Consider the following 111468-nt stretch of genomic DNA (forward strand, 5'->3'; position numbering starts at 1 on the left):
CTGTGACAAGGGCGTTTTGATTCGGATCGTCTTGTATGAACAGTCGGAGCAGAACGTTGGTATCAACGCCGATCATCTTTTGAGCGACCGCATCACACTCCGTGCCGCTGCCTCTGCTATGCCGGCGTTGATCTCTTCTATGCTGACAGGACCAACGGGAGACGGCGCCAGAATTCCGGCCAGATCAACCGCCCGCAAGGTCCGCGGTTTCACAATGGCCTTGCCGTCTTCGATGATCCACTCAACCTGCGCGCCTTCACTCAGGCCGAGAACGTCCCGCACTTCCTTGGGCACAGTGGTCTGACCTTTACTGGTCATGGTCCCAAGCAATCTCTTCCTGATTGAAATAGACATTACCACACCTCAATTCCTTACCTTCTAGAATAGTAAGGAATTGAGGCAATTGCAAGGAGCCTTACTGGCTCAGCTCCCGCAAGCCCAGCCGGATCAGCTTCTCGGTTGGCACGCTGTCACCCTCGCGCGCCACGATCCGCGACAGCGCCGCCGAAGCCTGCGCGCTGGAATAGCCGAGATTGGTGAGTGCCGAGACGGCATCGGTGATGGCCGAGGGTGCGACACCCTCACCCAGCGCCGCCTGAAGGCCGAGCGTACCCGCGTCGATCCCCGGCCCGGCCGGGACCTTGCCCTTGAGTTCGGTCACCAGACGCACGGCCAGTTTCGGCCCAACGCCATTGGCACGGCCGATCATTGCCTTGTCCTGCAGCGCGATGGCACTGGAGAGTTCGGCCGGCGACAGCACCGAAAGAATGGCCAGCGCCACGCGGGCGCCGACGCCCTGCACGGTCATCAACAGATTAAACCAAGCCTTTTCACCCTCGCTGGAAAAACCATAGAGGCGGATCATGTCTTCGCGCACGATGGTTTCGATGAACACCACGGCCGCCTCGCCAACGCGTGGCAGGGCCTGCAATGTGCGCGACGAGGCAAAGGCCTCGTAGCAGACGCCGCCGCAGTCGATCAGCACGTAGTCATCACCAAAGCTGTCCACCAGCCCCTTGAGCTTGCCGATCATGCGAGTGCTTTCAATCTCTGGTTGGCGACGCGGTGATGCGCGTGGCAGATGGCGATGGCCAAGGCATCGGCCGCATCGGCGCCCTTGAATTCGGCCAGCGGCATCAGCGTCTTTACCATTAGCGCCACCTGCCCTTTTTCGGCGTGGCCAGAACCGACCACCGACTTCTTGACCAGATTGGCGGCATATTCCGCGACCGGCAGGCCGCGCGCCGCCGGCGTCAGCAGCGCCACGCCGCGAGCCTGGCCCAGGATCAGCGCCGAACGCATGCCGGCATTGACGAAGGTTTCTTCCACGGCAGCCTCATGCGGGGCAAAACGATCGAGCACTTCTCCAAGCCCTGTGAACAAGATAGCCAGACGCTCGGCCAGCGATCCATCGGTCGGCGGCGTGAGGGTGCCAGCGCCGATAAAGGTCAGCCGATTGCCCTGGGTTTCGATAATGCCCCAACCGCAGCGGCGCAGGCCCGGATCGATGCCAATGATTCGCGTTACAAGGCTCATGCGCCCATCCTTATTCAAGCGGATGCAGCCTACCAAGCGCCAAGTGAACAAATAGGCAACAAGCCCGATGGATAAACGAGGATGCATAAATTTGTCACCCAGCGCGCAACACCATCTTTAAGTGGTTACCCCTAGCGTCTCCGGCGGGAATGCAGGAGCGGTAAATGACTGAGCGACGCAAGGATTCGGCCGGGCAAAACCGGCACGGCATGGCTTGCGCGAGCATCACCCGATGATGCCGTCCAAGACTTTGACCGCCCTGCAAAGCTGGGCCAGCATTGCGCGCTGGACCGTCTTCGGCACTCTCGCCTGCGTGCTGGTGTCGCTCGCCTTTAACACGGTGTATTTCCGCGATCTGGGCGAGCCGGCCTTGCAGCGCTCGCTGGTCAGCGCCACCGTGCTGCCGATCCTGCTCGGCGTGCCCTTCTTCCTCTATACCGGCCTGCGCGTGCGCGGCCTCACCATCACCAATCTGCGGCTCGGCCTCGTCGCCCGCACCGATAGCCTCACCGCCTGCCTCAACCGTGGCGCTTTCACCGCCAAGGTCACGACTCAATTGGCGCGACGCTCACGCGGCGCCCTGCTGATGATCGACGCCGACAATTTCAAGGCGATCAACGACGTCTATGGCCATGATGCAGGCGACGAGGCGCTGACCATCATCGCCCGCTCGATCCGCACCATGCTGCGGGCCGGCGATCTGGTTGGTCGCATGGGGGGCGAGGAGTTCGGCGTCTACCTGCCCGATGTCGACCAGATGTCAGCCGAGGCGATCGCCGAGCGTATCCGCCGTGCGGTCAATCTGGCCGGTTTCGCCCCCGAGGGCCAGCAGCGCCCGCTTGCCGTCAGCATTGGCGGCGTCGCCTTCGACCGGGCGGCCAGCTTTTCCGAACTGTTCCGCATTGCCGACCAGCGGCTCTATGGCGCCAAGGAGACCGGCCGCAATCGCGTGATGGTCGTGCACCGCGACGACCATCCGGTCATCGCCCTCAAGCGCAGCGCGTGAAAAAGGGCGGCGCCGCAGCACCGCCCTGATCACATCGTCGTCGCCTGAAATCAGGCTTCGAGCTTGGCGGCGTCTTCGTCGCTCATCTCGAAGTTCGAATAGACGTTCTGCACGTCATCGTCTTCTTCGAGCGTGGCGATCAGCTTCATCAGCGAAGCGCCCTTTTCGGCATCGATCGGCGTATTGGTCTGCGGCTTCCATACGGCCTTGACCGATTCGGCCTCGCCTAGCAGCTTTTCCAGCGCGGCGGCGACATCGACCATCGCCTCGAATGAGGTGGTGAAATAGTGGCCTTCTTCGTCGCTTTCGACGTCGTCGGCACCGGCTTCCATCGCCGCTTCCATCATCTTGTCTCCGCTGCCGGCCTTTGCCGCATAGGTGATCTCGCCAACCTTGTCGAACATGAAGCCGACCGAATTGGTTTCGCCCATGGCGCCACCGCTCTTGGAGAAGTAGGAGCGGACGTTCGACGCGGTGCGATTGCGGTTGTCGGTCAGCGTCTCGACAATCAGCGCAACGCCGCCGGGGCCGTAGCCCTCGTAGCGGATTTCGTCATAGTTTTCGCCGTCATTGCCCATGGCCTTCTTGATGGCGCGCTCGATGTTATCGCGCGGCATCGACAGGGCACGCGCATTGGCCACGGCAAGCCGCAGGCGCGAATTGAACGCTGGGTCAGGCATTCCCAATTTGGCAGCGACGGTGATTTCGCGCGCGAGCTTGGAAAATACCTTGGAGCGCACCGCGTCGGACTTGCCTTTGCGGTGCATGATGTTTTTGGCGTGTGAATGGCCGGCCATCGGTCACTCCCCTCATGTCAAGAATGCTGGATTGGTGGCGCGTTATAGGCAAGCCCGCGGCAATTGTGAAGCGGGACTGGTGAGGCAGACCATGTCATGCCACAACCGATGCATTATCGGAGACTGCCGTGCTCGAACTCAGACCCAATTGCGAATGCTGCGACAAGGACCTGCCGCCCGCCGCGACCGAGGCCCGCATCTGTTCCTATGAATGCACCTTCTGTGCCGATTGCGTGGACAATATCCTGCACAATGTCTGCCCCAATTGCGGTGGCGGTTTCGTGCCGCGGCCAATCCGCCCGGTGGGTGAATATCGCCAGGGCGACAGCCTCGCCATCAGCCCGGCCGGCACCAAGCGCCGCCACCTGCGCTTCACGCTGGACGAGGTTGCCGCCTTCAGCGTCACGTTGCGCGAGACGCCGCCGGAACAGCGCTAGTCGAAGATCGGCTCGGCCTGGGCCAGCGATCCACCGATGCGCAACGGCAGCACCTTGACGGCCAAGCCGGTGCGCGGATCGGTCTGCACCGCCACGCCGCAGAGCGTCGCCTCGCCCTCGGCCGGGGTGAAGCGGCCATTGGGAACGCCGGTGAGAAAGCGATTAAGCGGCTCGTCGCTTTCAGTGCCGATGATCGAATCGAAATCGCCGCACATGCCCGCATCGGCCATCAGCGCCGTACCACCGCGCAGCACGCGATGATCGGCGGTCGGGATATGGGTGTGGGTGCCGACGACCAGGCTTACCTTGCCATCGAGAAACACGCCCATGGCCTGGATTTCGGAGGTCGCTTCGGTGTGGAAATCGACGATGATCGCATCGGCCTGCTCGCCCAGCGGGCAGGCTGCCACCGCGGTCTCGACGGCGCGGAACGGATCATCGATCGGCGGCATGAACACCCGGCCCTGCGCATTGATCACCAGCACGCGGTGACCATTGCGGCCCTCGACGAACATCGCGCCACGCCCCGGCGTACCGGGCGGCATGTTGATCGGGCGGATCAGAGTGGTCTCGCGCTCGATATAGCTCAGCGCCTCGCGCTGGTCGAAGGCATGATCGCCAAGCGTGACGATATCGGCGCCGGCGTTGCGGATGGCGTTGAAATGCGCCTCGGTCAGACCCTTGCCATGGCTGGCATTCTCGCCATTGACCACGACAAAATCAAACTTGTAGCGCTCGATAATGCCCGGCAGGCGCTCGGTTACCGCGTCACGGCCGGAGCGGCCCATGACGTCGCCCAGAAACAAAAACCTCATGCCGGCTGGCCGAAGTGGCGGATACCGGCCTCGGTAATCACGGCGTCGAGCGGCACGTCATGCGCCTCGCGCGGAATCCGCTTCAATTCCTGGGCGGCATAGGCAAGTCCGATCAATTTAGGTCTTTTCTTGAGTTTGGCCAGGGTGCGGTCGTAATAGCCGCCACCGTAGCCGAGACGGGTGCCGAGCTTGTCAAAACCCAGCAGCGGCATCAGCACCACATCGGGTTCGGCCTTGGGCGCCAGCTCAGACGGTGCCAGCGTGCCGAAACCGGATTCATAAAGCGAGGCACCCTGCTCCCAGACCCGCAGGTCGAGCGGCTCATCGGCACCGAGCACCACGGGCAGCACAACGGTCTGATTGTCATCCATCAACTTGACGAGAATGGGCTGGCAATCCACCTCGTCGCGGATGCGCCAATAGGCGGCCACGACGTCGGATTGTTGCAGAGCGATGCCATGGAAAAAGTGCCGGGCGACAGCTGCGGCGGCTTCGGCACGCTCGCCGAAATCGAGGGCGGCACGAGCGGCACGGGCGCGGAGGCGCAGCGCCGCCTTGGCTTCCTCGATCATCTCGTCAACCATGCGCGCCGCTGCCTGCCTGAAATTAGGGCCACCCTGGCCGTGGGATATGCGATCCCGGGAACCTACTTACGTAGGTGGGCGCCGTATGTCCAAACCCACGGGTCTGGTCAGGGACAGCTCCCTAGAGATCGATTAAGGCCCCGGGGATATTGTTATCCTCACGCGCCGGGCAGCACGGGATATATAGGCGCTTTGTGGGCGGCTGCAAAGTGTGGAGTTAGAGCAGTTCGAACCAATCCTGCAGGCCGTGTAATACGCGGAGGATGACCACATCCTCGTTCTCTTTGATGTAAATGATGTTGTGAAAACCGCAGGGCATAAGCCGAACCTCGCTCTGCGCGGCCTGCCGAAGCGACGCCATATATGGCATGGCGGCCAGTTGATCGAACATATCCAGCAGCTTTACCGTATATTTCCGGGCGTGGTGATCGCCAAAATTGAGCAACCCGTCTTCTGCAATGTTCTGCAGGTCAATGGCGGAGTTTTCAACGACGATCCAAGCCATTGACTAGGCCGATTTTCGCGCTTCGACAGCCGCCCTCGCGCGAGACATAACGCGCTCCAGCAGTTCATCGCGAGTAATCTCCACCCGTCCGCTCGCCAGCGCCTCATCCACCATGTCCTGCAGCTTCTGCCGCGCCTCGGCCCGTTCCTGGTCGCGCCGGACCAGGTCGCGCACATAGTCGCTGCTATTGCCATACCGCCCGGTGGCAACCTGCTCTTCCACCCATTGCTTCATCTGGTCCGGCAGGGAAATATTCATCGTGGCCATGGCTGATCTCCTTCCCGGCCAATTTACGCCTCTTGGCAAACTTTGCCAAGCGCAGCCGCTTGCCGTGGCCCGGGACTGACGCCACAATCGCGCGCGCCGTGGAGCCCCAGCATGTTCGCCCAGATCCTCATCGTCATGATCGTCGCCATTGCCATCACGGCGCTGGCCGAGCGGCGCAATGTGCAACCGGCCCTGCTGATCGCAATCGTCGGCCTCGTCGCCTCCTTCATTCCTGGCATGCCACGGCTGGAACTGGAGCCAGAGGTGATCCTCGGCGTGGTGCTGCCGCCGATGCTGTTCTCGGCGGCCAGCGACTTTTCCTTTTCGAGCTTTGCCCAGCGCATGGGCTCCATTGTCAATCTCGGCGTCTTCATGGTCTTCGGTACCACGGCTGTAGTCGGCATTGTCGCCGGCACTGTCGTGCCCGAAATCGGCCCGGCCGCCGCCATCGTGCTCGGCGCCGTACTAGCGCCACCCGATGCCGTCACCGCCATTACCATCGGCCGCAAGGCCGGCCTGCCGGTGGCGCTGATGACCGTGCTCAAGGGCGAAAGCCTGATCAATGACGCCGCTGCGCTGACGCTCTTCACCGTCGCCGTGGCCTCGGCGGCCGGCCGGCACGCCTTCATCGACAATACGGCCCTCTACTTCGTCTATTCCGCCGTCGTCGGTCTACTGTTGGGCCTGCTGATCGGCAATCTCGCCGCGCTGGCCCGCCGCAAGCTGGGCAATCCGTCGCTCTCCACCGTGGTTTCGGTCATCGTACCTTTTGCCGCCTACCTCGTGGCCGAGGAACTGCATGCCTCCGGCGTCCTGGCCGTGGTCATGGCTGGCTTTACGCTGGGGCATCACTCGGCCGAGTCCGGCTACGAAGAGCGCATCCAGGAGCGCCAGTTCTGGCGCACCGTCGACACTCTGCTCGAGACTTTCGTCTTCGCCTATATCGGCCTTCAGTTGCGCTTCGTCATCACCGATGCGGTCGACGCCGGCTATGACATGCTGCAGCTGGCTTTTGGCGCCCTGGCGATTTTCCTCGCCATCGTCGCCATTCGCTTTGTCTGGGTGTTTGGTACGGCGGCCATTGCCCACCAACGCCGCAGATCGGCGGCCCGCAAGCCGCTTCGTATACGCCGTCCCGGCCGCCGCGAGCGGCCGCCCTCGCCACCGCCCCTGAGCTGGAAGGAAAATGTCGTCCTCTCCTGGACCGGCATGCGCGGCGTGGTGACACTGGCCGCCGCCTCCGGCGTACCGCTGATCACCGCCACCGGCGAGGACTTCCAGGGCCGCGAGGCCATCCTCGCGCTGGCCTTCCTCGTCACCATCGCCACGCTGCTGATCCAAGGCCTGACGCTACCCTGGCTGATTGCCCGCCTCGACCTGACCAATCCGCAGGATGCCCTGCATCTGGCCAAGCAGCACGAGCGCGCCGTCAAGATCGCCGACCAGGCCAATGTGGAAGCCCTGGCCGCCTATCGCGCCAGCCATGACTCGCCGCAATCGCGCAAGCTGGTCGACGTCATGGCCAAGCGCGTCGGCAAGATCGACGCGGCCGAAACGCCGGCCACCAAACTGGTCGACCGGAACGAGGCGATGGCATTGGGCCAGATCCTGCTCGAAGCGCGCCGCAAAAAGCTCATCGCGGCACGCGATTCCCGCGAGCTCGACGATGAAGTGCTGCGCGAGATGCTCGAGCAGATGGACGTGGAACAGGCCTTCATGGACAGCATCAGCCGGGACTAAACGCCTGTCGCGGCCTGATCTAATATGATTTGACAAGTCATCTTTGCCAGCGGTAGCACTATGGACGCCGGAAAGAGGGTTTTCGGCCCCATTTGCCTGAGGAATTCCATGTCCATCAAATCGCTTGTCGCTGGTCTTGCCGGCGCGATGGTGCTTGTCGCCATGCTGCCCGCGCAGGCCGTCGAAATCACCCATGATCTCGGCACCACAGATGTGCCCGACGCACCGCAGCGTATCGTCGTACTGGAATACAGTTTCGTCGACACCCTGGCCGCCGTCGGCGTCTCGCCGGTCGGCATTGCCGATGACGACAAGCGCGACAGCATCATCCCGGCCTATACCGCCATCATCGGCGACGACTGGACCTCGGTCGGCACCCGCAAGTCGCCCAGCCTCGAAATCATCGCCTCGCTGCAGCCGGACCTGATCATTGCGGATACCAGCCGCCATGAAGCGGTCTACGAAGCGCTGAGCGAAATCGCCCCGACCATTTCCTTCGACAGCCTCACCGGCACCTATGAGGTTGCCCTCGAAGCCGCCAAGACCATCGCCCATGCCGTCGGCAAGGATGCCGAAATGGAAGCCCGCCTTGCCGAACACACCACCAAGATGGAGGCCTACAAGGCCGAAGTGGGTGACGTGTCGGACTGGTCGGCCCAGTTCATCATCGACAATGGCGAAGGCATCTTCCTGCATTCGCCGGTGAGCTACAATGGCTCGCTGCTGGCGTGGTTCGGCTTCAAGAGCAACATGCCCAGCCCCGATGGCCACACCTATGAAGAGGCAATCGTCAACACCTCGCTGGAACAGCTCTCCGAGATCAACCCGCAGATCATCCTGCGCGGCAAATATACCGATCCCGGCCTGACCGACAGCTGGGTTGGCCAGCCGCTCTATGACAATATCGAAGCGGTTAAGAACCAGCATGTCTACGACGTCATCGCCCATGAATGGTCGCGTCTGCGCGGCGTGCTGGCTTCGGAAGTCAGCGCCGCCAACCTGGTCGACATCGTCAAGCAGCTGAAGCAGTAATCTTGCCTCTAGCCTTTCGCTTTACGCTCCTTGCGGCAGCGGTGCTCTTTGCAGCACTGCTGTCGTTGACCATTGGTCAGCGCAGCGACGTTGGCATCACTAATGTGCTGCAATTGCTGTTCGTCAATGACGGCAGCCTCGCCCGGTCAGCCGTGGTCGATCTCCGCCTGCCCCGCATGCTGGTCGCCGGGCTGGTCGGCATCAACCTCGCCCTCGCCGGTCTCGCATTGCAGGCCGTGACGCGCAATCCGCTGGCCTCGGAGTCGGTGCTGGGCATCAACCAGGGCGCAGCGCTGGGCGTTGCGCTTGGCCTCGTCATACCTGGCCTCATCGGGGTCAATCTCGACGTCATGGCCATTATCGGCGCCGTGCTCGCTGGCGTGGTCACCTTTTCCATCGCCGGCGGCCTCGGCGGGCGGCTCGATTCCATGCGGCTGATCCTGGCCGGCGTAACCGTCGGCGCCTTCAGCTTCGCCTTCGTCCGATTCACCTTCACGCTCGAAGACAACCTCTCCCGCCTCGTCCTGAGCTGGACCTCCGCCGACATTTCCTCCGCCCGCTTCGATCAGGCACTACCTTTGGTGTTCTGGGCCGCCGGCGGCTTTCTGGTCAGCATCTTCATGGCGCATAGCTTCAATATTCTGGCCCTCGGCGATGGCGCATCGCAGGGCCTCGGCGTCGATCCACGCCGCGCCCGCTTCATCGGCGCTATGCTGGCAGCCGTGCTCACAGGCGCCAGCGTCGCGGCGGCCGGCCCGGTAATGTTCGTTGGCCTCGTCATGCCGCATCTCTGCCGCCTGTGGTTCGGCCCCAATCACCGCGTGCTGGTACCTGCCGTAGCACTCGGGGGCGCAGGCTTGGTGCTGACCGCCGACGTGGTCTCGAAACTCGTTCGTTTCCCCTATGAAACGCCACTTGGGATCATCTGTGCGCTGATCGGCGCGCCCTATTTCCTCTATGCCACGCTACGCGCAAAGAACATGGCATGACCGGTCTCGCTTCACCCCGCACCCGCGCCACCAACCGCGCCGTCATCCTGATCGTGGCGCTGCTTGCGCTCGTCATCTGCGTGTCCCTTTGGGGCCTCAGTGTCGGCGCCGTGGCCATCCCGGTCGATGTCATCGTCAACACGCTGTTCAACCTCGATGGCGAACAGCAGACCTATATCATCATGAAATCGCGCCTGCCCCGCATGGTGCTCGCGCTCCTGGCCGGCGGAGCCCTCGCGCTATCCGGCGCCATCATCCAGGCGGTGATCCGCAATCCGCTCGCCTCGCCAAATGTCATCGGCATCAACTCCGGCGCGGCGCTTTTCGCGCTGGGCATGGTGTTGCTCTTCCCCGCCATTCCCCAGGTCTGGATGCCGCTGGCCGCCTGCCTGGGTGGGCTATGCGCCGCCGGCTTTGTCATGCTGGTGGCCCATTATCGCAGCCTTTCGGCCGTGCATCTGGCGCTGATCGGCGTGGCTGTCGGCTTTGTCTTCGAATCTGGCGTCGACTACCTGCTCATCACCTCCAATGATAGCGAAAGCTCCGCCCCGATGATCTGGCTCACCGGTTCGCTCTGGGGCCGCACCTGGAGCCATGTCGGCATCAGCTGGATCCCCATGATCGCGCTGAGCGGCGTTGCCCTCATCCTCTCCTACCGCCTCGATCTCATCGCGCTCGGCGAAGCCACCGCCACCGGCCTTGGCCTCAACGTGCCGCGCCAGCGGCTGATCATGCTGTTTGTCGCCACCATGCTGGCCAGCGTCGCGGTGGCAGTGGTCGGCGTCATGGGCTTCATCGGCCTGATGGCGCCGCATATTGCCCGCCGCCTGGTCGGTGGCTCGCATCGGCTAATGTTGCCGGTCTCCATGCTGGTGGGCATGCTGCTGGTGGTGCTTGCCGATGGCATTGGTCGCGCCATTGCCCCGCCGATCGAGATTTCCGCCGGCATCCTCGCCGCTTTGATCGGCGCACCGTTTTTCATCTACATCATGCTGACGACCGCCTCGGAGCAGGAGCCATGAGCATTATCCTTGCCGGGGTCACCGCCGGCTATGGCCGCGACCGCGCCATTGTCGAAAACATCGACCTCGAGATCCGCACCGGCGAAGTCACCGTGCTGATCGGCCCCAATGGTTGCGGCAAGTCCACCCTGCTGAAGACCATCGGCCGCATCCTCAAACCCCGCAGCGGCTCCATCCATGTCGATGACCTCGACGTGCTGCGCAATGACCCCAAGCGCGTCGCCCGCACCATCGCCTACCTGCCGCAAAGCCCTGTGGTCCCCACCGCCATCACGGTGGAACAGCTGGTCGGCTATGGCCGCGCCCCGCACCAATCGCTGCTCGGCCTGCGCTCGGCGAAAGATATCGAGCTGGTCGACCACGCCATCGCCACCACCGGCCTCGAAGAGCTGCGCTTCAAGCCTGTCGCCGAACTGTCCGGCGGCCAGCGCCAGCGCGCCTTCATCGCCATGGCCCTGGCGCAGGACACGCCCTATGTCATGCTCGACGAGCCGACCACCTTCCTCGACATCCGCCACCAGGTGGAAACCCTCGACTTGGTGCGCCAATTGCACGACGCCGGCCGCACCAGCGTGGTCGTGCTGCACGACATCGCCCAGGCCGCCCGCTATGGCGACCGGCTGGTGGTAATGCATGCCGGCCGGTTGGTCGCCGAAGGCAAGCCGGCCGATGTGGTGACACCGGAGCTGCTGCGCGAAGTCTATGGACTGGAGTGCGAAGTCTATCCGGACCCGGTGAGTGGGACGCCGGTGGTCACACCGAAGTAGGTTATCGTGCCCAAACCTACCCCCACCCGACCGCCTGCGGCGGCCACCCTCCCCACAAGGGAGAGGGATAAGCGGCATCGAGGCCGCTGAACTCTCATTTCCCTCCCCTGAATGGGGAGGGTGGCCCCGGAGGGGTCGGGTGGGGTGATGGTCTGGCGCAAAACTCTGCCAGAGAATGACGATCCGCTTTAGGCGGTCAGCCCTGCGGCACCGGCGCCGCTTCGTCCAGCACGCCGGCCACGCCTTCCAGCATCTTGGCCGCATCGAACAGCCGTGCCGCAAACTTCTCTTCCAGCGCCTCGATCTCTGCCGAGATTTCCTGCCCGGCCCGCGTCAGCACCAGCACTTCGCGTTCCAATGCGGCGATGCGGCGTTCCGCTTCCGCCAGTTCGTCGACCACGGCAATGCCGGCCATCACCGTCAACCGGTTGTCGCCGATTTCGCCGACGGCGCCCTTGAGGCCTTCGACCTGGCGGTCGAAGCGTTCGGCCAGGCCGATCAGATGCTGCTGCTGGCCCTCTTCGCAGGCCATGCGATATTTGCGGCCATTGATCTCGACATTGACTTCAGGCATCGCGCTACTCCGCCTTGGCCAGAACTTCGCGCACGGTTTCCATCGCCTCGACCAGGCGCCGCGACACATCATGCGCGCTGTCGTCGAGCCGCTTGGCGCGTGCGGCGGTCTTGTCGAGTTCGGTGGCGAGGCGAGCGCGCTCATGCACCAGGCGCTGGGTATCGACCTCGATGCGATTGTGCTGCCGGAGGCGCGTGCCGAGATTTTTGACGCTCTGGTCGAGCCGCATCAGGGCGCGGTCAAATCGCGCATGTGCAGCGTTCAGCCCGTCCTCAAGTTCCGTCTCACTCATTGCTGCTACGGTCCTCTATCCCCGGCGATTCCGCCCGTTGCAGGGTGCCCCAGCACCCGCCACAATGCAACCGGAGCCGCATGGCCTGTCCAACCGCGAAGCGGGGCACCGTCATTGACACGTTAGGCGAACCTGTTATGCCTCGAACCCGCCTTTGGGAGGAGGCTTTCGCTGCCTCTTCTCCCCAGATTTCAAGCCCTGATGAAAGCGCGAACCCGATGACGAACACTGCCCAGCAGAACGACTTGGCCAATGCGATCCGCTCCCTGTCGATGGATGCGGTCGAAAAAGCCAATTCCGGCCACCCGGGCCTGCCCATGGGTTGCGCCGATATCGCAACGGTACTGTTCACCAAGGTGATGAAGTTCGATCCCGCCGACAGCAAATGGGCTGACCGCGACCGCTTCATCCTGTCGGCCGGCCACGGCTCGATGCTGCTCTATTCCAGCCTCTACCTGCTCGGCTACGAAGACATGACCATCGACCAGGTCAAGAATTTCCGCCAGCTCGGCTCCAAGTCGGCCGGCCACCCCGAGTATCACTTCGCCCAGGGCATCGAGACCACCACGGGCCCGCTCGGCCAGGGTCTGGCCAATTCCGTCGGCTTTGCCGTCGCCGAAGCCAAGCTGGCCGCCGAATTCGGCTCCGACATCGTCGATCACTACACCTGGGTGCTGGCCGGTGACGGTTGCCTGATGGAAGGCATTTCCCAGGAAGCCATCGCGCTGGCCGGTCACCTCAAGCTCAACAAGCTGGTGGTGATCTGGGACAACAATTCCATCACCATCGACGGCGCTGTCTCCAATTCCGACTCGACCGACCAGATTGCCCGCTTCAAGGCGGTGCAGTGGAACACCATCGAGATCGACGGCCACGACCAGGACGCCATCGAGAAGGCGCTCAACGACGCCAAGAAGTCGGATAAGCCAACGCTGATTGCCGCCAAGACCACCATCGGTTTCGGCGCTCCCAAGAAGGCTGGCACCGAAAAGGTGCATGGCGCTCCGCTCGGCGCCGAGGAACTGGCGGGCGCCAAGGCCGCGCTCGGCATCACCTATCCGGCGTTTGAAATCCCCGCCGACACCCTCGCCACCTGGCGCGCTGCCGGCACCCGCTCGCAGAATATCCGCGGCGAATGGCAGGCCCGCCTCGACGCCCATGCCGACAAGGCTGAATTTACCCGCCGCATGAAGGGCGAGCTTCCCGCCGCCTTCGAGCCGGCAATCCAGGCCTTCAAGCAGAAGCTCGTCGAAGACAAGCCCAAGGTCGCGACCCGCAAGTCCAGCCAGATGGCGCTCGACATCATCAATGCCGTGCTGCCCGAAACCCAGGGCGGCTCGGCCGACCTGACCCATTCGAACCTGACCAACACCAAGGAAATGGTGCCGTTCCAGGCCGACAACTACAATGGCCGCTACATGATGTACGGCATTCGCGAGCATGAAATGGCCGCGGCCATGAACGGCATTGCGCTGCATGGCGGCCTGATCCCCTACGGCGGCACCTTCATGGTCTTCACCGACTATGCACGCCCGTCCATTCGTCTTGCCGCGCTGATGGAACTGCGCGCCATTTATGTCATGACCCATGACTCGATCGGCCTCGGCGAAGACGGCCCGACCCACCAGCCGGTGGAGCACCTGACCGCCCTCCGCGCCATTCCGAACCTTCTGGTGTTCCGCCCGGCCGATGCCGTCGAAGCGCTGGAATGCTGGCAGCTGGCGATCGAATCCACCTCCGCGCCGTCGATCCTGGCCCTGTCGCGCCAGAACCTTCCCGCCCTGCGCACCGAATATCAGGCTGAAAACCTCTCGGCCAAGGGTGGCTATGTCATTGCTGGCGACAAGACTGCCGATGTGGTGATCTTCGCCACCGGCTCGGAAGTCGCCATCGCCGTCGAAGCGCTGAAGAGCCTCACCGAACAGGGAATTGCCGCCAAGGTCGTCTCGGTTCCCTCGATGGAACTGCTGGCCAAGCAGTCTGACGCCTACAAGGCTGAAGTCTACGGCAATGCCAAGGTGCGCGTCGCCATCGAAGCCGGCATCGAGATGAGCTGGAACAAGCTGCTGGGCGACAAGGGCCGCTTTGTCGGCATGAACTCCTTCGGCGCCTCCGGCCCGATCGACGCGCTCTACGAGCACTTTGGTATTACGGCCAAAGCCGTTGTTGAAGCCGTCACCGCACAGTTGTAAGAGGGCGCTGCCCTCCCCTTCCTAACTCCCTCCCTAGGAGCGTCTAACATGGCAATCCGCGTCGCCATCAACGGCTTTGGCCGCATCGGCCGCAACGTCCTGCGCGCCATCATCGAATCCGGCCGCACCGATATCGAAGTCGTGGCCATCAACGATCTCGGCCCGGTCGAGACCAATGCGCACCTGTTCCGCTTCGACAGCGTGCACGGCCGCTTCAACGGCACCGTGACCGTCGATGGCGACACCATCGACGTCGGCCGTGGCCCGATCAAGGTGACCGCCGTGCGCGATCCGGCCGAGCTGCCGCATGCCGCCATGGGCGTCGATATCGCGCTCGAATGCACCGGCATCTTCACCTCCAAGGAAAAGGCCTCGGCCCATCTCAAGGCTGGTGCCAAGAAGGTTCTCATTTCGGCTCCCGGCGATGGCGCCGACCTGACGGTCGTCTATGGCATCAACCATGCCCAGCTGACCAAGGACCACATCGTGGTCTCGAACGCGTCGTGCACCACCAACTGCCTGGCCCCGCTGGCCTATGTGCTGCACAAGGAATTCGGCATCGAAAAGGGAATGATGACCACCATCCATTCCTACACCGGTGACCAGCCGACGCTCGACACCATGCACAAGGATCTCTATCGCGGCCGCGCTGCAGCGCTCAGCCAGATCCCGACCTCGACCGGCGCTGCCAAGGCCATCGGCCTGGTGCTGCCCGAGCTCAAGGGCAAGCTGGACGGTATCTCGATCCGCGTCCCGACCCCCAACGTCTCCTGCGTCGACTTCAAGTTCATCTCCAAGCGCAATGTGACCGCCGACGAGATCAATGCTGTCGTTCGCAAGTATGCCGATGGCGAGCTCAAGGGCGTGCTGGGCTATACCACCCAGCCCAACGTCTCGATCGACTTCAACCACGACCCGCATTCCTCGACCATGGCACTCGACCAGACCAAGGTAATGGACGGCAACTTCGTGTCGGTCCTCTCCTGGTACGACAACGAATGGGGCTTCTCCAACCGCATGGCCGACACCGCCGTGGCGCTGGGCAAGACGCTCTAAACTTCTACCATCGCACTATTTTCAGGGCGCTCCAGCAATGGGGCGCCCTTTGTCTTGCCAATGACAAGACAAACCTCATACTGGGCACATAGCGTCGCGAGTGCCGTCCTCATGAGCCTTGATCGTTCCATCCGCTGGCGTGGCCTCGACCCGGTCACGCTCGAACATTGCCACATCATTTCCACCGAGCGTGACACTCGCATTCGCGGCACCATCATCACGCCGGATTATGGCCTCTGGTACCGTATCAAGCTCGACGACAGCGAGCGTGTCCGCACGGTCAAACTGGAACGCACTGATGGCGCCGTGCTGGAGCTGTTCTCCGATGGCGCCGGCTTGTGGTCGGATGACCGCGCCGAACCGCTATCCGAGCTGCGCGGCTGCATGGATATCGACATCTGGCCGACGCCCCTGACCAATTCGCTGCCACTCTGGCGCTGCCAATGGACCTTGAACGAGCCACAGCGCTTTGCCATGGCCTGGATCGATGCGGACGCGATGACCGTCAAGCGCAGCGAGCAGATCTACACCAGGCTCGACGCCACCCATGTCCGCTTCCAGTCCGCCGATTTCGAGCGCGTGCTGGAGGTCGATGCCGACAATCTGGTGGTCGACTATCCTGGCCTGTTCACCCGCGTAAACTAGGCGTCATGGACGAGTCATCAAATCAGCTTAGCCTCCAACGTGTTCATGTCGTCGGAAGCCAGCCATGTTCCACATCATGCGCCGTATCTTTGCCGGCCTGCCCCTCGCCTCGGTGCTGATCGGCTTTGCCGGTCAACCGGCGGTGCTCGTCCTGCCCCCCGCCCTCACCGCGCTCTATGTGCTGATGCGTGACCGCGTCATCCGCCGTCGCGTCGGCCTCGCCGCATGGCCCAGCGATGGCTTTGCCCGCCATGTGCTGGTGGACGATCTGGCGCGCCTGCTCTGCCTGACGCTGCTCGGCCTGCCGCTGTTCTTTGCCGGCTATGCCCTGCGCTCTTTGCTGCCGGCCTGACTGCAAAATCTTTCCCGCCGCGCTTCCCCCTTTCGCGTCGCTCTGCTACGCCACGGACATCTATTTTGCCCCCGGAGACCAGCATGTCCGCGACCTTCAAGACCCTCGACGAGCTCGACCTCAAGAACAAGCGCGTGCTGCTGCGGGCCGATCTCAACGTGCCGGTCATCGACGGCAAGGTTTCCGACGCCACCCGCATCGAGCGCCTGGTCCCGACCATTCGCGAAATCGTCAAGCATGACGGCAAGGCGATCCTGTTGAGCCATTTCGGTCGCCCCAAGGGCAAGGTCGATCCCGAGTTTTCGCTCGAACAGGTCTGCGAGGCGGTCGCCAATGAAACCGGCCATCCGGTCGGCTTCGTCGCCACCGATTGGGTCGATGTTTCCGCCGCCCAGAAGGCCATCGATTCCGCCCCGGCCGGCTCGGTGCTGATCCTCGAAAACACCCGCTTCCATCCCGGCGAAGAAGCCAATGACCTCGAGCTGGCCCAGCGCATGGCCAGCCTCGGCGACGTCTATGTCAACGATGCCTTCTCCGCCGCCCACCGCGCCCATGCCTCCACCGAAGCCCTGGCCAAGCTGCTGCCGGCCGCCGCAGGTCTGGCCATGCAGGCCGAGCTCGAAGCCCTTGAAGCCGGCCTCGGCAAGCCCAGGAAGCCCGTCGTCGCCATCGTCGGCGGCGCCAAAGTGTCGTCCAAGATCGACCTCCTCGAAAACCTCGTCACCAAGGTCGATGGCCTGGTGATCGGCGGCGGCATGGCCAATACTTTTATCCACGCGCAGGGCTATGCCGTCGGCAAGTCGCTGGCCGAGAAGGACCTCGCCGAAACCGCTCTCCGCATCATGGAAAAGGCCGAAAAATCCGGCTGCGCCATCATCCTGCCGATCGACGCCGTCGTCGCCTGGCACTTCAAGGCCGACACCCCCACCCGCCTCTATGGCGTCGATGCCATCGACAATGACGGCATGATCCTCGACATCGGCCCCTCCTCGATTGAACGCATCAATGCTGCGATCGACGATGCGCATACAGTGGTGTGGAACGGCCCGATGGGCGCCTTCGAAATGAACCCCTTCGATGCCGGCACCGTCGCCATCGCAAAGCATGTCGCCAAGCGCACCCATGACGGCAAGCTGGTCTCGGTGGCCGGCGGCGGCGACACGGTTTCCGCCCTCGCCCATGCCGGCGTCAAGGACGCCTTCACCTATGTCTCCACCGCCGGCGGCGCATTCCTCGAATGGATGGAAGGCAAGCCCCTGCCCGGCGTCGAGGCCCTGAAGAAATAAGCATAAGGCAACTGCCTACTGACCACGCGCGTTTCTCCGGCTCACGCCGGAGGAACCACCATGGACAAGGTCTCGACCTGGCTCTGGAGCAATTTCCAGGCCGAAGAACAGGCGCAATTCTACGCTGCCACCATTCCCGATAGCCGCATCATCGAAACCGCGCCCGCCATGTCCGACTATCCTGGCGGCAAGGCCGGCGACGTGGTCACGGTCGAGCTCGAACCCGCCGGCCGCACCTATGGCATCATCAACGGCGGCCCCGGCTTCCCACCCACCGAAGCCGCCTCCATCCAGGTGCTCTGCGACGACCAAGCCGAAATCGACCGCCTGTGGACGGCCCTCTCCACCGACCCGAAAGCCGAGCAATGCGGCTGGCTCAAGGACAGATACGGCGTCTCCTGGCAGATCGTCCCCCGCCGCCTGCTCGAACTGCTCGCTGACCCCGACAAGGCCCGCGCAAAGCGTGTCAATGAGGCTATGCTGGGCATGAAGAAGCTGGATATCGCGGGCCTGGAAGCGGCTTGATCCGTCTTTCGTCTAATATCCTCAAGTCCAATCGCCGCCCCGCTAACGAAAGTCTAATCTCGCGCGAAATTCCTTTGCGAGGTTAGCCGATGACGAAGTCGCTCAATGCCATTGCCCAGAAGCTGATGGAGCCCGGCAAGGGCATTCTGGCTGCTGATGAATCCGAAGGCACCATTGCCAAGCGTTTCGCCAAGATCAACCTGCCCAATTCGCTCGACCTGCGCCGCGACTATCGCGAGATGCTGTTCCGCTCGACCAATGCGATGACCAATTATATCTCCGGCGTCATCCTGACCGAGGAAACCCTCGAACAGTCGGCCGCCGACGGCGCTTCGTTCCGCGCCATTCTGGCCGATGCCGATGTCATTCCCGGCATCAAGGTCGATCGCGGCGCCTTCCCCATGCCGGGCGACAATGGCGAGAAGATCACCGAAGGCCTCGATGGCCTGCGCCAGCGCCTCGAACGCTATGCCGCGCTCGGCGCCGGTTTCGCCAAGTGGCGCGCCGTCATCACCATCAATGACGTGGCCCCGACCCGCAACAATATCCGCGCCAACGCCCATGCCCTGGCCCGCTATGCCATCCTCTGCCAGGAAGCCGGCATCGTGCCGATCGTCGAGCCCGAAGTGGTCGGCGATGGCGATCCCGGCAATCATTCGCTCGAGCGCAGCGCCAGCGTGACCGGTGAAGTGCTGGAGAACGTCTTCAAGGAATTACGCCTGGCTGGCGTCGATCTCTCCGGCATGTTGCTCAAGCCCAACATGGTGCTGCCGGGCGTAAACTCGCGCGAACGTCCGACCTACGAAGACGTCGCCAAGCGCACCGTCGCCGTGCTGCGCGAACATGTCCCGGCCGCCGTTCCCGGCATCGCCTTCCTCTCGGGCGGCCAGACCGATGAAGAGGCCACCGCTCACCTCTCCGCCATGAACCAGATCGGCGGCAAGCCTTGGCCGCTGACCTTCTCCTATGGCCGCGCGCTGCAGAATGTTGCCCTGCGCACCTGGGCCGGCCGTCGCGAGAACTTCCCCCAGGCCCAGGCCGCCTTCAGCCACCGCGCTCACATGAACTCGCTGGCAGCGCTCGGCACCTGGACCGGCGAAGTCGACCGCGCCGCCTGATCCCTCCGGCGTCCCAACGTAACCGATGCGCGTCTCCCATGGAGGCGCGCATTTTCTTTGCGCCGATCCGGGCTTTTCGCCTATTGGAAGGGACTTTCCTCTTTGTCGCCAAAATGGGCAGACAGAAGGGGCATCCTGCATCGAGTATCCGGACGCCATGGCCCCCCAGCTTTATCTGATCACCCCCGCCAATGCCGACCCGGAAAGCTTTCCCGCCAGCCTGATGGCCGTGCTGAGCGAAGCCGAATTTTCGGCCCTGCTGGTCACGCGCGGCGAGCTGGATGCGGCAACCTACGCCAGGCTGGCGGCCAAGCTGGTCAATATCGGCCAGGGCGCCGGTTGCGCCGTGCTGCTCGAGGACGATCTGGCACTGGTCAAAAAGCTCGGTGCCGATGGCGTCCACATCACCGGCGGCCCGAACGAGCTGGCAGATGCCGTCACAGCATTGAAACCCGCAATGATCGTCGGCGCCGGCAATATCCACTCCCGCCACGATGCCATGACGGCCGGTGAAATGGATGTCGACTATGTATTCTTCGATGAGCCCGATCTCGCCCAATGGTGGTCGGAAACCTTCGAAGTCCCCGGCGTGCTGAGCCTGCCCGATGCCGCGCCCGGCAGCGATACCCGCGGTTCCGAATTTTTCGCGCTCTCCACCAGCCTCTGGTCTGCCCAATCGCCTGCCGCCGCCATGCGCGCCATCGCGGCTGCGCTGGAGGAAACCGCATGATGCGGCGCTTCCTGCTCTCCGCCCTCATCGCCCTGACGCCGCTCTCCGCCTTCGCCCAGGATGCCGCGCCTGAAACACCCGAGCCCACAGAAAGCGCCGCCGACCAAATCTCCGACCAGATCTTCGGCCCGCGCGTCCCCACCGACTATGCCTTCGGCGCCTTCCAGCGCGGCTATTTCCTCACCGCGCTCGAACTGGCCCTGCCCCGCGCCGAACAGGGCGATGCCGCCGCCCAGACCATGATTGCCGAGCTCTATTCCAAGGGCCTCGGCGTGGCGCAGAACGACCAGCGCGCCGCCGGCTGGTATCAACTGGCCGCCGACCATGGCGACCGCCTGGCGCTGTTCGAACTGGCCCTGCTCTATCAGGACGGCATCGGCGTGCCGCGCAACCGCGCCCGCGCCGCCGACCTGTTCCGCAAGTCGGCTGAAGCCGGCTATATCCCGGCCAAATACAATATGGCCCTGCTGCATGTCGAAGGCACTTATGCCTCGCCCAGTCTCGTCACCGCCGCCGCGCTGATGAAGGAAGCCGCCGACGCTGAACTGCCCGAGGCGCAATATGACTATGGCTCCATGCTGATCGAAGGCGCCGGCATGGCGCCCGACGCCGCCGAAGGCGCCCGCTACCTGCTGCTGGCCGCCGAGCAGAACCTCATCGCCGCCCAGGTCGATTACGCCACCGTGCTCTATCTCGGTCAGGGCGTCGAAAAGAACGTCGCCGAAGCGGCGCGCTGGTATGGCATTGCCGCCGAATCCGGCAATGCCGTCGCCCAGAACCGCTATGCCAAGCTGCTTGCCGCTGGCGAAGGCATCGCCATCAATCTGCAAGAAGCCGCCATGTGGCGTGCCCTGTCGCGTCGCCAGGGCCTTTCCGATCCTTCGCTCGATCGCCTGCTGGTCTCGATTCCGCCGGCCGATCTGGCCAGCGCCGAGGAGCGCGCCCGCTTCTGGCCCTCGACCCCGCCACAGATCGAAACCGTGCTGGAAATCCCCTCCACCACAACGCCCGCGCCAGATGAGACCGTGCTTCCAGCGCCCACCGATCCCGCCCAGGCACCCATCCCGGCAACCCGTCGGCCGCAAAACCCTTGAACCCAAGGGCGTTCTGGGGCAATAAGCCCGCCACGCCCATCAAGCCCCATCAACCTTCGGCCAGCCGCATCCGGCGCGCGTGGCCTGAGAAGATAATTCGCGCAAAGAGCACTCATGGCCAAGATCAACGGCAACGAAATCCGCCCCGGCAATGTCGTCAACCACCAGGACCGCCTGTGGGTCGCGGTCAAGGTCGATCACGTCAAGCCCGGCAAGGGCGGCGCCTATGCCCAGGTCGAGCTCAAGGCCATCCTGACCGGCACCAAGCTCAACGAGCGCTTCCGCTCGGCCGAGACGGTGGAAACCGTCGATCTCGAGTTCCGCGATTTCACCTATCTCTACGAGCAGGGCGAAAACCTGGTGTTCATGGACCAGGACACCTACGAGCAGGTCGAGCTCAGCAAGGACTTCGTTGGCGAGCGCGCCGCCTTCCTGCAGGACGGCATGAAGATCACGCTAGAAATGCACGAAGACACCCCGCTCGGCATCAAGTTCCCGGCCAACGTGATCCTCGAAGTCACCGAGGCCGATCCGGTGCAGAAGGGCCAGAGCGTCTCCAGCCAGTTCAAGCCGGCCATCCTCTCCAATGGCCTGCGCGTCCTCGTGCCGCCCTTCATCGCCGTCGGCGAACGCATCGTCGTCGACACCACCGAAGCCACCTATATGCGCCGGGCGGACTGATCCATGGCACGTTCTGCAATCCTCAATGTCATGGTCAATGCCGCCATCAAGGCTGGCAAGTCGCTGACCAAGGACTTTTCCGAAGTCGAAAACCTGCAGGTCTCCCGCAAGGGTCCGGCCGATTTCGTCTCCAAGGCCGATATCCGCGCCGAGCAGATCGTCTTCGGCGAATTGCAGAAGGCCCGTCCGACCTATGCCTTCCTGATGGAAGAGGGCGGCGAAGTCGCCGGCACCGACGGCCAGCACCGCTGGATCATCGACCCGCTCGACGGCACCACCAATTTCCTGCACTCGATCCCGCTGTTTGCCGTGGCGATCGCCCTCGAGCGCGCCAATGAAATCGTCGCCTCGGTGATCTACAATCCGGTGCTCGATGAGCTCTACACCGCCGAAAAGGGCGGTGGCACCTGGCTCAACGACCGCAAGCGCCTGCGCGTTGCCGGCCGCCGCAGCCTGGCCGATGCCGTGATCTGCACCGGCATCAAGACCCAGGGCACCAGCAACGACAGCCTGCAGCTGCGCCAACTCGCCCATATCAACCCCGCCGTCGCCGGCATCCGCCGCTCCGGCTCGATCTCGATGGACATGGCCTGGCTGGCCGGCGGCCGCTACGATGGTATCTGGGAAGCCGGCCTCTCCCCCTGGGACGTTGCGCCGGGCCTGCTGATGGTCAAGGAAGCCGGCGGCGTAGTCTCCGACTTTGCCGGCACCACGGGCTCGGTCTGGAACGGCCAGGTCATCGCCGGCAACGAACAAATCCAGGGTGCCCTGTTCAAGGAACTCAAGGGCATCCAGTAGGCCTATCGTTTCGCCTCAATTTCAAACCCCTGCGCTCCAGCCGGAGCGCGGGGGTTTTCGTTTGGGCTCCATCACGCCGCCATCATCCATTAACCTTTCTCATTGCCCCGCCCGCCTCCGCTGACTAGTCTGCGCAGTGTGATTTGGCGTAAGGGGCAAGGTTCAGCAGATGACGCAAGGCTACGATCCCTACCACCTCGCCAGTCCGACTGTTTACCTCGTCAAGATTCTGATTTTCCTGGTGCTCGTGGGCCTCGTCGGGGCCATCCTCTTCACCCAGATCGTCACTTTCTTCTGGGCCAATCCCTTCATCAATTCGCTGATCTTCCTGTCGCTGGCCATCGGCATTTTTCTCAGCTTCCGTCAGGTCATCCGCCTGTTCCCAGAGGTGAAGTGGGTCAATTCCCTGCAGGACGGCACCACCACCAATGTGCGCCCGCCCATCCTGCTGGCTCCCGTCGCCGGCATATTGCGCGAGCGGATCGGCGAGGCCGTCATTACGCCCTCCTCGATGCGCTCGATTCTCGATTCGGTGGGTAATCGGCTCGACGAAGCCAAGGACACCTCGCGCTATCTGACCGGCCTTCTGGTCTTCCTCGGCCTGATGGGCACCTTCTACGGTCTTCTGGAGACCGTGACTTCGGTTGCCGGCGTCATCAATGCGCTCGACGTCAGCGCCGGTGATAGCGCCTCCCAGTTCGCCAGCCTGCGTGAAGGCCTGTCGGCCCCGCTCAGCGGCATGGGCACGGCCTTTTCGTCCTCGCTGTTCGGCCTTGCCGGCTCGCTTGTGCTGGGCTTTCTTGACCTCCAAACCAGCCAAGCGCAGAACGCCTTTTATACCGACCTCGAAGACTGGATGACCTCAATGACCGAGCTCGACCATCCTGTCTCGGCCATGCAGGCCAATGCCGGCGGTCCGGAAATGCAGGCCATGTTCGACAAGCTCGGCGACAGCATGCAGAGCCGCGATTCCAGCCAGAACGCCATTCGCGCCATGGCCGAACTGGCCCGCGGCATTGACGGGCTGGTCAAACATATCCGCGTCGAGCAGGACGACCTGCGCAAGCATATCAACGAGCAGGGCGAGACCAACAAGAAGCTGCGCGAATTGATCGATGCCGTGCTGACGCAGGCCGATACCGAGCGGCGGAACTAGAACATGCCGGGAGCGCGTTCCCGCCGCAGGCAGGAGGCCAATTATTGGCCCGGCTTCGTAGACGCTTTGTCGAGCTTGCTGCTCGTCATCATCTTCATGCTGTCGCTGTTCATGCTGACGCAGTTCTTCCTCGGCCAGGAACTGCAGGGCCGCGACACGGCGCTGTCGCGCCTCAATAGCCAAATCGCCGAACTGACCGACCTCCTCCAGCTCGAACGCGCCAATTCCGACGACTTGACCAGCCAGATCGCCACCTTGACCGCCACCCTGGGCAGCGCCCAGGCCGATAATGCCAGCCTCACCAGCCAGCTCGCCGGCATCGGCACCGGGCTAGGCGACAAGGACGCCACCATTGCCGCTATGCAGGATGACCTGCTAGCCGCCCAAGAACTGTCCGACGAGGCCAATGCCCAGGTGGCACTGCTTAACCAGCAGCTGGCCGCGCTACGCGTGCAGATCGGCGCGCTGGAAACCGCACTCGAAGCCTCGGAAAGCCGCGACACCGAATCGCGCACCCAGATCGCCGACCTCGGCCGCCGCCTCAATGTGGCTTTGGCCCAGCGCGTACAGGACCTCGCGCGCTATCGCTCCGACTTCTTCGGCCGCCTGCGGCAAATCCTCGAAGGCCGCGCCGACGTCCGCGTCGTCGGCGACCGTTTCGTCTTCCAGTCCGAAGTGCTCTTCGCCCCCGGCCAGGCCGATATCTCAACCGAAGGCACCCCGGACCTCGACGCTTTGGCCGACGCCATCCTGCAGCTCGAGCAGGAAATCCCCACCGACATCAATTGGGTGCTGCGCATCGACGGCCACACCGACATCCGCCCGATCAGCAACGCCCGCTTCCCATCGAACTGGGAGCTCTCAGCCGCCCGCGCCATCTCGGTCGCCCGCTACCTCGTTAGCAAGGGCGTCTCGCCCAACCGGCTGGTGGCAGCCGGCTTTGGCGAGTTCACCCCGCTCGATCCGGCGGAGAATGAGGAAGCGTTCCGGCGCAACAGGCGCATCGAGTTTAAGCTGACGGAAGGGTGATTGGCGACGGCATCTTGCCGTCAAATCGATCACGGGTCGGGCCTTGCGAGACCCCGGCCTAAATGCCCCGCAGGCACTGTCCCTCTCTTACCTCTCCCCTGAGGGGAGAGGTCGTCGCGCAGAGGCGGGTGAGGGGTTCAGCGGTCGGTTAGAGCACAAGGCCACAACGGACCTCTGACCCCTCACCCTCCCCTCTCCCCTCAGGGGAGAGGGTACGCAAGAGCCGAGGCACCGAGGTTAACAGTGCTGAGTGACGGGTAATGGCTAAAACTCAATCAGGCCTCGCGGAACTGCAGTTTCGCCAGTTCGGCATAGCGCCCACCCTTGGCCACCAGCTCGTCATGCGTGCCTTGGTCGATGATCTGGCCGGCGTCGAGCACCAGGATCGTATCGGCATCGCGGATGGTCGCCAGTCGGTGCGCGATGACCAGCGTGGTGCGGCCCTGCATCAGATGCTCCAGCGCCTGCTGCACCAGCCGCTCGCTCTGCGCATCCAGCGCCGAGGTGGCTTCGTCGAGCAGCAGGATCGGCGCATTCTTGAGAATGGCCCGGGCGATGGCGAGGCGCTGCTTCTGCCCGCCGGAGAGGGTCACGCCGCGCTCGCCCACCATCGTGTCGTAGCCCATGGGCATTTCGGCGACGAAATCATGCACAAGCGCGGCCCGCGCTGCCGCCTCGACCTCGTCCTGCGAGGCGCCGGGCTTGCCGAAGCGGATATTGTCGCCGATCGTGCCGGCAAAGATCGTCGGCTCCTGCTCGACATAGGCAAAGCGCTGCCGCAGCGGCGTGACGCCAACCTCGCGGATATCCATGCCATCGACGCGGATCGCGCCGCTGCTGACGTCATAGAAGCGCTGCAACAGCGACAGCATGGTCGACTTGCCCGAGCCAGACGGCCCGACCAGCGCCACGGTCTCGCCCTTGGCCACGGAGAAACTCACGCCGCTCAGCACCCGCTCGAAACCGGCCTGCTGATAACCAAAGGTCACGGCATCGAATTCGACCGTGCCCAGCGATGGCGTCGGCAGCGGCTTGGGCGACGCCGGATCCGTGATCGCGGCGTCGGTATCGAGAATTTCGGTTAGCCGCTCGGTGGCGCCGGCCACCTGCTGCAATGTGCCCAGCACGTCGCTGACATTGGTCAAGGCACCCGAGGCCATCAGCGCATAGATCAGGAACTGCGTCAGCTCGCCGGCGCTGACCGTGCCCTCGAACACCGCACGCGCGCCCCACCAGACCAGGCCAACAATGGCGGCCGTGCCGAGGAAAATCGCCATGCCCACCAGCACGGCCCGCGCGCCGAGGCGATTCACCTCGGCGCGATAGCTGGCGCGGCTGTGGCTGTTATAGATGCCCGACTGCGTTTCTTCCTGGGTGAACGCCTTGACGGTCCGCGTCGCGCCCAGCATTTCGGTCGACATGGCGGAAAGGTCGGCCAGCGAATCCTGGGTCTTGCGCGACATGCCGCGCAGCCGCCGCGAATAGGCGATCAGCGGGAAGAGGATACAGGGCACCAGCACGACGACGGCAATGGTCATCACCGGGCTGGTCAGCATCATCATGACCAGCGCGCCGATGATGGTCACCAGCGAGCGCAGCGCCAGCGAAAAGCTCGAGGCCACGGCAAAGCGGATTACCCCGACATCGCCATTGAGGCGGCTGGTCAGCTCGCCAACGCGGTTGGTATCGAAATAGCGGCTGTCGAGGCGCAGCAGGTGGCCAAACACCGCTTCGCGCAGGTCGGCCAGCACTTTTTCGCCGAGGCTGGCGATGAAATAGAAGCGCGCGCCACTGGCCAGGCCCATGATCGCGGCAATGCCGACGATCAGCCAGCCGTAGCGCGTCACATTGCTGAGATTCTGCTGGACAAAACCCTCGTCGATCGCCCCGCCCATGACATAGGGAATCGCCAGCGACGACAGAGCCGAGACCAAAAGGAACAGCACCGTCAGCACCAGCCGCAAGGGATAGCGCAGGATAAACGGCACCAGCTTGCGCAGCGGCTGCAGCTTCTTCGGGTTGATTACCGGATTGGTTGCGAGCTTTTCGGGGTCAGCCTGAACCGGAATGGCCTGGTCTGTCATCGCGAGGATACGCCATATGCTTGGGGCCGCAGAACAGCTGGACCGCAGTGAGGCTTTGGATATAGGCATATGCCAGGAGGGCGGCAACCGCTTTGTCCGGTGCGAAATTGCCGCGCCCATGCCCTTGCGCAGCGGGCGCGCCTTCTGTATGAAGCCGCCAACATGAAGTTTTAGATGCTCTCCGGGCGCTGTGGCGCCCGTTTGATTTGAGGCGATACCGATGAAGGCTGATACCCATCCGGACTACCACATGATCAACGTGGTCATGACCGACGGCACCAAGTACGAGACGCGTTCGACTTACGGCAAGGCCGGCGACACGCTGCAGCTCGACATCGACCCCAAGACCCACCCGGCCTGGACCGGCGGCACGGGCCAGCTGCTCGACCGCGGCGGCCGCGTCTCGCGCTTCAAGGAGCGCTTCAAGGGTCTCGGCCTGTAAGGCTGGTCTCTGCAAGCTTTCGAAAAGCCCGGCCTTCGTGCCGGGTTTTTTGTTTTCTAAAGCTGGGCAGCTGTTTCAGCGTTTCCACACACTCGGTGTCATCCCGGCCTTGAGCCGGGATCCATCTCGAGATGGCTGTTCTGCCGCAAGGTGGTTCGAACAATCGACCTTGCGGCCGTGGATAAATCTCAGGATGGGCCCCGGCTCAAGGCCGGGGTGACATCGTGGATGTGGGGAGTTTAGAGCAGGCTCGATCGCGCTCTACCGCCCAAACGCCGCCTTCAGCCGCGCCAGCTGGTCCGCAATCCCGTTCGCAATGCCCGGATCGAGCTCCGCCATCTTGCCGCGTTCCAGCGTATCGAACTGCATCACCCGGTCGAACAGCCGGTCGCCCTTGTCGATATAGTCGCGCAGCGCCTGTGGCAGCTGGTCATAGCCCGGGCCGCCGCGCTCGGATGGGGTCGCGGAAAACTTCACCTTCTCCTTTTCGGAGCGGGCATTTTCCTTGGTAATCTCGCCTTCATTGACCGCGCGCTGCAGCAGCAGCCACGAGGCCAGCTGCATCAGCCGCGTCGTCAGGCGCATGCTTTCGGTGGCATAAAGGAACGAAGCTTCGCGGCTGAGAATCCGGCTATCCGCGCGGCCCTCGCCGTCCAGATAGCTGGCGACGTCCTCGATCAGGCTCATGCCTTCGCGATACAGCAGGTCGAAACCGCCCGACGCAACGATGCGGGGGCCGATGGCAATGGCTGCTGTCTTGTTTACGTCGCTCAAGCGGGTGCTCCTGTTCGCTGGGCCAATCCTAGGCGCAAACCCTCGGGGCGTCATCCCTGTGGTCCAGACAAGCTGAAAAGAGCTTTAAGAACAGGGCTATACCAAGGCAAAGCAGACGCCAGAAAGAAAAAAGAGCGGTAAGAACCGCTCTCGAAGTCAACAGGGAGGCGTCAAACAGAGGGAGAAACCACTCTGAAAAATCCAGAAGCAATCTGAATAATGAAACATTAGCGCCAAGAGATTAATTGGCAGTTAACAGGACTCGATTTCTTAACCCTGCCGCTTGCGCTTCCGTTGACTGTCTTTTCCCTTAAAAGGCTACAGCTTGAACGCCGACTCCGCCGCCTTGCGGGTCGCATTGCGCGCCTCGATCGCCGTCTTGAGGCGCACAATCTCGCCCTCCAGCAGTCCGATGCGATCGGCCAGTTCTTCGACCGACAGCGCATCGATGTTCATGCCGACCTCATGGCCCTTGGGCTTTTTGATTTCCTCGTCGAACATCCGCGCCTCCATCTTTTGGCCGTGGTCCGCCAGTCTAGACCCATGGGCTTGCAGAGCAAGTCCGTATCGGCCAGCATGGTTCCATGACCCTTTCCTCCCAGATGCAAGCCGTCGCCATCGCCCGCCCCGGCGGTCCCGATGGGCTCGAATTCCAGACCTGGCCCATGCCGGTCCCCGCCGCAGGCGAGGTGCTGATCCGCGTTGCGGCCGCCGGCGTCAACGGACCCGACCTCGCCCAGCGCCGCGGCCATTACGATCCCCCGCCCGGCGCCTCGCCCCTGCCCGGCCTCGAAGTCTCAGGCGAAATCGCAGCCCTCGGCGCTGGCGTCACCAATTGGTCCCTCGGCGCCCGCGTCATGGCCCTGACCAATGGCGGCGGCTATGCAGACTATGTTGCCGTCCCCGCCGGTCAGGTGCTGCCCATGCCCAACGGCTGGAGCTTTGCCGAGGCCGCCGCCCTGCCCGAAACCTGGTTCACCGTCACCCAGACCCTGGTCATGCGGGCGGGGCTCGAAGCCGGCATGACGGTCCTGGTGCATGGCGCCTCGGGCGGCATCGGTGGGGCCGCAATCCAGATCGCGAAAATTCTCGGCGCCCGCTCCATCGCCGTAGTCTCATCCCAAGCCAAGGCCAACTACGCCAAAAGCCTCGGCGCCTTCGCCACTATCGATTACACCACGGAAAACGTCGGCACCCGTGCCCTCGAACTTACCGACGGCCGCGGCGTCGATCGCGTGCTCGATATCATCGGCGGCGCCATGGCCGAGCACAATATCACCGCCTCCGCCCGCGGCGGCCATATCGTCCAGGTCTCGACCCTCGACGGCGCCAGCGCCAATATCTCCTTGCGCACGATCATGGCCAGGCAACTCACCCTCTCCGGCTCCACCCTCCGCCCGCAGAGCCCGCAAGCCAAAGCCGCCATCGCCACCCGCATCCGCACCGACCTGGTACCGGCCCTGGCCGCCCCCGGCTTCCTCAAGCCAAACCTCACCACCTTCCCCCTCGCCCAGGCGCCCGACGCTCACCGCGCCATGGAAGCCCGCAGCCATCTCGGCAAGATCCTGCTGCTGACCGGGTTTGGCGAACACGATTAAGGTTGGGGCCAAACCTACCCCCACCCGACCCCTTCGGGGCCACCCTCCCCACAAGGGGGAGGGATAAGCGGCATCGAGTCCGCCGAACTCTCCTTTCCTGCCCTGAATGGGGAGGGTGGCCCCGGAGGGGTCGGGTGGGGTGATGGGAGCCACCGGACCGCAAGGAGAGGTGAAGACTCCCACATTGCCATTGCGGATCAGCCCTCAAACCCATATATTAAGCCCAGTTCCCCCTCAGCATGAAGCAAAGAGGCGGAGCGGTTCGGCGGAAAGCCGGCCGCGCCTGCAGGAGAGATTTATCATGAGCCAGCCCCTGTTGATGCCCAAGGCGACTGCCGTTTGGCTCGTTGACAACACTGCGCTGTCGTTCGAGCAGATCGCTGCCTTCTGCACGCTGCATCCGCTCGAAGTCCAGGGCATTGCCGATGGCGACGTCGCTGGCGGCATCATGGGCGCCAATCCGATCCAGAATGGTCAACTGACCAAGGAAGAGATCGAAAAGGCCGAGGCCGATCCCGCTTATCGCCTCAAGCTCAGCGAGCCCAAGGTTCGCGTTGCCGCCGCCAAGCGCAAGGGCCCGCGCTACACCCCGATTTCGCGCCGCAACGAGCGCCCCAATGCCATCAAGTGGCTGGTGCGCAATCATCCCGAGCTCAAGGACGCCCAGATCATGCGTCTGGTCGGCACCACCAAGTCGACCATCGACTCGGTGCGCGAGTCCACCCACTGGAACGCCGCCAACCTCGCCGCCATGGACCCGGTGACCCTGGGCCTCTGCAGCCAGATCGACCTCGATCTCGAAGTGAAGCGCGCTTCCAAGGGCTCGGCGGGCCCCGATGAGGCCGAAGAAGGCACGATGCTGATGACGGCAGAGGAAGCTCTCGCCCGTTCCGGCTCGCGCGGCCATGTCGAAGGCGAAGAAAACGAATTCGCCGCCAACGACCACCGCCCCGAACAGGCGCAGGACGATTTCGACGCCGACTCGGTCTTCGCCAAGCTCAAGTCGCTCAAGAGCGACACCGACAACTAAAAGTTTTCCCAAAACGGCGCCCACGAGGCGCCGTTTTTCTGTCCCCTTCGCCGAGACGGGCTCTCCGTCCGCGCGCCGGATTCTTCCCCCATGCCCGTCTTCGATCCCTATTTCATCGCCATCGCCGTGATCGCGGTGTTGATCGTCGGTCTCAGTAAGGCCGGCCTGCTCGGCAGCCTCGGCATGGTCGGCGTGCCCTTGCTCAGCCTCGTCATGCCCGCCCGCGACGCCGCCGGCATGATGCTGCCGGTGCTCTTGGCCATGGATGCCTTTGCCGTCTGGACCTATCGCAAGGAAGTCGACTGGCGCATCCTGCGCATCATGCTGCCCGGCGCCGCGGTCGGCACGATAGCCGGTTGGCTCCTCTGGGCCTTCGTCTCCGACGATGCGGTGCTGCTCTTCGTCGGCGTAGTGACGCTGCTCTTCATCCTTGATGCCATCCTGCCCCTGCGCAAGAAGCTCGAAGGCCTGCCGCCCTCAAAGCCTTGGGGCACTTTCTGGGGCGGCTTTGCCGGCTTCACCAGCTTCATCAGCCACACTGGCGGCCCGCCGTTCCAGATCTACGTCCTGCCGCAGCGCCTGCCGCCCGCCGTCTATGCCGGCACCACCTCGGTGTTCTTCGCCATCGTCAACACTGCCAAGCTGGTGCCCTATTTCTTCCTTGGCCAGCTCAACGTCCACAATCTCCAGCTCTCCGCCGCGCTGATCCCCGTCGGCATTGTCGGCGTGCTGGTCGGCATCTTCCTCGTCCGCCGCATTTCGATGAAATGGTTCTACCGCATCGCCTATTGGCTGGTGTTCATCCTGTCGCTCTACCTCGTCTACAAGGGCGCTAGTGGGGTCTTCTTCGGCGGATAGAGCCAAAAACAAAAAAGGGCCGCAGCGATTGCTGTGACCCTTTCTCCTCTTCGAAAATTCTAAGCCGCCTACTGTGTCGTGGTATTGAACCGGTAGATTTCGTCCTTCACTTCGAGTTTCTTGCGCTTCAGCGCGGCGACCGCGAGATCGTCGAACCGAGTGCTTTGCATCTCGGTCTGGATCTGGCGGTCCAACTCCTGATGACGGCGCTCCAGCGCCGCGATATGCCCTTCAGTCGTCATGACAACTCCTTGAAAGCTTAGTGGACGAATCGATCGTCACAAATAATTCACGTGCTGTCGACCGCCTTTTGAGCGCCTCTGGAAATCTGGTGCAAAACACCGCGTGATCGGTTAACCAGAGCTAAGGTTGAGGCGTGAGGGTTAAGTCGGATTCTATGCTTTCGCTCACCAAGGAACAGGAAGCCGCGCTCGGGCTCGAGCTGGCCACGAAACGCCAGGAACACAGCGATCTCAACGCGGCGATCGATACGCTGACCGAATCCAAGGTCGCCGATCGCATGCTGTTGCAGCGCCTCAAGAAGCGGAAGCTGGCGCTCAAGGATCGCATCGTCCAGCTCGAGAATATTTTGCTGCCCGATATCATCGCCTGAGCCGTTCCACGGCTTGAGATGTGGCGAAATCTGGGCTAAATGCGCGCTTTGTGGAGCTCGAGGGACCAAGCTCTATGTTGACCAAGCCACTTGTCGCCATCGTCATGGGCAGCCAGTCCGACTGGCCCACCATGCGCCTCGCCGCCGAAACGCTCGAAGCGTTGGAGGTGGAATATGAGGCGCGCATCGTCTCCGCCCATCGCACCCCAGAACGGCTCGTGGAATTCGCCAGTAATGCGCGGTCCGAAGGCTTCAAGGTCATCATCGCCGGGGCCGGCGGCGCCGCTCACCTGCCCGGCATGATCGCCGCCATGACGCCGCTCCCGGTGTTTGGCGTGCCGGTGAAATCCAAGGCGCTCAACGGCCAGGATAGCCTCCTCTCCATCGTCCAGATGCCCGGCGGCATTCCCGTCGGCACCTTGGCCATCGGTGAGCCCGGCGCCATCAATGCGGCGCTGATCGCCGCCGCGGTCCTCGCCCTTTCCGATGACGATCTGGCCGACCGGCTCGATGCCTATCGCGCCCGCCAGACCGCCTCCGTCCCGCTGTTCCCCGCCGATACCGAGTAAGCCTTTGTCACAAGACCTCACCGCGCTGCCCCCCGGCAGCATGATCGGCATTCTCGGTGGCGGGCAATTGGCCCGCATGCTCTCGCTGGCCGCCAGCAAGCTCGGCATGCGCACCCACATCTTCTGCCCAGATCCGGTGAGCCCGGCCTTCGAGGTCACCCCGCACAAGACCATCGCTGCCTATGATGACGAGCTGGCGCTGGCCGCCTTTGCCGATGCTGTCGATGTCATCACCTATGAATTCGAGAATGTCCCGGCCGCCACCGCCGAGTTTCTCGCCGCCCGCAAGCCCCTGCGCCCCGGCGCCAATGCCCTGGCCATCTCGCAGGACCGCCTCGCCGAAAAAGCTTTCCTCGCCGGCAAGAACATCCCCGTCGCGCCGCATCGCAAGGTCGAGACGCTGGATGACCTTGAAGGGGCCATCGACGCCCTCGGCCTGCCCGCCGTGCTCAAGACCACGCGCCTCGGCTATGACGGCAAGGGCCAGCGCGTGCTGCGCGACCGCAAGGATGCCGCAGCCGCCTTTGCCGAGCTCGAACCCAAGCCGCTGGTGCTAGAAGCCTTCGTGCCGTTCGACAAGGAAATCTCCGTCGTCGTCGCCCGCAACGTCTCCGGCGAAGTCCGTGCCTTCGACGCCGCCGAAAACGTCCATCGCCACCACATCCTCTTCACCTCGACCGTCCCGGCCGATATCCCGCCCGGCGTCGAAAAGCATGCCGCCATGCTGGCCAAGGTCATCGTCGTGGCGCTCGACTATGTCGGCGTGCTCGGCGTCGAATTCTTCGTCATCCCCGGCGAGCGACCGACCCTGATGGTCAACGAGATCGCCCCGCGCGTGCACAATTCCGGCCACTGGACCGAGGCCGTCTGCCTCACCGACCAGTTCGAACAACATATCCGCGCCGTCGTCGGCTGGCCGCTCGGCGACCCGGCCCGCATGGCCGACGTGGTGATGGAAAACCTCGTCGGCGACGAAGTGAACACGGTGCCAGCCGAACTCGACGGCAACACCCAGCCGCATCTCTACGGCAAGACCGAAACCCGCCCCGGCCGCAAGATGGGCCATGTGAACCGGATCACGCGGCGGTAGAGCGTTCGTATCTCATCGCAGTGCCAAGCCATCACCCCACCCGACCCGACCCCTCCGGAGCCACCCTCCCCATTCAGGGGAGGGAGAGGAGAGCTCAGCGCACTCGATGCCTCATCCCTCCCACTTTGTGGGGAGGGTGGCCCCCGAAGGGGGTCGGGTGGAGGTGCGGATGCTCGTATGACCGCTACCGCCCCAACCATCCCCGCATCGCCTCAACCACCGCCGCCGGGTTCTCCATTGTCGGCAGATGCGCGCTGTCGGCAAACCGCACCAGTTCCGCCCCGACAATCCCGGCCGCGATTTCCTCGGCCAGCTCGGGCGGCGTCATCTTGTCGACCTCCCCGACGCCCACCAGCGTCGGCACCTTGATCGTCGCCAGCGTTGCCCGCGAGTCGACCCGCCCGAGAATCGCCACCTGCTGGCGCAGATAGGCCTCCTTGCCGACCCGCTCGGACATGGCCTGCACATCGCGCGCGATATCGGTGCCCATATGCTGTGGTGCGATCAGGCTGCCCAACAACCCGCGCGACACGCCGATGAACTTGCCCTGCCCCACCAGTTCGATGCCCTTGCGCCTCGTCTCCCGCCGCGCTTCGTCATCGGCGCGTGCCGAGGTATCGAGCAGCGCCAGATGCGTTACCCGCTCGGGCGCCTGTCGCATGATCTCCAGGGCCACATAGCCGCCCATGGAGAGCCCTGCGAGGGCAAAGCGGGGCGGAGCAGCGGCCAGCGCCCGCGCCGCCATGGCAACCATGGAATCGTCCTGCGTCAGGTCGGCGACCGAGGCGCGCGCATCCAACCCGCTGATCACGTCGCGCCACAGCCTCTCGTCACAGATCAATCCGGGCAGCAGCAGCAGGTCGCTTGCCATTTTTTGGCACTCCATCGGCAAAATCATCTGGCCCGACTGTTTCGCTGCACTGTCCACAGGGCAAGAGCCGATAGCGCAATCCGCGGTTTTTCTCTTGGCAATGGTGGACAAGCCCCGAGAGCTGGGCTATAGAGCGGCCCACGATGACTGGCTCTGCTGGTCGGCGACGGTGCTTTTTGGCTCTGGCGCTATTTCATAACCCTCATGTCCAAGCTTCGAAAGGGCGGTTGACCTTTGCAAGTAGTCGTTCGCGATAATAACGTTGATCAGGCGCTGCGCGCGCTGAAGAAGAAGCTGCAGCGCGAAGGCGTCTTCCGCGAGATGAAGCTGCGCAACTACTACGAGAAGCCCTCTGAGAAGAAGGCTCGCCAGAAGGCCGAGGCCGTTCGTCGCGCCCGCAAGCTGGCTCGCAAGCGTCTGCAGCGTGAAGGCGGCCTGCCCGCTCCGACCGCTACCGCACGTCCCGGCCAGCCCGGCCGTCCGGCCGCTGCCCTGCCGCGCACCTAAGCGCCAGACAGAAGAATTTGAAAACGCCGTCCTTCGGGGCGGCGTTTTTGCACGTCTGGATTCCAGCGGAAGTGGCGACCACTTCCGCTGCTTGTGACGAGGGCCTAGGCCTTGCGAGCGCGACGTCTATCTATCAATGCGACCGCAATGGCCAACACGGCCACGCTGGGCAGCAGCATGGTCAGCACCGCCCGCGCGTCACCCCACAGCATGCCGGCAGCCAGCGAGCCGGCAAAGCCGCCCCCAACCTGGAAAAACCCGGTCATCGCGCCTGCCGCGCCGGCAATGCTGCCAAAGCCGGACATGGCTGCCGCCGTGCTGGTCGGGCTGACGAAGGCCAGGGCCAGCATCCACACGCCCACCGGCGCCATGATGGCCAGCACCGAATCGGAAAACAGGTTTGGCAATACTGCAAATGCCAGCCCGCCGAGCGCCAGCAGGAATAGCGCCACCAGCACGAGCCGTCTGGAACTGACCCGGGTCGAGAGATAGCCGACCACCAGATTCCCCGAGATGAAGGACGCCGTCTGCACCAGCATGGCCATGGCAAACTGCAGCGGGCTCAGTCCCATGTCGTCAATCAGCAGGAAGGGCAGCAGTGCGGTGAAGCCATGAAAGCCGCTGAACACCAGCCCCAGCAGCAGCGACGGCAGCAAAAAGTCCGGCGAAGCCAGCAGCCGGCGATAATTGCCGATCACCACCGACGGCCTGATCGGAATGCGCGCATCCTCGGCAAGCGTCTCCCGTGCTCCCGTGGCGAGCAGCGCCACGATGGCCAGTCCGAAACCGGCCATGACGAGGAACATGTGATGCCAGCTGCCGAGCAGTAGGATGACACTGCCCAATGTCGGCGCCACGGCCGGTGTCACGGTGAGGATCAGGTTGATCAACGTCAGGATGCGGATCGCTTCGCTGCCGGTGAACTGATCGCGCACCATGGCGCGCGACAGCGCCACGCCGGCTGAAACGCCAAAGCCCTGGATGAAGCGCCCGAGGAACAGCACCTCCAGCGTCGGCGCCGCCAGCGAGACCAGGCTCCCCAGCACATAGATCAGAAAGAAGGCGATCCCCACGCTGCGTCGCCCGTAGCGATCCGACAGCGGCCCACAGATCAGCTGCGCAATGGCAAAGGCCGCAAAATAGACGCTCAGCGTCAGCTTGCCCCCGGCGTCGGTCGTACCGAGGTCGAGCACCAGTGTGGGCAGGGCAGGCGCATAGAGCGTGAGGCTGAGCGGACCCGTGGCGACCATCAGGCCGCCGACAATGGCTGTGCGGCGAGCCGACATGGGAGTTGGTGATGAGATGGTCATGAAATGGCTAACAGATGGTGGGAGCCCGACATGGCCCCCTCCCCTGCTGCAAGGTCAAGCCCTCAATTGGAAACGGCCCGTTCGAAGAACGGCTTGGCGTGGCCCCAGATGCCGCGGTCCCATAGATCGCTGTGACCCGCACCCCGCTCGATCCACAACTCGTCCTTGTTGGGCGCCAGCGCATGCACCCGCTCACCATTGCTGACGTCGATCGTGGTGTCACCCGTGCCATGCGCTACCAGCACCGGCTCATCGACGTTCAGAATCCATTCATTCACCGGAAACTGGTCAGCCATGACGAGCGCCACCGGCAGGAAGGGATAGCGTTCCCCTGCCACGGTCACCGCCGACAGGAACGGCGTTTCGAGCAGCAGGCCCTTGGCCTCACGCACGCTGGCAACATAGGTCGACGGCCCCGAACCCAGCGAACGACCCCAGATCAATATCGGAACACCCTTGGCCGCCGCCCAGTCGTAAACTGTTGTGGCGTCTTCGAGAATTCCGTCCTGGCTGATCACGCCGGGCGAGGCCGGAAAGCCGCGATAGTCAAACGCGACAAAACCATAGCCATCGGCCACGAACTGCTCGTAGCGCTCGTGCTCCTTGGTGAAGCTGCCCGAATTGCCCTTGTAATAAACGATCAGCGGCATGCCGGCGCGCGGCGCCTGATACCAGCCGTTGACCACGCCATCCCCCGATGGCACCGCGATATTTTCCGCATCCGGCAGCGCCGCATCGGCAAGGTTGAACACCTCGCCCTTGGCGTCATACTGCAGCGCCCGCTGGTTGACATACATATAGCCCACGACGCCCGCATAGGCGGCAAAGACCACGATGACCAGGGTGACAAGGATACGGCGCAACAGCTTCACGGGTGGGCCCTCGGCAAGGATTCGCCGAGGAGTTTACACCAGTTCAGCCGCGCTGGCTCAGAGTTCGGAAATGGTCTGCGCCAGCGCCTTTTCGAACACCTCGGCCGGCTGCGCGCCCGAGAGGGCATATTTCTCGCCGAAGACGAAAAACGGCACGCCACGAATACCTTGCGCCGCCGCGTCATTGGCCAGCTGCTCGGTGATCGCGAGCTCGTTCTCGTCATTCATCGCGTCGAGTGCATCGCCACGATCGAAGCCAAACTCGACCGCTATGTCGGCTAGCACATTGTCATCATTGACCTGGCGATGCTCCAGGAAATAAGCATTGGCGATGGCATTGGCCAATTCGTGCTGTACGCCGAGCGGCTTGGCCAGCCGGGTGATGGTATGCACCTTCTTGGTCGGGAACATGCGCGGCTGCTGGCTGAGGTCCAGCTCGACGCCAGCCTTGCGGGCCTCGCTCTCGACCCGCTCCCACATCTCCTTGGGATCCTTGCCATATTTCTCGCGCAGCATGTCCGCCACCACGACGCCTTCGGCAGGCGTATTGGGATCGAGATAAAAGGGGTGGTTTTCGACCACCACCTCGACATCATCCGGCAGCGCAGCAATCGCCGCATCGAGACGCGCCGAACCGACCAGGCACCATGGGCAGACCACATCGGTAAACACGTCGATTTTCAGCAGTTTGGGCATGGAAAAAATCCTCTTTGCCCATCACATGGCCACAAAAGCGCCGGCCTGCAAGAACGCACCACGAGGTAACTAGGCTGCAGCCTGGCTATTGGTTACCGCAAACGGAGGCGCCCAAGCGGCGGCAAAGCTCAGGCCGACAAAGGCCGAAAAGCCCATCCAGGCCATGCCCGGCGCCATCACCACGGCCGCCTTGGGATCAACCTGGGCCACGCGCACCATGGCGCCAAGGCCCACCAGCAGGATGGCAAAGGACAGGATGGTCAGCAGCAGCGAGTCGAGCGGAGTGACCAGAAACGGCTGGGCAATTGTACCAGCCATCAGCGCCACCACCCACCAGCCCGCGGCGCGGCCGGCGTCGCCACGAGCGGCAACCATCCAGCGGGCAATGCCGAACAGCGGCAGGCTGCCCAGATACAGCGCTGCACCAACCCAACCGGGCAGGCCGAGCGGGGCGAAGAACAGCGGCACCATGTCATTAAGCTCGGCCAGACCATTGGCAATGACAAAAACCGCCAGTGGCAGCGCCGCGCTCAGTACCAGACCGAGCAGATTATGCCGGTCGGCATCGAGTGCCGGAAGGAACCGCTTTGAAACTGCTCTGCTGGTCGCCATGTCCGGCTCCCGTTATTGCCATTGACTGACAAAGCAACAGCTCTGGCGGCAAAAGAGTTCCGTTAACGTCAATCACGCCCGGCTGTGCGACGCCTGCCATCTGGGCTAGAAGCGGCGCCAAAGGACTTCGCCATGACCGAATTGACCGACCGCCTCGATGCGCTGGAAATGCGCATCGCCTTTCAGGACCAGACCATCGAGGAGCTCAACACGACGATCACCGCGCAATGGCGCCAGATCGACCTGCTGACTCGCAAGCTCGACCAGATGGAACAACAGGTCCGCTCCGGCGTGCATATCGCCGACCCGGCGACGGAACCGCCACCGCCGCATTATTGACCGAGGCGCAGGGCTCGGCGCAGCAGGACTATGTGTTGGGGGACGTTGTGCCAGAGCAGATCGCGGCGGTCTTCGATGGGTTTTGTCACATCGTCCTCGGCCGCCTTGGCCTCCTCCGGCTCGTAGCTTTGGTGCCACACCCAATATTGGGTATGCGTGAACACCCGCTGCAAAAAGCCCGGCCAGTTTAGCCGTTTCATCACAACCCGATGCTCCGCGATCGCCGGCCCAAAATTGCCGATGAGAGAGCCCGAGATCAAATCGCCTGCCAGCGGATTGTTTTCTTCGTCATAGATATTGGTCCAGCGCACCGTGGAGAACTGTGCCGCGAAATGCGGCACCATGGCGGGCTCTCCTTGCGACGTCCGCGCATCGGCCCCGGGCGCCAGATGCAGCATGGTATTCTGCCTGTCCTGCGTCACATCGGGATGCGGCGGCGCGGTGGCAAAGCGACGTTCCTTGCAGCCATCCTCGATCTCGTTCTTGGTATCAGCCAACAGGAATTCGGCATGGGTCAGCGGACTGCCCAGCGTGATCAGGTCACTGATGCGCCAGAACGGCTGCCGCCTGCTGAATTTGTCAAACAGCCTGTCCTGCACTGCAGATAGGTCTGCGGCATCGACCGACCGAGGCGGCTGATCCCAAGCCGCTTGGACCAAGGCGTCGCAGTCGCGCAGTGCGGACTGGATGTCTTGGTCTTCGAAATCCCAGGACTGGTGATGGGTCGGTCCATATTTCTCCCAGAACAGCTGCAGCAGGTCATAGGCGATGATGGTGCCGAGGCTATGCCCGACCAGCACGATCCGATCGTAGAGCGGCGGTGGATCATTGGGTCCCGCCTGGGTAAAAGCCTCAAGCTTCGAGCCATCGGCTCGCCGCTGGTGCAAAGCTTCGAGCAAGGCCACACCGCGTTCGCGCACTAGCCGGCGCCGCTCGACGGTGCTGGGCGTGGCGCGGACATAGCGCACCACATCGCCGGCAAACGGCGTTACCGCACTATGCAGCGCCCAGCCAGCCAATGCCGCCACGCCGGCGGCCCAGAATGGTAGTGAACCCAAAAGCGTCGCCGGTACGGCCCAAAGCACCAGGCCGGCAGCGGCAAGCCGGAGTGGCCATTTCAGCGTCACCAGATGCATTTGAAAGCCGGCGCGCAGACAATTGATGATGAACCACAGCAGCCCGCCGCCCACCATGACGCCGGCAACCCAGTTTCGAATGCAAGCGAGCTGCGCATCGAGGGCGGGATTGGGTGGCCTGCCATCGGTCAATTGCGCCACGCCAAAGCCGGCAGAGACCAGCCCCGCGGCAGTGAAGATGGCAAAGATGCCGGCCAGAATGCCCCAGGCCCAGACCACCTTTGGAGACGCCGGCAATCGCCATGGCGAGCGCAACACCAGCGTGCGGATCCAGCCGGTCACCATGTCTACCGGCGTGCCATCCATGATATCTGCCCAGTAGAATTCGAAGAAATCGGTGCGCTTCTGCGGCCCATCGTTGAGCGTGGTGATGCGGCGCAGTTCGGCCGAGCCGGTCACGTCATCGGGGACCACCGAAACGTCCAGCATGCCGTTGTCACCGACCGGCAGGCTGGCCAGCGAGCGGTCGCGGCGATAGACGGTTTCGACAAAGCCGCGCAGCGTCTCGAGCGGCGTCTGTTCGCCAATGCCGTGGATCACCACCACCGCGGTCTTGGACGACGATGGCTTTGCCTGCGGCTCGGGGGTTGGGGCCGCTTTGGGCCGCCGCGTCCGCGGCTTCGCTGTCACTGTCGCCGCCGAAGGTGCTCGTGCCATGCTATTCCCCCATGGCCCCGGAAGAACAAACAGATACGCAATGAAAAAGGGCCGCCCGAGGGCGACCCTACCTTAGGTAAAATGCTGCGGTAAGTCCGTTAGTGCCCCAAGGCCTTGACGATATCTTCGGTCATCTTCTTGGCATCGCCGAACAGCATCATGGTGTTGTCGCGGTAGAACAGCTCGTTCTGCACGCCCGCATAACCGGCGGCCATGCCGCGCTTGATGAACAGCACTGTGCCGGCGTCTTCGACGTTGAGCACCGGCATGCCATAGATCGGCGAGGTCTTGTCGGTCTTGGCCGAAGGGTTGGTCACGTCATTGGCGCCGATGACGAAGGCTACGTCGGACTGGGCGAATTCGGAATTGATATCCTCCAGCTCGAACACTTCGTCATAGGGCACATTGGCCTCGGCCAGCAGCACGTTCATATGCCCCGGCATGCGGCCCGCCACCGGATGGATAGCATATTTGACCGTGACGCCTTCCTTCTTCAGCAGATCGGCCATTTCGCGCAGCGCATGCTGCGCCTGGGCCACGGCCATGCCATAGCCGGGCACGATGATGACCTTGCCGGCATTCTTCATCAGGAAGGCCGCGTCATCCGCCGCACCCTGCTTGACCGGACGGTCATCCTCGGCCGCACCGGCGGACGCACCGCTGTCACCGCCGAAGCCACCCAGGATCACCGAGATGAAGCTGCGGTTCATCGCCTTGCACATGATGTAGCTCAGGATCGCGCCCGACGAGCCCACCAGCGCACCGGTGATGATCAGCGCCGTATTGCCCAGCGTGAAGCCGATGCCCGCCGCTGCCCAACCCGAATAGGAGTTGAGCATGGAGACAACCACCGGCATGTCCGCGCCGCCGATCGGGACGATCATCAACCCGCCCAGCACGAGAGCCAGAATGGTAATGGCCCAGAACAGCCAAGGCTCAGCCGAGGTGGTGAAAGCCCAGACCAGCGCGATGATGGCGACGCCCATCACGATATGGATGGCATGGCGCGCTGGCAGGATGATCGGCTTGCCGCTCATATTGCCGTTGAGCTTGGCAAAGGCGATGACCGAGCCCGTGAAGGTGAAGGCGCCGATGGCCACGCCGATCGACATTTCGACCAGCGCCTGCGCATGGATGGCGCCGGGAATGCCGATGCCAAAGGCTTCCGGCGCGTAAAGCGCCGCTGCCGCCACAAACACCGCGGCGAGACCAACCAGCGAGTGGAAGGCGGCCACAAGCTGAGGCATGTCGGTCATCTTGACGGTGCGGGCCATATAGGCGCCGATACCACCACCGAGACCGATGCCGCCCAGGATCAGCACCCAGCTGATCCAGTCGGACGGCGCGGCCAGCGCCAGCGTGGTCAGAATGGCAATGCCCATGCCGATCATGCCGAAGCGATTGCCCTGCTGGGCCGAACGCGGATTGGAAAGGCCACGCAGCGCCAGGATGAACAGCACGCCCGAGACGAGATAGAGCAGCGCTGCGATATCTGCAGAGATCATCGGCGTTAGCCCTTCTTCTTGTACATTGCCAGCATGCGCTGGGTGACGAGGAACCCGCCGAAGATATTCACCGAGGCAAACACCAGGGCGATGAAGCCGAAGGCCTTGGAAATCCAGTTGCCATCAGTTGCCAGCTGCACGCCCACTGCCAGCAGCGCACCCACCACGATCACCGACGAGATCGCATTGGTGACGCTCATCAGCGGCGTATGCAGCGCCGGGGTTACCGACCACACCACGAAATAGCCGACGAAAATGGCCAGCACAAAAATCGCCAGCCGGAAGGTGAAGGGATCGATCGCCCCGCCAATGGCGGCATGAGCCACGGCCGTGATCACATCGGCACTCTGTTCTGCCGTCGCTTCCATTTATTCTGTCCCCTTGGGTGCTGCCGGCTTTTTGGCTGCAGCGGGTTTCTTGGCAGCCGGCTGCTTGGCCGGCGCATGATCTTCAATGGCCTCAGCTGGCTTGGTCACCGGCTTTTTGACCGCCGGCTTCTTCGCCACGGGCTTGGCGGCGACCGCCGGCTTGTGGTCTTCCACATACTCGGCCGGCCTGGTGATCGGCTTGGCCTTCATCGGCTTGGGCGCCGCAGCGGCATCCACCACGGCAACGGCCTTGTTGACGGCGGCGCGCTTGGCCGGCGTCTTGGCGGGCTCAGCGGCAGCCGGAATCGACTGCTCGACACCAGGCGCTGCCTTGTTTGGCGTATCGGCCATCGCAGCCACAACGGCCTTCTTGGCTACGGGCTTCTTCACAGGCACAGCCGAAACCGCACCCGTCTTGATCGGCGCGGCCTTGGCTTCGACCGTTTCAGCGGGCGCTTTAGGCGCGGCCTTCGGCTTGGCCAGAGGCTTCGCTTCTTCGACCATGGCGGCGCCGACAAAGCTCGGATGTACCACGAGACCGTCGCGCGTCAGCACGGTCGCCTTGACCAGCTCGTCGTCCCAGTTGATGGCGAGCGTCTTGGCCTTGGCATCGATCAGCGTGGTGAGGAAGGCCAGGAGGTTCCGCGCATAGAGCTGGCTGGCCGTGGTCGGGATCCGACCCTGCATATTGGTATAGCCGATGATGGTGACGCCATTATGCTCGATCACCTTGTCCGGTACGGTCAGCTCGACATTGCCGCCACGCTCGGCCGCCAGATCGACGATCACCGAACCCGGCGCCATGGATTCGACCATCGCCCGGGTGATCAGCCGCGGCGCGGGGCGTCCCGGGATCAGCGCCGTGGTGATGACGATATCCTGCTTGGCGATATGGGCGGCGGTGAGCTCGGCCTGCTTGGCCTGGTATTCGGCCGACATCTGCTTGGCATAGCCGCCGGCCGTTTCGGCCTGCTTGAATTCATCGTCCTCGACGGCGACGAACTTGCCGCCCAGCGATTCCACCTGCTCCTTGGCGGCCGGACGCACGTCGGTGGCCGAAACCACCGCGCCGAGGCGCTTGGCGGTTGCAATAGCCTGGAGACCGGCAACGCCCGCACCCATGACGAAGGCCTTGGCCGGACGCACCGTGCCGGCTGCCGTCATCATCATCGGCAGCGCACGATCGAATGCCGCCGCCGCCTCGATGACGCCCTGATAACCGGCCAGATTGGCCTGCGAAGAGAGGATGTCCATCACCTGCGCACGGGTGATGCGCGGCATGAATTCCATCGAGACGGCGGTCACGCCGGCCTTGGCCAGCGCCTGCACGTCCTGGTCATTGCCATAGGGGTCGAGCGCACCGATCACCAGCGCGCCCTTGGCCACGCCAGACAGCGAAGCCGCAGTCGGCCGGCGCACCGTCAGAACAACCTCGGCACCCTTGAGCGCCGCGTCGGCACTGGCGGCAATCGCCGCGCCGGCCGTCACATATTCACTGTCCAGAATGCGCGAGCCAAGGCCCGCACCCTTTTCCATCGACACGCTGGCGCCCAGCGCAATCAGCTTGCCCACCGTTTCGGGGGTGGCCGCGACGCGGTTCTCCCCCTCGAAACGCTCGCGGACGATCGCAATTTTCATGAAATTCTCCTGCCCGCCTGCCGGACGGACAGGCTTTACTCAAGTGCCTGCTAAACCCGGTGCGATCAGGGCTTGATCAGGAAATACAGAATGACCGCAGCAATGCCGAGGCCAATGACCGACCACTTCACGGCGGTCAGGAAGTTATTATAGGTCGCCTCGTGCTGGGCATAATCCATCGGGGATTCGACCTGCAGTTCGGAATGGTGCTCTGGGCGGTGCTTGGTGGCCATTTGGTCCTCTTTAGTCCAGTCGTCTAAAAGTCTATCAGCCGAAAGTCGGCTTATGGGGAAGTCGCTTCCAACTCGTCGATCAGGCCCTCGATCATCGACAGGCCGAGCGACCAGAACTGGGGATCCTTGGCGTCCAGTCCGAACGGCTTCAACAGCTCGGAATGATGCTTGCTCCCCCCGGCCTTGAGCAGCTCGAAATAGCGCTCTGCAAAGCCGTCGCTGGCCTTCTCATACTGTGCGTAGAGCGAGTTCACAAGGCAGTCACCAAAGGCGTAGGCGTAGACGTAGAAGGGCGAATGGATGAAGTGCGGAATGTAGGCCCAGAAGATGTCATAGCCTTCATTGGAGATGATCGCATCGCCTAGGGATTCCTTCTGCACATCGAGCCAGATCTGGTTGATCTCCTCCGTGCGCAGCTCACCTTGCCGGCGCGCCGTATGGACCCGCCGCTCGAAGGTGTAGAAGGCGATCTGCCGCACCACGGTGTTGAGCATGTCCTCCACCTTGCTCGACAGCAGGGCAAACCGCTGCTTCGGGTCGGTGGTATTGTTGAGCAGGTGACGGAAGGTCAGCATCTCGCCAAACACCGAAGCCGTCTCGGCCAGCGTCAGCGGCGTGTTCGCCAGGATCGGTCCCTGCGCCGCCGCCAGCCGCTGGTGCACGCCATGGCCCAGCTCATGCGCCAAGGTCATGATATCGCGCGATCGGCCGAGGTAGTTGAGCATAAGATAAGGATGGGCGCTCGGCACGGTGGGATGGGCGAAGGCGCCCGACAGCTTGCCATCGCCGGTCGGCGCATCGATCCAGCCCGAGTCAAAGAACGGCGCGGCAACCTCGGCCAGCTCGGGCGAGAACTTGCCATAGGCCTCCATCACCGTTGTCGTAGCCGCGCCAGCGGTCGGAGATTTCCTTGTCCTTGGCCAGCACATTGGTGATGTGGGTGAACAGGCGACTATTGGCCGCCAGCGTCTTGCCCAACGCCTTGAAGGCGCTTTCGCGCTTCTTCTCGTCCTTTTCAGACAGCAGATGCAGCGTCGATTCCATGTTCAGCGTCTCGCCGTCCACCTCGAAGGTCAGGCTCGACAGCGTTTCGTCGAACAGCCGGTTCCAGGCCGAATAGGCCGTCGTGGACTTGTCGTGGAACAGCTCTTCCAGCTTGTCGTCGAGCTGATAGGGCTTGGCCTTGCGCAGCTCGGCAAACCAGGTGCGATAGCGCGCCAGCTCGGCATCTTTCTCAAAGGCCGCCTCGAGGTCAGCGTCCTCGATCCGGTTCAGCTCCAGTTCGAAGAACAGCACTTTGGTGGAGAGGTTGGTCAGCGCCTCATTGGTATCGCCCATGAACTTGGCGCGGTCCGGGTCGGTCGCCTTCTGCGCATATTGCAGGAAAGAGAACGAGCCGATCTTGCCGCTGAGATCGCCCAGTTTTTCGCTGTCCTTGATCGCCGCAACCAGCTTGCCGGCCTTGGTCAGCTCGGTGAGCTTGCCCTTGTAATCCGCTTCGAACTGGCTCGCCAATGCCTTGGCCTGCTCCAGATCCGCCTTGAATTCCGGGCTATCCTTGCCGGGATAAAGGTCGCTGAGGTCCCAAACCGGGAGGTTTCCGAACTGGTTGTGGCCCTTTTGAGCTTCTGCGGTCATGGCACTCTCTCCGGCTGTTCTGATTTGCCGCGGACCTTAGCCAGCCGGGCTTGGGTTGGAAAGGGTGGCATCGGAACCCGACAAATTCCTCATGATTAATCGCCCCTTAACACCCTCCGACCATGCTCCTCCCAAAACGGCACACGATTCGATGCCGCCCGAAGAAGACTGGAGCCTGGATGACGCGCGTTCTCGTAGTCGATGATGATCCGGTACAATTGCGCCTCACTGCCGAGGTGGCCAATCGCGCCGGCTTCAAGCCGCTCACCGCCACCGGCGGCGAGCAGGCCCTGACCATCCTGCGCGAAGACCGCAATATCGGCGCCATGATCCTCGATCTGGTCATGCCCGATCTCGACGGCATGGGCGTGATGGATGCCATGCGCCGCGAGGGCCTGACCACGCCGGTCATCATCCAGACCGCCAATGCGTCACTCGAAACCGTCATCTCGGCCATGCGCAATGGCGCGGCCGATTATTTCGCCAAGCCGGTCGCCCCCGAACGCCTGATCATTTCGCTGCGCAATGCCATGAAGCTCGATGCGCTCGAAGCCGCCATCCGCTCGGAACGCGCCCGCAAGGCCGGCACCTTTTCCAGCGCCGACATGATTGCCAAGGCGCCCAGCATGGCCCGCGTACTGACCCTTTGCGCCAAGGCCGGCAAATCGACCATTCCTGTCCTGGTCGAAGGCGAGACCGGTACCGGCAAGGAATTGATTGCCCGCATCATCCAAGGCTCCGGCGATCGCGCCGGCAAGCCGTTCATCACGGTCAACTGCGGCGCCATCCCGCCCAACCTGATCGACTCGGTGCTGTTCGGCCACAAGAAGGGCGCCTTCAATGGCGCCGTCACCGACCAGATCGGCAAAATCGCCGAAGCCCATAACGGCACGCTGTTCATCGACGAAGTCGGCGAACTGCCGCTCGAAACCCAGGTCAAGCTGCTGCGCGTGTTGCAGGATGGCGAGATCGAACCGCTCGGCGCCACGCGCCCCGAGCGCGTCAATGTCCGGATCATCTCGGCCACCAATCGCCGTCTGCTCAACCTCGCCAAATCCGGCGAATTCCGCGAAGACCTCTACTACCGCCTCAACGTCTTCCCGATCTATGTGCCACCGCTGCGCGAGCGCATGGAAGACATCCCCGAACTGATCGCCATGTTCATCGCCCGCTTCTCGGCCGAAGCCGGCAAGCGCGTGCTGGGCATTTCCCCGACGGCGCTGGATCTGCTGCTGAGCTATGACTGGCCGGGCAATATCCGCCAGCTCGAAAACGCCGTCTATCGCGCCATCGTCTTGACCGACGCGGCCTTCCTCGAAGCCGTGGATTTCCCCCAGGTCTTCGCCCAGACCTCCGGCCGTGACATCGCCCTCAAGGCCATTGAATCCGTCCCCGTGGCCGCCGCGCCGACCCATATCGACATGGCCTCGGCACGCTTGCGCGCCGTGGAGAACGAACCAGCGCCAGCGCCCGACCGCTTCCTTGCCGCGACCGGCGAAATCGCCGCTCTGGCCGAGATTGAACGCGCCGCCATCGTCTTTGCCATCGAGCATCACGGCGGCCGCATGTCGCGCGTTGCACGTGCGCTCAAGATCGGTCGCTCGACGCTGTACCGCAAGCTGCACGAATATGGCCTCGCCGAAGACCTGATCAACGACGCCGCCTGACGGCGCTTTCGCGCCGAAAAGAATCGGCTAGTCTCCCGCCCAGGGGGACCGCCATGACAGCTTTGATCGAGGCCCGGGGCATCAGCAAACGCTTCCGGCAGCATAAGCGGTTTCCGGGGCTGCTCGGCGCCTTCAAGTCTCTGGTGACCACGGAATATACCGAGGTCACCGCCGTCTCCGACATCAGCTTCGACATCACTGCCGGCGAAGCCGTCGGCTATCTCGGCCCCAACGGGGCCGGCAAGTCCACCATGATCAAGATGATGACCGGCATCCTGCTGCCCAGTGCCGGGACGCTCTCGGTGCTCGGCCGCACGCCGCATGCCGAGCGCATGGCCAATGCGCGCCAGATCGGCGTGGTCTTCGGCCAGCGCAGCCAGCTGTGGTGGGACCTGCCGTTGCTCGACAGTTTCACCCTGCACCAGCGCATCTATGAAATTCCCGCCGCTCGTTATCAGGACAATCTCAAGCGCTTCAGCGCCCTGCTCGACCTGACGCCCTTTCTCGACCGCGCCGTGCGCCAGCTCAGCCTCGGCCAGCGCATGCGCGCCGAAATCGTCATGTCGCTATTGCATGACCCAAAAATCCTCTTTCTCGACGAGCCGACCATCGGCCTCGACGTGGTCGCCAAGGACGCGGTGCGAAAGTTCCTCGCCGAGATCAACCGCGAGCGCGGCGTCACCATCATCCTCACCACCCACGACCTGCAGGATATCGAAACCATCTGCCCCCGCCTGATCATGGTCGATCAGGCCAGGCTGATCTTTGACGGCGAACTGACCCGCCTGCGCTCGGCCCTCGGTTCGGCGCGTCGCCTGACCCTCGAATTTGCCAGCGATCCCGGTCCGGTCCCGCTCAGCAGCGCCACGCTCACCAGCGACGAGGGCCTGCGCAAGCACTACCTGCTCGAACGCGATGACGTCTCCCTCGTGCAGGTGCTGGGCGAAGTCGGCAGCGACCGCGACCTCAAGGACGTCGCCCTGCATGAGCCCGATATCGAGGAGGTGATCCGCACCTTCTACCAGCGCCGCAATGCTGCAGCGGCGGCTGCGCAGTGAGCGCCTATGCCGCCTTCGTGCGCAGCGGCTTTCTCACCAGCTTCGCCTATCGCAATGATGTCTGGGCCAATATTTTTGGCAAGCTGGTGCAGGTCTTCGCCCGCGTCGCTATCTGGCTGGCCGTGTATGCCGGCGCCACCATGGTCGATGGCATCAGCATTCAGGACATGATCACCTATGCCCTGCTCGGCGGCGTGGTGATGGGAGCCACGCGCTATGACCGGATCGTCCGCCATGTCGGCAATGCGCTCAAGACTGGCGACGTCGCCATCTGGCTGCTCAAGCCGGTACACTATCCGCTCTACCTGCTCGCCATCGAGGCCGGTGCCTCGGCCTATACGTTCCTGCTCGCGGTCGTGCCCACCATCGTCATCGTCGCACTGGTCTATGGCATGTATCCGCCGACCAGCCTGTTCCACGGCGTAATATTTATCGCCTTCTGCGCCCTGAGCTTTCTCATCCATTTCCTCTGCGCTGCCATTTTCGGGATACTGGCCTTCTGGCTGATGACCGTCTTCTCACTCGAATGGCTGCTGCAGAGCCTGATCACGCTGCTCTCGGGCATGCTCATCCCCTTCTGGTTCTTCCCTGAACCCTTTGGCACCATCGCCGCCCATCAGCCGCTGGCCTGGCTGGTCTACTACCCCTCCGCCGTCTGGCTCGGGCGCTTCGATATCCCCCAGACCCTCTTCTATTTCGGCCTCGGCCTTGCCTGGACTGTCCTGTTGGCTTTCGTCCTTGCCCTGCTATGGCGTCGCGCTGCCAATCGCATCACCGTGCAGGGGGGCTGAGCCATGCGCCACCAACTCTCCATCCTGCCGCTGCTGGTGCGGATGTATGTCAAATCGCAGATGGAATATCGCGGCGCCTTCTGGCTCGACCGCTTGGCGCAGATCCTCTCCTATGGCGCCGTACTGCTCGGCATGTGGATCCTGCTGCAGAAGTTCGACCTGCTCGGCGGCTGGAACTGGCCCGAGCTGGCGCTGCTGTTTTCCTTCCAGCTTCTCGCCTATGCGCTGGGCGCCTCGGTCAGCTTCACCCAATTGCGCGACCTCGAAGACCTGGTCCGTCTCGGCACGCTCGATGCCCTGCTCACCAAGCCGATCAACACCTGGGCCTATCTGATCTTTTCCGGACTCAACGTCGGCTATGCCGGCCATATTGCCCTGGCCATCCCAGTCCTGATCTGGGCGCTGATGGCCGCCGGCGTGCAGTGGAGCCTCGGCACCGTATTGTTCTTTGCCGGCAGCCTGCTCAGCGCCACGCTGGTCACCGGCGCGGTCATCACCATGATCGGTGCCACCGCCATGATCTGGGTCCGCTCCAACCACCTGTTCTCGATCTTTTTCGGCTTCTGGGAACTGACCCGCTATCCGATCAACATCTTCCCTACCGGCATCCAGGCCGTGCTGCTGACCGTGGTCCCGCTCGGCTATATCAGCGCCGTGCCCGTCGCCGTGCTGCTCGGCAAGCCGGTGCCGCTGCTCGGCGATTTCGCCGGGCTCGCCGCGCTGCTCGCCGGCCCGATCATCGCCCTGCTCGCCGTAGCCCATTGGCGCTACGCCCTCAGTCGCTACCAGGGCGCCGGCGGCTGAGCTTCACCTGCGACTTTTCTGCCCTTCCGCCACATTCGGGGTTGCGCATTGCCCCCTCGCAGACCAAAACAATTTGAGCCGTTCTAAACAGGAACGCGCTTACCCACATTTTGCCATCCGAAGGTGCCCCCCGCGATAATGACGCCATCATTCTTGCTGACATTCGCATTGCTCGTGCCGTTCGGTGCAGCCCTCGTGGCCGCGCTGCTCCCTCAGAACGCCCGCAATGCCGAAGCCTGGTTAGCAGGAACCACCGCCGTCGCCGGTCTCGGCATCATGATCTACCTCTTCCCCCAGGTTGCCAATGGCAGCGTAGTGCGCCAGGAGATCGCCTGGATCCCGGCGCTAGGCCTCAACATCATCCTGCGCCTCGATGGCTTCGCCTGGCTGTTCGGCGTGTTGATCACCGGCGTAGGCCTGCTCGTTGTGCTCTATGCGCGCTATTACATGTCGCCCAAGGACCCGGTACCGCGCTTCTTCGCCTTCTTCCTCGCCTTCATGGGCTCCATGCTGGGCCTGGTCATGTCCGGAAATATCATCCAGCTGGTGATTTTCTGGGAGCTGACCTCGCTCACCTCGTTCCTGCTGATCGGCTACTGGTTCCACCTCGCCCAGGCCCGCGATGGCGCCCGCATGGCTTTGACCGTGACCGGCCTCGGTGGCTTGGGCCTCCTCATCGGCATGCTGATCATCGGACAGATGGTGGGCAGCTATGATCTCGACGTGGTGCTCGATTCTGGCGACCTGATCCGCGAGCATCCGCTCTATTTGCCAGCGCTGCTGCTGGTGCTGCTCGGCGCCCTGACCAAGAGCGCGCAATTTCCCTTCCACTTCTGGCTACCGCACGCCATGGCCGCCCCGACCCCGGTCTCGGCCTATCTACACTCGGCCACCATGGTGAAGGCCGGCGTCTTCCTTTTGGTCCGCTTCTGGCCGGTGATGGCCGGCACCGATGCCTGGTTCTGGATCGTCACCTGCGCCGGCATGGCGACGCTGATCTTTGGCGCCTATGCCGCCATTTTCCAGACCGACCTCAAGGGCCTGCTCGCCTATTCGACCATCAGCCACCTCGGCCTGATCACCACCCTCCTCGGCATGTCGACGCCCTTGGCCACCGTGGCGGCGATCTTCCACATCGCCAACCACGCTACCTTCAAGGCCTCGCTGTTCATGGCCGCCGGCATCATCGACCACGAGATCGGCACGCGCGACATCCGAAAGCTCAGCGGCCTGTTCCGCTTCATGCCCTTTACCGCCACCCTCGCCATGGTCGCCTCCGCCGCCATGGCCGGCGTGCCTTTGCTCAACGGTTTCCTCTCCAAGGAAATGTTCTTCGCCGAAGTGGCCGAGCGCGACGCCAATCCATTCGTCAACCTCGCCCTGCCGATCGGCGCCACCATCGCCAGCATGTTCGCCGTGGTCTATTCGCTGCGCTTCGTGCACGGCGTCTTCTTCGGCCCCAAGCCCGAAGGCCTCGAAAAGGTGCCGCATGAGCCACCGGCCCTGATGCGCCGGCCGATCGAAATCCTCGTCCTGCTCTGCCTTGTCGTCGGCGTCATCCCCGGCATTACCATCGCGCCCTATCTGGCCGCTGCGGTGGTGTCGGTCACCGGCCCCGACACCCCCTATTATAGCCTCTCGGTCTGGCACGGCTGGAACCTCGCCCTCGCCATGAGCGGCGTCGCCCTGGTCGGTGGCGTGCTGCTCTATTGGGCGCTCTATGGCTATCTCGCCCAGGGCGTCGACGGTCCGCCGCTGATCCGCCAGCTGCAGGGCAAGCGCATTTTCGAGCGCATCATGCTGACCATCACCAGCAAATGGGCCCGCCGGCTCGAGGCGCGCTTCGGTACCCGCCGCCTGCAGCCGCAGCTCTTCCTGTTGTTCCTGCTCGCCGTCGCCCTTCCCGCCAGCCTGCTGATGAGCCGCCTCGGCGGCATCAATCTCAGCTTTGCCGGCTTCGACCCGGTGTTTGCATTGCTCTGGGCTATCGGCATTGTCTGCGCAGTCGCCGCCGCGCAACAGGCCAAGTTCCACCGTCTCGTGGCACTGATCCTGCTCGGCGGCACTGGCATCGTCACCTGCATCACCTTTGTCTGGTTTTCGGCCCCCGATCTCGCCATTACCCAGCTGCTGGTGGAAATCGTCACCACTGTGCTGATCCTGCTCGGCCTGCGCTGGCTGCCCAAGCGCGTCGAAGACCTCAGCGACGAGGCCCAGGTCCTGAAAGCCCGCATCCGCCGCTATCGCGACCTCGTGCTGGCCGGCCTAGCCGGTGTCGGCATGACCGTCGTCGCCTATGCCGTGATGACCCGGCAGATCCCCGAGGGCATCTCCGAATATTTCCTCGAAAACGCCTACAAGCTCGGCGGCGGTACCAATGTCGTCAACGTCATGCTGGTGGATTTCCGCGCCTTCGATACCTTGGGCGAAATCACCGTGCTCGGCATCGTCGCGCTGACGGTCTTTGCCGTGCTGCGCCGCTTCCGTCCGGCCAGCGAATCCATCGCCAAGCCCGAACAGCAGCGCATCCAGGCCGAATTCGACGACCGCGCCCCCGAGCGCAGCCAGGGCGATACGGTCAGTGAATATCTGCTGATCCCCTCGGTGATCATGAACTGGATGTTCCCGGTGATCATCGTGCTCGCCGTGCATCTCTTCCTGCGCGGCCACGACCAGCCCGGCGGCGGCTTTGCAGCCGGCATCGTCATGTCGATCGGCTTCATCCTGCAATATATGGCCGGCGGCACGCGCTGGGTCGAAGACCGCCTGCGCATCCTGCCCGTCCGCTGGATCGGCTCGGGGCTGCTGCTGGCGCTGCTGGTTGGCGTTGCCGCGCAGTTCGTCGGCTATCCCTTCATGACCACCGCCTTCCAATATGCCGAAATCCCCTGGATCGGCCGTGTCCCCATGGCCTCGGCACTGATCTTTGACCTCGGCGTCTTCAGCCTGGTCGTCGGCGCCACCGTGCTGATCCTGATCGCCTTGGCCCACCAGTCGGTGCGCTCGCCCAAGGCGGCACGCCATGCCGCTCCGATCAAGCAGGCCGAAGTCTCCCCTGACGCACCGGTGGAGAGCCGCTGATGGAACTCATTCTCGCCATCGGCATCGGTGTCCTGACCTCCTGCGGCGTCTATCTGATGCTGCGCCCGCGCACCTTCCAGGTCATCATCGGTCTCTCTTTGCTGTCCTATGCGGTCAATCTCTTCATCTTCGCCATGGGCCGCCTCAAGACCGGCGCTGCGCCGGTCACCGCCAGCGGCGCCATTGACCCGACCCAGTTCACAGACCCGGTGCCGCAAGCGCTGGTGCTGACCGCTATCGTCATCGGCTTCGCCATGACCGCGCTTTTCCTCGTCGTCATGCTGGCCGCCCGCGGCGTCACCGGCACCGACCATGTCGATGGCAGGGAGCAGCGCTGATGACCTCTCTGCTTGACCACCTCACCGTCTTGCCGATCCTGTTGCCGCTGGCCACCGGCGCTTTGATGCTGATGCTCGATGACCGCCAGCGCGTCACCAAGGCCTTCATCAACGTCTTCGCCACGGCCCTCCTGGTCTTCCTCAGCGTGGCCATGGTAATCCGGGCCGCCAACCCGGCTGACCTGCTCGCCGTCAGCTATCCGCTCGGCAACTGGCCGGTGCCCTTCGGCATCGTGCTTGTCGCCGATCGCCTCTCCGCTATGATGGTGCTGCTGACTTCAGTTCTCGGCCTCTCGGCCCTGGTCTATTCGCTGGCCCGCTGGCACGCAGCTGGTCCGAATTTCCACACCCTGTTCCAGTTCCTGCTGATGGGGCTCAACGGCGCCTTCCTCACCGGCGACATCTTCAACCTCTTCGTCTTCTTCGAAGTCATGCTCGCCGCCTCCTATGGTCTGGCCCTGCATGGTCTGGGCCTCGCCCGCATCAAGGCGGGCCTCCACTATGTCGCCGTCAACCTCGGCGCTTCCTTCCTCTTCCTGATCGGCGCGGCGCTGATCTATGGCGTCACCGGCACGCTCAACATGGCCGACCTTGCCGCCAAGGTCGCGACCATTCCCGAACTCGATCGCGGCCTGCTCGAAGCCGGCGCCGCCTTCCTCGGCCTTGCCTTCCTGCTCAAGGCTGGCATGTGGCCGCTCGGCTTCTGGCTGCCCACCACCTATGCCGCCGCCACCGCGCCGGTCGCCGCCATGTTCGCCATCATGACCAAGGTCGGCATCTATGCCGTGCTGCGCCTCTCGACCCTGGCCTTCGGCATCGAGGCCGGCGCTTCGGCGGGCCTCGGCCAGACCGTGCTGCAGCTCGGCGGCATGGCCACCATCGCCTTCGGTGCCGTCGGCATTCTCGCCGCCCAGACCACTGGCCGCCTGGCCGGCTATTGCGTGCTGGTATCCTCCGGCACGCTGCTGGCCGCGATCGGCATGGGCAATGCCTTCGTCACCGGCGGCGCGCTCTATTATCTCGTCATCTCGACCCTGGCCGTCAGCGCCTTCTTCCTGATTGTCGAACTGCTCGAACGCATCCGCATCGCCGGTGCCGACGTGCTGGCCATCACGCTCGAAGCCTATGGCGATGACGAGGAAGAGACCGAGAACGACGAGGTCGGCCTCGCCATTCCCGGCGCCTTGGCCGTGCTCGGCATCTGCTTTTCCATCTGCGTCCTGCTGCTCGCCGGCCTGCCACCGCTGGCTGGTTTCCTCGGCAAATTCGCCATCATCTCGGCCCTGTTCAACCCCCAGGGTCTGACCGAGATCGCCCCGATTACCCCCGCGGCCTGGTGGCTGGCTGGCCTGATGATTTTTGCCGGTTTTGCCGCGCTCGTGGCACTCACCCGTACCGGCATCTCGACCTTCTGGGCCACCATGTCGGATACACCCGCCCCGGTCCGCGTCATCGAGATCGCGCCCATCCTGCTGCTGCTCGGCCTCACCGTGGTGATGACTGTCATGGCCGGCCCGGTGATGGACTATATGTATATCACGGCCGAAAACCTGCATGCCCCGGCCATCGAGATCGGCAATATCCTGGCCACACCGCTTGTCGTGGAGGTGGCACCATGATGCGCCAGATCCTGCCCTATCCCCTGCTCTCGCTCGGCATGCTGGCGCTCTGGCTATTGCTGCAGCAATCGCTCGGCCTTGGCCACATCCTGCTGGGCACTCTGGTCGCGCTGTTTGCCGGCCGCGCCCTCGCCGCGCTCGAACCGGATCGGCCGCGCATCCGCAAGCCGCTCAAGATCATCCAGCTGATGGCCCTGGTCGCCGTCGACGTGCTGCGCTCCAATCTCGCCGTGGCTCGCATCGTGCTCGACGGCCGCCACCGCGAGCATCACTCCGGCTTCCTGCTGCTGCCGCTCGAATTGCGCGACCGCTCGGCGCTGGCCGTGCTCTCCTGCATCATCACCGCCACCCCGGGCTCAGCCTGGCTCGAGTATGACGCAATGCGCGGCACCGTTCTCATTCACGTGCTCGACCTCGTCGACGAACAGGCCTGGATCGACACCATCAAGCATCGCTACGAAAGCCTGCTATTGGAGATTTTCCAATGAGCGAAACCATCCTGTTCTGGAGCATCCTCGTCTCCCAGCTGATGTTGGCCGGCGCCATGATATCAGCCACCACCCGCATGATCCGTGGCCCCCGCGCCCAGGATCGCATCCTCGCCCTCGACGCCTTCTATGTTGCCGCCATGCTGATGCTGGTGCTGTTCGGCATTCGCGTCGGCACCAGCGTCTACTTCGAGGCCGCCCTGGTCATCGGCATCCTTGGCTTCGTCTCGACCGTCGCCCTCGCCAAATTCCTGATGCGCGGCGAGGTGATCGAATGAGCGAACTTCCCGTCTGGGCCGCCCTGCTGGTCGGCTTCTTCGCCCTGGCCGGTTCGCTGCTGACCCTCCTCGGCTGCCTTGGCCTCGCGCGTCTCGACAGCTTCTACGAGCGCGTTCACGCCCCGACGCTGGGCACCAGCTTCGGCGCCATCGGCATCCTCCTGGCCTCGATCCTCTACTTCTCGGTCACCGGCCAGCGCCCGGCCGTGCATGAAGTGCTGATCGTCATCTTCGTCTCGCTGACCACCCCGGTCACCCTGATGCTGCTCGCCCGCGCCGCGCTTTATCGCGACCGCGCCGAGCAGAATGGCAATGTCCCTGCCGCCGCCTTCGGTCAGGACGTCGTGGTCGAGGCACCAGCCGACCCGCAGGCCTGACCTGTCACCACTCTGTCACCGGACTGGGCCATAGCCTTCGTCTATGTCCCGCGAGATGGAAACCGCCAGCACTGCCGACCGGCTTCGCAGCGCCTGCGAGCACCTTTTGCGCGCGGCTGCCCATCCCGAAGAGGTCACGGTGCGCAGCGTCGCCCAGCGTGCCGGCGCCAGCCTCGGCGCCGTGAACTACCATTTTGGCAGCATGGAACAGCTGATCTTTTCGGCTGGCGAGCGGGTCTATCTGCGTCTCAACGCCGAACGGCTGGCCCTGCTGCACACGGCCATCGAACGCGCCCATCCGGCTCCCGCCCGCGTCGAAGACCTGATCCTCGCCCTCGTCGGCCCCTCGATCCGCTGGAGCCTTGATCCGCAGTCGAGCTACGGCGTGCTGCGCCACATGACCACCATTGCCCAATCTAGCGACCACCCGGAAATCTTCCGCCCGATGATCGAGGATGTGGAGCATCACCTGCAGTTCATCCCGCATTTCCGCAAGGTCGCGCCCTGGCTCAGCGAAGTGGAAATCGGCTTCCGCATTTCCTGCCTGCTCGGCGTGCGCACCCAGATGACGCGCAATCGCCGCCGCACCGATGAACTGACCGGCCACAAGCTCGATCTGGCCGATGCCAACGTCGTCCTCGCCGAAGTGGTCAGCGCCACCGCGCCGATGTTCAAGCTGCCCCCTGCTCCCGATTCATACAGCGTTCCAAACTCGTCACGTCACTGAGACAGGACAGGCATAGGTCGTGCCCAGCAACGGAGCACGACCATGGCCGAAACCCTCTTCATCCACATCACCGACCTCCATGTCGGCAACCCTGCTGTCCCCGACGATCACCTGTTCAGCGATACGTCGGCCACCCTGGCCCGCGTGCTCGAGCTGATCGGCACCATGGATCAGAAGCCCAAATTCATCATCGCCAGCGGCGACCTGACCAATCGCGGCGATGCCGATAGCTATCGTCAGCTCAAGTCCATCATGGCCGCCACCGACCTGCCCGTCATCTATGCCATTGGCAATCACGACACCCGCGCCGGCTTCTACGAAGGCATGCTGGGCCAGACCCAGGATCTCGAACTTCCTTATGACCACGAACAGGTCATCGAGGGCGTCCATATCATCACGCTCGACACCACGACGCCCGGCCAGATCGGCGGCAGCATTGAGCCCGAACAGTTTGCCTGGCTCGAAGCGGCTCTCGACAGCCATCCTGACCTGCCCAAGCTGATCGTTGCCCACCACGCTCCGGCGCTAGGCGATACCCCGCCCTGGGACCATTGGCGCACCATTGAATTCACCCAGTCGCAGACCCTCGCCGCCCTGCTCAAGGGCCGCAATGTCCTCGGCATTCTCTCGGGCCACATCCACCACGACCGCTTTTCGGTCTGGCACGGCATTCCGGTGATCGTTGGCATGGGTCAGCACGCCGCGACCGACATCCTCACCACCGATGTGCTGCGCATGGTGGAAGGCTCCTCTTTCGGCATCGGCACCGTGCGCCGCTCCGGCCTCACCATGGCCCTGGTGCCGCTGCCCCAGACACGTGCCGAGCTCAATCGCTACGACCTCAAGCTCCTCCGCCAGAAGCAGGAAGCTGCCCTGGCCGAAGCCACCGCCAACTGATCCCTCCTCAAGGACCAAGCCAATGATCAAGCGCAATTTCATCAAACTGCTGGCCGCCGCCAGCCTGGGCTTCACCACCCTCTCCGGCGCAGCCTTCGCCCAGATGGCCGGTGAAATCACCGAGCCGGTGACCATCACCTTCTACAATTACAACCTCGCCACGGCGAGCGCCGGCGCTGACGCGACCCGTGAACTGCTCGCCAAGTTTGAAGAAGAAAATCCCAATATCAAGGTCGAGACCGTTGGCGTTCCGTCCAACGAAATCGTCACGCGTCTGCAGGCCGATATGGCCGCCGGCCAGCAGCCCGACGTTGCCCAGCTGGTGTTCCGCGACCTCTATTATATCGCCAGCGACCTGGGCGCCAACGCGCTCGAAGACATGGCCGGCGCTGATGGCTATGCCGCCCTCACCGATGGCATGATCCCGCGCGGTCTCGACCTCGGCAAGATCGACGACAAGACCTATGGCCTTGCCTATACCTTCTCGACCCCGGTGCTGTTCTATAACGCCGACTTGTTCCGCGAAGCCGGTCTCGACCCTGAAAATCCGCCCAAGACCTGGGCCGAGGTCAAGGCCGCTGCGGAAGCCATCGTCGAAAAGACCGATGCCGAAGGCTTCTTTCCCGGCGCCTATGGCCCGGCCGACGGCACCTTCGTCTATCAGGCGATCCTGATGTCCAACGGCGGCACTGTCCGCGACGGCAACACCCTGACCTTCGCCAATCCCGAAGGCATTGAAGCCGTGCAGATGCTGCGCGACATGGTCGAAAGCGGTGCGCATGCCCAGATCGACACGGCCGGCGCAAGCGAAGCCATGGCTGCCGGCAATCTCGGCATGTTCCTCTACACCAGCGCCGTCCAGAACAGCCTCTCCAAGGCTTCGGAAGGCAATTGGGATCTGCGCGTCACCGGCATGCCGGCCTTTGGCGACAAGCCCACCGCTCCGACCAACTCCGGTTCGGCGCTCTATAGCTTCTCCAAGGACCCGATCAAGCAGCGCGCCTCCTACGAGCTGATGAAGTTCCTGACCTCGAAATATGGCTACACCATCATCACCAGCAAGATCGGCTACCTGCCGCTCCGCCTCGATATCGTCGATGATGCCGAATATCTCGGTGCCTGGACCGAAGCCCATCCGCTGATCCGTCCGAACCTCGAGCAGCTCTCGCGCCTGACCCCGAACGTCGCCTTCCCCGGCCCGAACTACCGCCAGGCGGAATCGATGATGAAGGAAGCCGTCACCGAAGCCGTGCTCGGCACCGGCGATGTCACCGAAGTGCTGACCGGCGCCCAGACCAACGCCCAGAGCCTGATGCCCTGATCCTGTCGGGCGTGGCCTAACGGGCCGCGCCCACCCTCTTCTCATTGACTGGAGGCCGCCATGACCATGGCAACCCAGCGGCATTGGCCCTTGCCGGACACTCATAACATTCGCGATCTCGGCGGCTATGCCCGCGCCACCGGCGGCACCACCCAGTGGAACCGCATCCTGCGCGGCGAGGCCCTGCACTACCTGCGCGACGAAAGCGTTGCCCAGTTGACCGACCAGCATCTGGCCCTGGTCATCGACCTGCGCGGTCCCCACGAGACCACCGTCACGCCGCATCCCTTTATCGACCATCCCACGGTCGCCTATCGCAATATCGTGCTGTTCAATGCCCTGGCCCCGATCGCCATGGCCGAAGCGCCCTTCGACATGTCAAAGCGCTATTGCGATGCCCTCGACACCTGCGGCCCGCAACTGGCCGAAGTGCTGCGCGCCATCATCACCGCCCAGCCGGGCATCGTGCTGTTTCATTGCACCGCCGGCAAGGATCGCACAGGCGTCATCGCCGCGCTCTTGCTGGCCCTCGCCGGCGCCAGCCGCGCCGATATCGTGGCCGACTATGCTCTGACCGCCGAGGCGGAGGGCCTGATCGGACAGCTGCGCCAGCGCGCCATCGCTGCCGGCGGCCAGCCCGAGCATATCGACCGTGTCCTTGCCAGCGATGCCGGCACCATGGAGATCATGCTCGATCATCTCGACGCCGCCCATGGTGGCATCAACGCCTATCTGGCTTCAATCGGCCTGACCCCGTCCGAAGTCACCCAGCTGACCGACCGGCTATGTGCCTGAACGCGCTAGGCCCGCACTGCGGACCAGCACATGTCCGCCACCAGCTGACGCTCGGCTTGCGCCAGCCTGGTGTCGGTCAGGCGGCGGCGCTTCAGCGTGTTGCGGATCGAACCGCGCAAAAAGCTCATGATCATCGTGGATCGCCCCGCCCGCACCACACCGGCGGCCTGCGCCGCCTCGATCATTGCGTTGCCATGCTGCACGAAGGGCCCGAAGATCGCTTTGGCATCACCGGGGCTGATCAGCGGATTATTGTCGAGATAGTCGAACAGCCGCGCCCGATCCGCATCCTCCCAGATGAAGTCGATATAGCACGCGATGTAGTCGCGAACCTGCGTCTCGGCGCTGCTGTCGGGCTCCGGCGGCGTGATCAGTCGCTCGGACATCTCTGTGCTGACGCGCGTGTAGACGCCCAGCACCAGCGATTCCTTGGAGTCGAAGTAATTATACAGCGAGCCGGTCGCCACGCTCGCCTCCTCGGCGATCGCCGCCATCGAACACTGCAATCCATTGCGCACGATCAGCCGGGCTGCAGCGGCCAGGATACGCTCACGCTTGTCGGGTACAAAATCCATAAACTGAATGAACCTTCATTCACCTGTCATGCACGGACGCTAACTCTATCCCCGCCGCCGCACAAGTCGATTGTAAAAAATATAGGCGCAACAAACAGTTACAGCGGAATTACTGCCGTTTTGGTGACCGCCAGAGCAAGGAGAGCGCTCGTGTCCGAACCCGTGACCTTCATCCATCTGACTGATCTGCATGTCGGCAATCCCGCCGTGCCGGATGACCATCTTTATTCCGATACCACGACGACGCTCCGCCGCATTCTGGCCGAGATCAAGACGCTGGTGCCGCAGCCCAAATTCATCGTCGCCAGTGGCGACCTGACCAATCGCGGCGACGCGGCCAGCTACGAAAACCTCAAGGCGATCCTTGCCGAAGCCGGTCTCGATATACCGATCCTGTTTGCCCTGGGCAATCACGACCGCCGCGACGGCTTCTACCCGACCATGCTCGGCCGCAGCGACAACCTCAACGCCCCCTATGACCACGCCGCCGTTATCGCCGGTATCCATGTCATTACGCTGGATTCCAGCGTGCCCAACAAGATCGGCGGCGCCTTCGAAGCCGGCCAGCTTGACTGGCTCAAGGCTGAACTCGACAGCCATGCCGAGCTGCCCAAGCTGCTGGTCATGCACCACGCCCCCGCGCTCGATACCCACAATCCCGACATGGAATGGGAATCGCTCTCCTATGCCGACACCGAAAGCCTGCGCCAGGCCGTCGCCGGCAAGAATGTGATCGGCATACTCTCCGGCCATATCCACTATGACCGCGTCTCCAACTGGTACGGCATCCCCACCGTGGTCGGCATCGGCCAGCATGCCGCCACTGACGTGACCTGGTTGCATGAAGGCCTGCGCATGCTCGATGGCGCCGCCTTTGCCATCGGCACGCTGCGCCCCTCGGGCCTCTCCATCACCTTTGCCCCGCAGGCGGCCACACGCCAGCCCCTGCATAGCTTCACCTGGGTCGGCATGACCGAGGCGCTCAAGAAATACGAAGCCGACACCGCCGTCGCGGCCGCTGAATAGCAGGAAGAGCCCATGTTCCGCACCACCATCATCGCCAGTCTGCTGGCTCTCTCCACGGCCGTTCCGGTCCTGGCCCAGACAATGGCACCCAGCATCGACACGCCCGTCACCATCCGCTTTTACAATTACAACCTCGCCACCGCCGGCCTCGGCGCCGAGGCGACGCAGAAGCTGATCAATGAATTCATGGCCGAAAATCCCAATGTCACGGTCGAAGGCGTCGGCTATTCCAGCGCCGACAGCAGCCGCATCCAGGCCGACCTCGCAGCGGGCCAGGCCGTCGACGTTGTCCAGACCGTGTTCTCCGACCTCGATTTCTCGGTCAACAATTTCGGCGCCCAGGCGCTGGAAGACATTGCCCCAGCCGCCGAAATCACCGCCCATCTCGAAGGCATGCACCCCAACGGCACCAAGCTCGGCGTGCTGAACGGCAAGACCTATGGCCTCGCCTATACCTTCTCGACCCCGGTGCTGTTCTACAATGCCGACCTGTTCCGCGCCGCCGGCCTTGATCCCGACAGCCCGCCCAAGACCTGGGCGGACATCAAAACGGCGGCCCTTGCCATCGAAGACAAGACCGATGCCGAAGGCTTCACCGGCGGCATCACCGGCCCCGGCGCCGTCGACTGGCTGCTGCAGGGCGTCGTCCGCTCCAACAATGGCGAAGTCATCTCGCGTGACCGCAAGACGCTGAAATTCGCCGAGCCGGAAGCCGTCGAAGCCGTTGCCATGCTGCGCGACCTCTACGACGCCGGTGTCTACGAGAATTACGACTTTGCTGGTGCCGTCGATGGCATGGCCTCGGGCCATCTCGGCATGTATCTGCAGACCAGTGCCCTTCAGGGTTCGCTGGTGGCCGGTGCCAAGGACAATTACGAACTCCGCTCCGCCGCCATGCCGCAGTTCGGCGACAGGCCGACCCGCCCGAACAATTCGGGTTCGGCCCTCACCATCCACACCACCGACCCGCTCAAGCAGCGCGCCGCCTGGGAGCTGATGAAGTTCCTCACCTCCGAGCATGGCTACACCATCATCACCTCGGAAATCGGCTACCTGCCGCTGCGTCCGTCCATCGTCGAGGACGAGCGCTACCTCAAGGCCTGGGTCGCCGAGCACCCGCTGGTTGCCCCCAACCTTGAACAGCTCGACCGTCTCGAGCCCTGGGATCCGATGCCCGGTCCGAACTACCGCCAGATCGGCAAGACCATGATGGACGCCGTTGAAATGTCGATCTTCGGCGGCGCCGATGTCGCGGCAACCCTGGCTGATGCCCAGGCCAATGCACAGGCTCTGATGCCGTAAACCCCCTTGGCTCGCCGGTTGCGGCAGCCCTGACGGAAAGCTCCTTCCCTGGCTTTCCCGATGGCTGCGCGACCGGCGGGCCAGACCCCTTTCGAAAGGAGCGCGACATGGCAATTGCTATCGCCACCCCCGCCCGCCTGCGCCGCAAGAGTCATGCGCGCTGGTCGCCCTGGCTCTATCTGGCGCCGGCACTCATTACCCTTTTGGTGTGGATCTACTGGCCCCTGGTCGATGCCGCGCGCCTGAGCTTTTATCAGTGGAACATGCTGCCCAATTCGCCGCAGACCTTTGTCGGCTGGGAAAACTACCAGCGCATTTTCGCGCTGCCCAAATTCTGGCAGGCCCTGCGCAACACCGGCGTCTATATCCTCGGCCTCTTGCCACTCGCCGTGCTAATCCCGCTGGCCATCGCCATCTATACCCACGACCTGCCCGAGCGCTCGCGCAACATCTACCGCGCCATCATCTTCGTGCCGATGATCATCGCCCCGGTGGTTGCCGCTGCCGTCTGGCGCTGGCTGCTCGATCCCGGCTATGGCCTCGCCAACCAGGCCATCAAAGGCCTCGGCTTCGACCCGGTCAAATTCCTCTCCGATCCGGATACCGCCATCTGGACCGTCATCGTCATAACCGGCTGGAAGCTGATGGGGTTTTCGACCCTCATCCTCTCGGCCGCCAATGCCAATATCAATCCCACCCTGATCGAGGCTGCCCGCATGGACGGCGCCGGCAAGTGGGAGATCATTCGCGACGTCCGCCTGCCGCTGCTCAGCTCCACCGTGCTGTTCCTTGTGGTCATGACCATCCTGCTCGGGGCGCAGTGGAGCTTCACCTATATCAACGTCCTGACCGGCGGCGGCCCGCTCGGCGCCACCACCAATATCTACTATCTGCTCTGGGACTTCGGCTTCTCCACCATGTCGGTGGGTTGGGGCTCGGCCTCGGCGGTCATCCTTTTCCTCGGCTTCGGCGTCATAGCCTTCGTGCTGTTCCGCCTGATCGACAGGTATTCCTTCCATGACAACTGATGCTCTCGCCCGCCCGGTCCGGGTCCGCACCGCGCCGCTGCGCCGTATCTCGTCCCAATCGGGTCTGAATACCGCCGCCGGTCACCTGCTCATGGTGCTGCTGTCGATCTTCTGCCTGTTTCCGGTCTACTGGATGCTGGTCAGCTCGTTCCGGCCGGCCAATGCCATGTTCGAGACCAGCCTCTGGCCAACCCAGGGGTCGCTGGAAAACTACACCACGGCCATCGACGCCATCCCGATCGCCCGCATGCTGCTCAACACGCTGGTCTTCTCGGCGGTCTCGACCGTCTTCCAGCTGCTGACCGGCATTCTGGCCGCCTTCGCCTTTGCCCGCTGGAAATTCCCCTTCGACAAGCTGGTCTATACAGGCGTGGCACTGACCTGGCTGGTGCCCTTCCAGGTGGTGATGATTCCCAATTACTTGCTGGTCGCGCATATGGGCCTGCTCGACAGCATTCTGGCGTTGATCCTGCCCAATATCGCGGCGGCTCTCGCCATCATGCTGCTGGCCCAGGCCATGCGCGGCTTCCCCAAGGAAGTCATCGAGGCCGCCCGCATGGATGGCGCCAGCAATTGGCGTATCCTCTGGGAAGTGCTGGTACCCAACCTGCGTGGCACTATCGCCTCGCTGGCCATCCTCATCTTCATCTCGACCTGGAACGAATATTTCTGGCCGCTGCTGCTCTCGCGAACCGCCGAGAACAGCGTCATCCAGATCGGCATCCAGATGTTCATGACCGCCGAAGGCAATGCCTGGGGCCCGCTGATGGCGGCCTCGACGCTAGCCAGCCTGCCGGTGCTCGTCATTTACGTCGTCCTGCAGCGTCAGGTCGTCCAATCCTTCATGAAATCCGGAATTCGCTGATGCAGCCGCAACGCCACCTGCCCATAGCGGGCACCTATAATGTCCGCGACCTCGGCGGCTATGCCGTTGCCGACGGCCAGACCCAATGGGGCCGCCTGCTCCGCGCCGATGCCCTGCACCGGCTCGACGCCGAGGGCGTCGACGCCATGCTGGCCGCCGGCATCACCACGGTCATCGACCTGCGCCACGGCAATGAGCTGACCCACCAGCCCAATCCTTTCCTTGGGCACGCCAAGGTCGCCTATCACAATGTCTCGCTGCTCGACGGCCTCGCCCCGACCGTACTGGGTGACGGTGACGTGCTGCTTGATCTCTACAAGCTCGCCTTGACCCAGCGCCAGCCGGCCCTCGCCGAAGTGCTGCAGATCATCGCCGATGCCCCGCCCGGGGCTGTGCTGTTCCACTGCACTGCCGGCAAGGATCGCACCGGCATCGTCGCCGCCCTGCTGCTCGGCCTCGCCGGCGTCGAAGCGGGTCTGATCGTCGAGGACTATGCCCTCACCGCGGCCATGATCGCCCCGATCATCGCCGAAATCACCGAGGGCGCCGTGGCTCGTGGCGCCGACCCGGAAGGCTTCCAGCGCCTTCTGGCATCCGAACCCGCCACCATGGTCGCAACCCTTGCCTTTATCGAAGCCGAGTTTGGCTCCATGACCGCCTATGTCCAGTCCATCGGGCTGGACGAGGCCACCATAACCCGCCTGCGCAACCGCCTTCTGGGAGACTTCTGATGGCCGATGTCACGATCACCAATGTCAAGAAAACCTATGACGGCAAGCCGGTCCTGCATGGCATTGACGTCACCCTGCCCGACGGCCATTTCGTCGTCATCGTCGGCCCCTCCGGCTGCGGCAAGTCCACGCTGCTGCGCATGATCGCCGGCCTCGAAGACATCACCTCGGGCGAAATCGCCATCGGCGGCACGGTGATGAACGACATCGAGCCGGCCGATCGCGGCTGCGCCATGGTGTTCCAGAACTATGCGCTTTATCCGCATATGACCGTGCGCCAGAATATCGCCTACCCGCTGCGCCTCGCCAAACTACCCGTCGCCGAGCGCGAGGAGCGCGTCGCCCAGGCCGCCCGCATCCTCAACCTCACCGACTATCTCGACCGCCGCCCGGCCCAGCTCTCGGGCGGCCAGCGCCAGCGCGTCGCCATGGGCCGCGCCATCGTGCGCGAACCTGAGGTTTTCCTCTTCGACGAACCCCTCAGCAACCTCGACGCCCTGCTGCGCGTGCAGATGCGCATCGAGATCAAGCGCCTCCACAAGCGTCTCAACGCCACGTCCATTTTCGTTACCCACGACCAGGTCGAAGCCATGACCCTGGCCGATACGCTGATCGTCATGAATGCCGGCCGCGTCGAACAGATCGGCTCCCCCGCCGAAATCTACCGACGCCCCGCTTCGGTCTTCGTCGCCGGCTTCATGGGCTCGCCCGCCATGAACCTGCTGCCCGCCACGGTGGGCGCAGATGGTGAGGTCGTGCTCGACGGCATCGCTGGTGACATCATCGCCCAGTCCAGCCTGCGAACGGGCACGCCGCTCACCATCGGCATCCGCCCCGAAAGCATTACCCTCGCCACCCAACCCGGCAAGGGCCTGCCCGTCACCATCGACCTCGTCGAAGAACTGGGCGGCTCGCGCGTCGCCTATTACAATCTCTCCGGCAGCGAACTGGCCGTCGTCCTGCCGCCCGGCGATGAAGGCCTCGAAGGTAAGACTGTCTGGCTGAGCTTCCCCACCGAAGCGCTGCAGGCCTTCGACCGCGTCACTGGCAAGCGCCTGGACACGGCCTTTGCCACGAGCGTCAAGCGAGCCGCCCCGCTCAATGCCGAGGCAGTACGCGTCTAGCCAATCACCACTACCCTCAAAAGACCGACCAAAGCCGTGGCTTTGGTCGGCTCTGGCATCACCAACACTGTGTCATCCCCACCACAACGCGCGCTCACAAAGTTGCGAGTGATTGCTCCCGTTAAGGTTTGCAGAGTATTGCTCGAAGGCGCGGAAATGGCCCGCCGAGTCCTCTTCGAACCGGAAATGCGGCCCTCATAGCGTCGCCGTGCATGGAGCTCAGATGAACAAGATCCTGGTATCTTTGGTCGCCGTTTTGGCCGGCATTGGCAGTGTTTTGCCCGCCATGGCCCAGGAAGTGACCGGCCTCGCCGCCAGCCCCGTCATCATCGCCCCGCCGCAGACGCCTCTGGCCGAAACCATCAAGCAAGGCCTCTCGGCGGCCTATAATGGCGCCCGCCAGGATAGCGCCGCCTATACCGAAGCCCAGCGGCTCTATTTCTTCTATGGCGCCCGCCATTTCGAGCCGATCTGGCTCAGCACCGCCGCCAATGGCGAGGTGGCTTTCTCCGAATCCGCCCAGAAAATCTTGAAACTGTTCGAACGTGCCGAAAGCGAAGGCCTACGCCCGTCCGATTATCTGACGCCAGACCTCGATCCGGCCGCCGCCAAGGGCGATCCGCTCAAGCTTGCCGCGCTCGAAACCGCCTTCTCTGGCGCCGCTTTACGCTACGCCACCCATATCTACACCGGCCGCATCATTCCCTCATCGGTCGATGCCAATCTTGATATCCAGCCCAAAAAGCTCGATGACGCCGCGCTGCTGGTCCAGCTGGCCACCAGCCCCGATCCGGTCAAAGTGCTGGCTGCGCTCGAGCCGACCCATCCCGAATTCCTGGCGCTGAAGGCAGCCCTCGCGACCTTCGATGACAGCAAGACCGACCGCCCCGCCCAGATCGCCACCGGTCCGAGCCTCAAGCCCGGCATGAGCGATCCGCGTGTGCCCGCGCTGCGCGCCCGTCTCAAGCTCGAGCCGGTCGATGGCCTGGTCTATGACGATGCCATCGTCGAGGCCATGAAGGCCTTCCAGGCCACCCAGTCGCTCGATGTCGATGGCGTCATGGGCCCGGCGACCCTCACCGCGCTGAATGGCGGCGTGCCGGTTACCAAGTCCGACATCATCGCCAATATGGAACGCTGGCGCTGGATGCCGCGCGACCTCGGCCAGTTCAATGTCTTCGTCAACATTCCCGAATTCCGCCTCGCCATCAATCGCGACGGCGCCGAGGAATACACCACCCGCGTCGTGGTCGGCACCACCAAGAACCAGACGCCGGTGTTCTCGGACAATATCCGCCACGTGGTGGTGAACCCCTATTGGAATGTCCCCAGCTCGATCATCAAGGGTGAGATCGCCCCGGCCGTGCTGCGCGATCCGGGCTATACCGACAGCCACAATATGGACCTGCTCTACAATGGCGAGCCGGTCAGCCCCTGGCAGGTCAACTGGAACATGGTCTCAAACTCCAACTTCCCCTTCCGCGTGCGCCAGCGCCCCGGCCCGGGCAATTCGCTGGGGCAGATCAAGTTCCTGTTCCCCAACAAGCATGACGTCTACCTGCACGACACCCCGTCCAAGTCGCTGTTCTCGCGCTCCGGCCGCGCCTTCAGCCATGGCTGCGTGCGTGTGGAAAACCCGATGGAATTTGCCGGCGCGCTAATGGCCAACGAGGCCAATATCTCCCGTGCCTCGCTCGAAGCCATGTTTGGCCCCAATGAAAAATGGGTGAACCCGGACAAGCAGATCCCGGTCCACATCGCCTATTTCACCCTGCGCCCCAATGCCGATGGCACGCTCCAGTCCTATGGCGACATCTACGGTCACAACGCTAAACTGATCGCCGCCATGGGCCTCTCCAAGCCCGCCATCGCCCCCGAAATCATCGCCGAAGTGAACACTATCGTCGACGATCTTTCTCCCTGAGCTAGCCTCTGGGCCATCGCGGCCAACCATCACCCCACCCTCAATCCCTCCCCATTCAGGGGAGGGAAGTCATCGCTCAGCGAACGCGATGTCTCTTATCCCTTCCCCTTATGGGGAGGGTGGCCCCTTGTGGGTCGGTGGGGGTATCTCGCCCGCACAGTCGTTGGCTGAAACAGCCGCATTCCTCCAGTAACCCCAACCCCTTAACCCCGCGTTTACAATTTCGCCTTGGTTGTGCCCGGTTTTGCCCGTAATAATTGGCCCTGAGGGGTCCGGTATGGCCGCCTTGAGATCGCGTTAGCGTTAATAAAATCCACTGATTTTGACGCTAACCTACGACCACAACTGGCAACAACCGGGCAGAGTATAGCGTGGCGGGGACTTCCTTTTTGAAACGGCACCATATCGTGCGGCTTCTCATGGCCGCCCTCGTGAGCATCGTCGCCATCCTGCCGCAGGCCGTCGTGCCCGCCGCCGCCGCTTCAGAGCGCGCCATCTACCTCTATTATACCCACACCAAGGAAACCGCCCGCATCGTCTTCAAGCGCAACGGGCAATATGTGCAGTCGGGCCTCCAGGAACTCAATGTCTTCCTGCGCGACTGGCGCCGCAACGAGCCGGCCCAGATGGACCCGCGCCTGTTTGATCTGGTCTGGGAAGTCTATCAGGAAGTCGGCGCCACCCAGCCGGTCAATGTCGTCTCGGCCTATCGTTCGCCCCAGACCAACGCCATGCTGCGCTCGTCCTCCTCGGGCGTTGCCGAAAATTCCCAGCATATCAAGGGACGGGCGATGGACTTTTTCATCCCCGGGGTCCCCCTTGCCAAGCTGCGTGCAGTGGCCATGCGCAAGCAGGTCGGCGGCGTCGGCTTCTATCCGACCTCGGGCAGCCCCTTCGTCCATCTCGACGTCGGCTCGGTCCGCGCCTGGCCGCGCATGACCCGCGCCCAGCTCAAGGAAATCTTCCCCGACGGCCGCACCATGCACCTGCCCACCGATGGCAAGCCCCTGTCGCAGGAAGGCTATCAGACCGCCATGAACGGCTGGAAACAGTGCCATCGCTATCCATGCGACGGCTCATCCTCCGGCACCCAGACCGCCGATAGCGGCAGCGGCAAGTCGCTGATGGACCTGTTCTTCGGCGGCAAGGAAAGCCAGCCGGCCGCTGTAGCCGCCCCTGTCCCCAGCCGTGCCGCTGAACCGGCGCCCGTTCAGGTCGCCGCCGTCGCACCGCAGCCCGCCATGCCCAGCGCCGCACCCATGCCGGCACCGCGCCCAGCCGCCTTCGGTGGCGTAACGGCGCCTGTTGAAACCGCCGCTGCAGCCGAACCTGTCCTGCCCTTCTCGACCACCGGCAGCGCCCCGCTCGATCCGTCCGAGCTGGTAACCGTCGCCACGGCGCCCATCCCGGCGATGAAGTCCGAAACCCTCCGCGTTGCCACCGCCTCGGGCATTCCGTCGGGCGATGCCGTCACTGCCATCGCCGCGCTCACCGCACCCATGCCGCAGCCGCGCCTCATCATGAGCGACCGCCCCGAAGCCATGACGGCCTATGCCGCCCCCATGGCCCAGGATGCCGGCGCCCAGCGCGCGCTCGAAATGATCATCGCCACCGAAACCACGGCGTCGACTGCCCCCGCTCCCGTTGCGCGCACCCCCATCCTGCCGCTGACCGGCTCGACCAATCTGCGCACTGCCTCGCTCGGCGGCGGCCAGCCGGTCTCCAGCGCCGTCAGCAATCTGTTCGACGGCACCTTCGGCGCCGCCCAGCAGGATGCCCCGGTCGCAGCCGCCCTGGCCGAACATCTCGCCAAGCGCCCAACGCCCGGCGCCATGCGCAGCCCGGAAATGATCGCGCCAGACCTCGAGCATATCGCCGATGTCTTCACCGCGCCCGTTTCGGTGACTTCCGACCACTTCGCCAATATCTGGGATCACGACGAGGCCGATTTCGACCCCACCGCCGAAATGGGCAAATACGTGACGGTCATGCGCGTCGGCGACAATCCGGCCGGCCTGTCGCACACCAGCTTTGTCACCGCCAAGCCCGTCGCGCTGGTCGCCAACTAGCCGCCCCAATTCAGGCCATATGCCGCACTAGCAATCCCCGTTCGCATCTTGCGGCGGGGATTGCCGTTATTGCCAAGCCCGCGCCCGAAGCCTAAACACCATCGTTAACGCCGCTTTGGCAAAGGACCCTCCGCTTTGGCCGAAAAGCCCGTCACTCCGCTGCTCGATACCGTCCACACCCCCGCAGACCTGCGCGCCATGCCGCGCGAAAACCTGCGCCAGCTGGCCGATGAATTGCGCGCCGAGATGATCGATGCGGTTTCCGTCACCGGCGGTCATCTTGGCGCCGGCCTCGGCGTCGTCGAACTGACGGTGGCGCTGCACGCCGTTTTCGATACCCCGCATGACCGCATCATCTGGGACGTGGGCCACCAGGCCTATCCGCACAAGATCCTGACCGGCCGCCGCGACCGCATGCGCACCCTACGCCAGAAGGACGGCCTCTCCGGCTTCACCCGCCGCGCCGAGAGCGAATACGATCCCTTCGGCGCCGGCCATTCCTCCACCTCGATCTCGGCCGGCCTCGGCATGGCCGTCGCCAGCGACATGCAGGACAAGCCGCGCAATGTGGTGGCCGTCATCGGCGATGGCGCCATGTCGGCCGGCATGGCCTATGAGGCCATGAACAATGCCGGTGCCATGGATGCGCGGCTGATCGTCGTGCTCAACGACAATGACATGTCGATCGCCCCGCCTACCGGAGCCCTGCGCACCTATCTGGCGCGTCTCGTCTCCGGCCCGGTCTATCGCGGCACCCGCGAGGCGGCTAAGACCGTGGTCAGCAAGCTGCCGAAAATCCTGCACGAACCGGCCCGCAAGACCGAGGAATTCGCCCGCTCCTTCTTCACCGGCGGCACGCTGTTCGAAGAGCTCGGCTTTTATTACGTCGGCCCCATCGACGGCCACGACCTCGAAAGCCTGCTGCCGATTTTCGAGAATGTCCGCGACGCCGAGACCGGCCCCATCCTGATCCATCTGGTGACCCAGAAGGGCAAGGGCTACGCCCCGGCCGAAAGCTCCGCCGACAAATATCACGGCGTTTCCAAGTTCAACGTCATCACCGGCGCCCAGTCCAAGCCCGCCTCCAACGCGCCTTCCTATACCAATGTCTTTGCCGAGACGCTGATCCAGGAAGCCAATGAGGATCCGCGCGTCGTGGCCGTCACCGCCGCCATGCCCACGGGCACCGGCCTCGACAAATTCGCCGAAATCCACCCGACGCGCATTTTCGACGTCGGCATTGCCGAACAGCATGCCGTGACCTTTGCTGCGGGCATGGCCAGCGAGGGCATGAAGCCCTTCGTCGCCATCTATTCGACCTTCCTGCAGCGCGCCTATGACCAGGTCGTGCATGACGTCGCCATCCAGCACCTGCCGGTGCGCTTCGCCATCGACCGCGCCGGCTTCGTTGGCGCCGACGGCCCGACCCACGCCGGCAATTACGACGCCGCCTATCTCGGCGCCATTCCGGGCCTCGTGCAGATGGCCGCCGCCGACGAGGCAGAACTGCGCCACATGGTGACTACCGCCGCCGCCTATGACAACGGCCCCATCGCCTTCCGCTATCCACGCGGCGACGGCATGGGCGTCGACATGCCGGCTCGCGGCCAGGTCCTGCCCATCGGCAAGGGCCGAATCGTCCGCCAAGGCGCCACTATTGCCATTCTGAGCTATGGCACCCGCCTCGGCGAAGTCCTCGCCGCCGCCGACAAGCTAGCCGCCCTCGGCCTTAACCCCACTGTCGCCGATGCGCGCTTTCTCAAGCCGCTCGACGAAGAGCTGATTGCCAGGCTGGCCCAGACCCATGACGTCTTGCTGAGCATCGAAGAAGGCTCAATCGGCGGCTTCGGCAGCCATGTCGCCACCTTCCTCGCCAGCAACGGCCTGCTCGACGGCAAGCTCCGCTTCCGCCCGCTGATGATCCCCGACCGCTTCGACGAACACGCCAGCCAGTCCGACATGTACGCCGCCGCCGGCCTCGACCGCGCCGGCATCGTCACCACGGCACTGACGACACTGGGCTACGACGAAGCGGCCATGGCGGCGGCACTGGGGAAGACGAGCTAAAGACGTCTTGGTGGCCACAGCTGTCACCCCACCCACAATGTCACCCCGGCGAAGGCCGGGGTCCATCCCGAGATCTCATCCATTCCGCCAGATCGCTCGAACGATCCACCTTGCGGCCGTTACACCAGCTCAGGATGGATCTCGGCCTTCGCCGGGATGACAACAGTGTGGGTTATGCATCCACAAACAAAAAGGCCCGCATCTCTGCGGGCCTTTTGCATTGCGTTATCACTCGGTCACTTCCAGGTAAACGCCCGCGTCACCGCATAGTTGAACACCGAACTCATCACCGCACCGGAAAGCCCCGCGATGAAGGTCTGGTGATCCCAGGCGTAGATCGCATTGGCCACCGAAATATTGGCAATGCCGCCCAGCGCACAGATGGCGCAGAAGCTGAGGAAGCCCGTGACTAGCCGCGTGCCGCGCAGCTTGCGATCGGCATAGGTCAGGTTGTTGTTGAGCACGAAATTCCAGGCCATGGCGATCAGCGTTGCCGCGATCTGCGACACCACAAAACCCTGCCCCAGCGCCGTAAACGCACCCAGCGTCGCTAGATGCACCACCACGCCGGTACCACCAACTAGGCCGAACAGCAAAAAGCTCGGCGGCAGCGCGCCATTGGTCAGCTTGGAGAACCACAGGCCCAGATACTGGATCACCACCAGCGGGCTCATCTTGCTTTCGCCGGCATGACGCTGGCGGAACGTATAGCCGACCTCTTCGATCTTGAGCGGCGTGCCCATGCGCGCCGAGGTCACGATCAAGTCGATCAAAATCTTGAAGCCGTCGCTGGCGAGCTTTGGCGCAGCCTTGAGGGCGGCCTCGCGGCGCAGCAGGAAAAACCCGCTCATCGGATCGCTCACTGCCTGCCCGGCAATCATCCCGGCCAGCTTGTTGGCAAAATTGCTGCCCGACAGGCGCGTCGCGCTGAGCCCGGCGCCGGCCGAGCCGCCATCGGCAAAGCGTGAGCCGACCACGAGGTCAGCGCCAGCCTGCGCCTTGGCTAGCATGGTGGGCAGGATCGCCTCGTCATGCTGCAGGTCGCCATCGATCACCGCCACGAAAGGCGCCGACGTCACCGCCATGCCCTCCACACAGGCCGAAGCCAGGCCGCGCCGGCCAAAGCGCCGCAGGCAGCGGATATTGGCATAGACGCGGCTCAGCTCATTGACGAGATCCGCCGTGCCGTCCGGGCTATCATCATCGACGACGATCATTTCCCATGGCGTATCGCCCATTGCGATCGCCACCTTTTCATACAGCAGCTCGATATTGTCGCGCTCGTTATAGCTTGGCACGATCACCGCGAGCTGGGCTGGACGGAAATTAACGGTTTGTTCGGTGACGAGACTTGCGGTCGGGTCGATCGACATAGGTTGGAACTCTTGGCTTTGCTGAACCATTTCTGGCAGCCGCTACAAAGCACAAGGCGACCATTCGGTTGCACGCAAAGCGACCATGGCAGCCTTGCATTGCATGCAGGTGTGCAGTGAGATGCTTTGTGCCAAGTCACAATGGCAGAATTTAGGGAGATGCCGTGTATCCGGCCAGCATTGATCGTCAGCAGGACCGCCCGACGCGTTTCATCCTGTTGCTCCCGCTTCTTTTCATCCTCAGCGGCACCCTGATCCGCTTCCTCGCCTTCCGCTATGCCCAGCCTGATAATGACTGGACCAATTACTTCGGCGCCATGTGCCGCTGGGATTGCGGCTGGTACGTCAAGATGGCACAGACCGGCTATGACCCCTTCCCGGTGCCCGGCCGCATCAATGCCGGCAATTGGGCCTTCTTCCCCTTCTACCCCATGCTGGTGGGCCTGATCGGCAAGCTGATCCCGATCCCCACCATCGTCTTGGCGAGTCTCCTCTCCATCGTCACCGCCTATGCCGCAGTGGTCGCCGCCTGGCCGCTGCTTGGCCGCAATATCCGCGCCTATACGCTCTATGCGGCCTTCATCCTCTCCGGCCCGCTGTCGATGTATTTCACCACCTTCTTCACCGAGGTGATGTTCGTCCTGCTGACCACCTTGGCCTTTGTCTATCTCAGCCGCAGCAATTATCTCGGCGCCGCCGCCATCACCGCTTTGCTCTCGGCCACCCGCATCGTCGGCGTCTTCGCTTCGCTCGCCATTGGCGTCCAAGCCCTGATGGACTGGCGCCGCGACACCGGCTCGTGGAAAGGCTGGCTCGGTGGCCTCTTGTCCCAGCCGCGCCTCGTGCTGGCCATCTTCATCTCGCCGCTCGGTCTCTTCGTCTATATCGCCTTCCTCAATTACTGGATCGGCGATGGCCTGGCCTTCAGCCATGTGCAGCGCGCCTGGGGCCGCCAGGTCGGCAATCCGCTGACCTACCTGTGGACCGGCCTTACCAGCTGGCCCACCGTGCCGTGGCAGCTGGTGTCCAATTCCCAGATTCTCGCCCTTTCGGCGGTCGTGGGCCTCGCTATGACCGGCGTCATGGCCTGGCGTCGCCAATGGCCGGCCGTCATCTTCGCGCTCCTCGCCATCGTCATTCCGCTCGCCGCCGGCCTCGCCTCGATGATGCGCTTCATGGCCGCCATGGCGCCCATCACCATCACCGCCGCGACGCTCCTCGCCCGCTGGCGTTGGCTGTTCATCGTCAGCCTCGTCGGCCTCCTGGCCGGCTCCTGGTTTGCCACTCTCGCCTGGTTTGGAGGCAATGTTGCGCTTGTCTGAACGCAGCCCGCTGACGCTCGGCGCCTATGCCCTCGCAGCCATCCTTGCCCTTTTCGAACTGGCCGTGCTGTGGCAGGGCCTGCACCCCCATGTCTCGGACAATTACCGCGCCTATTATCTCGACCGATCAACCACCTGCCTGCCCCAGCCGGTGATCGGCGCCTATACCGTCGGCACCGAGCTCGATTTCAAATCCGGCGGCGATGACACCCGCGAGCTGCGCCCCTGCGGCTGGGATGGCCCGGCCGGCGACGGCATGCATTCCATCGGCGAAACCTCGCTGCTGCGCTTCGAGCTCGGCCAGCCGCAGGCGCTGACCCTGATGCTCGAGCTGACCGGCTCCACCCTGCCCGGCCCGCCCACCCAGACCGTCGTCATCTCGGCCAATGACACGCCCATCGGCACCGTGGAAGTCACCCCGGACCAGACCGAGCGCTTCACCTTTGCCATCCCGGCCGACGCCATCGGCGCGGACGGCACGCTGGTAGTCAAGCTCGACTATCCCGACGCCATCAGCCCCGGCCCGCGCACCGCCAACACCTATTGGCGCTCGGTCAAGCTGACGGCCGGCTCGCTGACACCGGCGATTTGAAGGACTTTCTCACCGCTCTGCTAAGACAATCGCAAGCAGTGATGGCCATATCTGGGTGACCCACGTCAGGGACACCGCGATGAACATTTCCAGCATTGGCGCCGCCGGCATGCAGCGCGCCTCCGATCGATTCGAAGCCAGCGCCAACCGCATCGCCCGCACCGGCACCGGCCTCGAAACCTCCGACCTCGCCACCGACATCGTCGACATGAAACAGGCCGAAATCGACTTCAAGGCCTCCACCAAAGTGGTCAAGGTCGCCGACGACATGATCGGCGCCATGCTCGACATCCTGGCCTGACAGCTCACCGCCCGCGGACCACAATGCAAAACACCCCCAGACTAAGTCCGAGGGTGCAATAACTTCCACTCTTGCCCGACAGGCGCCGGACCGGATTGAGGTCAGGCCGAGTCGAAAATGGTGATCGGCGAGAACCGGAGCGGAGCGTACATCAGTACGTGAGCACCGGAAGCGCAGCCGATTGCCATTTGCAGACCGGCATCACCTCAATCCTCAGGGGGAGCCTCGACCATCCCGAGGGCAGCCATATAGAGCTCCAGAATCGCTTCCTGCTCGGCGCGCTCATTGGCATCCTGCTTGCGGATGCTCACGATCTTGCGCAGGATCTTGGTATCGAAGCCATTGCCCTTGGCCTCGGCATAGATTTCCTTGATATCGGCAGCGATGGCGGCCTTTTCTTCTTCCATGCGCTCGATGCGCTCGATGAACGCTCGCAGCTGGTCCTGGGCAACGCTGTCTTCGACGGCCATGGCATAGTCCTTTTCGTTTGCTGGCCGTGTTCAACCGCACAAGGGGCTTGTGTTCAACCCCTTTTGCGCCAATCCGCACCGCTACCGCATCCGATACCCGCAATTCGGCCAAATCGCCCCATTAGCCATTGACCTATTCCTCCCCATGGGCTCAAAGAAAGCACGATTTCCCGATGTTTGCTGGCACCAGATTGCTCAAGATCCGTCTCGGCCTGCCTTTGATTGGCGCCTTGTCCGCAAGCCTCGCTTTTTTCGTCACGCCGGCGCATGCCGACCTGCGCATCTGTAATGAAACCACCAATCTGGTCTCCGTCGCTTTGGGCTATCGCGCCGAGCGCGGCTGGATGAGCGAAGGCTGGTGGCAGGCGCCTCCCGGCGACTGCCGCGTGCTCTACCAGGGCGACCTCGAACGGCGGTTTTATTATCTCTTCGCCGTCGACGATATCGGCGGTGGCGCCTGGGATGGCTCGGTCTTCATGTGCACCCGTGACGAAACCTTCACAATATTCGGGGTTGAGGATTGCCTTGCCCGGGGTTATGAGCGCACCGGTTTCTTTGAAATCGATACCCAGAACCGTACCGACTGGACTCTGCAGCTGACCGAAAATGCCGCCGGCCCAGCCGTAGTGGGTCCGGAAGGCAGCGAAGATCTCGAAGACCCTACATTTTTAGTCGATCCCGACGACGTCACCATCGACGCACCGGAGACCGGCACAGTAAAGCCAGGAACGGACACGCAATGAGACGCATGAGACGCGCGAAGATCATCGCCACCCTCGGGCCCGCGAGCCACGAAGAGAAGATGATCGAGGAACTGGCCAAGGCCGGCGCGGACGTGTTCCGCATCAACATGAGCCATGCCAGCCACGAGGTCCTGCACCAGACCGTGGCGCGCATCCGCGCGGTCGAAAAGCGCCTCAACCATCCACTCGGCATCCTGGTCGACCTGCAGGGTCCCAAGCTGCGCGTCTGGAAGTTTGCGGAAGGCTCCGTCAACCTCGTCGCCGGCCAGAAGTTCACGCTCGACAGCGACAAGAACGACACCGGCAACAGTGAACGTGTTTACCTGCCGCATCCGGAAATCATCGAGAGCGTCTCGGTTGGTGACCGGCTCTTGCTAGACGATGGCAAGCTGGCCCTCAAGGCTACTAAAGTCGGTAACGGCGCCATCGAGACCGAGGTCATCTATGGCGGCAAGCTCAGCGACAAGAAGGGCGTATCCCTGCCCGATACGCTGCTGCCGACCGGCGCCCTGACCGAAAAGGATCACGCCGATCTGCTTGAAGGTCTCAAGGCCGAAGCCGACTGGATCGCGCTGAGCTTCGTGCAGCGTCCCGAAGACCTCATCGACGTGCGCAAGATTGTGCAGGGCCGTGCCGGCGTTATGGCCAAGATCGAAAAGCCCCAGGCCATCGATCGCCTCGAAGAAATCGTCAAGCTCTCCGACGCCATCATGGTGGCCCGTGGTGACCTCGGCGTCGAGCTGCCGCTCGAGACCGTTCCCGGCCTGCAGAAGCGCATGATCCGCATGGCTCGCCGCTACGGCAAGCCAGTGGTCGTCGCTACCCAGATGCTGGAATCCATGATCACCGCGCCGGTCCCGACCCGCGCCGAGGTCTCGGACGTTTCCATCGCCGTCTTCGAAGGCGCCGATGCCATCATGCTCTCGGCCGAATCCGCTTCCGGTGCCTATCCGATCGAAGCCGTTGCCACCATGAACAAGGTCGCCGTGGCCGTCGAAGGCGATGCCAACTATCGCGGCATCATCCGCGCCGCCCAGACCGAACCGGAAGCCACTGCGGCCGACGCCATCTCGGCGGCGACCCGCCAGGTCGCCGAAACCCTCGATCTGGCCGCCATCGTCACCTACACGGCCTCCGGCTCCACGGGCATCCGTGCTGCCCGCGAGCGGCCCTCCAAGCCGATCATCGTGCTCTCGCCCAATATGCGTACCATCCGCCGCATGTCGGTGGTCTGGGGCGTCCATTGCGTGCAGACCGAAGATGCGGTCTCGCTCGAAGACATGGTCGATCGCGCCTGCGTCATCGCCTATCAGGAGGGCTTTGCCCGCCCCGGCGACCGCATCGCCATCACCGCCGGCATCCCGCTGGGCACGCCCGGCGCCACCAACATGCTGCGCATCGCCTTCGTCCGCCAGGACGGCGCCGGTTCGAGCTGAGCTGGCCTAAATCCTTGCATAAGAAAAGGCCCGCGCAAGCGGGCCTTTTTGTTTGAGACTCTGCCCCTAGGCGGTTGGAACGGTACCGCCGTCGATCACATGCTCGGTCCCGGTAATGGAGCTTGCGCGATCCGAGGCCAGGAAGGCAATCAGGTCGGCGACCTCTTTCGGCTCGGCCGGTCGCCCCAGCGGGATGCCGCCGAGCGCATTCATGATCACCTGCACCGCTTCGTCATAGCCAATGCTCGCTTCTTCGGCGATGCGCAGCGCCAGACCATTGACGCCTGGCGCGGCAATCCAGCCGGGAGAAACCCGCACTACCCGCACGCCCCTGGGAGAAACCTCCTTCGAGATGCTCTTGCTGTAGGTGTTCAGTGCCGCCTTTGCCGCGGCATAGCCGGTGGTCGCGTCATGCAGCGGCAGGCGGTTCTGGATCGAGGTGACGTGGATGACGACGCCACTGCCTTGCGCGATCATGCCGGGCAGCAGTGCCCGATCGAGCCTGACCGCCGGAAAGAAGTTGAGATTGAACTCCTTCTCCCATTCGGCATCGTCGAGCGCCGCAAACCCACCGGAAGGGGCGGACGAGCCACCCAGCACGTTGACCAGGATGTCGATCCCGCCAAGCTCCCGCTGCACCGCATCCACGACGGTCTGAACCCCGTCCTCGGTGGTGAGGTCAGCCGCCACGAAATCGTCGCCGGCAAAATCCGCCGGCCTGCTGCGCGCCGTCGTCAACACGCGAGCACCCAGTTCCCGGAACAGCGCCACGGTCGCGGCGCCGGCACCCGAGGTACCGCCGGTAATCAAGGCCCGACGGCCCTCGAGCGTCAGAAAGGGGATCATACCGTGATCTCCAGTTCGGCAATCTTGTCGCCGGCAATGACGAAGAAATAGCGCAGGTCGACCGGGCTGCCGGGGAAGTTGCCGGCAACATGCGCCGTCACTTGGGTCTTGCCGTTTTCGGTGCTGATCAGGAAAGGCTCCGTCGTAGTCGGGCCGTACTTCTGGCCGTATTCGACCTTCCATTTGCGGATGGCTTCGTGACCCATAAGGTCTTCGCCGGCGTCCTTGACCACGGCGTTTTCAGTGAACACGGCAGCGAGCTCGTCGGGGCCGCCATCCCGCTCGGCCGTAAAATAGGCCGCGATGCTGTCGGGCATTTTGATTGTCATTTCAGCTCTCCAGTTGTCTGTGCCGACCACATTTGGGCTGGCACGGGATAATCTATGCCTGGACGGTTGCCGCGATAACTGAGACAAACAGGGACGAGGAATTGCGAAAAGAGGGATAATGTCGCGGGATATCCTATCCGAGCTGGATGCCGTTCTGGGCATCGCCCGTCACGGCTCGTTCCGTGCTGCGGCGCTCGATCTAGGCATGTCCACGACGGCCCTGAGCAACGCTATCGCCAAGCTTGAACAGCGCCTGGGCATCCGCCTGTTCAACCGCACCACGCGCAGCGTGGCGCTCACCGATGCCGGCAAGACCTTCGTCGAGCGGGTCGCTCCGGCAATGACGGATATCCACGACGCTATCCTGGCCGCACAGTCGCTGCAGGAAACGCCAACCGGAACGCTGCGCATCAACGCCTATGCCTCAGCCGCCCGCGAAGTGATGGCGCCGCTCATCCTGTCCTTCCTGCGGCGCTATCCGCAGGTGCATATCGATCTGGTGACCGAGGGACGGCTGGTCGACGTCATCGCCGGCGGCTTTGACATGGGGCTGAGGCCCGCCAATCTCGTGCCCACCGACATGATCGCCCTGTCGCTGGGCCTCAAGCGTGAAAATGCGGTCGTCGCGTCACCCGATTTTCTGCGCATCCACGGCGAGCCCACCGTGCCGAACGACCTCTACCGTTTCCGCTGCATCCGGTCGCGCCTGCCCAACAACGCCTTGATGCGCTGGCGATTTGAGAAAGACGGAACGGCTCTCCAGATCGATGTTCAGGGTGCCATCACCCTTGATGAGCCGAGCCTTGTCCGGATCGCTGCGCAGAATGGCATTGGGCTCGGCTATGTCATGGAAGCAGACATACGCGATGACCTTGCCGCCGGGCGGCTCGTCCGCGTTCTTCAGGATTGGACCCCAAAGCTGGAACCGCTGGCGCTCTACTATCCCGGCCGAAAGAACCCACCCGCCGCCTTCACCGCCTTCATCCAGGCCGCCCGCGAGTTTGCCGCCGCCTCGATCAAGCCATAGCGCGGAACATGCCGTTTGAGGTCTTGACCGCAGCTGTGCAAAGGCCCGCTTGCGCGGGCCTTTTTGTTTCTTAGCGCCGGGAGAACACCCGGTCGGCGATCCGGCTATTGCTGCTGGCCGCCATGCCCGGAATGAGCAGCGCGTCCACTAGCCACCACAGTCCGACCACGAACCACAAAAAGCCCAGCACGCCAAACGACACCAGCGTCAGCAGCAGCGTCACGCCGGACAGCGCCAGCATCACGAAACCGCTTAGCGGCCGTCCCAGGTAAAACCGGTGCGCACCGATATAGCCGAGGAAGAACCACAGCACATAGGCGGCGATCAGCGACTTCTTCTCGATGTCATATTGGGCCGAGGTGCGGTCCATGGTCATGGCATTGTCTCCGTTCGCCCTAAAAGTGGGAAACCTTGACCCCAGTTCAAGACCACGTCTTGCAAACACCGGCAGCCATCCTGGCGCGCAGCCTGCCTACCCCCGGTTTCGCGCCTCGAGCAGGCTTTGCAGCGTCAAAAAATCGGTCTGGATCCATTCCACCGTCGAGGCGAATTGTGCATCGTCCATGCCGTCGCGACGGAAGAAGGTGAAAATCAGCTCGCTCCCCGCCTCGTTGGGCATCACCCGCATAGGCATATAGACCAGCGGACTGCCCGGTTCGAAGATCGCATGGTCGAGAACGCCAAAATTGTTTGGCGCCGTAAAGCGGAAGTGACGCAAGCCGTTGGGCGTCATCCCCGCCCAGTCGCCATTTTCGAGGGGTTTGAATGTGCCCGGTTCGACAGCGGCCCAATATTGATAGTTGAGCGGCCTGGCCAGATAGTCATGGACCTCGTCGAACGGCCGGTCGATGGATACGCTGATCGTCTGGGAGCGCCGCATGCCCTTCCTTCTCGACCTGTTCGAGGCCCAAAAACAACAAAGCCCGCTTTCGCGGGCTTTGTAAATCATTGGTACGAAAGCAACTTAGCCCTGACGGGCCTTGAAGCGCTTGTCTACCTTGTTGATGATGTAAACCCGGCCGCGACGGCGGACGAGCTTGTTCGCGCGGTGGCGAGTCATCAGCGCCTTCAGCGAGTTACGGACTTTCATCGGTCAATCCTTAAGTCAAACAAAAGAGGCGCCTAGGCGCCCGGAAACTGGGCGCATACATAGGGAAAAGGCTTTGCCCTGTCAACGCGCCAGCGCAGCGAAAATGCCCTTACCAACGCTTTCATGTGACGGCATTGCAACAAGCCGATTAACGGGCTGTATCGAAACGCAGGTTACCATGCACGCTCGTAGTAGTGTAGGCGGCATACCCTTATGGCAAACGAGGAAATCACCAAGCACGGCGTCCTGGTCGCCGATCACTCCCCCCACATGGCCTCGCTCGTTGGCGTCATGCTGCGCAGTCTCGGCCGCAAGGACATCCGCGAAGCCTATGACGCCGCCAAGACCATGGCCGAGCTCAAGCGCCGCGCCTTCGATGTGCTGATCATCGACGATGCTCTCGACGGCATGGATGGCGTGGCCCTCACCAAAAAGCTGCGCGCCTGCCTCGATTGCCAGAACCGCCACATCCCCATCATCATGATGAGCTCGGCCCCCGATGCCAAGCGCATCGCCGATGCCCGCGACGCCGGCGTCACCGAATTCCTGCGCAAGCCCTTCGCCGCCAACCACCTGCAGACCCGCCTCACCAGCATCGAAAACAACCCCCGCGGCTTCATCGAAGCCGGCGAATACAAAGGCCCCGACCGTAGGCGGAAGGTCGTGGATGTGGGCGAGGAACGGCGCGAAGCGGTCAAGGAAAGCAAGGTTGGTTAGGTCCCGACACGGCCGCCCACCAAAAACAAAAGGCCCGCCAAAGCGGGCCTTTCCATTTTACGCCGCAGCCTTCCCAGCCGCTTCTCTCCGCAGCCGCCGCCGCAATTCCCGCCGTTCCATTTCCACCTTTGGATCAGGCACCGGCACCGAGGCGATCAGCTTCTTGGTGTAGTCGTGCTGCGGGTTCATCACCACCTGCTCGGCATCGCCGATCTCCACCACTTCGCCAAAATACAGCACCATCACCCGCTGGGCGATGTGGCGCACCACGGCGATATCATGGCTGATGAACAGTAGCGAAATGCCGAGTTCCTTCTGCAGGTCCATCAACAGGTTGATCACCTGCGCCCGCACCGACACGTCCAGTGCCGAAACCGCCTCGTCGCAGACGATCATCTTGGGGTTGGTGATCAGCGCCCGCGCAATACCGATACGCTGGCACTGCCCGCCCGAGAACTCGTGCGGGTACTTGTTGATCATGTCGGCGGTCAGGCCCACCTTTTCCATCATGGCAATGACCCGCGCCATGCGCTCCGTCTTGCTGACTTCCGGATAATGGATCAGCAGCGGCTCGGCGATGATGGCACCACAGGTCATGCGCGGATTGAGCGAGGCCAGCGGATCCTGGAAGATCATCTGCACATCCTTGCGCAGCGCCACCAGTTCCTTGACGCTCATCTTGCGGATGTCCTTGCCCATCCATAGCGATTCACCCGAGGTGGCTTCCAGCATGCGGATCACCGCGCGCGACAGCGTGGACTTGCCACAGCCGCTTTCGCCGACAATCCCCAGCGTCTCGCCCTGATAGAGGTCGAAGGATACATTCTTGACCGCCCGCAAGATCTTGCGGCCCGCGAACAGCCCACCGGCGGGAATGGAAAACTCGACTGAAATATCCCGAACCTGCAGAATCGGTTCGCGCGTGCTGGTGTTGAGTGTTTCGCTCATGCCTGGCGCTCCCCGACCATGAATTCATAGGAGACGGTGGACAGCCGGTCGACTTTCTGGTCCAGCCGCGGGATCGCCGCCATCAGCCCCTGCGTATAGGGATGCTGCGGATTGGCGAACAGGTCGAGCGTCTTGCGATGCTCCATCACCTTGCCGCCGAACATCACCAGCGTGTCCTCGCAGGTCCCGGCGACAATCCCCAAGTCATGGGTGATCAGGATAATGGCCGTGCCGAAATCCTCCTGCAGGTCGACCAAAAGGTCGATGATCTCGGCCTGCACGGTCACGTCCAGTGCCGTGGTCGGTTCGTCCGCGATCAAAAGCTCCGGCTGGCACAAAAGCGCCATGGCGATCATCACGCGCTGCCGCATGCCGCCCGAGAATTCATGCGGATACATATGTACGCGGTTTTTGGCGTCCGGAATCCGCACGGCATCGAGAAACCGCACGCTTTCCGCCAGCGCTGCACTGTGGCTCATGCCCCGGTGATGCTCCAGCACTTCGGTCATCTGCCGCGAGATGCGGAGATACGGGTTCAGCGAGGTCATCGGGTCCTGGAAGATGATCCCGATCCGCTCGGCGCGATACTGGTTCATCTGCTTGAGCGGTAGGTTGAGAATTTCCTTGCCGTCAAACATCACCGAGCCGGAGGCCGTGCCATTGCGCGGCAGCAGGCCCAGCAGGGCAAAGGCGCCCTGTGTCTTGCCGGAGCCGCTTTCGCCCACGATGGCCAGCGTGCCACCCTTTTCCAGCGAATAGCTCAGGTCGCGCACGGCGTGCACCACGCCGTCATTGGTCGCAAAATCGACCTTTAGGTTTTTGACTTCTAGAAGGGCCATGGTGTCCTACCGATCCTTGGGGTCGAGCGCATCGCGCAGGCCGTCGCCGATATAGGTGAGGCAGAGCAGCAGGCTCACCAGCACCACGGCAGGTCCGATCAACATCCAGGGCAGCGTTTCCGCTACCGGCGCACCAAAGGAAATCAGCGTACCGAGCGAGGTCTGCGGCTCCTGCACGCCGAGGCCGAGATAGGAAAGGAAGCTCTCGGTCAGGATGATCTCCGGCACGGTCAGCGTGGCATAGATCACCACGGGGCCGGTCAGGTTCGGCACGATGTGCCGGAAGATGATCGCCCAGGACGAGGCGCCGCTGGCCCGCGCCGCCTCGACGAACTCGCGTTCCTTGATCGACAGCGTCTGCCCGCGCACGATACGGGCCATGGTCAGCCATTCCAGACACCCGATGCCCACGAACAGCAGCACCGGATTGCGCCCGAAGATCACCACCAGGATGATGACGAACAGGATATAGGGCAGCGCATACATGATATCGACGAAGCGCATCATCACCGCGTCGACCTTGCCGCCAAAATAGCCGGCGATCGCGCCATAGACCACGCCGATGATCACCGAGACCAACGTCGCGACGCCGGCCACGATCAGGCTCATCTGCGTGCCCTGCATGATGCGGGCCAGCATGTCGCGGCCATTCTGGTCGGTGCCGGCAAAGTGCCCGGCCTCGAAGTTTGGCGGCTTGCGAATGCCGCTCCAGTCGATCTTGTCATAGGTCCAGGGCAGAAAATACGGCCCCACGAAGGCGAACAGCACGATGGCAATCACCACGCCGATCGAGATCACGGCGGCCGTATTGCGGACCAGGCGGCGCGTTGCGTCCTGCGTCAGCGAACGGCCCTTGGGCGCGTCCAGCGTTTCAAGCTTCTTGGCGTATTCGGTAAGAACCGCGTCCTTGCCAGTCAATCCGGCCATCAGTGGTACCTCACCTTGGGGTCAAGCCAGGCATAGATGATGTCAACCAGAAGGTTCACGGCCAGGATGATGAACATGTACAAAATGGTGGTGCCCAGCACGAGACCGTAGTCCCGGTTGAGCGCGGCGCTGATGAAATACTTGCCGATCCCCGGCAGGGCGAACACCTGCTCGACGATCAGCGATCCGGTCAAAAGATACGACAGGCCCGGTCCGAGATAGGACACCACCGGCAGCAATGCCGGCTTGATCGCATGCCGCGCCAGGATCAACCGCTGCCCCAGGCCCTTGGCCTTGGCGGTGCGGATATAGTTGGTGCCCAGCACCTCGATCATCGAGCCACGCATCAGCCGCGCCGTGCGCCCCGCATGCGGCAGGACCAGAACCGTTACCGGCAGCACCAGATGGGCGATCGAGCCGTTCTGCCAGCCACCGGCCGGGAACCAGTCGAGATAGACGCCAAACACCAGCTGCAGCACTGCCGCCATCAGGAAGTTGGGAACGACAAGGCCCACCATCACCAGCATGACGAGGATATAGTCCGGCAGCTTGTTCTGGTTGACCGCGCTCAGCGCACCAGCCACGAGGCCGACAATCGTGCCGATGATGAAGGCGGAAAAGCCCAGCATCAGCGTGAACGGCAGGCCGATCCACAGCATCTGGGCGACGGTAAAGTCGTTATAGACCATCGAGGGTCCGAAATCGCCCTGCAGCAGCCTTCCGACGTAGAGGAAATATTGCTGGATCAGCGGCAGGTCGAGATTGTAGTGGGCGCGCAGATTGGCCAGCGTCACCGGTGGCAGCGCGCGTTCCCCGTCAAACGGGCCGCCCGGTGCGAGGCGGAGAATAAAGAAACATGCGGTAACGGCAATCAGCGCGATCGGGATGGCCGACAGCACGCGCCGCGATACATATCCAAACATGGGGTCCGGACCTTTCAAGTCCACCGCGTCGCTGCGTCAGGCGCCGTCCGGTGGAAAATACAAAGCGGCGCCGCCCTCCCAAAGGGGCGACGCCGCGCAATGGACTAGGCTTACTCGGACTTCGAGAGCCAGCGGGTACGATGGATGTCCGAAGCGTTGCTCACAAAGCCGGTGACCTTGGGCGAGACGACGTTCTGGGCAATGTACCAGTAGATCGGGATCGCGCCGACTTCATCCATGGCGATCTTTTCGGCATCGCCCAGCAGCTTGGCACGGGCGGCCAGATCCTGCTCGGTGGTTGCCTGATCGACCAGGGCTTCGAACTCGTCGTTCGAATAGCGGCCGTAGTTATTGCCCCAGTTGGTGGCGCCGTCCTGCGCAATGCCCTGGCGGAGCAGGTCGAGCGTGTTGGACGGATCCGAGTAGTCGAGCAGCCAGCCGGCACGACCAACCTCGAAGTCACCGGCGCGCAGGGCGTCGTAGTGCACTGCGGTTTCCGAGTTGAACAGCTCGGCCTTGACGCCGATCTGTTCCCACATCGAGGCAATTGCCACGGCGATGCGCTGGTGGTTGTCGTTGGTATTGTACTTGAGCTGCAGGGTCAGCGGCGAGGAGGCGGTGTAACCGAGGCCTTCCATAATGGTCTTGGCTTCGGCTACGCGCTCTTCATAGGAGAGGCCGATCCATTCGGGCTGGTAGGGCTCGACGCCTTCATAATTGGCGGTACCGGGGGGCACCCAGCCATAGGCCGGCACTTCGCCGGTGCCCAGCACGTCGGGACCGATCACGTCACGATTGATCGCCATGGACAGGGCCTTGCGGACCTCGACATTGTCGAAGGGCTGCTTTTCCTGGTTGATCACATAGTAGTAGACGCCGAGGAACGGCGCGAAATAATCCTGGCCCGGCAGGTTGGTCTTGATCCACTCCGCCTGGTCGGATGGAATATCGACGAGGATGTCATATTCGCCGGCGCGGTAGCGCGACAGGGCAGCAGCCAGGTCGTCCTGCACGAAGTAGTTGACTTCGTCGATCTGGACATTGGCGGCATCCCAGTAGGTCTCGGACTTGACCGACTTGATGTAGCTGCCCGGGGTCCATTCGGTCGGGGTGTAGGGGCCGTTCGACACGATATTGCCGACCTGCGTCCACTGGTCACCCACCTTGTCGATCACATGCTTTGGCACGGGATAGGCAGTGTAGTGGGTCAGCGCCTGCAGGAAGAACGGTGTCGGGCCTTCGAGGGTGATTTCCACCGTCTTGTCGTCGATTGCCTTGACGCCCAGCTCGTTGAAATCGGTGATCGCGCCCTCGGCGATTTCCGAACCATTCTTGATCGGGAACTGCAGGTAGGCATAGTCCGACGCGGTCGCCGGGTTGAACAGGCGCTGGAAAGCAAACACGAAGTCGCCGGCCGTCACCGGGGTGCCGTCCGACCACTGCACGCCGTCACGCAGCTTGAACGTATAGACGAGCCCGTCCTCGGAAATCTCGTAGCTTTCGGCCTGGCCGGGAATGGCCTCGGCATTGGCGTCTTCAGCCATCAGGCCTTCGAGGTAATCGCCGATGATGCGGTTTTCCCAGTCGCCCGATGCCTGGTGTGGGTCGATCGAGCCGGGCTCGGAACCGTTCATCATGTTGAGCGTCACGGCGGAGGCGGCGCTGCTCATCAGCAGGCTCAGCATGCCGGCGGTCGCGACCGCAGTCAGGGTTTGCGTGAGTTTCATTGGCGTCCCATCTCCTTGTGGAAATTTCCCGATTTGTCTTAGTCCCACGGTCATGTCGCCGCGGATTGAATGGTCTTGTGGCCGGAAGCTTTTGACCGTCCGGTCAAGATGGCTGGACGGTATTACGGCTTTCCGTCCACTGACAAGCAAAACATTGACCTAAGCGTCAAGGCTGGGGAAAATGTTAACATAGTGTGACGACAGGTAAACCCGTACGCCCTGCATCGTTGCATTGGCCAGAAACGGCCATGTTTCTGGCATTGTTCAAGAATCTAGCCGCCCAGCCAGCCGCCCTGTTGCACGCCATAGAGCACCACCGCCAGCGCCACCAGACCCACCCACGGCACCCAGCCAGGCAGTGGTCCGCGCGGCTTTTTCACCGGCGGCTCGGGCTTCTTTTCCGGGCGGCGGAACTTGACGACATTCTCACTCATGCGGCGCTTTCGACTATGGCGGCGACACCCTGTCCACCCGCCGTGCAGACGCTCAGCAAAGCGCGTTTTCCCGGCTCCGTCGAGAGCAGTTTGGCCGTCAGCCCCAGAATGCGCGCACCGGTCGCAGCAAATGGGTGCCCATAGGCAAGACTCGAGCCCTTCACATTGATCTTCGCGGGATCGACCGGCCCCAGCACCGCATCGCGGCCTAGCACCGTCTTGCAGTAGTCCGCATCGTCCCAGGCCTTGAGCGTGCACAGCACCTGCGCCGCAAAGGCCTCGTGCAGTTCGAAATAATCGATGTCGTCGAACGTCAGCTTCTGCCGCGCCAGCATTTCGCTCACCGCAATGGTCGGTGCCATCAGCAAGCCTTCGCCATGCGCAAAATCATTGCCGGCTACCCGCCCGGTGGTGAGATAGGCAAGGATCGGCAGCCCGCGTTCCTTCGCCCATTCCTCGCTCGCCAGCAGCACCGCCGAGGCGCCATCGGTCAGCGGCGTCGAATTGCCCGCCGTCAGCGTGCCCTGCCCGCTCGCCTTGTCGAAAGCAGGCTTCAGCGTCGCCATCTTCTCGACATTGGCGTCGGCGCGCACATTATTATCCCGCACCAGCCCGGCGCATTGCACCAGCAGGTCATCGTGGAAGCCCTCGTCATAGGCCTTCGCCGCATTGCGATGGCTCGCCACCGCCAGCGCATCCTGCGCCTCGCGCGTAATCCCCCATTCGCGCGCCATCAGCTCGCAATGCTGGCCCATCGACAGCCCCGTGCGCGGCTCATTGACCGACGGCGCCACCGGCGTCAGCTCGCCAAAGGAAAAGCCCTTGAACGCCTTGAACTTCTCGCCCGTCGAGCGCGCCTTGTTCACATCGAGCAGCCGATGCTGGAACTTGTTGCCGAAGACGATCGGGCTATCGCTGACCGTATCCGACCCTGCTGCAATGCCGCTGTCGATCTCGCCCGAAGCAATCTTGGCCGCTAGCACCAGAGCCGCCTGCAGACTCGTGCCGCAGGCAATCTGCAGCGTCGTGCCCGGCGTGCGCGGCGAATAGCCGGCATCGAGCGTCGCCTCGCGCGCCAGGTTGAAATCGCGCGAATGCCCGATCACCGCCCCGGCAATAACCTCATCGACCTTCTGGCCCTTCAGCCCATACTTATCCGCCAGACCGGCCAGCACCGTGCCCAGCAGCGACAGATTGGTCTCTTCCACATAGGCCGTATTGCCCCGCGCAAACGGAATGCGCGCCGAACCGACGATTGCAACTCTGCGAAGTTCGGCCATTTTATGCCTTTCCATCCTTACGCGCCTTGAGCGGACCACCGAGGAAAGGCGCAAAGCCCGTTCCCATGATCACGCCGATATCGGCCAGTCCCTCATTGGCAACCACGCCCTCGGCCAGCACCACTTCGGTCATATCGACTAAAGGCTTCACCAGCTCGCGGCCCAGCCCGGCCAGGTCGCCATGCGCCGGCACCTCGCCCTTCTGCGCCTTGCCATCCACCCATTTGTAGAAGCCTTCGCCGGTCTTGCGACCCAGCTTGCCCTCTTTGACCAGCCGGTCGAACTGGCTCCCCTCCGGCACACCATGCCCGAGCTCGGTCGCTACCGACTTGCCAACGTCGAGCCCGACCGTATCCATCAGCTCGATCGGCCCCATCGGCATGCCGAAGGCCACGGCCGCTGCGTCGAGCATTTCCTTGCTTTCGCCGGCCTCGACCCGCTGCACCGCGCCCAGCATGTAGGGCATCAGCACCCGGTTCACGAGGAACCCCGGCGCCGACTTGACCACCACCGGCGACTTGCCAATGGCCAGCGCAAACGCCGCGCCCTTGCCGATCTCGGCATCGGTATTGAACGTCGAGCGAATGACCTCTACCAGCGGCAACTGCGCCACCGGATTGAAGAAATGCAGCCCGATCAGCCGCTCCGGCTGTTTCAGCTTTTCGGCAATCCGTTCGAGCTCGATCGACGACGTATTGGTGGCGAGGATCGCCCCAGGCTTCAGCCGGTCTTCAAGGCCCGAAAAGATCGATTGCTTGACCTCGAGCTTTTCCACCACCGCCTCGATGATCACATCGGCCCGCGAGACTCCCTTGCCATTCGGATCGGCCTCGAGCCGCAGCACGGCCGCATCTACCTCATGCTTTTTGCGCAGCCGCTTCTTGAACAGCTTCTTGCCGCGATCCAGCGCCGGCTGGATCCGCTCCATGTCGAGATCCTGCAGCGTCACGCTCATCCCCTTGAGCGCGCACCAGGCGGCAATATCCCCGCCCATCACCCCGGCGCCGATCACATGCACCCGGGCAAATTTGACGCCCTTGGTGCCCTGCTTCTTCAAAGCTTCCGAGGCAAAGAACACCCGGCGCAGATTGGTCGCCGTATCGCTGCCCATCAGCGGCACGAAGGCATCGACCTCGCCGGCGATCATCGCCTTCCAGTCATTGCCATGCGCTTCGAACAGCTCGATCAGTGCATAGGGCGCCGGGTAATGCTCCACCCGCGCCTTCTTGCCCGCCTGTTCCTTCATCTTGCCGGCCACATAGCCGCGCAGCGGCCCCATCGCCATGACGCGCTTGAGGAATCCTGCCTCGGTGGATTTCCGCTTCTGCAACACTGCCTTGCGCGCTTCCCAGCGCAGCATGTCGCGATGCCGCACCAGCTTGTCGACGAGGTTCAATCCCCGCGCCGCACCAGCGCGCAGCATCTTGCCGGTCAGCATGATCTGCATCGCATCGACCGGCCCCGCCTGGCGGATGCTCCGCCCCGTGCCGCCAAAGCCCGGGAAAATCCCCAGGCCAACTTCCGGGAAACCGATCCGCGTCTTGTCGTCATTGACCGCCACGCGATAGTGGCAGGCCAAAGCCAGCTCCAGCCCGCCGCCGAGGCAAAAGCCATGGATGCCGGCCACCACCGGGATCTTCAGTTTCTCGATCCGCGCAAACAGCGCATGGGTCCGCTTCAGCGCTTCCGGCAGCACCGAAAAATCACTCATCGCGTCGAATTCGCTGACATCGGCGCCGGCGATAAACCCGCTATCCTTGCCACTCAGCAGGATCACCCCGACCAGCTCGCCACTCTCGGCCAGCGCCTCGAACCGCGTCACCAGCACTTCCAGCTCGGTGATCGCCTCCCGGCTCAGCGTATTGACCGGCCCCGGCGTATTGATGGTCAGCCAACCGAGCTTTTCCACATCGCGGTGAAAGCTCCAGTTCTTCGTTTCCGGCATTTGCGGCTGGATCATTTTTCGCTCCTATTCCGCTGCAACGCGATGCTTGGCCGGCGCTGCCAAGGCATCCGGCGCAAAGTCATCCACCTTCACCACGCGCTCGGTGGCTTCATCGGCTGCCCGCATGATCCCGGCCTCATTGTCGTTGAGCACGCCCGCCGCCACCGCATCGGCAAACGGATCGCGATCCAGCCGGCGTTCAATCACACCCTTGCGCGACGCCTTGACGAAGCGCGCTTCGATCCCCTCGGCTTCGGTCACCTTGATCAAGGCATCTTCCAAAACGCCGGTCACATCGTCGGGGTCGAACGACACGTAGGTCCCCGTGGTCAGCCGGTCGCGGAACGCGCCGGGCCGCAGCACGGCGCGCACGAAGCGATAGTTCACCGCATCGCTGGCCGGCCGGGCATGCCGACCCAGCGGGAAGCACAGCACCCGCATCGCCCAGGCGAACACCGGATTGGGGAAATTGGCGAACACCTCGCCAAAGGTCTTTTCCATCGACGCGACCCGGTCCGCCATGATGGCTTCCACCAGTTCGCGATCCTCGGCAATCTGCCCCTCGTCCTCGAAGCGCCGCAGCGTCGACGACATCATGTAGAGATCGCCCAGGATATCGGCCATGCGGCCCGAAATCTTCTGCTTGGACTTGAGCGCCCCGCCCAGCACCACCGTGGTCCAGTCCGCCGTCAGCGCGAAAGCCTGGCTATAGCGATGCAGCCGGCGATACCAATGCGCCATCGGCCCATGGTTTGGCGTCGAAGCAAACGCCCCATTGCTCAACCCATGCAAGAGGCTCGCCACAATATTGCGCAGCATGAATTTCGTATGCCCGCCAAAGGCCACGTCAAACTGATCGAGCCCGGCCTTGCGGTCCTTGTTCTGCGCCGCCTGCACTTCCCTGAGCAGGAAGGGATGCGCTCTGAGCACGCCCTGCGCAAAGGTCATCAGCGTGCGCGTCAGGATATTGGCGCCTTCCACGGTGATAGCCACCGGCAGTGCCTGGTAGGCACCAAACAGGTAATTGCCCGGACCGTCCTGGATGGCGCGGCCACCGTGGATATCGAAGGCATCGTCCATGCTGTCGCGCATCGCTTCGGTGGCAGTATATTTCAGCAGCCCCGCGATCACCGCAGGACGCTGTCCTTCGTCGACCATCGACGCCGTCAGCCGCCGTGCCGCCTCGAATGTATAGGCGCGCTTGACCATCTCGCCCAAAGGCTCGGCCACGCCTTCCATGATGCCGACCGGAATGCCGAACTGCCGCCGCACCCGCGCATAGGCCGAGGTCGCCCGCAAAGTCTGCTTGATCGAGATCGACCCGATCGCCGGCAGCGAAATCGCGCGGCCTGTTGAGAGACACTCCATCAGCATGCGCCAGCCCTGGCCGACGTAATCCGTGCCGCCGATCAGGAAATCCATCGGCACAAACACATCCGTGCCGCGCACCGGCCCATTCATGAAAGCCTGCCGCGCCGGGAAATGCCGGCGCCCGATCTCCATGCCCGGATGGTCATGCGGTACCAGCGCCAGCGTAATGCCGATATCCGCGCCACGGCCCAATAGGTTGTCCGGGTCCTTGAGAATAAAGGCCAGCCCCACCAGCGTCGCGATCGGCGCCAGCGTGATGTAGCGCTTGTCAAAGCTCAGCTTGACGCCGAGCACTTCCTTGCCCTGCCACGTCCCCTTGGTGACAATGCCGATGTCGCGCATGCCACCAGCATCCGAACCCGAATGCACGCCGGTCAGCGCAAAGCACGGCACTTCGAGACCCTTGGCCAAACGGCCGAGATACTTCTCCTTCTGTTCATGCGTGCCGTATTTTTCCAGCAATTCGCCCGGCCCGAGCGAATTGGGCACCATCACCGTAATCCCCGCCGCCACCGAACGGCTGGCGATCTTGGAGACGATCATCGACTGCGCCTGCGCCGAAAAGCCGAGGCCGCCATGCTCCTTGGCAATCAGCATGCCGAGGAAACCCTCATCCTTGAAATACTGCCAGAGCTCGGGCGAGAGGTCGGCGCGATTGTTGCGAATGTCCCAGTCGTCGATCATCGAACAGGCGACATTGGTCTGGTTGTCGAGAAACGCCTGCTCCTCCGCAGTCAGCGTCAGCGGGCGAATGGAGGTCAGCTTGCTCCAATCCGGCCGGCCCGAAAACAGCTCGGCATCCCAGCCGACGGTCCCGGCATCCAGCGCTTCCTGCTCGGTACGGCTCACCTTGGGCAGGATGGATTTGACGCCCTTGTAGATCGGCGTGATCAGCAGCGGCTTGCGAATGGCCTCAAGGCTCAGCGCCAGAAAAATCGCGCCCAGGACAATCAGGAACCAGCTGCCCCCACCCAGGCCATAGGCAACGCCGCCATCGGGAAAGCTCAGTCCGGACACCAGCCCGATCGCCACCAGGCCGACACCCCAGTGCCACAGCGGGCTCTCCCGCATGGCCAGCGTGGCGAAGACGGCGAGGCTGAGTGCGATAAGCGCAAAAATCACGGCAGTGCCCTCCAGGTCACTCGACCACCAAGGGCGAGCAACGCGATCCCAGAACGTCAGGCCAGCCGCCGAATCGTCCGGCCTGTCTTTCGGGCCTGCACTGCGCGGATCATGACACAGGCAGCCCTTGTTGTTGAAGCCAGTGTAGCAAGGTTTACCTATACGTCAACTGAGCGCCCATTACGTCGACTCGGAGGCGAGAAGTTGCGCCCGGTCGTTCAACGCACGTCCCGACCAAAAGTTCGGTCAGCCATTTGACGCTAACGTAAGCCCGTGAAATATTCCTGCCTACAAAGGGCGCTAAAGCCCATCTGCCGAACACGGCACCCGGAGGAATTCATGGCCACGACGACGAGCACCGCCGCCCCGCTTCGCCCCTGGATCGCCAGCTATCCAGAAGGCATCAAATGGGACACGCCGATCGACACCCGCCCGGTGCATGAACAGGTGCTGGCGGCCTGTGCCAAAAATCCCTCCGCTACCGCGCTCGACTTCCTCGGCCACACTACCAGCTTCGGCGAGCTCGCCAAAAAGATCACCGCCTTTGCCGGCGCGCTGCAGCGCCAGTTCGGCGTGAAAAAGGGCTCCAGGGTCGCCATCATGCTGCCCAACACGCCCTTCTACCCCATCGCCTATTACGGCGTGCTGCGGGCCGGCGGCATCGTGGTCAATTGCAATCCGCTCTATACGGTCCACGAGCTCAGCCACATCACCAGCAATGCCGGCGCCGATGTGATGATCACGCTCGATCTGGCCCAGATCTACGACAAGGCCGAAAAGCTGGTCGAAGCCGGCCACATCAAGTCCGTGGTCGTCTGCCACTTCCCCAATGCCCTGCCGCTGCTTAAGAAGGTGCTGTTCTCCGTCGCCAAGCGCAAGGATCTGGCCAAGCTCGGCGCCTCGCCGATCCGCGACCGCATCACCCATTTCGACGACATGATCGCCCGCAACGACACACCAGAAGCCGTGGTGATCGACGCCAATAAGGATATCGCCGTCCAGCAATATACCGGCGGCACCACCGGCATTCCCAAGGGGGCCCTGCTCACCCATGCCAATATCTCGGCCAATATGAGCCAGATCAACGCCTGGGGCGACGGCCTCTTCCTGCCGCGCTCGACCGTGGTGGCGGTCCTGCCCTTCTTTCACATCTTCGCCATGACCGTCTGCATGAACACGCCGCTCTCCAACGGCACCCGCGTCGTCATGCTGCCCCGCTTCGAGCTCAAGGCACTGCTCAATCTTTTGGCCCGCACCAAGGCCAATGTGCTGCCCGCCGTGCCCACGCTGCTCAACGCCATCGCCCGCGCCGAAAATGTCACGCCCGATCAATTGGCCAGCCTCGAAGTCTGCATTTCCGGCGGCGCCGCCCTGCCCGACGAAGTGCGACACGCCTTCGATAAAAAGTCGAAAGCCCTGCTCGCCGAAGGCTATGGTCTCACCGAAGCCTCCCCCGTAGTCTGCTGCGCCGCCCTGCGCAAACCCTCAAAGCCCATGTCCATCGGCCTGCCCCTCCCCGGCACCGATATCCGCTTCGTCCATGTCGATAGCGGCAAGGTGGTGGGGATCGGCGAAGACGGCGAGCTGCAGGTCAAGGGGCCCCAGGTCATGCCCGGGTATTTCGATAATCCCGAAGCCACCAAAGACGCCTTCATGGACGGCTGGCTGCGCACCGGCGACGTCGGCCATATGGACGAAGACGGCTATGTCTTCCTCGTCGATCGCATCAAGGACCTGATCATCTGCTCGGGCTTCAACGTCTATCCCCGCACCATCGAGGAAGCGCTGATGACCCATGAGGCCGTCGAGGAAACCAATGTCATCGGCGTGCCCGACGACTATCGCGGCGAAGCTCCAGTGGCCTATGTCAAGCTACGCGCCGGCCACGCCGTCACCGAGGAAGCGCTCAAGCACTTCCTCGCCGAGCGCCTCAACAAGATCGAAATGCCCAAGCACATCATTTTCAAGGATGCCCTGCCGAAAACCCTGATCGGCAAGCTGTCCAAGAAGGAACTGCGCGAGGAATACGCGCAAACAAGAGCCCCAAAGTGAACCGCTCCGTCCCCGACAATCGCGACCTCTTCGCCATAGCCGACCTCGCCAAGGAATTCGGCATCTCGACCCGCGCCATCCGCTTCTACGAAGCCAAGGGCCTGCTCGCCCCCGAACGCGTCGGCGCCACCCGCGTCTTCCGCCGCCGCGACCGCGCCCGGCTGATCCTCATCCTTCGCGGCAAACGCCTCGGCTTCTCCCTCCGCGACATCTCCGACTACCTCAGCCTCTACGACGCCAACCGCAGCCAGCAGGTCAACCTGCTCACCGCAAAGGTCGACGAACGCCTGGCCTCGCTCGAAGCACAACTGGTCGATCTGCAAACAACGATTGCCGAGTTGAAGGAGATAAAGAAGCTTGCCGACGAGCGACTGGACAAGGCGGGGGAATCTAGTTGATTTTTTGTACAAAAAATCGTACATAAAAATACAAGGAGATTTCCATGCGCGCCAAGTCCATTTCCGCCTTTCGCAAGGATATCGCTGCGGACATCGAAGCCGTGGCGCAGGGTGAGCCGCTGATCGTCACTCGGACGGGCGGTAAGAGGCCTGTATTGGTTGTTCCGCTAGATAAAGCCGGCGACTGGGACGAGACAGCCTATTTGCTGAGCAGCCCCAAAAATGCCGAGCGTCTGCTCCGGGCCATCCGCGATGCCGATAGCGGCAAGGGAGAAGAGCGCGAGCTGATCGAGGAATGAAGATCACTTTCATGCCTGACGCATGGGAGGACTACATCCACTGGCAGACGGCCGACAAGCGCATCCTCAAGAAGGTAAACACGCTGATCAAGGAATGCCAGCGAACCCCATTTGGGGGCTCCGGCAAGCCCGAAGCGCTCAAGCACCAGTTGGCGGGTTGGTGGTCTCGCCGGATCGACGAGGAACACCGACTGGTCTATCGCATCGCCGAAGACCGCCTCGAAATCGCACAATGCCGCAGTCACTACTGACTACTTTCGCCCCTTCACATTGGTCATCAAATCCGGCTTCTTCGGCTTCACCCAGCCCTTGGGCGGCTGCCGCACCGGCACCTGTGTGCCCAGCCCCATCGCCCCTGGCGGCGGCTGGCTGACGGTCACCGTATCGGCATCCCCCGGCGCAATCGGCGCCTCGCCCTTGATCCGCGCCATCTCATTGCGCAGCGCCGTGGCCTTCTCGAAATCCATGGCGTCAGCCGCTGCAGCCATCTCCTTGCCCAGCGCCAGCAGCTTCTCGTTTATTGATCGCGATGACATCAATGCCTCCACTTGCGCTGCGTTCACCCTCCCCCTTGCGGGGAGGGAGAGCGAGATAGGAGTTAGCACTTGCTAACTCCGTGATCGAGCCGGGTGGGGGCAGGAGAGCCCCGATATGCAGGCCAGCCGCCCCCCTCCCTGACCCTCCCCGCAAGGGGGAGGGTGTCGACTGAAACTACGTGGCCCCAATAAAAACAGCCATATCGGTTAATGTGGCAGCCTCGCTCGCCGGCTTGTCCCATCGTATCCTACTGATCCGCGGGAACCGCAGCGCCACCCCCGACTTGTGCCGCGTGCTCTCCTGCGCCGAGTCGAACGCCACTTCGAACACCAGTTCCTTCTTCACCTCGCGCACCGGACCAAACGCCGCCGTCGTATTGGCGCGGATCCACTTGTCGAGCAGCTTCAGCTCCTCGTCGGTGAAGCCAAAATACGCCTTGCCGATCGGCACGATCTCATTCCCCTTCCACACGCCGAACGTATAATCGGAATAAAACGAACTCCGCTTGCCATGCCCGCGCTGCGCATACATCAGCACCGCATCCACCACGTTCGGATCGCGCTTCCACTTGAACCAATAGCCCTTCGGCCGCCCCGGCACATAGGGCGACGTCCGCAGCTTGATCATCACCCCCTCATGACCATGCTCGTCCGCCCCCTGCCGCCGCTGCGCCGCCAGATCATCCCAATCGGCAAACGGCAGCATCGGCGAAATATCCAACCGCGTCTGCGGATTCTTCACCAGCCACGCCTCCAGCCGCTTGCGCCGCTCGGTCCATTCCAGCGTGCGGATATCGTCGCGCCCATCAAACAGCATGTCATAGACCCGGATAAACGCAGGGCTCTCCTTGAGATGCTTTGCCGACGCCACCTTCTTGTTCAACCGCTGCTGCAAATCATTGAACGAGCCCGCCTCGAAATCCCGGCCCACTAGAAGCTCGCCATCCAGCACCGCCACGCCCGAGACATTCTCCACAATGTCCGGAAAGCTCTGCGCAATATCATCGCCCGTCCGCGAAAACAGCGACACCGTCCCCCCGCCCAGCACCAGCTGCACGCGTATCCCGTCCCATTTCCATTCCGCCGAAAAATCCTCCGGCGCGAACTTGCCGAGGTCCTTCTCCTCATCGATGGGATTGCTCAGCATCAGCGGATGAAACCGCGCCGATTGGTCGACATCCGGCCGCCCCGCCCTGCCGTCCAGCCAGGCAAACAGATCGAGATAGGGCACTTTCAACCCATGCCACACCTCCTCGATCGCCTGCAGCTCCACCCCGCTCATGTCGCTCAGCGCCGTCTTGGCCAGCCGCGCCGAAATGCCAATGCGCAGCGCCCCCGTCGCCAGCTTCACCACCGCCCAGCGCTCATTGATCCCCGCCTGCGTCAGCAGCGCCGCGATCAACTTCGGCAATTCGGCCTTCGAGGTCGTGTTGAACAGCTCGATCAGCTGCGTCAGCGACGGCAGGTCGCTCTGCTCCCCATGATGCGGCCAGATCAGCGCGATGGTCTCGCCCAAGTCCCCCACATAGTCATAGCTCATCGCAAACAGCGTCGGATCGACCTCGCGCAGCACGATGTCTTTCAGCAGCGCCGGCTTCACATTGCGGAAGCTCAGCGCCCCTGTAAGAACCGCCAGCGCATAGCCCCGGTCCGGGTCCGGCGTCTCGCGAAAATACTGCGTCAGCGCCGCCAGCTTGCGCGTCCGCGACGGCGTCAGCGCCAGCAGCTCCAGTAATTGGGCAAAGCGTTTCATGCGTCCGCGCCCTCCCCGCCATCGTCTTCAAAACCCTGGATATTGAGTGGCTCGGCCTGCAGCCCCTGCGTCTGGCACCAATAGACCAGCGCATCCTCCCGCCCATGCGTCACCCACACGGTTTTCGCCTTGGTCTCATGCACGGTCTGCTGCAACTCACCCCAGTCGCAGTGGTCCGAAATCACCAGCGGCAATTCCACCAGCGCCTGCCTTGCGCGTTGCTTGACGCTCATCCAGCCCGAAGCTTGGCACACCACCGGATCGGGAAAGCGCCGGCTCCAACGGTCACGAATGGCCGACGGCGGCGCAATCACGATCTGCCCCGCCATCTCCGCCTTGACCGTCCCGGTCGCCGGCCGCAGATCCCCCAGCTCGACGCCCAGCTCTTCATACAATTCGCACAGCCGGATCATCGCGCCATGCAGATATATCGGCGCATCCCACCCGGCATCCCGCAACAGCCCGATCACCCTTTGCGCCTTGCCCAGCGCATAAGACCCGACCAGATGGCTCCGTTCCGGCTGGTCCGCCACCGATCTCAGCAGCCGCGCAATTTCCAGATTCGGATGCGGATGCTGAAACACCGGCAGCCCAAACGTCGCCTCGGTGACCAGCAGGTCACATTCCACCAGTTCATAGGGCTGCGACGTCCGATCCGGCAGACGCTTGTAATCACCCGTCACGACCACCCGCTGGCCGCGATGCTCCACCAGCACCTGCGCCGATCCCAGCACATGCCCAGCCGGAAACAACGTGATCGTCACATCGTCAATGTGCAGCGGCACGCCAAAATCCAGCGGCTCGAACTTGCCCGCGCAATCCTCGCCATAACGCACCTTCATGATGGCGATGGTGTCCGGCGTCGCCAACACCGCCCCATGCCCGCTTCGCGCATGATCGGCATGCCCATGCGTAATAATCGCCCGCTCCCGCGGCACGCTCGGATCGATGTAAGCGTCGATAGCGCGGATATGCAGATTGCGGTCGAGAACAGGTGTGGCCATGGCACTCCTAACGCAACAAAGGGGACGGCGGTTCAGCCGCCCCCTTTGCTGGAGCAAAACTAGCTTTGGGCCGCGTCAGCCTCTGTCAGCAGATGCCTCACATGACCTTCGTCACATCCAGCAATCCCGGCCGTTGCTCATTCGCTGCCGTAATCGCCGCTTCCCCGCCCAGCACCACCACATGCCCATGCCGCGCCACGGCATCCACCGCATCCGCCATGCGCTTGAAGTCGGCGCCGGTGGTGCCAAGGATTTCGTCGCGCCGCTGCTGGCGCAGAGCATCGGTCATGCCGGTCAGCTGCCGCCACATCGACGAATAGCCCTTGGCATCGGGGAATTCATAACCGTCCACATCGCCGATCACCCCGATGATCGAGCGCGTCAGATCATTCTCGCCAATCCCGGCATTCAGCGCCTTGCTCGCCCCGTCATAGGCATCCAGCGTCTTCAGCAGGTTGGGATCGCGATAGGAAAGGAAGGAAAAATTGCCCGAGGTCAGGTCGAACCGGCTCGACCCGCCATAGGCCCCGCCCTGCACGCGCACCTTGTCCCAGAGATAGGTCGTGTTGAGGAATTTCAGCACCACCGCCGAAGCCCCGGTCAGATCAAAACCCAGCGCCCGCAGATTGGCGCCTTTGCCAACATAATTGACCTGCGCCGGAATGATCAGCCCTTCCGACTTCGGACGGAAATCCACCGCCCAGTCGGCAAAGGCAAAATCGCCATTCGGCAGGCGGGTGAGGAAGCTCTCGATCTCGCCCTTGGCCCGTTCCCACAAAGCGCCATCGGCCGTGACATTGACCACCATGCGCCCGCGGTTGAACAGCGTGTCGCGAATGCGCAGCAGCGCCGCCGCAACGCCATCCCAGTCGCTATCCACCCGCTTCACCAAGTCACGGATAAACTGCAGATAGCTGACGCCGCCCAATTGCTCGGCAATCCAGCTTGCCTCGGTCAGGCCCGACTTCAGCCGCGTATCGACAATGGCATTGCCGCTCGGCACCAGCCGCGCCTCAAAGCCCGCCTTCTCCTCCAGCGCCATCTGCTTGAAGCGTTCGCGATTATCCAGCCGCGCGTCGAGCAGCACATCGCCCATGATATCAAGCATTTCTTCGATCTTGTCCGGCACTGCCTTGCCCGAGAGGAAGAACCACGCCGCACTGCCATCGCTGCCGTGCCGCGCCGACAGGGCCCGGTGCTGCGCAATGCCGCCGGTCGAGCGCCCGATGCGCTGCGTCAGCGAGACGAAATCTTCCTTGCTTGTCCCGGTCTGCAGCAGCGCCCGGCCAAACAGCGGCAGATAGGGCAGCAACTCCTTGTCCAGCACATGCAGGTCGAAGCCGAAATCGAGGTAGAGTATCCCCAGCGTCGGCAGGTCATGATAGAACAGCCGCGCATCGCCCAGCCGGCCGACTTCGATCGGCGTCTGACGCGACTCCTTGGGCAAATCCGCCAGTGTCAGCGTCGGAATCTTCGCCAGCAGCGCCGGATCGTCCACCTCTTCCTGCAGCGCCTTGAGCTTTGCCGTTTCGGCAACCGTCGCTTCCAGCGCCGCCTCATCCAGCGTTGCGCGCACACCCGCCAGGATTTCTGCTTCCTTGTCGGCCTCGCGCTTGCCCTGTTCTGGATCGGCGCTCAGCGTCACCGTGGTGCGATGCATGTTGTCGATGAACAGCCGGCGGATTTCGCTCTCGAAATGCCCCTTGGCAGCTTTCTCCTTGAGCGCCGTCAGCGCCTCTTCGAAATGCAGCGCCGCCAGCGGATCGCCCTCATGCAGCCAGGTCCCCAGCGCATTGAACATATAGACCATGCCGCGCGGGTAGCCGCCGGTATTGTTCTCGCGCAGCGAAAACTCGAATGTATTGATCGTCGCCTCGATCTGATCGGCAGCAAAGCCCGCTTCGGCAATCTTGCCCAGCTCGGACAGGATCAGCGCCTCGACCTTGTCCGCATCGGCCGGGTCGATCCCCTTCATGCCAAAGCTCGCCATCGGCTGCCGCAGGCCCGAGCCGATACCGCCACCGGTCATGCCCTCGCCCAAGCCGCTCTCGGTCAGCGCCTTGCGCAGCGGCGCCGCCGGATTGCCCGCCAGCAGATAGCTCAGCATGCCATGGCTCAGCGCTTCGGTCCGGTCGGCCGGCGGGTCGATCATCCAGTTGACCGAAATCATCCCGTCGCGCGCCTTGCCCTCATCCCTGGTGCCGGCATAGGTCGCGACGATCGAACGTGGCGCGTTGAAGCGCGGCTGCAGCTTCACCTCCGCATCGACCGGCGCCCGCTCGAACTGGCTGAAATAGGCATCGAGAATATCCAGCCGCTCGGCCGCATTGTCATCGCCGGAGAAAAACGCCCGTGTATTGCTCGGGTGATAGAAGGTCTGGTGGAAGCTTTTGAACTGCTGGTAGGTCAGTTCCGGAATGGCCTTCGGGTCACCGCCCGAGCTTTTGCCATAGGTCACGTCCGGATAAAGCGAGCGCTGCGCAATATCGCGCATCACCGCGTCGGGCGATGAAAACACGCCCTTCATCTCGTTGAACACCACGCCCTTGTAGACCAGCGGCGACGCCGTATCTTCCAGCTCGTAATGCCAGCCTTCCTGCCGGAACGTATCTTCGGTGATCAGCGGGAAAAACACCGCGTCGAGATACACATCGACGAGATTGTAGAAGTCCTTGAGGTTCTGGCTGGCCACCGGATAGGCCGTCTTGTCCGGAAAAGTCATGGCATTGAGGAAGGTGTTGAGCGAGCCCTTGATCAGCTCCACAAAGGGCTTCTTGACCGGATATTTCCGGCTCCCGCACAGCACCGAATGCTCAAGAATATGCGCAATACCGGTCGAATCCTCGGGCGGCGTCTTGAAGGTAATGCCGAACACCTTGTTCTCGTCGTCATTGACGAGGCTCAGCACCTCCGCCCCGGTCTTTATGTGCCGGAACAACTGCGCCTGAGAATTCACCTCCGCGATATGTTCGTCACGGATCAGTTCAAAGGCAGGATGGGACATGAAGCTACTCGGCTGGACTAATCTATTGATCCACAAGGTAAGGATCAAAATCGCGATAAGCTAGAGGCACGCTGTTGGTTTGACAAAGTGTACATATATCATGTACACTTTTGGTCTCTTGGCTGTGTGTGGGGGCACATGGACTACGAGTGGGACGAGCACAAGCGGCGAACCAATATCGAGAAGCATGACGTCGACCTGCTCGACGCAGTGCTGATTTTCGAGCAATGGGTTCTCACCGAGCCAGACGATCGGTTCGATTATGGTGAGGCCCGGTACAGGTCGACCGGCTTCGTCGAAACGGAGTGCTATGTCGTCATCCACACGGATCGGAACGGCATCACACGGCTAATTTCTGCCTGGAAAGGTGGCCAACGTGACCGAAGAAAATATCAAGCGCGCTACTCTCGCCGAAATACGGGCGATGAAAGACAGGGGTGAAATCTACCATAACCCCAATGCACCCGAAGGCCCCGAGCTGGGTGACGAATTCTGGAAGAATGCCGTCTGGGTCGATCCCCAAGGCAAGACTTCGGTTCATCTCAAGCTCGATACCGATGTTTTCTTCTTCTTCAAACGTCAGGGCAAAGGCCACATTACCCGTATGCAGGACGTGCTCAAGGCCTATGTGAGGGCGCATCAGGCCGCCGAGGAGAAAGAGGTCGGTAGCGCAGGAAAAAAACCCACCCGCCGCGCTGGTTAGCCTCTACTCTCTTCATGATAAGAGACGGCTGTGGGTGAGGTGGAGCTTGCTGCTCCATCAACCTGACGGCAGGGCCGCTGAAGTCGCCCCACCCACAGACTTCCCTTCTCCCCTCGAGGGAGAAGGTGCCCCAAGGGACACCGAATTCGCTAAAGCGAATTTCGGTTTGGTATGAGGGGGCGCGCTGACAAAGCCTCAGATCCCGCCCCGCACCTCCGGCTTCACATCCTTCTCATACCACTCCGACAACTGTCCCATCAGCGCCGGAAACAGGCTCTTCTGCCCGCTCGCCGCGACATTGTCCGCCAATTGCTCCGGCTTGCTCACCCCGGCAATAATCGTACTTACCTGTGGATGATCCAGGATCCAGCGCAGCGCAAACTGGCTCATCGGCAGCGCTTCCGGCGCCAGCCCGCGCAATTCGCCCACCAGCTCGACGCCCCGCTCGAACGGTATCCCCGAAAACGTCTCGCCCACCGAAAACGCCTGCCCGTCGGCATTGTAGCTCCGATGATCGCTTTCATCGAAGCGCGTCGCCTTGTCGTATTTCCCGCTCAGCAGTCCGCTCGCCAGCGGCAGCCGCACGATGATCCCCACATCGCGCTCCGCCGCCTTGGGTAGCAGCGCCTTGGCCGCATCCTGGCGGAACAGGTTGAAGATGATCTGCAGCGTCGCACAGCCCGGCTGCTCGAGGCAGATCAGCCCCTCCTTGATGGTCTCGACGCTGGCGCCCCAATGCCGCACCAGACCCTCGGCCTTCAGCTCATCCATCCAGCCAAAGATCTGCCCGTCGCGCAAAACTTCCGTCGGCACGCAATGCAATTGCGCCAGGTCGAGGCTAGCCACGCCCAGCCGTTCGGCAGACGCCACGAGGCTCGCCCGCACGCCGTCCTTGGAATAGTTATCCGGAAACAGCCCGCTGCCGCGCCCCAGCTTGGTCGCCACATGCACGCCCGCGGCCTTCTCATGCGCGCCGATCCGGCTTTCGCTCAACCCGCCGCCATAGACATCGGCCGTATCCCAGAAGGTCACGCCGGCATCGTTCGCTGCATCGAGGATTTCGCTCGCCGTCTCGTCGCCCACCGGGCCGAAATCCCCGCCCAGCTGCCAGCAGCCCAGCCCGATTTCGCTGACGTCATAACCCGTCTTGCCCAGCCGCCGTGTCTTCATCGCTCATATCCTTGTGTCACGCGCGCCGCGAATACGCGCAGGCGCAATGAGATAATGGCCGGAAGCGCCACTCGATCCACGGCAAACCACGCCCGCAGCGTTTCAGCCAAAACTACTCAAAATAATCGGGGTGCGCCGCGATGGTCTGGCTTAATAGTACCTCGGCCCGGGCGAGATGCGCCCGCATCGCCGCTTCCGCTGCCGCCGCATCCGCCGCCACCACCGCGGCCACGATCACCTTGTGCTCGCTGATCGCCAGCTGCGACGACGATGAGCCCAGCGTCAGATAGCGCACCCGGTCCAGCTGCATCTTGTGATCATCGATCAGCTGCCACGCATATTCAACGCCGGTCAGCCGCGCCAGCGTCCGATGAAACAGCTCGTCCAGCGTATGAAACCGCCGGCTGTCATTGGCGCTCGACGCCGCTTCCTGCTCGGCAATCAGCTCACCCAGCACGCGGCCGGCTTCCCCGCCGCCATTGCCCGCCAGCCTCCGGATGATTTCCACCTCGATCGACTCGCGGATGAACCGGCTCTGCCGCACGCCTTCCGGCGAAATCTTTTTCACCACCGTAGCGCGCTTGGGCCGGATCAGCAGCAGCCCCTGCTGCGCCAGCCGGATGAAGGCCTCGCGTACTGGCTGCCGCGACACGCCATAGCGCCCGGCAATATCGCTTTCCGAAATCACGTCGCCCGGCTTGAGCGCCATGGTGACGATGTCATCGCGCAGCGCGCCAACCACGCGCAGCGCCATGGTTTCTTCCCCGATGTCGGACACGCTGGCACCCATTTCGCTGATTCTCCAATCCGACCATGGGACCATCCCCCGCCCGCCGCGCCCGCTGATTTTGCGCTTCCACAGGAATATGGGCTGCGCCGCGCTCGTCAGCTGCAAACAAACGATACCCTTTTCCAATCTTGTATGGTAGATGCCATGCAAGCCCCGTTCGGGGATGCCAACCCTTGCCTGGATCGAGACTGGAGACAATCGAATGGCCAAGACCTACGCGCTTGTGGGGACCGGCGGCCGCGCCCGCATGTTCTATGAAGCCATCCTCGGTCCGCATCGCGACCAGTCAAAACTCGTTGCCCTCTGCGACACCAACCAGACCCGCATGGACTACACCAATCGCGTCATCGAGCAGGAACTAGGCGGCAAGGCGCTCCCCACTTACAAGTCGGCCGATTTCGGCAAGATGCTCGCCGAAACCAAGCCCGACACCGTCATCGTCACCTCGATCGACCGCACCCATCACCAGTTCATCATCGCCGCGCTCGAAGCGGGTTGCGACGTCATCACCGAAAAGCCGATGACCACCGACCCCGAAAAGTGCCAGGCCATTCTCGACGCCGTCGAGAGGACCGGCCGCGATGTCCGCGTCACCTTCAACTACCGCTATGCCCCGCATAATTCCGCCCTGCGCGAGCTGATCGCCTCGGGCGCCATCGGCACCGTCACCTCGGTGCATTTCGAATGGCTGCTCGATACCCGCCACGGCGCCGATTATTTCCGCCGCTGGCACCGCGACAAGCGCAATTCCGGTGGCCTCATGGTCCACAAGTCGACCCACCATTTCGACCTCGTCAATTTCTGGCTCGGCTCTCAGCCCGATACGGTCTTTGCCATGGGCGACCTCAAATTCTACGGCCGCGCCAATGCCGAAAGCCGCGGCGTCTTCACCCCCTATACCCGCACCACCGGCGTCGAGGCGGCCAAGGATGATCCCTTCGCCATCGACCTCACCGCCAGCCCGGCGCAGAAGGGTCTCTACTGGGATGCCGAACAAGAAGACGGCTACCAGCGTGACCAGAATGTCTTCGGCGACGGCATTTCCATCGAAGATACGATGAATGTGATGGTGCGCTATCGCAACCGCGCTGTGATGACCTATTCGCTTTATGCCTATGCCCCCTGGGAAGGCTTCAACGTCGCCATCAACGGCACCGGCGGCCGCCTCGAGCTCACCGTGCACGAGACCTCCTACATCAACGCCGGCTCCACCTCCGACACCGAAGGCTCCGCCAAGGGCGTCAAGCTCTACCACTTCCCCCTGCATGGCGAGGCACGCGTCGTCCCCGTCGAACATGGCGAAGGCGGCCACGGCGGCGGCGACAAGATCATGCTCGAAGAAATCTTCGGCAACGCCACGCCCAAGCCCGGCTACGGCGCCAACCACCGCGACGGCGCCCTGTCGATCCTGACCGGCATCGCCGCCAACCAGTCCTTCGCCACCGGTTTGCCGGTGGATGTGAAGACGCTGGTGCGGTTTTAGCGGCCGGAAGAGTCGTCGCCCCCCAAACAAAAAGGCCGCCCCACCGGGCGGCCTTTCTTCTTCACGTCAAATCCCTACTGACTAAACGGCACACTCGCCGTCAGAACTTCGCCGGAATCATTGAACTCCACCTCGAAATCCACCGTGATGCTGTCATTGCCTTCCAGCAAAATCTTGGAGCCGATCCGCACATCGCTGCCGGTACGGTCCTTCTGGCGTTCCTTGAGGTCGAAGCTGATGCGGCCCTGATTTTGCTGGCCCACGGCAAGCCCGGTATAGCCCGCATTGGAGCTCATCGCCGCTTCATACTGCTGGGTCGCATCGTTATAGGCGATGGTGCCGCTGATCGACAGCGTCGCATTGACCAGCGTGCAGCGGCCCGAATAGTTAATCTTGCCCTGGTTGCCCGTCGCCACCGTCAGCCGGCAGCGGAATGGCTCATTGCGGCCACCGCCGGTCAGCGCGCCTTCGCCCCGCCAGCTGCCGACATAAGAGCCCAGCAACGCCAGCTCGGCCTCGGCCGCCGATGCGGCAATCGGGCTCATCGCCAGCATCGGCAGCGCCACAGTCATTGCAACAATCTTGGCAGCAAATTTGGAACGCATGGTCATCAGCGAAGTCCCCCTGTCTCTTGAAACATCAGATTCTGGCCAGCTCGGCCAGTGGGGAGATTTCGAAGCACGTGAAAATCTGACACATCTGTTCCCATTGTTACGAATTTGCTAGCGCCCGATGCTAAGAATGAACCTGTCGGTCCGCTCGGGCATTCCCGACATGAACGTATCAAGATGGAAACGGTTCTGGTGAACACTTCTACGACACCGATCATCGACGCACGCGATGTGACCTATAGCCTCGAAATCGCCGGACGACCGCTCCACATTTTGCGATCCGTTTCCCTTCAGGTGGCCCCCGCCGAAGTGGTGGCCATCGTCGGCCCCTCGGGCAGCGGCAAGACCTCCCTGCTGATGCTCCTGGCCGGTCTCGAACGCGCCACCAGCGGCTCCGTCACCGTCAATTCGGCAAAGCTCGATAGCCTCGACGAGGACGAACTGGCCCGCTTCCGCCGCAAGACCATGGGCATCGTCTTCCAGAGCTTCCACCTTATTCCCTCGCTGACGGCGCAGGACAATGTCGGGCTGGCGCTCGAAATCGCCCAGCCGCAACTCTCCATGTCACAAGTCCGCGAGCGCGCCGCCCAAGCCCTCGAAGCCGTAGGCCTTGGCGCCCGGCTCGATCATCGCCCCTCGGCCCTTTCCGGTGGCGAACAGCAGCGCGTCGGTCTCGCCCGCGCCATGGTCGCCAATCCGCCGCTGCTGCTGGCCGACGAGCCCACCGGCAATCTCGACCAGACCACCGGCGCCGTCGTCGTCGACCTGATGTTCGACCTTGCCCGCAAGCAGAATACCGCCGTCGTCCTGATTACCCACGATCCCCTTCTCGCCACCCGCGCCGATCGCGTCTTCACCATGACGGCGGGCGAGCTGGTCGAAACCACGGCCCCCGTCCATGCATGAGGTCCTGGCCGCCATCCGCATTGGCCTGCTCGACATGCGCGGCGACCTGCGCCGCTTCGTCCTGCTGGTCGTCTGCCTCGCTGTCGGCACTGCGCTGATCGCCGGCGTCAATTCGGTCGGCGCCAGCATTACCCGCGCCATCGATTCCGGCGCCGCCGAACTGATGGGCGGCGATCTCGAACTTTCCCGCGCCGATCGCCCCGCCACCCCCGACGAACTGGCCACTATGGAGACCTTCGGCCGCGTCACCGATACCGTGGACACCAATGTGCGCGGCGAATCCGCCAGCGCCGATGCCTTCATCGACCTTGCGGTGGTCGGCCCCAGCTATCCCCTGCTCGGCAATGTCATCAGCCCGCAACTGACCGGCAACACCACCCTCGCCGATCTGCTCGCCGTCCGCGACGGCATGCCCGGCGCCCTGGTCGATGGCCTGCTGCTCGACCAGCTGCAGATCCAGATCGGCGACAGCTTCGCCCTCGGCGGCACCGAATTCGAGGCGCGCGGCATTCTCTCCCGCCTGCCCGACTCCGCCGTGCGTGGCTTCCGCCTCGGCCTCACCACGCTGATCTCCGACGAGGGCTTTTCCGGCGTTTCCGACCGCTCCTCGCCCCTGCCCGGCCTTGGCACCTGGTCGCGCTACAAGATCCTGCTCAATGGTGACGACGCCGATGCCGCCCGCCTCGCGCTCGATGACGCCTTCGCCAATTCCGGCTGGACCATCCGCTCGGCTCGCGACGGTCTCGGCCAGATGGTGCGCTACTACGATCTCTTCATGCGCTTCCTCGTCATTGTCGGCCTCGGCTCGCTGCTGATCGGCGGCGTCTCGGTCTGGACCGGCATGCAGGCCTATATCGCCGAACGCGCCAGCGTCATCGCCGTGCTGCGCGCCATGGGCGCCGGCCGGTCCCGCATCTTCATCCACTTCTTCGCCCAGGTCGCCACCCTTGCCGCCGTCGGCGTCGGCATCGGTCTGCTCATCGGCGGCGGCGGTGCTTTCCTGCTGCTGCCCTATGTCGGCCAGGCCGTCGGCATCGACCTCGTGCCCACGCTCCACCTCCAGCCTCTGCTGGTCGCGGCCGGTGCCGGCCTCGTCACCGCCTTTGCCTTCGCCTATCTGCCGCTGCAACAGGCCCAGGCCATCCGCCCCGTGCTGCTGTTCCGCTCCAAGGGTCTCGCCGCCGCGCCCATCGACTGGCGCGGCCTGCTCCTGTCATTTCAGGTTCTCCCCCTACTCGCCGCCGGCATTGCCTTCTTTGTCCTCGCCTGGCTGATGACCGGCGATTGGCAGCTCGTCGCCGCCTTTGGCCTCGCCAGTGCCGCCGCCGCGGTGATCTTCGAGCTCTTCATCCGCGCCGTGCAATGGGCGCTGACCCGTCTGCCCCAGCCGCGCCAGCTGCATCTGCGCCACGCCCTGCGTGCCATTTCCGGTTCTGGCCAGAATGCCGCCTCGGTCGTCGTCTCCGCCGGCATGGCGCTGGCCATGCTCATCGTCGTGCTGGTCCTTCAGGCCAATATGCGCCAGGAATTCCTCGGCGCCTCGGCCTTCGACGCCCCTACCCTCGTCGCCTCCGACCTCT

At 63.1% G+C, this 111468-nt stretch carries 116 protein-coding genes, 1 other RNA gene and 2 pseudogenes (2 of these 119 cut by a window edge); 68 read left to right on the forward strand and 51 right to left on the reverse strand.

Going from position 1 to position 111468, the window contains the following annotated elements:
- The 4 genes from BM045_RS10405 to ruvC form a co-directional block, all read right to left on the reverse strand.
- Positions 1-76, reverse strand: partial view of a PIN domain-containing protein gene (locus BM045_RS10405; RefSeq protein WP_092182851.1) — the start only. Its footprint begins 323 nt before the window's first position; the window shows 76 of its 399 coding nt (coding positions 1-76); it begins with the start codon at positions 74-76; its stop codon lies off the left edge, out of view.
- Positions 73-354, reverse strand: coding sequence for an AbrB/MazE/SpoVT family DNA-binding domain-containing protein (locus tag BM045_RS10410; RefSeq protein ID WP_092182853.1), 282 nt, complete (start codon positions 352-354; stop codon positions 73-75). The genes BM045_RS10405 and BM045_RS10410 overlap by 4 nt, the downstream gene beginning before the upstream one ends.
- A gap of 61 nt (positions 355-415) precedes the next feature.
- Entirely contained in the window at positions 416-1033 is a 618-nt protein-coding gene (ruvA, locus tag BM045_RS10415; protein WP_092182855.1) for a Holliday junction branch migration protein RuvA, read from the reverse strand.
- Complete coding sequence (ruvC, locus tag BM045_RS10420) at positions 1030-1536, reverse strand: crossover junction endodeoxyribonuclease RuvC (RefSeq protein WP_092183231.1); 507 nt, start codon at positions 1534-1536, stop codon at positions 1030-1032. The genes ruvA and ruvC overlap by 4 nt, the downstream gene beginning before the upstream one ends.
- Before the next feature lie 214 nt (positions 1537-1750).
- On the opposite strand from ruvC, the gene BM045_RS10425 reads away from it, so the two are divergent.
- Positions 1751-2542: a GGDEF domain-containing protein gene (locus tag BM045_RS10425; protein WP_139198771.1), complete on the forward strand. Its 792-nt coding sequence runs from the start codon at positions 1751-1753 to the stop codon at positions 2540-2542.
- Between the two features lie 50 nt (positions 2543-2592).
- On the opposite strand, the gene BM045_RS10430 is transcribed toward BM045_RS10425, so the two are convergent.
- The gene (locus BM045_RS10430) at positions 2593-3339 is read right to left on the reverse strand and encodes a YebC/PmpR family DNA-binding transcriptional regulator (protein WP_092182859.1); all 747 of its coding nucleotides are present in this window, start codon (positions 3337-3339) and stop codon (positions 2593-2595) included.
- Between the two features lie 128 nt (positions 3340-3467).
- On the opposite strand from BM045_RS10430, the gene BM045_RS10435 reads away from it, so the two are divergent.
- Positions 3468-3776 carry a DUF1272 domain-containing protein gene (locus BM045_RS10435; RefSeq protein ID WP_092182861.1) on the forward strand — a complete coding sequence of 103 codons (309 nt, stop codon included), beginning with the start codon at positions 3468-3470 and terminating at the stop codon, positions 3774-3776.
- Here the strand turns inward: BM045_RS10435 and BM045_RS10440 are convergent.
- From BM045_RS10440 to BM045_RS10460, 5 genes are all read right to left on the reverse strand, one after another.
- Positions 3773-4591 (reverse strand): TIGR00282 family metallophosphoesterase, encoded by an 819-nt coding sequence (locus BM045_RS10440; RefSeq protein WP_092182863.1) that lies wholly within the window; start codon positions 4589-4591, stop codon positions 3773-3775. The two genes, BM045_RS10435 and BM045_RS10440, sit on opposite strands and share 4 nt — an antisense overlap.
- A complete protein-coding gene (locus BM045_RS10445) occupies positions 4588-5175 on the reverse strand; it encodes a 5-formyltetrahydrofolate cyclo-ligase (protein WP_092182865.1) in 588 nt (195 codons plus the stop codon). The genes BM045_RS10440 and BM045_RS10445 overlap by 4 nt, the downstream gene beginning before the upstream one ends.
- A 21-nt stretch (positions 5176-5196) precedes the next feature.
- A non-coding RNA gene (ssrS, locus tag BM045_RS10450) (6S RNA) lies at positions 5197-5354 on the reverse strand.
- 38 nt (positions 5355-5392) lie between these two features.
- Complete coding sequence (locus BM045_RS10455; protein ID WP_092182867.1) at positions 5393-5680, reverse strand: type II toxin-antitoxin system RelE/ParE family toxin; 288 nt, start codon at positions 5678-5680, stop codon at positions 5393-5395.
- A 3-nt stretch (positions 5681-5683) separates the two neighbouring features.
- Positions 5684-5947 carry a type II toxin-antitoxin system ParD family antitoxin gene (locus tag BM045_RS10460; protein WP_092182869.1) on the reverse strand — a complete coding sequence of 88 codons (264 nt, stop codon included), beginning with the start codon at positions 5945-5947 and terminating at the stop codon, positions 5684-5686.
- 111 nt (positions 5948-6058) lie between these two features.
- On the opposite strand from BM045_RS10460, the gene BM045_RS10465 reads away from it, so the two are divergent.
- From BM045_RS10465 to BM045_RS10485, 5 genes are all read left to right on the forward strand, one after another.
- On the forward strand, positions 6059-7687 hold the full coding sequence (locus BM045_RS10465; RefSeq protein ID WP_092182871.1) for a cation:proton antiporter: 1629 nt from the start codon (positions 6059-6061) through the stop codon (positions 7685-7687).
- A 108-nt stretch (positions 7688-7795) separates the two neighbouring features.
- Positions 7796-8719: an ABC transporter substrate-binding protein gene (locus tag BM045_RS10470; RefSeq protein ID WP_092182873.1), complete on the forward strand. Its 924-nt coding sequence runs from the start codon at positions 7796-7798 to the stop codon at positions 8717-8719.
- Positions 8720-8721: 2 nt separating this feature from the next.
- Complete coding sequence (locus BM045_RS10475) at positions 8722-9708, forward strand: FecCD family ABC transporter permease (protein WP_210185001.1); 987 nt, start codon at positions 8722-8724, stop codon at positions 9706-9708.
- On the forward strand, positions 9705-10730 hold the full coding sequence (locus BM045_RS10480; protein ID WP_092182875.1) for a FecCD family ABC transporter permease: 1026 nt from the start codon (positions 9705-9707) through the stop codon (positions 10728-10730). Before BM045_RS10475 ends, BM045_RS10480 begins: the two co-directional genes overlap by 4 nt.
- On the forward strand, positions 10727-11497 hold the full coding sequence (locus BM045_RS10485) for an ABC transporter ATP-binding protein (protein WP_092182877.1): 771 nt from the start codon (positions 10727-10729) through the stop codon (positions 11495-11497). Before BM045_RS10480 ends, BM045_RS10485 begins: the two co-directional genes overlap by 4 nt.
- A 196-nt stretch (positions 11498-11693) precedes the next feature.
- Here the strand turns inward: BM045_RS10485 and zapA are convergent, their stop codons facing one another.
- Both zapA and BM045_RS10495 read right to left on the reverse strand, forming a co-directional pair.
- Positions 11694-12071 (reverse strand): cell division protein ZapA, encoded by a 378-nt coding sequence (gene zapA / locus BM045_RS10490; protein ID WP_092182879.1) that lies wholly within the window; start codon positions 12069-12071, stop codon positions 11694-11696.
- 4 nt (positions 12072-12075) lie between these two features.
- The gene (locus tag BM045_RS10495; protein WP_092182881.1) at positions 12076-12363 is read right to left on the reverse strand and encodes a DUF4164 family protein; all 288 of its coding nucleotides are present in this window, start codon (positions 12361-12363) and stop codon (positions 12076-12078) included.
- Between the two features lie 218 nt (positions 12364-12581).
- Here BM045_RS10495 and tkt point away from each other — a divergent pair, with 218 nt between their 5' ends.
- From tkt to BM045_RS10560, 13 genes are all read left to right on the forward strand, one after another.
- A complete protein-coding gene (tkt, locus tag BM045_RS10500) occupies positions 12582-14555 on the forward strand; it encodes a transketolase (RefSeq protein WP_092182883.1) in 1974 nt (657 codons plus the stop codon).
- A gap of 48 nt (positions 14556-14603) precedes the next feature.
- Entirely contained in the window at positions 14604-15611 is a 1008-nt protein-coding gene (gene gap, locus BM045_RS10505) for a type I glyceraldehyde-3-phosphate dehydrogenase (protein WP_092182885.1), read from the forward strand.
- A gap of 111 nt (positions 15612-15722) precedes the next feature.
- The gene (locus tag BM045_RS10510; protein ID WP_170848462.1) at positions 15723-16256 is read left to right on the forward strand and encodes a putative glycolipid-binding domain-containing protein; all 534 of its coding nucleotides are present in this window, start codon (positions 15723-15725) and stop codon (positions 16254-16256) included.
- A gap of 64 nt (positions 16257-16320) precedes the next feature.
- Positions 16321-16608: a hypothetical protein gene (locus BM045_RS10515; RefSeq protein WP_092182889.1), complete on the forward strand. Its 288-nt coding sequence runs from the start codon at positions 16321-16323 to the stop codon at positions 16606-16608.
- Positions 16609-16691: 83 nt separating this feature from the next.
- Entirely contained in the window at positions 16692-17894 is a 1203-nt protein-coding gene (locus tag BM045_RS10520) for a phosphoglycerate kinase (protein WP_092182890.1), read from the forward strand.
- A 60-nt stretch (positions 17895-17954) separates the two neighbouring features.
- Positions 17955-18419 (forward strand): VOC family protein, encoded by a 465-nt coding sequence (locus BM045_RS10525; RefSeq protein ID WP_092182892.1) that lies wholly within the window; start codon positions 17955-17957, stop codon positions 18417-18419.
- A gap of 89 nt (positions 18420-18508) precedes the next feature.
- The gene (locus BM045_RS10530; protein ID WP_092182894.1) at positions 18509-19537 is read left to right on the forward strand and encodes a class I fructose-bisphosphate aldolase; all 1029 of its coding nucleotides are present in this window, start codon (positions 18509-18511) and stop codon (positions 19535-19537) included.
- Between the two features lie 157 nt (positions 19538-19694).
- Positions 19695-20267, forward strand: a complete 573-nt coding sequence (locus tag BM045_RS10535; RefSeq protein ID WP_170848463.1) for a thiamine phosphate synthase — start codon at positions 19695-19697, stop codon at positions 20265-20267.
- Positions 20264-21361: a tetratricopeptide repeat protein gene (locus BM045_RS10540; RefSeq protein ID WP_170848464.1), complete on the forward strand. Its 1098-nt coding sequence runs from the start codon at positions 20264-20266 to the stop codon at positions 21359-21361. Before BM045_RS10535 ends, BM045_RS10540 begins: the two co-directional genes overlap by 4 nt.
- Before the next feature lie 114 nt (positions 21362-21475).
- On the forward strand, positions 21476-22042 hold the full coding sequence (gene efp, locus BM045_RS10545) for an elongation factor P (RefSeq protein ID WP_092182898.1): 567 nt from the start codon (positions 21476-21478) through the stop codon (positions 22040-22042).
- A gap of 3 nt (positions 22043-22045) precedes the next feature.
- Positions 22046-22840, forward strand: a complete 795-nt coding sequence (locus tag BM045_RS10550) for an inositol monophosphatase family protein (RefSeq protein ID WP_092182900.1) — start codon at positions 22046-22048, stop codon at positions 22838-22840.
- A 169-nt stretch (positions 22841-23009) separates the two neighbouring features.
- Positions 23010-23996, forward strand: coding sequence for a flagellar motor protein MotA (locus tag BM045_RS10555; protein ID WP_092182902.1), 987 nt, complete (start codon positions 23010-23012; stop codon positions 23994-23996).
- 3 nt (positions 23997-23999) lie between these two features.
- A complete protein-coding gene (locus BM045_RS10560; RefSeq protein ID WP_092182904.1) occupies positions 24000-25025 on the forward strand; it encodes a peptidoglycan -binding protein in 1026 nt (341 codons plus the stop codon).
- Between the two features lie 275 nt (positions 25026-25300).
- Here the strand turns inward: BM045_RS10560 and BM045_RS10565 are convergent, their stop codons facing one another.
- A complete protein-coding gene (locus BM045_RS10565; RefSeq protein WP_092182906.1) occupies positions 25301-27109 on the reverse strand; it encodes an ABC transporter ATP-binding protein in 1809 nt (602 codons plus the stop codon).
- Positions 27110-27329: 220 nt separating this feature from the next.
- Here BM045_RS10565 and rpmE point away from each other — a divergent pair, with 220 nt between their 5' ends.
- The gene (gene rpmE, locus BM045_RS10570) at positions 27330-27551 is read left to right on the forward strand and encodes a 50S ribosomal protein L31 (protein ID WP_092182908.1); all 222 of its coding nucleotides are present in this window, start codon (positions 27330-27332) and stop codon (positions 27549-27551) included.
- 261 nt (positions 27552-27812) lie between these two features.
- Here rpmE and BM045_RS10575 read toward each other — a convergent pair whose 3' ends face one another.
- Both BM045_RS10575 and BM045_RS10580 read right to left on the reverse strand, forming a co-directional pair.
- Entirely contained in the window at positions 27813-28325 is a 513-nt protein-coding gene (locus BM045_RS10575; protein WP_244522947.1) for a protease adaptor protein RcdA, read from the reverse strand.
- A gap of 318 nt (positions 28326-28643) precedes the next feature.
- A complete protein-coding gene (locus tag BM045_RS10580; RefSeq protein WP_092183237.1) occupies positions 28644-28826 on the reverse strand; it encodes a DUF1192 domain-containing protein in 183 nt (60 codons plus the stop codon).
- A gap of 83 nt (positions 28827-28909) precedes the next feature.
- Here BM045_RS10580 and BM045_RS10585 point away from each other — a divergent pair, with 83 nt between their 5' ends.
- The 3 genes from BM045_RS10585 (at position 28910) to BM045_RS10595 (ending at position 31811) form a co-directional block, all read left to right on the forward strand.
- On the forward strand, positions 28910-29923 hold the full coding sequence (locus BM045_RS10585; RefSeq protein ID WP_092182912.1) for an NAD(P)H-quinone oxidoreductase: 1014 nt from the start codon (positions 28910-28912) through the stop codon (positions 29921-29923).
- A 301-nt stretch (positions 29924-30224) separates the two neighbouring features.
- Positions 30225-30953, forward strand: a complete 729-nt coding sequence (locus tag BM045_RS10590; protein ID WP_092182914.1) for a DUF1013 domain-containing protein — start codon at positions 30225-30227, stop codon at positions 30951-30953.
- 90 nt (positions 30954-31043) lie between these two features.
- Positions 31044-31811: a sulfite exporter TauE/SafE family protein gene (locus BM045_RS10595; RefSeq protein WP_092182916.1), complete on the forward strand. Its 768-nt coding sequence runs from the start codon at positions 31044-31046 to the stop codon at positions 31809-31811.
- Positions 31812-31879: 68 nt separating this feature from the next.
- On the opposite strand, the gene BM045_RS10600 is transcribed toward BM045_RS10595, so the two are convergent.
- Entirely contained in the window at positions 31880-32053 is a 174-nt protein-coding gene (locus BM045_RS10600; RefSeq protein ID WP_092182918.1) for a YdcH family protein, read from the reverse strand.
- A 155-nt stretch (positions 32054-32208) separates the two neighbouring features.
- Here BM045_RS10600 and BM045_RS10605 point away from each other — a divergent pair, with 155 nt between their 5' ends.
- From BM045_RS10605 to BM045_RS10615, 3 genes are all read left to right on the forward strand, one after another.
- Positions 32209-32424, forward strand: a complete 216-nt coding sequence (locus BM045_RS10605) for a YdcH family protein (RefSeq protein ID WP_092182920.1) — start codon at positions 32209-32211, stop codon at positions 32422-32424.
- A gap of 74 nt (positions 32425-32498) precedes the next feature.
- Positions 32499-32993: a 5-(carboxyamino)imidazole ribonucleotide mutase gene (gene purE, locus BM045_RS10610; protein ID WP_092182922.1), complete on the forward strand. Its 495-nt coding sequence runs from the start codon at positions 32499-32501 to the stop codon at positions 32991-32993.
- A 4-nt stretch (positions 32994-32997) separates the two neighbouring features.
- Positions 32998-34083 (forward strand): 5-(carboxyamino)imidazole ribonucleotide synthase, encoded by a 1086-nt coding sequence (locus BM045_RS10615; RefSeq protein WP_280139456.1) that lies wholly within the window; start codon positions 32998-33000, stop codon positions 34081-34083.
- 184 nt (positions 34084-34267) lie between these two features.
- Here BM045_RS10615 and BM045_RS10620 read toward each other — a convergent pair whose 3' ends face one another.
- A complete protein-coding gene (locus tag BM045_RS10620) occupies positions 34268-34954 on the reverse strand; it encodes an alpha/beta fold hydrolase (protein ID WP_092182925.1) in 687 nt (228 codons plus the stop codon).
- Between the two features lie 234 nt (positions 34955-35188).
- On the opposite strand from BM045_RS10620, the gene rpsU reads away from it, so the two are divergent.
- Positions 35189-35461, forward strand: coding sequence for a 30S ribosomal protein S21 (gene rpsU, locus BM045_RS10625; protein ID WP_092182927.1), 273 nt, complete (start codon positions 35189-35191; stop codon positions 35459-35461).
- 104 nt (positions 35462-35565) lie between these two features.
- Here the strand turns inward: rpsU and BM045_RS10630 are convergent, their stop codons facing one another.
- The 4 genes from BM045_RS10630 to BM045_RS10645 form a co-directional block, all read right to left on the reverse strand.
- The gene (locus BM045_RS10630; RefSeq protein WP_170848465.1) at positions 35566-36747 is read right to left on the reverse strand and encodes a multidrug effflux MFS transporter; all 1182 of its coding nucleotides are present in this window, start codon (positions 36745-36747) and stop codon (positions 35566-35568) included.
- 86 nt (positions 36748-36833) lie between these two features.
- Positions 36834-37643: an alpha/beta hydrolase gene (locus BM045_RS10635; protein WP_092182931.1), complete on the reverse strand. Its 810-nt coding sequence runs from the start codon at positions 37641-37643 to the stop codon at positions 36834-36836.
- 57 nt (positions 37644-37700) lie between these two features.
- Positions 37701-38339: a DsbA family oxidoreductase gene (locus BM045_RS10640; RefSeq protein WP_092182933.1), complete on the reverse strand. Its 639-nt coding sequence runs from the start codon at positions 38337-38339 to the stop codon at positions 37701-37703.
- Between the two features lie 69 nt (positions 38340-38408).
- Positions 38409-38951 (reverse strand): hypothetical protein, encoded by a 543-nt coding sequence (locus BM045_RS10645; protein ID WP_092182935.1) that lies wholly within the window; start codon positions 38949-38951, stop codon positions 38409-38411.
- A gap of 132 nt (positions 38952-39083) precedes the next feature.
- Between BM045_RS10645 and BM045_RS10650 the strand changes: the two genes are divergently transcribed.
- Positions 39084-39290: a SlyX family protein gene (locus BM045_RS10650; RefSeq protein ID WP_092182937.1), complete on the forward strand. Its 207-nt coding sequence runs from the start codon at positions 39084-39086 to the stop codon at positions 39288-39290.
- On the opposite strand, the gene BM045_RS10655 is transcribed toward BM045_RS10650, so the two are convergent.
- The 6 genes and pseudogenes from BM045_RS10655 to BM045_RS10680 form a co-directional block, all read right to left on the reverse strand.
- On the reverse strand, positions 39284-41083 hold the full coding sequence (locus tag BM045_RS10655) for a hypothetical protein (RefSeq protein WP_139198772.1): 1800 nt from the start codon (positions 41081-41083) through the stop codon (positions 39284-39286). The genes BM045_RS10650 and BM045_RS10655 overlap by 7 nt on opposite strands.
- Before the next feature lie 98 nt (positions 41084-41181).
- Positions 41182-42585 (reverse strand): NAD(P)(+) transhydrogenase (Re/Si-specific) subunit beta, encoded by a 1404-nt coding sequence (locus BM045_RS10660; protein ID WP_092183239.1) that lies wholly within the window; start codon positions 42583-42585, stop codon positions 41182-41184.
- An 8-nt stretch (positions 42586-42593) separates the two neighbouring features.
- Entirely contained in the window at positions 42594-42956 is a 363-nt protein-coding gene (locus BM045_RS10665) for a proton-translocating transhydrogenase family protein (protein ID WP_092182941.1), read from the reverse strand.
- Between the two features lie 423 nt (positions 42957-43379).
- Positions 43380-44594, reverse strand: a pseudogene (locus BM045_RS10670) (Re/Si-specific NAD(P)(+) transhydrogenase subunit alpha); the annotation flags it as partial.
- A 65-nt stretch (positions 44595-44659) separates the two neighbouring features.
- Complete coding sequence (locus tag BM045_RS10675) at positions 44660-44827, reverse strand: aa3-type cytochrome c oxidase subunit IV (protein WP_092182945.1); 168 nt, start codon at positions 44825-44827, stop codon at positions 44660-44662.
- Positions 44828-44877: 50 nt separating this feature from the next.
- Positions 44878-46465: pseudogene (locus BM045_RS10680) on the reverse strand (M3 family oligoendopeptidase).
- Positions 46466-46644: 179 nt separating this feature from the next.
- Between BM045_RS10680 and BM045_RS10685 the strand changes: the two are divergent.
- The 14 genes from BM045_RS10685 (at position 46645) to BM045_RS10750 (ending at position 60706) form a co-directional block, all read left to right on the forward strand.
- Positions 46645-48132, forward strand: coding sequence for a sigma-54-dependent transcriptional regulator (locus BM045_RS10685; RefSeq protein ID WP_092182947.1), 1488 nt, complete (start codon positions 46645-46647; stop codon positions 48130-48132).
- 53 nt (positions 48133-48185) lie between these two features.
- Positions 48186-49190 (forward strand): ABC transporter ATP-binding protein, encoded by a 1005-nt coding sequence (locus BM045_RS10690; protein WP_092182948.1) that lies wholly within the window; start codon positions 48186-48188, stop codon positions 49188-49190.
- Positions 49187-49981 carry an ABC transporter permease gene (locus tag BM045_RS10695; protein ID WP_092182950.1) on the forward strand — a complete coding sequence of 265 codons (795 nt, stop codon included), beginning with the start codon at positions 49187-49189 and terminating at the stop codon, positions 49979-49981. The genes BM045_RS10690 and BM045_RS10695 overlap by 4 nt, the downstream gene beginning before the upstream one ends.
- Positions 49982-49984: 3 nt before the next feature.
- Positions 49985-50785 (forward strand): ABC transporter permease, encoded by an 801-nt coding sequence (locus BM045_RS10700; protein ID WP_092182952.1) that lies wholly within the window; start codon positions 49985-49987, stop codon positions 50783-50785.
- A gap of 138 nt (positions 50786-50923) precedes the next feature.
- On the forward strand, positions 50924-53866 hold the full coding sequence (locus BM045_RS10705) for a monovalent cation/H+ antiporter subunit A (RefSeq protein ID WP_092182954.1): 2943 nt from the start codon (positions 50924-50926) through the stop codon (positions 53864-53866).
- Complete coding sequence (locus BM045_RS10710; RefSeq protein WP_092182956.1) at positions 53866-54204, forward strand: Na+/H+ antiporter subunit C; 339 nt, start codon at positions 53866-53868, stop codon at positions 54202-54204. The genes BM045_RS10705 and BM045_RS10710 overlap by 1 nt, the downstream gene beginning before the upstream one ends.
- Positions 54204-55823, forward strand: coding sequence for a monovalent cation/H+ antiporter subunit D (locus BM045_RS10715; protein ID WP_092182958.1), 1620 nt, complete (start codon positions 54204-54206; stop codon positions 55821-55823). The genes BM045_RS10710 and BM045_RS10715 overlap by 1 nt, the downstream gene beginning before the upstream one ends.
- Positions 55820-56311, forward strand: coding sequence for a Na+/H+ antiporter subunit E (locus BM045_RS10720; protein WP_210185002.1), 492 nt, complete (start codon positions 55820-55822; stop codon positions 56309-56311). Before BM045_RS10715 ends, BM045_RS10720 begins: the two co-directional genes overlap by 4 nt.
- A complete protein-coding gene (locus BM045_RS10725; protein WP_092182960.1) occupies positions 56308-56589 on the forward strand; it encodes a K+/H+ antiporter subunit F in 282 nt (93 codons plus the stop codon). Before BM045_RS10720 ends, BM045_RS10725 begins: the two co-directional genes overlap by 4 nt.
- Complete coding sequence (gene mnhG / locus BM045_RS10730; RefSeq protein ID WP_092182962.1) at positions 56586-56966, forward strand: monovalent cation/H(+) antiporter subunit G; 381 nt, start codon at positions 56586-56588, stop codon at positions 56964-56966. The genes BM045_RS10725 and mnhG overlap by 4 nt, the downstream gene beginning before the upstream one ends.
- A gap of 43 nt (positions 56967-57009) precedes the next feature.
- The gene (locus BM045_RS10735; RefSeq protein ID WP_244522948.1) at positions 57010-57693 is read left to right on the forward strand and encodes a TetR family transcriptional regulator; all 684 of its coding nucleotides are present in this window, start codon (positions 57010-57012) and stop codon (positions 57691-57693) included.
- Between the two features lie 42 nt (positions 57694-57735).
- Positions 57736-58590, forward strand: coding sequence for a metallophosphoesterase (locus BM045_RS10740; RefSeq protein ID WP_092182966.1), 855 nt, complete (start codon positions 57736-57738; stop codon positions 58588-58590).
- Positions 58591-58612: 22 nt separating this feature from the next.
- Complete coding sequence (locus BM045_RS10745; RefSeq protein WP_092182968.1) at positions 58613-59911, forward strand: ABC transporter substrate-binding protein; 1299 nt, start codon at positions 58613-58615, stop codon at positions 59909-59911.
- 60 nt (positions 59912-59971) lie between these two features.
- Complete coding sequence (locus BM045_RS10750; protein ID WP_092182970.1) at positions 59972-60706, forward strand: tyrosine-protein phosphatase; 735 nt, start codon at positions 59972-59974, stop codon at positions 60704-60706.
- A gap of 5 nt (positions 60707-60711) precedes the next feature.
- Here BM045_RS10750 and BM045_RS10755 read toward each other — a convergent pair whose 3' ends face one another.
- A complete protein-coding gene (locus tag BM045_RS10755) occupies positions 60712-61281 on the reverse strand; it encodes a TetR/AcrR family transcriptional regulator (protein WP_092182972.1) in 570 nt (189 codons plus the stop codon).
- Between the two features lie 150 nt (positions 61282-61431).
- Here BM045_RS10755 and BM045_RS10760 point away from each other — a divergent pair, with 150 nt between their 5' ends.
- The 9 genes from BM045_RS10760 (at position 61432) to dxs (ending at position 73417) form a co-directional block, all read left to right on the forward strand.
- Positions 61432-62307, forward strand: coding sequence for a metallophosphoesterase (locus BM045_RS10760; RefSeq protein WP_092182974.1), 876 nt, complete (start codon positions 61432-61434; stop codon positions 62305-62307).
- Positions 62308-62319: 12 nt separating this feature from the next.
- On the forward strand, positions 62320-63609 hold the full coding sequence (locus BM045_RS10765) for an ABC transporter substrate-binding protein (protein ID WP_092182976.1): 1290 nt from the start codon (positions 62320-62322) through the stop codon (positions 63607-63609).
- Positions 63610-63716: 107 nt separating this feature from the next.
- Positions 63717-64637 carry a carbohydrate ABC transporter permease gene (locus tag BM045_RS10770; RefSeq protein WP_092182978.1) on the forward strand — a complete coding sequence of 307 codons (921 nt, stop codon included), beginning with the start codon at positions 63717-63719 and terminating at the stop codon, positions 64635-64637.
- On the forward strand, positions 64627-65502 hold the full coding sequence (locus BM045_RS10775) for a carbohydrate ABC transporter permease (protein ID WP_092182980.1): 876 nt from the start codon (positions 64627-64629) through the stop codon (positions 65500-65502). Before BM045_RS10770 ends, BM045_RS10775 begins: the two co-directional genes overlap by 11 nt.
- The gene (locus tag BM045_RS10780) at positions 65502-66233 is read left to right on the forward strand and encodes a tyrosine-protein phosphatase (RefSeq protein ID WP_092182982.1); all 732 of its coding nucleotides are present in this window, start codon (positions 65502-65504) and stop codon (positions 66231-66233) included. The genes BM045_RS10775 and BM045_RS10780 overlap by 1 nt, the downstream gene beginning before the upstream one ends.
- Entirely contained in the window at positions 66233-67357 is a 1125-nt protein-coding gene (gene ugpC / locus BM045_RS10785; RefSeq protein ID WP_092182984.1) for an ABC transporter ATP-binding protein, read from the forward strand. Before BM045_RS10780 ends, ugpC begins: the two co-directional genes overlap by 1 nt.
- A 223-nt stretch (positions 67358-67580) precedes the next feature.
- A complete protein-coding gene (locus BM045_RS10790; protein WP_092182986.1) occupies positions 67581-69281 on the forward strand; it encodes a L,D-transpeptidase family protein in 1701 nt (566 codons plus the stop codon).
- A gap of 419 nt (positions 69282-69700) precedes the next feature.
- On the forward strand, positions 69701-71350 hold the full coding sequence (locus tag BM045_RS10795) for a peptidoglycan L,D-endopeptidase MepK (protein ID WP_092182988.1): 1650 nt from the start codon (positions 69701-69703) through the stop codon (positions 71348-71350).
- Positions 71351-71485: 135 nt separating this feature from the next.
- Positions 71486-73417 (forward strand): 1-deoxy-D-xylulose-5-phosphate synthase, encoded by a 1932-nt coding sequence (gene dxs, locus BM045_RS10800; RefSeq protein WP_092182990.1) that lies wholly within the window; start codon positions 71486-71488, stop codon positions 73415-73417.
- A gap of 236 nt (positions 73418-73653) precedes the next feature.
- On the opposite strand, the gene BM045_RS10805 is transcribed toward dxs, so the two are convergent.
- Positions 73654-74790: a glycosyltransferase gene (locus tag BM045_RS10805; RefSeq protein ID WP_092182992.1), complete on the reverse strand. Its 1137-nt coding sequence runs from the start codon at positions 74788-74790 to the stop codon at positions 73654-73656.
- A gap of 164 nt (positions 74791-74954) precedes the next feature.
- Here BM045_RS10805 and BM045_RS10810 point away from each other — a divergent pair, with 164 nt between their 5' ends.
- The 3 genes from BM045_RS10810 to BM045_RS10820 all read left to right on the forward strand — a co-directional run bounded on the left by BM045_RS10810 (position 74955) and on the right by BM045_RS10820 (position 77005).
- Positions 74955-76112, forward strand: a complete 1158-nt coding sequence (locus tag BM045_RS10810; protein WP_092182993.1) for a hypothetical protein — start codon at positions 74955-74957, stop codon at positions 76110-76112.
- The gene (locus tag BM045_RS10815; RefSeq protein WP_139198773.1) at positions 76105-76704 is read left to right on the forward strand and encodes a hypothetical protein; all 600 of its coding nucleotides are present in this window, start codon (positions 76105-76107) and stop codon (positions 76702-76704) included. The genes BM045_RS10810 and BM045_RS10815 overlap by 8 nt, the downstream gene beginning before the upstream one ends.
- A gap of 79 nt (positions 76705-76783) precedes the next feature.
- Positions 76784-77005, forward strand: coding sequence for a hypothetical protein (locus BM045_RS10820; RefSeq protein ID WP_092182997.1), 222 nt, complete (start codon positions 76784-76786; stop codon positions 77003-77005).
- Positions 77006-77211: 206 nt separating this feature from the next.
- On the opposite strand, the gene BM045_RS10825 is transcribed toward BM045_RS10820, so the two are convergent.
- Positions 77212-77475: a DUF2312 domain-containing protein gene (locus BM045_RS10825; RefSeq protein WP_092182999.1), complete on the reverse strand. Its 264-nt coding sequence runs from the start codon at positions 77473-77475 to the stop codon at positions 77212-77214.
- A gap of 173 nt (positions 77476-77648) precedes the next feature.
- Between BM045_RS10825 and BM045_RS10830 the strand changes: the two genes are divergently transcribed.
- Both BM045_RS10830 and pyk read left to right on the forward strand, forming a co-directional pair.
- Positions 77649-78218: a DUF1036 domain-containing protein gene (locus BM045_RS10830; RefSeq protein ID WP_092183001.1), complete on the forward strand. Its 570-nt coding sequence runs from the start codon at positions 77649-77651 to the stop codon at positions 78216-78218.
- On the forward strand, positions 78215-79654 hold the full coding sequence (gene pyk / locus BM045_RS10835) for a pyruvate kinase (RefSeq protein ID WP_092183003.1): 1440 nt from the start codon (positions 78215-78217) through the stop codon (positions 79652-79654). The genes BM045_RS10830 and pyk overlap by 4 nt, the downstream gene beginning before the upstream one ends.
- Before the next feature lie 66 nt (positions 79655-79720).
- Here pyk and BM045_RS10840 read toward each other — a convergent pair whose 3' ends face one another.
- The gene (locus tag BM045_RS10840; RefSeq protein WP_092183005.1) at positions 79721-80500 is read right to left on the reverse strand and encodes an SDR family oxidoreductase; all 780 of its coding nucleotides are present in this window, start codon (positions 80498-80500) and stop codon (positions 79721-79723) included.
- Positions 80497-80829 (reverse strand): nuclear transport factor 2 family protein, encoded by a 333-nt coding sequence (locus tag BM045_RS10845; protein ID WP_092183007.1) that lies wholly within the window; start codon positions 80827-80829, stop codon positions 80497-80499. The genes BM045_RS10840 and BM045_RS10845 overlap by 4 nt, the downstream gene beginning before the upstream one ends.
- A gap of 118 nt (positions 80830-80947) precedes the next feature.
- Here BM045_RS10845 and BM045_RS10850 point away from each other — a divergent pair, with 118 nt between their 5' ends.
- A complete protein-coding gene (locus BM045_RS10850; protein ID WP_092183009.1) occupies positions 80948-81856 on the forward strand; it encodes a LysR substrate-binding domain-containing protein in 909 nt (302 codons plus the stop codon).
- A gap of 70 nt (positions 81857-81926) precedes the next feature.
- Here BM045_RS10850 and BM045_RS10855 read toward each other — a convergent pair whose 3' ends face one another.
- The 3 genes from BM045_RS10855 to ykgO all read right to left on the reverse strand — a co-directional run bounded on the left by BM045_RS10855 (position 81927) and on the right by ykgO (position 82946).
- Positions 81927-82232: a TM2 domain-containing protein gene (locus tag BM045_RS10855; RefSeq protein WP_210185003.1), complete on the reverse strand. Its 306-nt coding sequence runs from the start codon at positions 82230-82232 to the stop codon at positions 81927-81929.
- Between the two features lie 96 nt (positions 82233-82328).
- Positions 82329-82736, reverse strand: coding sequence for a hypothetical protein (locus BM045_RS10860; RefSeq protein ID WP_092183011.1), 408 nt, complete (start codon positions 82734-82736; stop codon positions 82329-82331).
- A gap of 84 nt (positions 82737-82820) precedes the next feature.
- Positions 82821-82946 carry a type B 50S ribosomal protein L36 gene (gene ykgO, locus BM045_RS10865; protein WP_046139985.1) on the reverse strand — a complete coding sequence of 42 codons (126 nt, stop codon included), beginning with the start codon at positions 82944-82946 and terminating at the stop codon, positions 82821-82823.
- A 213-nt stretch (positions 82947-83159) separates the two neighbouring features.
- Between ykgO and BM045_RS10870 the strand changes: the two genes are divergently transcribed.
- On the forward strand, positions 83160-83663 hold the full coding sequence (locus BM045_RS10870) for a response regulator (RefSeq protein WP_092183013.1): 504 nt from the start codon (positions 83160-83162) through the stop codon (positions 83661-83663).
- A 57-nt stretch (positions 83664-83720) separates the two neighbouring features.
- Here BM045_RS10870 and BM045_RS10875 read toward each other — a convergent pair whose 3' ends face one another.
- The 9 genes from BM045_RS10875 to BM045_RS10910 form a co-directional block, all read right to left on the reverse strand.
- The gene (locus tag BM045_RS10875) at positions 83721-84611 is read right to left on the reverse strand and encodes an ABC transporter ATP-binding protein (RefSeq protein ID WP_092183015.1); all 891 of its coding nucleotides are present in this window, start codon (positions 84609-84611) and stop codon (positions 83721-83723) included.
- Complete coding sequence (locus BM045_RS10880) at positions 84608-85450, reverse strand: ATP-binding cassette domain-containing protein (RefSeq protein ID WP_092183017.1); 843 nt, start codon at positions 85448-85450, stop codon at positions 84608-84610. Before BM045_RS10880 ends, BM045_RS10875 begins: the two co-directional genes overlap by 4 nt.
- Before the next feature lie 6 nt (positions 85451-85456).
- Complete coding sequence (locus BM045_RS10885; protein WP_092183019.1) at positions 85457-86377, reverse strand: ABC transporter permease; 921 nt, start codon at positions 86375-86377, stop codon at positions 85457-85459.
- Positions 86377-87300 carry an ABC transporter permease subunit gene (locus BM045_RS10890; RefSeq protein ID WP_092183020.1) on the reverse strand — a complete coding sequence of 308 codons (924 nt, stop codon included), beginning with the start codon at positions 87298-87300 and terminating at the stop codon, positions 86377-86379. The genes BM045_RS10885 and BM045_RS10890 overlap by 1 nt, the downstream gene beginning before the upstream one ends.
- 110 nt (positions 87301-87410) lie before the next feature.
- Entirely contained in the window at positions 87411-89027 is a 1617-nt protein-coding gene (locus BM045_RS10895; protein ID WP_092183022.1) for a peptide ABC transporter substrate-binding protein, read from the reverse strand.
- A 272-nt stretch (positions 89028-89299) separates the two neighbouring features.
- A complete protein-coding gene (locus BM045_RS18900; RefSeq protein ID WP_170848466.1) occupies positions 89300-89461 on the reverse strand; it encodes a hypothetical protein in 162 nt (53 codons plus the stop codon).
- Complete coding sequence (locus BM045_RS10900) at positions 89458-90741, reverse strand: acetyl-CoA C-acetyltransferase (protein WP_092183024.1); 1284 nt, start codon at positions 90739-90741, stop codon at positions 89458-89460. The genes BM045_RS18900 and BM045_RS10900 overlap by 4 nt, the downstream gene beginning before the upstream one ends.
- 1 nt (position 90742) lies before the next feature.
- Positions 90743-92701 (reverse strand): 3-hydroxyacyl-CoA dehydrogenase NAD-binding domain-containing protein, encoded by a 1959-nt coding sequence (locus tag BM045_RS10905; RefSeq protein ID WP_092183026.1) that lies wholly within the window; start codon positions 92699-92701, stop codon positions 90743-90745.
- A gap of 9 nt (positions 92702-92710) precedes the next feature.
- On the reverse strand, positions 92711-95179 hold the full coding sequence (locus BM045_RS10910; RefSeq protein WP_092183028.1) for an acyl-CoA dehydrogenase: 2469 nt from the start codon (positions 95177-95179) through the stop codon (positions 92711-92713).
- A gap of 339 nt (positions 95180-95518) precedes the next feature.
- Here BM045_RS10910 and BM045_RS10915 point away from each other — a divergent pair, with 339 nt between their 5' ends.
- The 4 genes from BM045_RS10915 to BM045_RS10930 are packed head-to-tail and all read left to right on the forward strand — an operon-like array spanning position 95519 to position 98179.
- Positions 95519-97231, forward strand: a complete 1713-nt coding sequence (locus BM045_RS10915; RefSeq protein ID WP_092183030.1) for a long-chain-fatty-acid--CoA ligase — start codon at positions 95519-95521, stop codon at positions 97229-97231.
- Positions 97228-97629 carry a MerR family DNA-binding protein gene (locus BM045_RS10920; RefSeq protein ID WP_092183032.1) on the forward strand — a complete coding sequence of 134 codons (402 nt, stop codon included), beginning with the start codon at positions 97228-97230 and terminating at the stop codon, positions 97627-97629. The genes BM045_RS10915 and BM045_RS10920 overlap by 4 nt, the downstream gene beginning before the upstream one ends.
- 44 nt (positions 97630-97673) lie before the next feature.
- On the forward strand, positions 97674-97928 hold the full coding sequence (locus BM045_RS10925; RefSeq protein WP_092183034.1) for a type II toxin-antitoxin system Phd/YefM family antitoxin: 255 nt from the start codon (positions 97674-97676) through the stop codon (positions 97926-97928).
- On the forward strand, positions 97925-98179 hold the full coding sequence (locus BM045_RS10930) for a Txe/YoeB family addiction module toxin (protein ID WP_092183036.1): 255 nt from the start codon (positions 97925-97927) through the stop codon (positions 98177-98179). The genes BM045_RS10925 and BM045_RS10930 overlap by 4 nt, the downstream gene beginning before the upstream one ends.
- On the opposite strand, the gene BM045_RS10935 is transcribed toward BM045_RS10930, so the two are convergent.
- The 4 genes from BM045_RS10935 to BM045_RS10950 form a co-directional block, all read right to left on the reverse strand.
- Positions 98180-98464 carry a UvrB/UvrC motif-containing protein gene (locus tag BM045_RS10935; protein WP_210185004.1) on the reverse strand — a complete coding sequence of 95 codons (285 nt, stop codon included), beginning with the start codon at positions 98462-98464 and terminating at the stop codon, positions 98180-98182.
- 175 nt (positions 98465-98639) lie between these two features.
- Complete coding sequence (locus tag BM045_RS10940) at positions 98640-100217, reverse strand: cisplatin damage response ATP-dependent DNA ligase (RefSeq protein WP_092183038.1); 1578 nt, start codon at positions 100215-100217, stop codon at positions 98640-98642.
- Positions 100214-101221 carry a ligase-associated DNA damage response exonuclease gene (locus tag BM045_RS10945; protein ID WP_092183040.1) on the reverse strand — a complete coding sequence of 336 codons (1008 nt, stop codon included), beginning with the start codon at positions 101219-101221 and terminating at the stop codon, positions 100214-100216. The genes BM045_RS10940 and BM045_RS10945 overlap by 4 nt, the downstream gene beginning before the upstream one ends.
- A gap of 97 nt (positions 101222-101318) precedes the next feature.
- Complete coding sequence (locus BM045_RS10950) at positions 101319-104225, reverse strand: insulinase family protein (protein ID WP_092183043.1); 2907 nt, start codon at positions 104223-104225, stop codon at positions 101319-101321.
- A gap of 138 nt (positions 104226-104363) precedes the next feature.
- Between BM045_RS10950 and BM045_RS10955 the strand changes: the two genes are divergently transcribed.
- Both BM045_RS10955 and BM045_RS10960 read left to right on the forward strand, forming a co-directional pair.
- Positions 104364-104666, forward strand: coding sequence for a BrnT family toxin (locus tag BM045_RS10955; protein WP_092183045.1), 303 nt, complete (start codon positions 104364-104366; stop codon positions 104664-104666).
- A complete protein-coding gene (locus BM045_RS10960; RefSeq protein ID WP_244522949.1) occupies positions 104602-104928 on the forward strand; it encodes a BrnA antitoxin family protein in 327 nt (108 codons plus the stop codon). Before BM045_RS10955 ends, BM045_RS10960 begins: the two co-directional genes overlap by 65 nt.
- 195 nt (positions 104929-105123) lie before the next feature.
- On the opposite strand, the gene BM045_RS10965 is transcribed toward BM045_RS10960, so the two are convergent.
- A complete protein-coding gene (locus BM045_RS10965; protein ID WP_092183047.1) occupies positions 105124-106098 on the reverse strand; it encodes an aldo/keto reductase in 975 nt (324 codons plus the stop codon).
- Between the two features lie 112 nt (positions 106099-106210).
- The gene (locus BM045_RS10970) at positions 106211-106888 is read right to left on the reverse strand and encodes a GntR family transcriptional regulator (RefSeq protein ID WP_170848467.1); all 678 of its coding nucleotides are present in this window, start codon (positions 106886-106888) and stop codon (positions 106211-106213) included.
- 202 nt (positions 106889-107090) lie between these two features.
- Between BM045_RS10970 and BM045_RS10975 the strand changes: the two genes are divergently transcribed.
- Positions 107091-108371: a Gfo/Idh/MocA family oxidoreductase gene (locus BM045_RS10975; protein WP_092183051.1), complete on the forward strand. Its 1281-nt coding sequence runs from the start codon at positions 107091-107093 to the stop codon at positions 108369-108371.
- 74 nt (positions 108372-108445) lie between these two features.
- Here BM045_RS10975 and BM045_RS10980 read toward each other — a convergent pair whose 3' ends face one another.
- The gene (locus BM045_RS10980; protein ID WP_092183053.1) at positions 108446-108982 is read right to left on the reverse strand and encodes a heme-binding beta-barrel domain-containing protein; all 537 of its coding nucleotides are present in this window, start codon (positions 108980-108982) and stop codon (positions 108446-108448) included.
- Positions 108983-109174: 192 nt separating this feature from the next.
- Between BM045_RS10980 and BM045_RS10985 the strand changes: the two genes are divergently transcribed.
- Together BM045_RS10985 and BM045_RS10990 are read left to right on the forward strand one after the other, a co-directional pair.
- Positions 109175-109888, forward strand: coding sequence for an ABC transporter ATP-binding protein (locus BM045_RS10985; RefSeq protein WP_210185005.1), 714 nt, complete (start codon positions 109175-109177; stop codon positions 109886-109888).
- A protein-coding gene (locus tag BM045_RS10990; protein WP_092183057.1) for an ABC transporter permease crosses the window boundary here: on the forward strand, positions 109881-111468 show its 5' portion. Its footprint extends 953 nt past the window's final position; the window shows 1588 of its 2541 coding nt (coding positions 1-1588); the start codon lies at positions 109881-109883; the stop codon falls past the right edge of the window. The genes BM045_RS10985 and BM045_RS10990 overlap by 8 nt, the downstream gene beginning before the upstream one ends.

The organism is Devosia sp. YR412, assembly GCF_900110945.1.
GTDB lineage: Bacteria > Pseudomonadota > Alphaproteobacteria > Rhizobiales > Devosiaceae > Devosia.

Excerpts from the sequence above, each read along its gene's own strand:
- BM045_RS10725 (WP_092182960.1), top strand. The coding sequence starts at position 56,308 with ATGAGCGAAACCATCCTGTTCTGGAGCATCCTCGTCTCCCAGCTGATG.
- BM045_RS10825 (WP_092182999.1), bottom strand. The coding sequence starts at position 77,475 with ATGGCCGTCGAAGACAGCGTTGCCCAGGACCAGCTGCGAGCGTTCATC.
- BM045_RS10600 (WP_092182918.1), bottom strand. The coding sequence starts at position 32,053 with ATGACGACTGAAGGGCATATCGCGGCGCTGGAGCGCCGTCATCAGGAG.
- BM045_RS10650 (WP_092182937.1), top strand. The coding sequence starts at position 39,084 with ATGACCGAATTGACCGACCGCCTCGATGCGCTGGAAATGCGCATCGCC.
- BM045_RS10830 (WP_092183001.1), top strand. The coding sequence starts at position 77,649 with ATGTTTGCTGGCACCAGATTGCTCAAGATCCGTCTCGGCCTGCCTTTG.
- BM045_RS10790 (WP_092182986.1), top strand. The coding sequence starts at position 67,581 with ATGAACAAGATCCTGGTATCTTTGGTCGCCGTTTTGGCCGGCATTGGC.
- BM045_RS10780 (WP_092182982.1), top strand. The coding sequence starts at position 65,502 with ATGCAGCCGCAACGCCACCTGCCCATAGCGGGCACCTATAATGTCCGC.
- BM045_RS10925 (WP_092183034.1), top strand. The coding sequence starts at position 97,674 with ATGCGCGCCAAGTCCATTTCCGCCTTTCGCAAGGATATCGCTGCGGAC.
- rpmE (WP_092182908.1), top strand. The coding sequence starts at position 27,330 with ATGAAGGCTGATACCCATCCGGACTACCACATGATCAACGTGGTCATG.
- BM045_RS10945 (WP_092183040.1), bottom strand. The coding sequence starts at position 101,221 with ATGGCCACACCTGTTCTCGACCGCAATCTGCATATCCGCGCTATCGAC.
- BM045_RS10460 (WP_092182869.1), bottom strand. The coding sequence starts at position 5,947 with ATGGCCACGATGAATATTTCCCTGCCGGACCAGATGAAGCAATGGGTG.
- tkt (WP_092182883.1), top strand. The coding sequence starts at position 12,582 with ATGACGAACACTGCCCAGCAGAACGACTTGGCCAATGCGATCCGCTCC.
- BM045_RS10540 (WP_170848464.1), top strand. The coding sequence starts at position 20,264 with ATGATGCGGCGCTTCCTGCTCTCCGCCCTCATCGCCCTGACGCCGCTC.
- BM045_RS10870 (WP_092183013.1), top strand. The coding sequence starts at position 83,160 with ATGGCAAACGAGGAAATCACCAAGCACGGCGTCCTGGTCGCCGATCAC.
- BM045_RS10970 (WP_170848467.1), bottom strand. The coding sequence starts at position 106,888 with ATGGGTGCCAGCGTGTCCGACATCGGGGAAGAAACCATGGCGCTGCGC.
- efp (WP_092182898.1), top strand. The coding sequence starts at position 21,476 with ATGGCCAAGATCAACGGCAACGAAATCCGCCCCGGCAATGTCGTCAAC.
- gap (WP_092182885.1), top strand. The coding sequence starts at position 14,604 with ATGGCAATCCGCGTCGCCATCAACGGCTTTGGCCGCATCGGCCGCAAC.
- BM045_RS10685 (WP_092182947.1), top strand. The coding sequence starts at position 46,645 with ATGACGCGCGTTCTCGTAGTCGATGATGATCCGGTACAATTGCGCCTC.
- BM045_RS10980 (WP_092183053.1), bottom strand. The coding sequence starts at position 108,982 with ATGACCATGCGTTCCAAATTTGCTGCCAAGATTGTTGCAATGACTGTG.
- BM045_RS10560 (WP_092182904.1), top strand. The coding sequence starts at position 24,000 with ATGCCGGGAGCGCGTTCCCGCCGCAGGCAGGAGGCCAATTATTGGCCC.
- BM045_RS10770 (WP_092182978.1), top strand. The coding sequence starts at position 63,717 with ATGGCAATTGCTATCGCCACCCCCGCCCGCCTGCGCCGCAAGAGTCAT.
- BM045_RS10890 (WP_092183020.1), bottom strand. The coding sequence starts at position 87,300 with ATGTTTGGATATGTATCGCGGCGCGTGCTGTCGGCCATCCCGATCGCG.
- BM045_RS10950 (WP_092183043.1), bottom strand. The coding sequence starts at position 104,225 with ATGTCCCATCCTGCCTTTGAACTGATCCGTGACGAACATATCGCGGAG.
- BM045_RS10850 (WP_092183009.1), top strand. The coding sequence starts at position 80,948 with ATGTCGCGGGATATCCTATCCGAGCTGGATGCCGTTCTGGGCATCGCC.
- BM045_RS10675 (WP_092182945.1), bottom strand. The coding sequence starts at position 44,827 with ATGGCCACCAAGCACCGCCCAGAGCACCATTCCGAACTGCAGGTCGAA.
- BM045_RS10630 (WP_170848465.1), bottom strand. The coding sequence starts at position 36,747 with ATGTCGGCTCGCCGCACAGCCATTGTCGGCGGCCTGATGGTCGCCACG.
- BM045_RS10795 (WP_092182988.1), top strand. The coding sequence starts at position 69,701 with ATGGCCGCCCTCGTGAGCATCGTCGCCATCCTGCCGCAGGCCGTCGTG.
- ugpC (WP_092182984.1), top strand. The coding sequence starts at position 66,233 with ATGGCCGATGTCACGATCACCAATGTCAAGAAAACCTATGACGGCAAG.
- BM045_RS10765 (WP_092182976.1), top strand. The coding sequence starts at position 62,320 with ATGTTCCGCACCACCATCATCGCCAGTCTGCTGGCTCTCTCCACGGCC.
- pyk (WP_092183003.1), top strand. The coding sequence starts at position 78,215 with ATGAGACGCATGAGACGCGCGAAGATCATCGCCACCCTCGGGCCCGCG.
- BM045_RS10585 (WP_092182912.1), top strand. The coding sequence starts at position 28,910 with ATGACCCTTTCCTCCCAGATGCAAGCCGTCGCCATCGCCCGCCCCGGC.
- BM045_RS10900 (WP_092183024.1), bottom strand. The coding sequence starts at position 90,741 with ATGGCCGAACTTCGCAGAGTTGCAATCGTCGGTTCGGCGCGCATTCCG.
- BM045_RS10470 (WP_092182873.1), top strand. The coding sequence starts at position 7,796 with ATGTCCATCAAATCGCTTGTCGCTGGTCTTGCCGGCGCGATGGTGCTT.
- BM045_RS10880 (WP_092183017.1), bottom strand. The coding sequence starts at position 85,450 with ATGGCCCTTCTAGAAGTCAAAAACCTAAAGGTCGATTTTGCGACCAAT.
- BM045_RS10665 (WP_092182941.1), bottom strand. The coding sequence starts at position 42,956 with ATGGAAGCGACGGCAGAACAGAGTGCCGATGTGATCACGGCCGTGGCT.
- BM045_RS10640 (WP_092182933.1), bottom strand. The coding sequence starts at position 38,339 with ATGCCCAAACTGCTGAAAATCGACGTGTTTACCGATGTGGTCTGCCCA.
- BM045_RS10530 (WP_092182894.1), top strand. The coding sequence starts at position 18,509 with ATGACGAAGTCGCTCAATGCCATTGCCCAGAAGCTGATGGAGCCCGGC.
- BM045_RS10715 (WP_092182958.1), top strand. The coding sequence starts at position 54,204 with ATGACCTCTCTGCTTGACCACCTCACCGTCTTGCCGATCCTGTTGCCG.
- zapA (WP_092182879.1), bottom strand. The coding sequence starts at position 12,071 with ATGCCTGAAGTCAATGTCGAGATCAATGGCCGCAAATATCGCATGGCC.
- mnhG (WP_092182962.1), top strand. The coding sequence starts at position 56,586 with ATGAGCGAACTTCCCGTCTGGGCCGCCCTGCTGGTCGGCTTCTTCGCC.
- BM045_RS10775 (WP_092182980.1), top strand. The coding sequence starts at position 64,627 with ATGACAACTGATGCTCTCGCCCGCCCGGTCCGGGTCCGCACCGCGCCG.
- BM045_RS10735 (WP_244522948.1), top strand. The coding sequence starts at position 57,010 with ATGTCCCGCGAGATGGAAACCGCCAGCACTGCCGACCGGCTTCGCAGC.
- BM045_RS10915 (WP_092183030.1), top strand. The coding sequence starts at position 95,519 with ATGGCCACGACGACGAGCACCGCCGCCCCGCTTCGCCCCTGGATCGCC.
- BM045_RS10565 (WP_092182906.1), bottom strand. The coding sequence starts at position 27,109 with ATGACAGACCAGGCCATTCCGGTTCAGGCTGACCCCGAAAAGCTCGCA.
- BM045_RS10515 (WP_092182889.1), top strand. The coding sequence starts at position 16,321 with ATGTTCCACATCATGCGCCGTATCTTTGCCGGCCTGCCCCTCGCCTCG.
- BM045_RS10580 (WP_092183237.1), bottom strand. The coding sequence starts at position 28,826 with ATGTTCGACGAGGAAATCAAAAAGCCCAAGGGCCATGAGGTCGGCATG.
- BM045_RS10525 (WP_092182892.1), top strand. The coding sequence starts at position 17,955 with ATGGACAAGGTCTCGACCTGGCTCTGGAGCAATTTCCAGGCCGAAGAA.
- BM045_RS10750 (WP_092182970.1), top strand. The coding sequence starts at position 59,972 with ATGACCATGGCAACCCAGCGGCATTGGCCCTTGCCGGACACTCATAAC.
- BM045_RS10700 (WP_092182952.1), top strand. The coding sequence starts at position 49,985 with ATGCGCCACCAACTCTCCATCCTGCCGCTGCTGGTGCGGATGTATGTC.
- BM045_RS18900 (WP_170848466.1), bottom strand. The coding sequence starts at position 89,461 with ATGAGTGAGAATGTCGTCAAGTTCCGCCGCCCGGAAAAGAAGCCCGAG.
- BM045_RS10495 (WP_092182881.1), bottom strand. The coding sequence starts at position 12,363 with ATGAGTGAGACGGAACTTGAGGACGGGCTGAACGCTGCACATGCGCGA.
- BM045_RS10940 (WP_092183038.1), bottom strand. The coding sequence starts at position 100,217 with ATGAAACGCTTTGCCCAATTACTGGAGCTGCTGGCGCTGACGCCGTCG.
- BM045_RS10485 (WP_092182877.1), top strand. The coding sequence starts at position 10,727 with ATGAGCATTATCCTTGCCGGGGTCACCGCCGGCTATGGCCGCGACCGC.
- BM045_RS10605 (WP_092182920.1), top strand. The coding sequence starts at position 32,209 with ATGCTTTCGCTCACCAAGGAACAGGAAGCCGCGCTCGGGCTCGAGCTG.
- ruvC (WP_092183231.1), bottom strand. The coding sequence starts at position 1,536 with ATGAGCCTTGTAACGCGAATCATTGGCATCGATCCGGGCCTGCGCCGC.
- BM045_RS10895 (WP_092183022.1), bottom strand. The coding sequence starts at position 89,027 with ATGAAACTCACGCAAACCCTGACTGCGGTCGCGACCGCCGGCATGCTG.
- BM045_RS10645 (WP_092182935.1), bottom strand. The coding sequence starts at position 38,951 with ATGGCGACCAGCAGAGCAGTTTCAAAGCGGTTCCTTCCGGCACTCGAT.
- BM045_RS10620 (WP_092182925.1), bottom strand. The coding sequence starts at position 34,954 with ATGGCAAGCGACCTGCTGCTGCTGCCCGGATTGATCTGTGACGAGAGG.
- BM045_RS10905 (WP_092183026.1), bottom strand. The coding sequence starts at position 92,701 with ATGATCCAGCCGCAAATGCCGGAAACGAAGAACTGGAGCTTTCACCGC.
- BM045_RS10930 (WP_092183036.1), top strand. The coding sequence starts at position 97,925 with ATGAAGATCACTTTCATGCCTGACGCATGGGAGGACTACATCCACTGG.
- BM045_RS10655 (WP_139198772.1), bottom strand. The coding sequence starts at position 41,083 with ATGGCACGAGCACCTTCGGCGGCGACAGTGACAGCGAAGCCGCGGACG.
- BM045_RS10705 (WP_092182954.1), top strand. The coding sequence starts at position 50,924 with ATGACGCCATCATTCTTGCTGACATTCGCATTGCTCGTGCCGTTCGGT.
- BM045_RS10455 (WP_092182867.1), bottom strand. The coding sequence starts at position 5,680 with ATGGCTTGGATCGTCGTTGAAAACTCCGCCATTGACCTGCAGAACATT.
- ruvA (WP_092182855.1), bottom strand. The coding sequence starts at position 1,033 with ATGATCGGCAAGCTCAAGGGGCTGGTGGACAGCTTTGGTGATGACTAC.
- purE (WP_092182922.1), top strand. The coding sequence starts at position 32,499 with ATGTTGACCAAGCCACTTGTCGCCATCGTCATGGGCAGCCAGTCCGAC.
- BM045_RS10875 (WP_092183015.1), bottom strand. The coding sequence starts at position 84,611 with ATGAGCGAAACACTCAACACCAGCACGCGCGAACCGATTCTGCAGGTT.
- BM045_RS10860 (WP_092183011.1), bottom strand. The coding sequence starts at position 82,736 with ATGCGGCGCTCCCAGACGATCAGCGTATCCATCGACCGGCCGTTCGAC.
- BM045_RS10535 (WP_170848463.1), top strand. The coding sequence starts at position 19,695 with ATGGCCCCCCAGCTTTATCTGATCACCCCCGCCAATGCCGACCCGGAA.
- BM045_RS10755 (WP_092182972.1), bottom strand. The coding sequence starts at position 61,281 with ATGGATTTTGTACCCGACAAGCGTGAGCGTATCCTGGCCGCTGCAGCC.
- BM045_RS10955 (WP_092183045.1), top strand. The coding sequence starts at position 104,364 with ATGGACTACGAGTGGGACGAGCACAAGCGGCGAACCAATATCGAGAAG.
- BM045_RS10690 (WP_092182948.1), top strand. The coding sequence starts at position 48,186 with ATGACAGCTTTGATCGAGGCCCGGGGCATCAGCAAACGCTTCCGGCAG.
- ykgO (WP_046139985.1), bottom strand. The coding sequence starts at position 82,946 with ATGAAAGTCCGTAACTCGCTGAAGGCGCTGATGACTCGCCACCGCGCG.
- BM045_RS10855 (WP_210185003.1), bottom strand. The coding sequence starts at position 82,232 with ATGACCATGGACCGCACCTCGGCCCAATATGACATCGAGAAGAAGTCG.
- BM045_RS10710 (WP_092182956.1), top strand. The coding sequence starts at position 53,866 with ATGGAACTCATTCTCGCCATCGGCATCGGTGTCCTGACCTCCTGCGGC.
- BM045_RS10845 (WP_092183007.1), bottom strand. The coding sequence starts at position 80,829 with ATGACAATCAAAATGCCCGACAGCATCGCGGCCTATTTTACGGCCGAG.
- BM045_RS10440 (WP_092182863.1), bottom strand. The coding sequence starts at position 4,591 with ATGAGGTTTTTGTTTCTGGGCGACGTCATGGGCCGCTCCGGCCGTGAC.
- BM045_RS10445 (WP_092182865.1), bottom strand. The coding sequence starts at position 5,175 with ATGGTTGACGAGATGATCGAGGAAGCCAAGGCGGCGCTGCGCCTCCGC.
- BM045_RS10595 (WP_092182916.1), top strand. The coding sequence starts at position 31,044 with ATGCCCGTCTTCGATCCCTATTTCATCGCCATCGCCGTGATCGCGGTG.
- BM045_RS10975 (WP_092183051.1), top strand. The coding sequence starts at position 107,091 with ATGGCCAAGACCTACGCGCTTGTGGGGACCGGCGGCCGCGCCCGCATG.
- BM045_RS10465 (WP_092182871.1), top strand. The coding sequence starts at position 6,059 with ATGTTCGCCCAGATCCTCATCGTCATGATCGTCGCCATTGCCATCACG.
- BM045_RS10745 (WP_092182968.1), top strand. The coding sequence starts at position 58,613 with ATGATCAAGCGCAATTTCATCAAACTGCTGGCCGCCGCCAGCCTGGGC.
- BM045_RS10520 (WP_092182890.1), top strand. The coding sequence starts at position 16,692 with ATGTCCGCGACCTTCAAGACCCTCGACGAGCTCGACCTCAAGAACAAG.
- BM045_RS10590 (WP_092182914.1), top strand. The coding sequence starts at position 30,225 with ATGAGCCAGCCCCTGTTGATGCCCAAGGCGACTGCCGTTTGGCTCGTT.
- BM045_RS10965 (WP_092183047.1), bottom strand. The coding sequence starts at position 106,098 with ATGAAGACACGGCGGCTGGGCAAGACGGGTTATGACGTCAGCGAAATC.
- BM045_RS10720 (WP_210185002.1), top strand. The coding sequence starts at position 55,820 with ATGATGCGCCAGATCCTGCCCTATCCCCTGCTCTCGCTCGGCATGCTG.
- BM045_RS10820 (WP_092182997.1), top strand. The coding sequence starts at position 76,784 with ATGAACATTTCCAGCATTGGCGCCGCCGGCATGCAGCGCGCCTCCGAT.
- BM045_RS10550 (WP_092182900.1), top strand. The coding sequence starts at position 22,046 with ATGGCACGTTCTGCAATCCTCAATGTCATGGTCAATGCCGCCATCAAG.
- BM045_RS10555 (WP_092182902.1), top strand. The coding sequence starts at position 23,010 with ATGACGCAAGGCTACGATCCCTACCACCTCGCCAGTCCGACTGTTTAC.
- BM045_RS10510 (WP_170848462.1), top strand. The coding sequence starts at position 15,723 with ATGAGCCTTGATCGTTCCATCCGCTGGCGTGGCCTCGACCCGGTCACG.
- BM045_RS10410 (WP_092182853.1), bottom strand. The coding sequence starts at position 354 with ATGTCTATTTCAATCAGGAAGAGATTGCTTGGGACCATGACCAGTAAA.
- BM045_RS10935 (WP_210185004.1), bottom strand. The coding sequence starts at position 98,464 with ATGTCATCGCGATCAATAAACGAGAAGCTGCTGGCGCTGGGCAAGGAG.
- BM045_RS10840 (WP_092183005.1), bottom strand. The coding sequence starts at position 80,500 with ATGATCCCCTTTCTGACGCTCGAGGGCCGTCGGGCCTTGATTACCGGC.
- BM045_RS10480 (WP_092182875.1), top strand. The coding sequence starts at position 9,705 with ATGACCGGTCTCGCTTCACCCCGCACCCGCGCCACCAACCGCGCCGTC.
- BM045_RS10740 (WP_092182966.1), top strand. The coding sequence starts at position 57,736 with ATGGCCGAAACCCTCTTCATCCACATCACCGACCTCCATGTCGGCAAC.
- BM045_RS10430 (WP_092182859.1), bottom strand. The coding sequence starts at position 3,339 with ATGGCCGGCCATTCACACGCCAAAAACATCATGCACCGCAAAGGCAAG.
- BM045_RS10885 (WP_092183019.1), bottom strand. The coding sequence starts at position 86,377 with ATGGCCGGATTGACTGGCAAGGACGCGGTTCTTACCGAATACGCCAAG.
- BM045_RS10805 (WP_092182992.1), bottom strand. The coding sequence starts at position 74,790 with ATGTCGATCGACCCGACCGCAAGTCTCGTCACCGAACAAACCGTTAAT.